General features: G+C 67.6%; 101 protein-coding genes, 1 tRNA gene, 1 other RNA gene and 1 pseudogene (2 of these 104 running past the window's edge). 43 read left to right on the forward strand and 61 right to left on the reverse strand.

The window, feature by feature from the left end; genetic code table 11:
* Both AC1DGW_RS04635 and AC1DGW_RS04640 read right to left on the reverse strand, forming a co-directional pair.
* On the reverse strand, positions 1 to 1900 hold the 5' portion of the coding sequence (locus tag AC1DGW_RS04635) for an alpha/beta hydrolase family protein (RefSeq protein WP_478019942.1). Its footprint begins 86 nt before the window's first position; the window shows 1900 of its 1986 coding nt (coding positions 1-1900); the start codon lies at positions 1898 to 1900; its stop codon lies beyond the left edge, outside the window.
* An 85-nt stretch (positions 1901 to 1985) separates the two neighbouring features.
* Positions 1986 to 4814 (reverse strand): TonB-dependent receptor plug domain-containing protein, encoded by a 2829-nt coding sequence (locus AC1DGW_RS04640; RefSeq protein ID WP_478019945.1) that lies wholly within the window; start codon positions 4812 to 4814, stop codon positions 1986 to 1988.
* Between the two features lie 152 nt (positions 4815 to 4966).
* On the opposite strand from AC1DGW_RS04640, the gene apbC reads away from it, so the two are divergent.
* Together apbC and dcd are read left to right on the forward strand one after the other, a co-directional pair.
* The gene (gene apbC / locus AC1DGW_RS04645) at positions 4967 to 5827 is read left to right on the forward strand and encodes an iron-sulfur cluster carrier protein ApbC (RefSeq protein ID WP_478019947.1); all 861 of its coding nucleotides are present in this window, start codon (positions 4967 to 4969) and stop codon (positions 5825 to 5827) included.
* 109 nt (positions 5828 to 5936) lie between these two features.
* Positions 5937 to 6509, forward strand: coding sequence for a dCTP deaminase (gene dcd, locus AC1DGW_RS04650; RefSeq protein WP_273082012.1), 573 nt, complete (start codon positions 5937 to 5939; stop codon positions 6507 to 6509).
* 74 nt (positions 6510 to 6583) lie between these two features.
* Here the strand turns inward: dcd and AC1DGW_RS04655 are convergent, their stop codons facing one another.
* Genes AC1DGW_RS04655 through AC1DGW_RS04665 form a run of 3 tightly spaced genes read right to left on the reverse strand, consistent with a single transcriptional unit; the run spans position 6584 to position 7860 of the window.
* Positions 6584 to 6751: a LiaI-LiaF-like domain-containing protein gene (locus AC1DGW_RS04655; RefSeq protein WP_089153126.1), complete on the reverse strand. Its 168-nt coding sequence runs from the start codon at positions 6749 to 6751 to the stop codon at positions 6584 to 6586.
* Positions 6752 to 6781: 30 nt separating this feature from the next.
* Entirely contained in the window at positions 6782 to 7204 is a 423-nt protein-coding gene (locus tag AC1DGW_RS04660; RefSeq protein WP_478019951.1) for an HIT domain-containing protein, read from the reverse strand.
* Positions 7201 to 7860 carry a dienelactone hydrolase family protein gene (locus tag AC1DGW_RS04665; protein WP_478019953.1) on the reverse strand — a complete coding sequence of 220 codons (660 nt, stop codon included), beginning with the start codon at positions 7858 to 7860 and terminating at the stop codon, positions 7201 to 7203. Before AC1DGW_RS04665 ends, AC1DGW_RS04660 begins: the two co-directional genes overlap by 4 nt.
* A 138-nt stretch (positions 7861 to 7998) precedes the next feature.
* On the opposite strand from AC1DGW_RS04665, the gene rimO reads away from it, so the two are divergent.
* Together rimO and AC1DGW_RS04675 are read left to right on the forward strand one after the other, a co-directional pair.
* Complete coding sequence (rimO, locus tag AC1DGW_RS04670) at positions 7999 to 9360, forward strand: 30S ribosomal protein S12 methylthiotransferase RimO (protein ID WP_478019957.1); 1362 nt, start codon at positions 7999 to 8001, stop codon at positions 9358 to 9360.
* Between the two features lie 29 nt (positions 9361 to 9389).
* A complete protein-coding gene (locus AC1DGW_RS04675; protein ID WP_478019960.1) occupies positions 9390 to 10256 on the forward strand; it encodes a DUF3025 domain-containing protein in 867 nt (288 codons plus the stop codon).
* An 88-nt stretch (positions 10257 to 10344) separates the two neighbouring features.
* Here AC1DGW_RS04675 and AC1DGW_RS04680 read toward each other — a convergent pair whose 3' ends face one another.
* From AC1DGW_RS04680 to AC1DGW_RS04690, 3 genes are all read right to left on the reverse strand, one after another.
* A complete protein-coding gene (locus AC1DGW_RS04680; RefSeq protein WP_478019962.1) occupies positions 10345 to 11352 on the reverse strand; it encodes a DegV family protein in 1008 nt (335 codons plus the stop codon).
* A gap of 195 nt (positions 11353 to 11547) precedes the next feature.
* Positions 11548 to 12066, reverse strand: a complete 519-nt coding sequence (gene greB, locus AC1DGW_RS04685) for a transcription elongation factor GreB (RefSeq protein ID WP_478019965.1) — start codon at positions 12064 to 12066, stop codon at positions 11548 to 11550.
* Positions 12067 to 12069: 3 nt separating this feature from the next.
* Positions 12070 to 13575, reverse strand: coding sequence for a helicase HerA-like domain-containing protein (locus AC1DGW_RS04690; RefSeq protein WP_478019969.1), 1506 nt, complete (start codon positions 13573 to 13575; stop codon positions 12070 to 12072).
* A gap of 265 nt (positions 13576 to 13840) precedes the next feature.
* Here AC1DGW_RS04690 and AC1DGW_RS04695 point away from each other — a divergent pair, with 265 nt between their 5' ends.
* The 11 genes from AC1DGW_RS04695 to AC1DGW_RS04745 all read left to right on the forward strand — a co-directional run bounded on the left by AC1DGW_RS04695 (position 13841) and on the right by AC1DGW_RS04745 (position 24838).
* Positions 13841 to 15421, forward strand: a complete 1581-nt coding sequence (locus tag AC1DGW_RS04695; RefSeq protein WP_478019972.1) for a transglycosylase SLT domain-containing protein — start codon at positions 13841 to 13843, stop codon at positions 15419 to 15421.
* Positions 15422 to 15506: 85 nt separating this feature from the next.
* Positions 15507 to 15998, forward strand: coding sequence for a CinA family protein (locus AC1DGW_RS04700; RefSeq protein WP_478020668.1), 492 nt, complete (start codon positions 15507 to 15509; stop codon positions 15996 to 15998).
* A gap of 37 nt (positions 15999 to 16035) precedes the next feature.
* On the forward strand, positions 16036 to 17715 hold the full coding sequence (gene ubiB / locus AC1DGW_RS04705; protein ID WP_478019974.1) for a 2-polyprenylphenol 6-hydroxylase: 1680 nt from the start codon (positions 16036 to 16038) through the stop codon (positions 17713 to 17715).
* A 177-nt stretch (positions 17716 to 17892) separates the two neighbouring features.
* Positions 17893 to 18540 carry a transcriptional repressor LexA gene (lexA, locus tag AC1DGW_RS04710; protein WP_478019976.1) on the forward strand — a complete coding sequence of 216 codons (648 nt, stop codon included), beginning with the start codon at positions 17893 to 17895 and terminating at the stop codon, positions 18538 to 18540.
* 183 nt (positions 18541 to 18723) lie between these two features.
* Positions 18724 to 19758: a recombinase RecA gene (recA, locus tag AC1DGW_RS04715; protein WP_478019978.1), complete on the forward strand. Its 1035-nt coding sequence runs from the start codon at positions 18724 to 18726 to the stop codon at positions 19756 to 19758.
* Positions 19759 to 19902: 144 nt separating this feature from the next.
* Positions 19903 to 20394 carry a recombination regulator RecX gene (gene recX / locus AC1DGW_RS04720; RefSeq protein WP_478019982.1) on the forward strand — a complete coding sequence of 164 codons (492 nt, stop codon included), beginning with the start codon at positions 19903 to 19905 and terminating at the stop codon, positions 20392 to 20394.
* A 99-nt stretch (positions 20395 to 20493) separates the two neighbouring features.
* Entirely contained in the window at positions 20494 to 23145 is a 2652-nt protein-coding gene (gene alaS / locus AC1DGW_RS04725; protein ID WP_478019984.1) for an alanine--tRNA ligase, read from the forward strand.
* 139 nt (positions 23146 to 23284) lie between these two features.
* Entirely contained in the window at positions 23285 to 23488 is a 204-nt protein-coding gene (gene csrA / locus AC1DGW_RS04730; protein WP_054656818.1) for a carbon storage regulator CsrA, read from the forward strand.
* 74 nt (positions 23489 to 23562) lie between these two features.
* Positions 23563 to 23655: transfer RNA gene (locus tag AC1DGW_RS04735), tRNA-Ser, on the forward strand.
* A gap of 224 nt (positions 23656 to 23879) precedes the next feature.
* Positions 23880 to 24233, forward strand: a transfer-messenger RNA (tmRNA) gene (gene ssrA, locus AC1DGW_RS04740).
* A 401-nt stretch (positions 24234 to 24634) separates the two neighbouring features.
* Positions 24635 to 24838, forward strand: a complete 204-nt coding sequence (locus AC1DGW_RS04745) for a hypothetical protein (protein WP_478019987.1) — start codon at positions 24635 to 24637, stop codon at positions 24836 to 24838.
* Between the two features lie 165 nt (positions 24839 to 25003).
* Here the strand turns inward: AC1DGW_RS04745 and smpB are convergent, their stop codons facing one another.
* On the reverse strand, positions 25004 to 25507 hold the full coding sequence (gene smpB, locus AC1DGW_RS04750; protein WP_478019989.1) for an SsrA-binding protein SmpB: 504 nt from the start codon (positions 25505 to 25507) through the stop codon (positions 25004 to 25006).
* Positions 25508 to 25559: 52 nt separating this feature from the next.
* On the opposite strand from smpB, the gene AC1DGW_RS04755 reads away from it, so the two are divergent.
* Both AC1DGW_RS04755 and AC1DGW_RS04760 read left to right on the forward strand, forming a co-directional pair.
* On the forward strand, positions 25560 to 25988 hold the full coding sequence (locus tag AC1DGW_RS04755; protein WP_478019991.1) for a type II toxin-antitoxin system RatA family toxin: 429 nt from the start codon (positions 25560 to 25562) through the stop codon (positions 25986 to 25988).
* 3 nt (positions 25989 to 25991) lie between these two features.
* Positions 25992 to 26249 (forward strand): RnfH family protein, encoded by a 258-nt coding sequence (locus AC1DGW_RS04760; RefSeq protein WP_478019994.1) that lies wholly within the window; start codon positions 25992 to 25994, stop codon positions 26247 to 26249.
* Between the two features lie 22 nt (positions 26250 to 26271).
* Here AC1DGW_RS04760 and AC1DGW_RS04765 read toward each other — a convergent pair whose 3' ends face one another.
* A complete protein-coding gene (locus AC1DGW_RS04765; RefSeq protein WP_433851874.1) occupies positions 26272 to 26667 on the reverse strand; it encodes an outer membrane protein assembly factor BamE in 396 nt (131 codons plus the stop codon).
* A gap of 104 nt (positions 26668 to 26771) precedes the next feature.
* On the opposite strand from AC1DGW_RS04765, the gene fur reads away from it, so the two are divergent.
* The gene (gene fur, locus AC1DGW_RS04770; protein WP_433854183.1) at positions 26772 to 27179 is read left to right on the forward strand and encodes a ferric iron uptake transcriptional regulator; all 408 of its coding nucleotides are present in this window, start codon (positions 26772 to 26774) and stop codon (positions 27177 to 27179) included.
* A gap of 257 nt (positions 27180 to 27436) precedes the next feature.
* On the opposite strand, the gene recN is transcribed toward fur, so the two are convergent.
* Positions 27437 to 29101 carry a DNA repair protein RecN gene (recN, locus tag AC1DGW_RS04775; RefSeq protein ID WP_478019998.1) on the reverse strand — a complete coding sequence of 555 codons (1665 nt, stop codon included), beginning with the start codon at positions 29099 to 29101 and terminating at the stop codon, positions 27437 to 27439.
* Between the two features lie 185 nt (positions 29102 to 29286).
* On the opposite strand from recN, the gene grpE reads away from it, so the two are divergent.
* The 5 genes from grpE (at position 29287) to AC1DGW_RS04800 (ending at position 35350) form a co-directional block, all read left to right on the forward strand.
* Positions 29287 to 29802 (forward strand): nucleotide exchange factor GrpE, encoded by a 516-nt coding sequence (grpE, locus tag AC1DGW_RS04780; protein WP_478020000.1) that lies wholly within the window; start codon positions 29287 to 29289, stop codon positions 29800 to 29802.
* Between the two features lie 143 nt (positions 29803 to 29945).
* A complete protein-coding gene (dnaK, locus tag AC1DGW_RS04785; protein WP_478020002.1) occupies positions 29946 to 31868 on the forward strand; it encodes a molecular chaperone DnaK in 1923 nt (640 codons plus the stop codon).
* A gap of 131 nt (positions 31869 to 31999) precedes the next feature.
* Positions 32000 to 33130 carry a molecular chaperone DnaJ gene (dnaJ, locus tag AC1DGW_RS04790; protein ID WP_478020004.1) on the forward strand — a complete coding sequence of 377 codons (1131 nt, stop codon included), beginning with the start codon at positions 32000 to 32002 and terminating at the stop codon, positions 33128 to 33130.
* Positions 33131 to 33314: 184 nt separating this feature from the next.
* The gene (gene pdxY, locus AC1DGW_RS04795) at positions 33315 to 34223 is read left to right on the forward strand and encodes a pyridoxal kinase (RefSeq protein WP_478020006.1); all 909 of its coding nucleotides are present in this window, start codon (positions 33315 to 33317) and stop codon (positions 34221 to 34223) included.
* Positions 34224 to 34228: 5 nt separating this feature from the next.
* On the forward strand, positions 34229 to 35350 hold the full coding sequence (locus tag AC1DGW_RS04800) for a prephenate dehydrogenase (protein ID WP_478020670.1): 1122 nt from the start codon (positions 34229 to 34231) through the stop codon (positions 35348 to 35350).
* 395 nt (positions 35351 to 35745) lie between these two features.
* On the opposite strand, the gene AC1DGW_RS04805 is transcribed toward AC1DGW_RS04800, so the two are convergent.
* The 5 genes from AC1DGW_RS04805 to AC1DGW_RS04825 all read right to left on the reverse strand — a co-directional run bounded on the left by AC1DGW_RS04805 (position 35746) and on the right by AC1DGW_RS04825 (position 40025).
* Positions 35746 to 35937, reverse strand: coding sequence for a hypothetical protein (locus tag AC1DGW_RS04805; protein WP_478020008.1), 192 nt, complete (start codon positions 35935 to 35937; stop codon positions 35746 to 35748).
* A gap of 133 nt (positions 35938 to 36070) precedes the next feature.
* The gene (locus AC1DGW_RS04810) at positions 36071 to 37840 is read right to left on the reverse strand and encodes an ABC transporter transmembrane domain-containing protein (RefSeq protein WP_478020010.1); all 1770 of its coding nucleotides are present in this window, start codon (positions 37838 to 37840) and stop codon (positions 36071 to 36073) included.
* A 39-nt stretch (positions 37841 to 37879) separates the two neighbouring features.
* Positions 37880 to 38470, reverse strand: a complete 591-nt coding sequence (locus AC1DGW_RS04815; protein WP_478020012.1) for an IMPACT family protein — start codon at positions 38468 to 38470, stop codon at positions 37880 to 37882.
* A gap of 80 nt (positions 38471 to 38550) precedes the next feature.
* The gene (locus AC1DGW_RS04820) at positions 38551 to 39471 is read right to left on the reverse strand and encodes a hypothetical protein (protein ID WP_478020014.1); all 921 of its coding nucleotides are present in this window, start codon (positions 39469 to 39471) and stop codon (positions 38551 to 38553) included.
* Complete coding sequence (locus AC1DGW_RS04825) at positions 39468 to 40025, reverse strand: RNA polymerase sigma factor (RefSeq protein WP_478020016.1); 558 nt, start codon at positions 40023 to 40025, stop codon at positions 39468 to 39470. The genes AC1DGW_RS04820 and AC1DGW_RS04825 overlap by 4 nt, the downstream gene beginning before the upstream one ends.
* Before the next feature lie 169 nt (positions 40026 to 40194).
* On the opposite strand from AC1DGW_RS04825, the gene AC1DGW_RS04830 reads away from it, so the two are divergent.
* Positions 40195 to 43098: a putative bifunctional diguanylate cyclase/phosphodiesterase gene (locus AC1DGW_RS04830; RefSeq protein ID WP_478020018.1), complete on the forward strand. Its 2904-nt coding sequence runs from the start codon at positions 40195 to 40197 to the stop codon at positions 43096 to 43098.
* 455 nt (positions 43099 to 43553) lie between these two features.
* Here the strand turns inward: AC1DGW_RS04830 and AC1DGW_RS04835 are convergent, their stop codons facing one another.
* The 10 genes from AC1DGW_RS04835 to purB all read right to left on the reverse strand — a co-directional run bounded on the left by AC1DGW_RS04835 (position 43554) and on the right by purB (position 59053).
* On the reverse strand, positions 43554 to 44147 hold the full coding sequence (locus AC1DGW_RS04835) for an LOG family protein (RefSeq protein WP_478020020.1): 594 nt from the start codon (positions 44145 to 44147) through the stop codon (positions 43554 to 43556).
* A 114-nt stretch (positions 44148 to 44261) separates the two neighbouring features.
* On the reverse strand, positions 44262 to 45698 hold the full coding sequence (lpdA, locus tag AC1DGW_RS04840; protein WP_478020023.1) for a dihydrolipoyl dehydrogenase: 1437 nt from the start codon (positions 45696 to 45698) through the stop codon (positions 44262 to 44264).
* 130 nt (positions 45699 to 45828) lie between these two features.
* Entirely contained in the window at positions 45829 to 47022 is a 1194-nt protein-coding gene (gene sucB / locus AC1DGW_RS04845; protein WP_478020025.1) for a dihydrolipoyllysine-residue succinyltransferase, read from the reverse strand.
* 42 nt (positions 47023 to 47064) lie between these two features.
* The gene (locus AC1DGW_RS04850; protein ID WP_478020027.1) at positions 47065 to 49896 is read right to left on the reverse strand and encodes a 2-oxoglutarate dehydrogenase E1 component; all 2832 of its coding nucleotides are present in this window, start codon (positions 49894 to 49896) and stop codon (positions 47065 to 47067) included.
* A gap of 177 nt (positions 49897 to 50073) precedes the next feature.
* A complete protein-coding gene (locus AC1DGW_RS04855; protein ID WP_478020029.1) occupies positions 50074 to 50979 on the reverse strand; it encodes a GNAT family N-acetyltransferase in 906 nt (301 codons plus the stop codon).
* Complete coding sequence (locus AC1DGW_RS04860; protein WP_478020031.1) at positions 50976 to 52418, reverse strand: ribosomal protein uL16 3-hydroxylase; 1443 nt, start codon at positions 52416 to 52418, stop codon at positions 50976 to 50978. Before AC1DGW_RS04860 ends, AC1DGW_RS04855 begins: the two co-directional genes overlap by 4 nt.
* Before the next feature lie 52 nt (positions 52419 to 52470).
* Positions 52471 to 54729: a putative bifunctional diguanylate cyclase/phosphodiesterase gene (locus AC1DGW_RS04865; protein ID WP_478020033.1), complete on the reverse strand. Its 2259-nt coding sequence runs from the start codon at positions 54727 to 54729 to the stop codon at positions 52471 to 52473.
* A gap of 145 nt (positions 54730 to 54874) precedes the next feature.
* On the reverse strand, positions 54875 to 55162 hold the full coding sequence (locus AC1DGW_RS04870; RefSeq protein ID WP_478020035.1) for a hypothetical protein: 288 nt from the start codon (positions 55160 to 55162) through the stop codon (positions 54875 to 54877).
* Between the two features lie 170 nt (positions 55163 to 55332).
* Complete coding sequence (locus AC1DGW_RS04875; protein WP_478020037.1) at positions 55333 to 57324, reverse strand: methyl-accepting chemotaxis protein; 1992 nt, start codon at positions 57322 to 57324, stop codon at positions 55333 to 55335.
* 346 nt (positions 57325 to 57670) lie between these two features.
* The gene (gene purB / locus AC1DGW_RS04880) at positions 57671 to 59053 is read right to left on the reverse strand and encodes an adenylosuccinate lyase (RefSeq protein WP_478020039.1); all 1383 of its coding nucleotides are present in this window, start codon (positions 59051 to 59053) and stop codon (positions 57671 to 57673) included.
* Between the two features lie 155 nt (positions 59054 to 59208).
* On the opposite strand from purB, the gene AC1DGW_RS04885 reads away from it, so the two are divergent.
* Together AC1DGW_RS04885 and AC1DGW_RS04890 are read left to right on the forward strand one after the other, a co-directional pair.
* The gene (locus AC1DGW_RS04885) at positions 59209 to 60606 is read left to right on the forward strand and encodes a class II fumarate hydratase (RefSeq protein WP_478020041.1); all 1398 of its coding nucleotides are present in this window, start codon (positions 59209 to 59211) and stop codon (positions 60604 to 60606) included.
* Between the two features lie 113 nt (positions 60607 to 60719).
* Entirely contained in the window at positions 60720 to 60929 is a 210-nt protein-coding gene (locus tag AC1DGW_RS04890; protein ID WP_478020043.1) for a hypothetical protein, read from the forward strand.
* 76 nt (positions 60930 to 61005) lie between these two features.
* On the opposite strand, the gene AC1DGW_RS04895 is transcribed toward AC1DGW_RS04890, so the two are convergent.
* From AC1DGW_RS04895 to AC1DGW_RS04925, 7 genes are all read right to left on the reverse strand, one after another.
* On the reverse strand, positions 61006 to 61440 hold the full coding sequence (locus AC1DGW_RS04895; RefSeq protein WP_478020045.1) for a hypothetical protein: 435 nt from the start codon (positions 61438 to 61440) through the stop codon (positions 61006 to 61008).
* A 61-nt stretch (positions 61441 to 61501) separates the two neighbouring features.
* Positions 61502 to 62089, reverse strand: coding sequence for a DUF2884 family protein (locus AC1DGW_RS04900; protein WP_478020047.1), 588 nt, complete (start codon positions 62087 to 62089; stop codon positions 61502 to 61504).
* Between the two features lie 34 nt (positions 62090 to 62123).
* Positions 62124 to 62963, reverse strand: a complete 840-nt coding sequence (locus AC1DGW_RS04905) for a DUF4097 family beta strand repeat-containing protein (protein WP_478020051.1) — start codon at positions 62961 to 62963, stop codon at positions 62124 to 62126.
* A 38-nt stretch (positions 62964 to 63001) separates the two neighbouring features.
* Complete coding sequence (locus tag AC1DGW_RS04910; RefSeq protein WP_478020053.1) at positions 63002 to 64015, reverse strand: hypothetical protein; 1014 nt, start codon at positions 64013 to 64015, stop codon at positions 63002 to 63004.
* Positions 64012 to 64884 carry an ABC transporter ATP-binding protein gene (locus tag AC1DGW_RS04915; RefSeq protein ID WP_478020055.1) on the reverse strand — a complete coding sequence of 291 codons (873 nt, stop codon included), beginning with the start codon at positions 64882 to 64884 and terminating at the stop codon, positions 64012 to 64014. Before AC1DGW_RS04915 ends, AC1DGW_RS04910 begins: the two co-directional genes overlap by 4 nt.
* On the reverse strand, positions 64881 to 65243 hold the full coding sequence (locus tag AC1DGW_RS04920; RefSeq protein WP_478020057.1) for a GntR family transcriptional regulator: 363 nt from the start codon (positions 65241 to 65243) through the stop codon (positions 64881 to 64883). The genes AC1DGW_RS04915 and AC1DGW_RS04920 overlap by 4 nt, the downstream gene beginning before the upstream one ends.
* A gap of 2 nt (positions 65244 to 65245) precedes the next feature.
* Positions 65246 to 65491 carry a hypothetical protein gene (locus tag AC1DGW_RS04925; protein ID WP_478020060.1) on the reverse strand — a complete coding sequence of 82 codons (246 nt, stop codon included), beginning with the start codon at positions 65489 to 65491 and terminating at the stop codon, positions 65246 to 65248.
* A 159-nt stretch (positions 65492 to 65650) separates the two neighbouring features.
* Between AC1DGW_RS04925 and AC1DGW_RS04930 the strand changes: the two genes are divergently transcribed.
* From AC1DGW_RS04930 to AC1DGW_RS04950, 5 genes are all read left to right on the forward strand, one after another.
* Positions 65651 to 66193, forward strand: coding sequence for a glutathione peroxidase (locus tag AC1DGW_RS04930; protein ID WP_478020672.1), 543 nt, complete (start codon positions 65651 to 65653; stop codon positions 66191 to 66193).
* A 100-nt stretch (positions 66194 to 66293) separates the two neighbouring features.
* Complete coding sequence (locus tag AC1DGW_RS04935) at positions 66294 to 67253, forward strand: FKBP-type peptidyl-prolyl cis-trans isomerase N-terminal domain-containing protein (protein WP_478020062.1); 960 nt, start codon at positions 66294 to 66296, stop codon at positions 67251 to 67253.
* A 22-nt stretch (positions 67254 to 67275) separates the two neighbouring features.
* Positions 67276 to 68625: a UDP-glucose dehydrogenase family protein gene (locus AC1DGW_RS04940; protein ID WP_478020064.1), complete on the forward strand. Its 1350-nt coding sequence runs from the start codon at positions 67276 to 67278 to the stop codon at positions 68623 to 68625.
* Positions 68618 to 68860: a SlyX family protein gene (locus tag AC1DGW_RS04945; protein ID WP_153190114.1), complete on the forward strand. Its 243-nt coding sequence runs from the start codon at positions 68618 to 68620 to the stop codon at positions 68858 to 68860. The genes AC1DGW_RS04940 and AC1DGW_RS04945 overlap by 8 nt, the downstream gene beginning before the upstream one ends.
* Positions 68861 to 68877: 17 nt before the next feature.
* Positions 68878 to 69534, forward strand: a complete 657-nt coding sequence (locus tag AC1DGW_RS04950; protein WP_478020067.1) for a DUF2058 domain-containing protein — start codon at positions 68878 to 68880, stop codon at positions 69532 to 69534.
* Between the two features lie 34 nt (positions 69535 to 69568).
* On the opposite strand, the gene AC1DGW_RS04955 is transcribed toward AC1DGW_RS04950, so the two are convergent.
* Complete coding sequence (locus AC1DGW_RS04955; protein ID WP_478020069.1) at positions 69569 to 70744, reverse strand: MFS transporter; 1176 nt, start codon at positions 70742 to 70744, stop codon at positions 69569 to 69571.
* Positions 70745 to 71003: 259 nt separating this feature from the next.
* On the opposite strand from AC1DGW_RS04955, the gene AC1DGW_RS04960 reads away from it, so the two are divergent.
* Together AC1DGW_RS04960 and AC1DGW_RS04965 are read left to right on the forward strand one after the other, a co-directional pair.
* On the forward strand, positions 71004 to 71195 hold the full coding sequence (locus tag AC1DGW_RS04960) for a hypothetical protein (RefSeq protein ID WP_478020071.1): 192 nt from the start codon (positions 71004 to 71006) through the stop codon (positions 71193 to 71195).
* Positions 71196 to 71213: 18 nt separating this feature from the next.
* Positions 71214 to 71411 carry a hypothetical protein gene (locus AC1DGW_RS04965; protein ID WP_478020073.1) on the forward strand — a complete coding sequence of 66 codons (198 nt, stop codon included), beginning with the start codon at positions 71214 to 71216 and terminating at the stop codon, positions 71409 to 71411.
* Between the two features lie 165 nt (positions 71412 to 71576).
* On the opposite strand, the gene AC1DGW_RS04970 is transcribed toward AC1DGW_RS04965, so the two are convergent.
* Entirely contained in the window at positions 71577 to 73028 is a 1452-nt protein-coding gene (locus AC1DGW_RS04970) for an amidohydrolase family protein (RefSeq protein ID WP_478020075.1), read from the reverse strand.
* 47 nt (positions 73029 to 73075) lie between these two features.
* A complete protein-coding gene (locus AC1DGW_RS04975; protein ID WP_478020077.1) occupies positions 73076 to 73747 on the reverse strand; it encodes an ankyrin repeat domain-containing protein in 672 nt (223 codons plus the stop codon).
* Positions 73748 to 73871: 124 nt separating this feature from the next.
* Between AC1DGW_RS04975 and AC1DGW_RS04980 the strand changes: the two genes are divergently transcribed.
* Positions 73872 to 74813 (forward strand): LysR substrate-binding domain-containing protein, encoded by a 942-nt coding sequence (locus tag AC1DGW_RS04980; RefSeq protein WP_478020079.1) that lies wholly within the window; start codon positions 73872 to 73874, stop codon positions 74811 to 74813.
* A 182-nt stretch (positions 74814 to 74995) separates the two neighbouring features.
* Here the strand turns inward: AC1DGW_RS04980 and AC1DGW_RS04985 are convergent, their stop codons facing one another.
* The 4 genes from AC1DGW_RS04985 to AC1DGW_RS05000 all read right to left on the reverse strand — a co-directional run bounded on the left by AC1DGW_RS04985 (position 74996) and on the right by AC1DGW_RS05000 (position 81278).
* Positions 74996 to 76168 carry an amidohydrolase family protein gene (locus AC1DGW_RS04985; protein WP_478020081.1) on the reverse strand — a complete coding sequence of 391 codons (1173 nt, stop codon included), beginning with the start codon at positions 76166 to 76168 and terminating at the stop codon, positions 74996 to 74998.
* Between the two features lie 353 nt (positions 76169 to 76521).
* Positions 76522 to 79206 carry a methionine synthase gene (gene metH / locus AC1DGW_RS04990; RefSeq protein ID WP_478020083.1) on the reverse strand — a complete coding sequence of 895 codons (2685 nt, stop codon included), beginning with the start codon at positions 79204 to 79206 and terminating at the stop codon, positions 76522 to 76524.
* Positions 79203 to 80297, reverse strand: coding sequence for a homocysteine S-methyltransferase family protein (locus AC1DGW_RS04995; RefSeq protein ID WP_478020085.1), 1095 nt, complete (start codon positions 80295 to 80297; stop codon positions 79203 to 79205). The genes metH and AC1DGW_RS04995 overlap by 4 nt, the downstream gene beginning before the upstream one ends.
* Positions 80298 to 80348: 51 nt before the next feature.
* Positions 80349 to 81278: an ArsR/SmtB family transcription factor gene (locus AC1DGW_RS05000; RefSeq protein WP_478020087.1), complete on the reverse strand. Its 930-nt coding sequence runs from the start codon at positions 81276 to 81278 to the stop codon at positions 80349 to 80351.
* A 126-nt stretch (positions 81279 to 81404) separates the two neighbouring features.
* Between AC1DGW_RS05000 and AC1DGW_RS05005 the strand changes: the two genes are divergently transcribed.
* Positions 81405 to 82553, forward strand: coding sequence for an acyl-CoA dehydrogenase family protein (locus AC1DGW_RS05005; protein WP_478020090.1), 1149 nt, complete (start codon positions 81405 to 81407; stop codon positions 82551 to 82553).
* A 96-nt stretch (positions 82554 to 82649) separates the two neighbouring features.
* Here the strand turns inward: AC1DGW_RS05005 and AC1DGW_RS05010 are convergent, their stop codons facing one another.
* The 3 genes and pseudogenes from AC1DGW_RS05010 to AC1DGW_RS05020 all read right to left on the reverse strand — a co-directional run bounded on the left by AC1DGW_RS05010 (position 82650) and on the right by AC1DGW_RS05020 (position 87673).
* Positions 82650 to 85817: a multidrug efflux RND transporter permease subunit gene (locus AC1DGW_RS05010; RefSeq protein WP_478020092.1), complete on the reverse strand. Its 3168-nt coding sequence runs from the start codon at positions 85815 to 85817 to the stop codon at positions 82650 to 82652.
* Between the two features lie 24 nt (positions 85818 to 85841).
* A pseudogene (locus AC1DGW_RS05015) lies at positions 85842 to 87011 on the reverse strand (efflux RND transporter periplasmic adaptor subunit); the annotation flags it as partial.
* A 23-nt stretch (positions 87012 to 87034) separates the two neighbouring features.
* Entirely contained in the window at positions 87035 to 87673 is a 639-nt protein-coding gene (locus tag AC1DGW_RS05020; protein WP_478020094.1) for a TetR/AcrR family transcriptional regulator, read from the reverse strand.
* A 236-nt stretch (positions 87674 to 87909) separates the two neighbouring features.
* Between AC1DGW_RS05020 and AC1DGW_RS05025 the strand changes: the two genes are divergently transcribed.
* From AC1DGW_RS05025 to AC1DGW_RS05040, 4 genes are all read left to right on the forward strand, one after another.
* Entirely contained in the window at positions 87910 to 92889 is a 4980-nt protein-coding gene (locus AC1DGW_RS05025) for an NAD-glutamate dehydrogenase (protein ID WP_478020096.1), read from the forward strand.
* A gap of 453 nt (positions 92890 to 93342) precedes the next feature.
* On the forward strand, positions 93343 to 94113 hold the full coding sequence (locus AC1DGW_RS05030) for an NAD kinase (protein ID WP_478020098.1): 771 nt from the start codon (positions 93343 to 93345) through the stop codon (positions 94111 to 94113).
* Positions 94114 to 94277: 164 nt separating this feature from the next.
* Complete coding sequence (locus AC1DGW_RS05035) at positions 94278 to 95240, forward strand: 5'-nucleotidase (protein WP_478020100.1); 963 nt, start codon at positions 94278 to 94280, stop codon at positions 95238 to 95240.
* Positions 95237 to 95959, forward strand: a complete 723-nt coding sequence (locus tag AC1DGW_RS05040) for a fused MFS/spermidine synthase (protein ID WP_478020104.1) — start codon at positions 95237 to 95239, stop codon at positions 95957 to 95959. Before AC1DGW_RS05035 ends, AC1DGW_RS05040 begins: the two co-directional genes overlap by 4 nt.
* 67 nt (positions 95960 to 96026) lie before the next feature.
* Here AC1DGW_RS05040 and AC1DGW_RS05045 read toward each other — a convergent pair whose 3' ends face one another.
* Complete coding sequence (locus AC1DGW_RS05045) at positions 96027 to 96431, reverse strand: hypothetical protein (protein WP_478020106.1); 405 nt, start codon at positions 96429 to 96431, stop codon at positions 96027 to 96029.
* Between AC1DGW_RS05045 and AC1DGW_RS05050 the strand changes: the two genes are divergently transcribed.
* Together AC1DGW_RS05050 and AC1DGW_RS05055 are read left to right on the forward strand one after the other, a co-directional pair.
* Complete coding sequence (locus AC1DGW_RS05050) at positions 96418 to 96681, forward strand: hypothetical protein (RefSeq protein WP_478020108.1); 264 nt, start codon at positions 96418 to 96420, stop codon at positions 96679 to 96681. The genes AC1DGW_RS05045 and AC1DGW_RS05050 overlap by 14 nt on opposite strands.
* 181 nt (positions 96682 to 96862) lie before the next feature.
* On the forward strand, positions 96863 to 97075 hold the full coding sequence (locus AC1DGW_RS05055) for a cold-shock protein (RefSeq protein ID WP_055764855.1): 213 nt from the start codon (positions 96863 to 96865) through the stop codon (positions 97073 to 97075).
* Between the two features lie 318 nt (positions 97076 to 97393).
* Here the strand turns inward: AC1DGW_RS05055 and AC1DGW_RS05060 are convergent, their stop codons facing one another.
* From AC1DGW_RS05060 to AC1DGW_RS05090, 7 genes are all read right to left on the reverse strand, one after another.
* Complete coding sequence (locus tag AC1DGW_RS05060; RefSeq protein ID WP_478020113.1) at positions 97394 to 97537, reverse strand: hypothetical protein; 144 nt, start codon at positions 97535 to 97537, stop codon at positions 97394 to 97396.
* Positions 97538 to 97821: 284 nt separating this feature from the next.
* A complete protein-coding gene (locus AC1DGW_RS05065; protein WP_478020115.1) occupies positions 97822 to 98154 on the reverse strand; it encodes a YkgJ family cysteine cluster protein in 333 nt (110 codons plus the stop codon).
* Between the two features lie 408 nt (positions 98155 to 98562).
* Positions 98563 to 99162 carry a dihydrofolate reductase family protein gene (locus tag AC1DGW_RS05070; RefSeq protein ID WP_478020117.1) on the reverse strand — a complete coding sequence of 200 codons (600 nt, stop codon included), beginning with the start codon at positions 99160 to 99162 and terminating at the stop codon, positions 98563 to 98565.
* A 158-nt stretch (positions 99163 to 99320) separates the two neighbouring features.
* A complete protein-coding gene (locus AC1DGW_RS05075; RefSeq protein ID WP_478020119.1) occupies positions 99321 to 99872 on the reverse strand; it encodes a DUF2939 domain-containing protein in 552 nt (183 codons plus the stop codon).
* Positions 99873 to 99888: 16 nt separating this feature from the next.
* Positions 99889 to 100359, reverse strand: coding sequence for an SRPBCC family protein (locus tag AC1DGW_RS05080; protein WP_478020121.1), 471 nt, complete (start codon positions 100357 to 100359; stop codon positions 99889 to 99891).
* 82 nt (positions 100360 to 100441) lie between these two features.
* On the reverse strand, positions 100442 to 101170 hold the full coding sequence (locus tag AC1DGW_RS05085) for an ABC transporter permease (RefSeq protein WP_478020123.1): 729 nt from the start codon (positions 101168 to 101170) through the stop codon (positions 100442 to 100444).
* The gene (locus AC1DGW_RS05090; protein WP_478020125.1) at positions 101167 to 102120 is read right to left on the reverse strand and encodes an ATP-binding cassette domain-containing protein; all 954 of its coding nucleotides are present in this window, start codon (positions 102118 to 102120) and stop codon (positions 101167 to 101169) included. Before AC1DGW_RS05090 ends, AC1DGW_RS05085 begins: the two co-directional genes overlap by 4 nt.
* 71 nt (positions 102121 to 102191) lie before the next feature.
* On the opposite strand from AC1DGW_RS05090, the gene AC1DGW_RS05095 reads away from it, so the two are divergent.
* Both AC1DGW_RS05095 and AC1DGW_RS05100 read left to right on the forward strand, forming a co-directional pair.
* Complete coding sequence (locus AC1DGW_RS05095; RefSeq protein WP_478020127.1) at positions 102192 to 102686, forward strand: DUF2975 domain-containing protein; 495 nt, start codon at positions 102192 to 102194, stop codon at positions 102684 to 102686.
* Position 102687: 1 nt separating this feature from the next.
* Complete coding sequence (locus tag AC1DGW_RS05100) at positions 102688 to 102939, forward strand: helix-turn-helix domain-containing protein (RefSeq protein WP_478020129.1); 252 nt, start codon at positions 102688 to 102690, stop codon at positions 102937 to 102939.
* Between the two features lie 12 nt (positions 102940 to 102951).
* Here the strand turns inward: AC1DGW_RS05100 and AC1DGW_RS05105 are convergent, their stop codons facing one another.
* The 10 genes from AC1DGW_RS05105 to asnS all read right to left on the reverse strand — a co-directional run.
* On the reverse strand, positions 102952 to 103638 hold the full coding sequence (locus AC1DGW_RS05105; RefSeq protein WP_478020131.1) for a DUF2461 domain-containing protein: 687 nt from the start codon (positions 103636 to 103638) through the stop codon (positions 102952 to 102954).
* On the reverse strand, positions 103635 to 105074 hold the full coding sequence (sbcB, locus tag AC1DGW_RS05110; protein WP_478020135.1) for an exodeoxyribonuclease I: 1440 nt from the start codon (positions 105072 to 105074) through the stop codon (positions 103635 to 103637). Before sbcB ends, AC1DGW_RS05105 begins: the two co-directional genes overlap by 4 nt.
* Before the next feature lie 71 nt (positions 105075 to 105145).
* Positions 105146 to 106519, reverse strand: coding sequence for an FAD-dependent oxidoreductase (locus tag AC1DGW_RS05115; RefSeq protein ID WP_478020139.1), 1374 nt, complete (start codon positions 106517 to 106519; stop codon positions 105146 to 105148).
* A gap of 18 nt (positions 106520 to 106537) precedes the next feature.
* Entirely contained in the window at positions 106538 to 107812 is a 1275-nt protein-coding gene (kynU, locus tag AC1DGW_RS05120; RefSeq protein WP_478020141.1) for a kynureninase, read from the reverse strand.
* A gap of 161 nt (positions 107813 to 107973) precedes the next feature.
* Positions 107974 to 108495: a 3-hydroxyanthranilate 3,4-dioxygenase gene (locus AC1DGW_RS05125; RefSeq protein ID WP_478020144.1), complete on the reverse strand. Its 522-nt coding sequence runs from the start codon at positions 108493 to 108495 to the stop codon at positions 107974 to 107976.
* A gap of 19 nt (positions 108496 to 108514) precedes the next feature.
* On the reverse strand, positions 108515 to 109177 hold the full coding sequence (can, locus tag AC1DGW_RS05130; protein WP_478020146.1) for a carbonate dehydratase: 663 nt from the start codon (positions 109175 to 109177) through the stop codon (positions 108515 to 108517).
* 74 nt (positions 109178 to 109251) lie between these two features.
* Positions 109252 to 109890 carry an FMN-binding negative transcriptional regulator gene (locus AC1DGW_RS05135; RefSeq protein WP_478020149.1) on the reverse strand — a complete coding sequence of 213 codons (639 nt, stop codon included), beginning with the start codon at positions 109888 to 109890 and terminating at the stop codon, positions 109252 to 109254.
* Between the two features lie 7 nt (positions 109891 to 109897).
* Entirely contained in the window at positions 109898 to 110212 is a 315-nt protein-coding gene (locus tag AC1DGW_RS05140) for a hypothetical protein (RefSeq protein WP_478020152.1), read from the reverse strand.
* A complete protein-coding gene (locus AC1DGW_RS05145) occupies positions 110209 to 110514 on the reverse strand; it encodes a hypothetical protein (RefSeq protein WP_478020154.1) in 306 nt (101 codons plus the stop codon). The genes AC1DGW_RS05140 and AC1DGW_RS05145 overlap by 4 nt, the downstream gene beginning before the upstream one ends.
* A 24-nt stretch (positions 110515 to 110538) precedes the next feature.
* Positions 110539 to 111724 carry the 3' portion of an asparagine--tRNA ligase gene (asnS, locus tag AC1DGW_RS05150; RefSeq protein WP_478020156.1) on the reverse strand. Its footprint extends 209 nt past the window's final position, so the window shows 1186 of its 1395 coding nt (coding positions 210-1395); its start codon lies off the right edge, out of view; its stop codon occupies positions 110539 to 110541.

Below are 111724 nucleotides of genomic sequence, written 5' to 3' on the forward strand. Positions count from 1 at the left end.
AGAAGCCATGGGCTTCGCCGGCCTGGATGATCATCCCCTCCGGCGCGTTGCCGGCTGCCGTCAGTGCCTTGGCCATCGCTTCGGTGTGCTCTGGTGGGCAACGCTCGTCGCGCGCACCGGCCGCCAGATAAACGGGAAGCTTGAGTGCGCTGACATGGGTGATCGGGGACATCGCGTCCTGCTCGGCGCGGGTACGACCGAACGATCTCGTCAGGTAGCGGCGTCCGCCTTCGTCGCGGCTGGTGTCGCTCTTGGTGAGCTGGATCTGCGCGTCGTAAAGGCCCACGTAGCCAAACGCGCACTTGAACATCTCCGGGGCCCGGGCAGGAGCCATCAGCGAGGCATAACCGCCAAAGCTACCGCCGTAGATGCAGACGCGGTCCTTGTCCACGACTCCCTGGTTGATGACGTGGTTCGTGCCATCGATGATGTCGTTCATGATGCCTTCCGACCACTGGCCGTAGGCCAGATCCTGGAATGCCTTGCCGAAACCGCCGGATCCGCGATAGTTGACCTGCAGGGTGGCGTACCCACGGCTGGCGAACATCTGCGCTTCCATGTTGAACCCCCAGTTGTCGCGGGGACCCATGGGGCCGCCATGTACATTGACGATCAGGGGCAGGTTCTTCCCGTCAGACCCCCTGGGAGTCGTCAGGTAGCCATGGATCGTGCGGCCGTCGCGGGCGGTGAAAGAAATGGCCCGCATGGAACTCATCTGCCTGGCGTCGATCCAAGGGCGGTTCTTCATCAGGAACCGGGCCTTGTTGGTGGTGCGGTCGAACAGGTAAAGCTCGCCGGGGTTGGTATCGCTGTAGACGCTGACCACCACCAGTTTCCCGTCACGGGTTGCGCTGCTGAAATTGACCATCTGGCCGGGGAACGAAGCCGCCAGTGATTCATACAGCTTGGTGTCGGGGTGCTCGGGTTCGATCAGGGAGATCTCCGGTTCCCCGGCTTCCGTGACTGCGGCCAATATCCGCTCCGAACCGTCGATCGACTGGATGTAATCGGAGGCATCGGATACCGGGTCCTTGAACAACTGCTTGAACTCGCCATTGGTGGCGTCGAGCAGGCCCAATGCCGCTGGTGCCTTGCCGTCATCCTGGGAAGCATAGATGTCGCCATTGGCTGCCGAGCCCAGGATGCGCAGGCGGTTTCCTCCGGCCTTGGATGAGTTGAGCAGGTTCCACGAGCCGTCCGCGGTACGCGCATAGACCTCGTTATGTATGTCGTAGCCGTTGCTGTCGTCCTTGTCGCTGTAGCAGACAGCAAAGGCAGGCAGCTTTTCATGGTCCAGCACCAGTGAGCAGTTGTCCTTCGGTGCACGTCCGAGCGACTTGCGCCTGCCGCTGACGGTGTCGACCATCACCACTTCCGAGCCTGAGCCGGTGTTCGAACGACGGTAGTTGGCAGTCATCAGCACGTTGACATCATCGTCCTTCAGCGTGTCCAGCAACGAGAAGGATTGGCCGTCGATCTGCTTGGAGCGCTGGGTGACATTCTGCGTGCCATATTCGATCAGGGTTCGCGGTTGCGAACCATCGGCATTGACGGCAAACCATTCACCAGTCCCGACGGGGCGCTCGAAGGAGCCGATCTTTCGCACGGCGTTGAACATCAACCGTTCGGGGCTCGTCCAGTGGAAGGCACCCACGCTCTTCTTCTCCGGGAGCTGGTTGATTTTCATGATGCTGAGATCGCGCGTGCGCAATATGGTCAGTACATCCTGGTCCCCCTGGTCGACGCGGATGGCCAGGTAGTTGCCATCGGGGGAAATTCTGGCACTGCTGTAGGTCGGGTGCTTGACGAAGTCGGAAATGGACTGGGCATACGCACTGGCAGCAGGCAGGGTGCATGCAGCAGCCAGCAACCAACCTGCCGTTTTGTATGTTGGTTTCATCTTGGTTTTACCTCGGTGATATCTGTACCTGGATCAAGAAAAAGCCCGACATGAGTCGGGCTTTTTCAGGTTTGCAATCAATCCGTCAGAACGTGTACTGAATGTTCGCGAACACCTGACGACCAACCGGGGAGAACGCACGCCAGAAGTAGGGATACGTCGTATAGGTCGAATCGTTCGGATGCAGCTTGTCGAACACGTTGGTGACGCTCAGACCCACGGCCAGCTTGTCGGTGATCTTCCTGTTCACGTCGAGATTCCACTGCAGGTAGGGGGCAATGCGCCCGGTTTCGCCCCAGTTCGGCAGGGAGCCCCAGCGGGTGCCATAGATGGTCGTGTTCCAGTTGTCGTTGTTCCAGGTGAAACGCGCCGTGCCCCTGCTGCGTTGGTTGAAGTACTGCAGGTGGTCGCGGATGTTAAGCGGTTCGTCGCCGCCGAAGCGGACCAGGTCCAGCGTCAGTACATGGGTGTAATCCAAGCCGAAGCCAAAGTCGCCACGGCGATCGGTCTGGATGGTGTACTTGAAGCTCGCGTCGATGCCGGAAGTTTCCAGGCTGGACTGATTGATCGGGTACGATCCGTATTCCAGAACCTTGCCGGATGCAATGGCGCTGCCTTCATCACGCTCGACAAGGCTGAGGAAGTGCTGGCAGGACGGAGAGGTCGAATCGATGGCATTGCCGTTGACGTCTACACCCAGGCGGCAATCGGCGTACTGCCGCATCAGGTAATCGCTGTCCAGCTCGCCGACCTGGTTCTCAAGCTTCATCTTGTAGTAGTCGACCGACAGCGACATGCGGTCCATGATGTCCCACACGAAGCCAACGGTGAAGGATTTGCTGGTTTCTTCCTGCAGGTCCTTCTTGCCCTCGTAAGTGCGGAAGACCTGATAGTAATAGTCTGGGTCGTTCGCGCAGTCGCTCGAAGTGGGAGAGATGCCGTTCTTGCGGCACAGATAGGCGTCGGTGATGTAGGTATAGGCGCCCGAATAACCCGCGAACACATAGTGCATGTCCGGTGCGCGGAAGCTGGTGGCATAAGTGCCGCGCAGCAGCAGCGAATCGAACGGACGGTATTCAAGACCGGTCGACCACGTGAATGCTCCGCCGACGTTGGTCGCGTCGTCGTATTTGTCATAACGACCGGCCAGACTACCCTTCAGCTTGTCGAAGATCGGGATGCTGAATTCCAGGCCTACCGCATAGCGGTCGCGTTCGCCGCCGCCGCCAGTGGCGGTGAGGTTGTAGATGCTGTCCGAGCCCTGATAGTCGGGGGTCGAGCGCACGTCCGGGGTCAACTTGTATTCCTGATGCGCTGCTTCCAGAACCATCGCAGCACCCAGCGGGCCGGCGGGCAGGTCGAACAGGTCGCCGCTCAGGCTGAATTGGCCTGCATAGCTCTCCGATTCGCCGCTATTGCGAACCTTGGTGATCAAGGAATTGAAGGTGTCCGGAGACATCGGGCTGAACAGTCGATTCAGGTGCACATCGGTGAAGTTGTGGGCCGGATAAGGACCCTGGTAGCCGAGGAAGTCACCCTTGAAGTAGTCATCGACCTTGTCAGTCAGGAAGCGCGGAGTAGTGGAGTCGAACTCGAACCGAGAATAGGACAGGCTGGCATCCCAGTCGAAACGATTGGAGAACATGCTGCCGCGCAGGCCGCCGCTGAAGTTATAGGATTTCTCGTCGTACGTGGTCTTCTGCGCGCTGCCGACTTCGGTCGGGGTGATGATGCGCTGTGCCTGCAGGTAGCCGTACTTCGGGGTATAGAACCAACCGCCGGACGACCAGAACTGGGTGGAGCCATTACCCTGGTTGTGGCTGGTAGTGCCAAGGAACTGAGCGTACGCCTGAATGCCGTTGTCGAAATCGTAGGTGCCCGACAAGTAAGCGGAAGTCTTGTCGTACTTGTTCTGGATCGACTGGGTGGCCGGATATCCGAAGTAGCCACAGCGGTTCGGCGTGCTGTTGGAAACGCTCGCGGAGGAGTTGTAGGGGGTGAACTCGGACGAGGTGCGCTCGCACGAATAACGCAGGGCATCGACCGAGGTGGACAGCGTTCCTTGCGGCGTCAGCCAGTTGTAGGCAGCGCCGGTGTTGCGGTACAGGTAGACGCCAGAGGCAGCGGTCGCGAAGTCCTCCTTGCCCTTGAACTGGGGGTTGTCGTAATAGGAATCCATGAAGTCGCGCTGCGACGCCTGGATGTCCTCGCGATTCACTTGTTCGAAGGCATAGGTCAGGCTCCACTTGTCGCCGCTCTTGCCACCGGTCCACTGGAACTGGCCAGTGTCACCGCCACCGCGGGTGGTGGTACCACCGCGTACGCGAACCGTGTTGCCCTCGTAGTTCTGCTTGGTGATGATGTTGATCACGCCGGCCACGGCGTCGGAGCCGTAGATGGCGGATGCGCCGCCGGTCAGCGTCTCGATGCGCTGGATGGCGGCAGCGGGAATGCTGCTCAGGCTGACGGCGTTGGACTGGCTGTTGTATGGCACAGGGTAGTCAGCCATGCGCTTGCCATTGATCAGGATCAGCGTGTAGCCCGGGCCCATGCTGCGCAGGTTGATGAACTGCGCGTTGGGCGTGAAGCCGTTCTGAGTGAGCTCGTTCTGCACGCTGCCGGTGAACTGGCTGAGCGTGTTCAAGGCTTCATACACCGTGGTGAAACCCTCTTTCTCGATGTCCTCGGCGGTCAACACGACGACGGGCGCAGGGCCTTCGACATCCGCACGCTTGATGCGCGAACCGGTGACTTCGATGCGATCAAGGTTTGTCGCCTTTTCCTTGGTCTTCGCGTCGCTGGCCGTGGCCTCGGAACTGTTCTGAGCGAGGGCGAAGCCCGGCGCGACCAGGGTGGCCAGGAGGGCCGTGGTCAGGGCGCTGCGCTTGATGTTGTTGCGATTACGGGTCTGCACTTGATGTATCCCCTAAGTGGCTAGAATGGGTTTGTCCATGCCCCTCAGGTTCCTGAATGAACGTGAAATTTCGCATGAACGTAACGTGACTTTAACCAAGTTTTGATCTGAAAGCACTCCATCCGGAAAAGTTGCATAGGAAATTTTGTGATATGACCAGCTCGCCCCCCGCTTCACCGGCGCCCGCCCACCGCGTCCAGAAGGGTCTCTCCCCGCATCCCCGCATCCGCAACGTCATCGCCGTGGGGTCCGGCAAGGGGGGCGTGGGCAAGTCCACGACGGCGGTGAACCTGGCCGTGGCGCTGCAGCGGCTGGGCGCGAGGGTGGGGGTGCTGGACGCCGACATCTACGGGCCGAGCGTGCCGGCGATGCTGGGGCTGAGCGGGCGACCGGAGAGTCCGGACAACAAGTCGATCGAGCCGATGCGCGCGTTCGGGGTGGAGACCATGTCGATCGGGTTCCTGGTCGAGCAGGATTCGCCCATGATCTGGCGCGGACCGATGGCAACGTCGGCGCTGACCCAGTTGTTCAACGACACCCGCTGGGGTGACCTGGACTATCTGCTGATCGACCTGCCGCCGGGCACCGGCGACATCCAGCTCACCCTTTCGCAGAAGATCCCGGTGGCCGGCGCGGTGATCGTGACCACGCCGCAGGACATCGCCACGCTGGACGCGCGCAAGGCGCTGAAGATGTTCGAGAAGGTCGAGGTGCCGGTGCTGGGCATCGTCGAGAACATGGCGGTACATACCTGTTCCAGCTGCGGCCATGTCGAGCACCTGTTCGGCGAGGGCGGCGGCCAGCGCATGGCCGCGCAGTACGGCGTGCCGCTGCTGGGCTCGCTGCCGCTGGAGATCGGCATCCGCGAACAGGGCGACGCCGGCACGCCGATCGTGGCGGCGGCGCTGCAATCGGCGGCGGCCCAAGCCTATGTGGCCGCGGCGCAGCGCATGATCGAGGAACTGGGCAAGCGCCCGCGCGCCGGGATTCCCATCGTTTCATCGCTGGTCTGAGCCTGCTGCCGGCCCGGGCCCGCGGTGGCGCTGCCCGGCGCCGGGCTTGGGCTAGAATCGCGTTCCCTCCGGCCCGCAGGCCGGGTTCCATCGCCACCAGGAACTTCGAATGAGCATCAAGAGCGACCGCTGGATCCGCCGCATGTCCGAGCAGCACGGCATGATCGAGCCGTACGAGGCCGGGCAAATCAAGCAGGTCGACGGCCAGCGCATCGTCAGCTACGGCACGTCCAGCTATGGCTACGACGTGCGCTGCTCGCGCGAGTTCAAGGTGTTCACCAACATCAACTCGACCATCGTCGACCCCAAGCACTTCGACCCGAAGAGCTTCGTCGACATCGAGGCCGACGAGTGCATCATTCCGCCGAATTCGTTCGCGCTGGCGCGCACGGTGGAGTATTTCCGCATCCCGCGCGACACGCTGGTGGTGTGCCTGGGCAAGAGCACCTATGCGCGCTGCGGCATCATCGTCAACGTGACGCCGCTGGAGCCGGAGTGGGAAGGCCACGTGACCCTGGAGTTCTCCAATACCACGCCGCTGCCGGCGCGCATCTACGCCAACGAGGGCGTGGCGCAGATGCTGTTCTTCCAGGCCGACAAGGACGATGTCTGCGAGACCTCGTACCGTGATCGCGGCGGCAAGTACCAGGGCCAGACCGGCGTGACCCTGCCGCGCACCTGAGCGGGGGCTGCGGCCGCATCAATGAAAAGGGCGCGGAATTCCGCGCCCTTTTCGTTTTCATCGGCTGCCGGCGCTTACTTGCCGCGCCCGAACAGCATGCCGATGCCCACGGCCACCAGGATGGCCGGCCACCAGGTGGCCAGCATCGAGCCGATGTTGCCGTTGATCCAGCCCAGGTTCTTGGCCAGGAAGAACAGGCCGACGATGATCAGGATCAGGGCGGCGATCAGATTGGAGCGCATCGACTTGCGGGTCCTTGGTTGAAGTGGCGGCTATCGTAGCCGCTGGCGCCAGATTTCGACACGCTCGGCCAGCACGCCCGGGTCGAAACGCTGCGCCGGGCCGCTGCCCCAGACCGGCCCGGGCCAGGCGGCGTCGCCTTCGTGGCGGCCGACCAGGTGGATGTGCAGCTGCGGCACGATGTTGCCCAGGGCGCCGATGTTGAGCTTGGTGACGTTGGGTTTCTGCTTCAGGTGGCGGGAGATCTGGTTGATCTCGGCCAGCAGCAGGCGCTGCTGGTTGCCATCCAGGTCGATCCACTCGCTGGCGCCCGGGACGCGCGGAACCAGCACGACCCAGGGGAAGCGGTCGTCGTTCATCAGGCGGATCTGGGACAGCGGGCCGTCGGCGATCAGCACGCTGTCGGCGGCAAGGCGGGTGTCAAGCTCGAAATCGGACGTCACAACTTCGGTCATCGCAGGGTCTCGCTGAAGAAGGCCAAGGTGCGTTCGCGCGCCAGTGCGGCGCTCGGAGCGTGGTAGTGCGCGCCGGCCTCGCGGTTGAAAGCGTGGCCGGCCGGGTACACGTATACCTGCATCGACGGTTGCTTTTCACGATGCGCTGCAACGGCGGCTGGTGGGATCGAGGGATCCTGTTCGCCGAAATGGAAGATGGCCGGGGCCTTGAACGGGGTGTCGAGGAATGGCACGTCGCGCGCGCCGTAGTAGCTGGCCGAGGGCAGGCCCAGCCGCTGCGCGGCGAGCAGGGCGATGGTGCCGCCCCAGCAATAGCCCACGGTGCCGACCTTTCCATGGCCGGCCAGTGCGCGGGAGGCGGCGTCCACGATGTCCACCGCGCGGTCCACGCCGAGTCCGTCCACCAGCGCCTTGCCGCGGGCGGTGCCGTCGGCGTCGTAGTCCAGCTCCAGCCCCGGTTCGAGCGGATCGAAGAACGAGGGCGCCAGCACGGCATAGCCGTCGGCGGCGTACCGGTCGGCGACACCGCGGATGTGGGCGTTGGCGCCATAGATTTCCTGTATCACCACCAGTCCGGCACGCGCCGGGCCGTCGGGCAGGGCCTGCCAGGCGCGTACCGGGCCGTGGGCGGTTTCGAGGGTGGTCCAGTGGCTCATGGCAGACTCCGTGGCGTGCGGGGAACGATCGTGCGTCCCCATGTTAAGGCCGGTGCCGGGTAGCGCCGGCACCCGGCCGGTATAATCGCCGGCCCCGCGGCCATTCCGGCCCCGGCCATCCAGAACCAGTCAGACCCCATGTCCCAGCTGAACCCCAAAGTCGGCTTCGTCAGCCTTGGCTGCCCGAAGGCCCTCGTCGATTCCGAGCGCATCCTCACCCAGCTGCGGGTGGAGGGCTACGACATCGTGCCGTCCTACGACTCGGCCGACGTGGTGGTGGTCAACACCTGCGGCTTCATCGACTCGGCCGTGGCCGAGTCGCTGGATGCCATTGGTGAGGCGATGAACGAGAACGGCAAGGTCATCGTCACCGGCTGCCTGGGCAAGAAGTCGGAGATGATCCGCGAGCACTACCCGGACGTGCTGTCGGTGTCCGGGCCGCAGGACTACGCCACGGTGATGGAGGCGGTGCACACGGCATTGCCGCCCAGGCACGACCCGTTCGTGGATCTGGTGCCGGACTACGGCATCAAGCTGACCCCGCGCCATTACGCCTATCTGAAGATTTCCGAAGGCTGCAACCACCGTTGCAGCTTCTGCATCATCCCGTCGATGCGCGGCGACCTCGTTTCGCGCCCGGTGGACGACGTGCTGCGCGAGGCCGAGCGGCTGGTGAAGGGCGGTGTGCGCGAACTGCTGGTGGTGTCGCAGGACACCTCGGCCTACGGTGTGGACCGCAAGTACGCGCCGGGCACCTGGCGCGGCAGGGAGTACGCCACGCGCATGAAGGCGCTGTGCGAGGGGTTGTCCGAGCTGGATGCGTGGACGCGCCTGCACTACGTCTATCCGTACCCGCATGTGGACGACGTCGTGCCGCTGATGGCTGAAGGGAAAATCCTGCCGTATCTGGATATTCCGTTCCAGCACGCCAGCCCGCGCATCCTCAAGCTGATGAAGCGTCCGGGCGCGGTCGACAAGACCCTGGAGCGCGTGCTGCGCTGGCGCGAAATCAGCCCCGACATCACCGTGCGTTCGACCTTCATCGTCGGCTTCCCGGGCGAGACCGAGGCCGAGTTCGAGCAGCTGCTCGACTTCCTCGATGCCGCCCAGCTCGACCGCGTTGGCGCGTTCGCCTATTCGCCGGTGGAAGGCGCCACCGCCAACGACCTGTCGGACCCGGTGCCGGAAGAAGTGAAGCAGGAGCGCCTGGCGCGCTTCATGGAGAAGCAGGCCGCCATTTCCGCGGCCAAGCTGGAAGCGAAGATCGGCAGTGTGCAGCAATGCCTGGTGGATGCCATCGAAGACGGCATCGCGGTGGCGCGCTCCAAGGCCGATGCACCCGAGATCGACGGCCTGGTGCATATCCAGAATGCCGACGAAGCCAGGCTGCGCGTGGGCGATTTCGTCGATGTGGAAATCACCGACAGCGACGAGCACGACCTGTTCGGTGACGCGCTCGTCAAGTCGGCCGCCCAGCCGTTCGACCTCAAGGTGCTGTGACCGGCCAGCCGGGCGGCACGCACGGTCGCGTGGCACCAGGCGATGCCAGTGCTGACGCCGGCGCTGAACGGCGCCGCTTCGTCGCGCCGCCGCGTGGGCAGGTCGATCCGGCGTGTTTCCGGCATCCGCTGTTCGGACGGTATGCCGATCACCGGGCGCTGCTGACGGCTGCGGCGTGGCCCGGCATCGACGCGCTCAACGCGGCGCTGCCGCTGCCTGGGCGGCGCTTCGTCGCCCAGGACCCGAGCCTGCTCGCCGATGGCCTGCACTACGAAACGCGCATTGCCACCCATGGCCATATCGCCACCCGCATGGAGAACTGGCACGACCTGTTCAACGCGCTGGTCTGGGCGCGTCATCCGGCGATCAAGTCGGCGCTCAACGCGCGCCAGTGCCTGCATATCGCCGCGATGGGGCCGCAGCGGCGCAACCGCGCGCAGCAGGCGCTGACCCAGTTCGACGAATGCGGGGTGATCGTGCGTGTCGCCGATCCGGCACTGTTGCCGCTGTGGGATGGACATCGCTGGACCGAACTGTTCGCCACGCAGTCGGCGCGCTGGCAGGACGGCGGTATCGCCGTTGCCGCGGTGATCGGGCATGCGCTGATGGAGCAGGCGCTGGTGCCCGGGCGTCTGCTGGTCGGGCGCTGCGTGGTGGTGCAGGGCAGGGACGACGCGGCCTGCGTGGCGCGTGTCGCCGAAGCGATAGCGGGCGGCGGACTCCTCGACGACCCGCTGGAGCTGCGGCCGCTGCCGCTGGCCGGCGTGCCGGGCTGGCATCCGCGGCAGGATGCCGCCTTCTACGCGCAGGCCGACTACTTCCGGCCGCTGCGTGCGGGCCGGCTGTATCCATCGCCGCTGCATGAAGCGCAGGAGCGCATGCACGGACACCCGTAGGAGCGCACTTCAGTGCGCGATGGGGTTTTACCGGGAAGGCCCCATCGCGCACTGAAGTGCGCTCCTACGGCGCTCCTGCGGGGCGGCTTCAGAAGCGGCCGTCCTGCGGCTCGCCGGCGAAGGCCAGGGTGAGCCCGCCCGGGCCGATGTTCATCATCCCGGTGATGCTCATCGGCAGCACGTGCAGGCGCACGCCTTCCTCCTCGCAGGTATCGCGCAACCGCGCAAGCGCCTCGAGCTGCAGCACGTCCTGCACCGGGCCTGCATAGGAAACGACCAGGTGCGGCGTATACAGCCCGCGCCGCACCTGCGTTCCGGCGTGGGCGAACAGGCGGCTCCAGGCTTCGTCGCGCCCGCGGAACCGGGCGATCGGATGGGTGTCGCCGTTGCGGCCGAGGATGATCGGCTTGATGTCCAGTGCGCTGCCCAGCAGCACGTTGAGCAGCTTGATGCTGCGGTCGCCGCGTACGCGCGAACGGGTGCGCGCATAGCCCAGATTGTCCGGCACGTAGTAGGTGTGGGTGGTGTCGATGATGCGCTGCAGGGGATCGCGGATGTCCTTGGGCGGCACCTGCGCGCGCAGCATGTCCATCAGCGCCATGGCCGGGACGCCGGAGCCGGCGAACATGTTGCGGGTATCGATGACCCGGAACTGGAACGGACGGGTGATGCCCGACGCCTGGCGCAGGGTGCGGGTGGCATTCATCGCCAACGTGCTGCCGTGGCGGGCGGCGTCGTGGATCGGGCTGCGGCTGGCGGTGATCGTCAGGCAGAACACCGAGTCGTATTCCAGCGCGAAGCGTTCGAGGAAGAACGCGCTCATCTGCGCCGCGTCCAGCGGGATCGACTGGCCGGTCACGCCCTCGCCGTTGGCGTTCTCGCGCATGTAGCGGCTGGTGGCGTCCGCGTCGTGCTGGTCGACATAGGTGACCGGGCCGATGCGGATCGGGATGGGGATCACCGCCACGTCGGGATGGGCGATGAAATCGGCCGATACGTCGCAGGACGCATCGATGACGATGCCGGTGCGTGCCGGCCGGCGTTGGCTGGTGACGTCCTGTTCGAGGGTGGGGGCCGTGGCTTCGGGCGCGTGCATGTTTCTTCCGTGGCGACATGGGCAACCGGAAAGCAATACACAGACCGATGAAGGCGCGTCAAATACGTCCGGGTATGTTCCGGACGGCGTTGGCTAGTGGCTTGATTCCACAATGCGGATGAGCCATCCGCATGCGCAGGCGTATGTGCCGCGTGCGCGGAATCCAGCCGCGGGCGGGCGCCCGGGAGCCGATCCCTAGGGATCCTGCGGACCCGCTGCGTAGTCGATGCCGACGACGGCGAAGCCCTGCCGCCCGCCCGGCAGTTCCACTTCGAACTCGTCGTCGATGCGCTTTTTCAGCAGGGCGCGGGCCAGCGGCGAATCGATGCTGATCCAGCCGGCCGTCGCGTCGGTCTCGTCCGGGCCGACGATGCGGTAGACGTGGGTCTGGCCGGACTGCACGTTCTCCAGCTCCACCGTCGCACCGAAGAACACCGCGTCCGGATCGCTGGGGCGGGTGTCCACCACGCGCAACGCTTCCAGGCGCTTGCTCAGGTAGCGTACGCGCCGGTCGATTTCGCCCAGCTGCTTCTTGCGGTACGTGTACTCGGCGTTCTCCGAGCGGTCGCCCTCGGCCGCGGCCGCGGCCAGCGCCTTGACCACTTCGGGCCGGCGCTGCCGCCACAGTTCGTCCAGTTCGGCCTTCAGGCGCGCGTGGCCCTGCGCGGTGATCAGGGCGGTGCTCTTTTCCGCAGGGGGACGCCAGCGCGACATGGCTCAGCGCTTGCCGCCGAAGATGCCGCCGAGGATGCCGCGCACGATCTGGTTGCCGAGCTTGGTGCCGACGGTACGGGTGGTCTGCTTGGCCATGGTCTCGATCATGCCCTGGCGGCGCTTGGTGCCGAAGATGGCGTCCTTGATGGCCTGGCCGAAGCCGCCTTCCTGGCTCTCGTCCTGCTCGCGGGTGCGTGCGGCGGGCGCCTTGGCCTGTTCGGCCGCCTGCTGCGTGCGCCGCGCCAGGATCTCCGCCGCCGATTCGCGGTTGACCGCGGTGTCGTAGCGGCCGCCGACCGGACTGTCGGCGCGCACCTGCGCGCGTTCGGCGTCGGTGATCGAACCCATGCGGCAGCGTGGCGGCGCCACCAGCGTCTTCTGCACGGGGGAGGGGATGCCCTTGTCCTGCAGGGTGGAGACCAGCGCCTCGCCGGTGCCCAGCTGCGACAGCGTGGCGACCACGTCCAGCTTCGGATTGGGAACGAAGGTCTCGGCTGCGGTCTTCACCGCCTTCTGGTCGCGCGGGGTGAAGGCGCGCAGCGCATGCTGCACGCGGTTGCCGAGCTGGCCGAGGATGTTGGCCGGTACGTCGTCGGGGAACTGCGAGCAGAAATACACGCCCACGCCCTTGGAGCGGATCAGCCGCACCACCTGTTCGATGCGCTGTACCAGCGCGGCCGGGGCATCGTCGAACAGCAGATGCGCCTCATCGAAGATGAAGACCAGCTTCGGCTTCTCCAGGTCGCCCACTTCCGGCAGCTTCTCGAACAGTTCGGACAACAGCCAAAGCAGGAAGGTCGAGTACAGGCGCGGCTTGAGGATCAGCTGCGCGGCGGCGAGGATGCCGATCACGCCGCGGCCGTCGTGGTTGACGCGCATGATGTCGGCCAGTTCCAGCGCCGGCTCGCCGAAGAAGTTCTCGCCGCCGTCCTGCGACAGGCGCAGCAGCGCGCGCTGGATCGCCGCCACCGACTGCGCGCTGACCAGCCCGTACTCGGTGGACACGTCCTTGCGCTCTTCGGCCACCAGGTTGAGCAGGGCGCGCAGGTCGTCCAGGTCGAGCAGCAGCAGACCGCGGTCGTCGGCCAGCTTGAACACGATGTCGAGCACGCCGGCCTGGGTGTCGTTGAGCTCGAGGATGCGCGCCAGCAGGGTCGGTCCCATCTCGCTGACCGTGGTGCGCACCGGATGGCCGAGCTGGCCGTACAGGTCCCAGAACACCACCGGGCTGGCGGCTGGCGCGTAGTCGGCCACGCCGATGTCGGCGGCGCGCTGGGCCAGCTTCTCGCCGCCGTCGCCGGCCACGGCCAGGCCGGCCACGTCGCCCTTTACGTCGGCCAGGAATACCGGCACGCCCAGCCGCGAGAAGCCTTCGGCCAGCGTCATCAGGGTCACTGTCTTGCCGGTGCCGGTGGCGCCGGCCACCAGGCCGTGACGGTTGCCGAAACGCGGGAGCAGGGTGACGGCGATGTCGTCGGTTACGCCTTTGCCGATCAGGATGGGATCCATGGGGAGCTCTTGGAGGGACGGGGAAGGATTCGTGGAATGTGTTCATGCTCTGTCGCGAGCGCTGGCCTGCGGTCCGCGGTGGAGCGGAGCAAGCGCAGCGTATAAGCGATACGTGAGCATTGCGAGCACCGCATGCGGGTCGCGGGGCGAGCGCAGCCGGAGCGTGAATACGTTCCAACGGTCGACTGTATCGCCGCCGCGTGCCGGTTGCCGCCGGGCGAGGCCGGCGGCTACCCTGCCAGCCTTTCCGCCTGTAATGCCGCTGATGCCCGCTTCCGTTCCGTCCGTCCGCCGTTGCTCGCTGCTGGTCGCCGTTTCGCTGCTGTTCGCCGTTCCCACCGCCCACGCGCAGCGCGTGTCCGCCCGCGACAAGGCCAAGGTCGATGCGATCGAGCAGCGCATGGCGGCGGCGGAGAAGCGCTATACCGACGCGCTGCTGCTGGTCGCCAACGCCGATCCCAAGGGCACCGCCGAGGGCAACGCGGCGCTGGAGGACATGGAAGACGTGATCGATGCCTGCATCGGCCAGAAGGGTTGCCAGGTCGGCACCCTGCTGTCCACCTACAAGCGGCTGTTGAAGAAGCAGGCCGACGACAGCGCCGGCGACGCCGCCGACGAGGCCGGCGATACGCTGGAGGCCGATCCCGACCATGTCGGCCCGCTGGTCGCCGACGTGCCGGAAGCCGCGCGCGCGGCGGCCCTGCTCAACGACCACCGCCATGCCTTCGACGAGATGGTCGAGTACAACCCGGCGATCCAGGCCGGCATCCGCCGCTGGCTGACCGACATGCGCCCGGCGCTGCTGACCAGCTACGAGAACTACATGAACCTGCGTGCGGTGATGTGGCCGGAGTGGGAGAAGCGCGGCCTGCCCGAAGCGCTGCTGTTCGGCATCATGGCCAAGGAGTCCAACGGCCGCGTGCATGCCTCCTCGCGCGCCGGTGCGGCCGGGCTGATGCAGTTCATGCCGGCCACCGGCCGCCGTTTCGGCCTTGGCCCGGACGGTACCGGCTTCGACACCCGCTTCGACGCGCGCAGCGCCGCCGAGGCCAGCGCCGCCTACATGAACGAGCGCATGGGCCAGCTCAACCGCAACATCGAACTGGCGCTGGCTGCCTACAACGGCGGCGAGGGCAGGGCGCAGCGGGTATTCAACCAGGGCGGCGGGCAGAGTTTCTGGACCGATTCGATCTACAACCAGTTCCCGGGCGAAACCAAGGACTACGTGCCGATGGTGATCGCCGCGGCATGGATCTTCCTGCACCCGCAGCAGTACGGCGTCGAATTCCCGAAGGTCAACGCGCAGCCGGCGACGGTCCGCCTGGCCAGGTCCACCACCATCTACGAACTGACCATCTGCCTGGGCAGCGCCGGCACCCGCGACGGTTACATGCGCGCGCTGCGCAACCTCAACCCGCGCTACGAGGCCGACGGCTGGATTCCGGCCGGTACCACCATCAACGCCACCACCCGCATCGCCGGGCTGTACAACCGAAACTGCGTGAGCGGACCGCGCGCGGACCTGGCGAGGGCGCTGATCACTGCCGACCTGAATGCCGCGGTCAAGCGGCCGCAGGCTGCGGCCTACACCGGCAACGTGGCGGTGGGCGATGTGCAGTCGATGCAATCGGCCCTGCCTGCCACCGCGGCACCTGCCGCGCCGGCGCGCCCGGCGTCCCGTCCTGCCGCACGCAGCTACAAGGTCGCCAAGGGCGACACGCTGGGCCGCATCGCCACGCGCTTCCAGTGCGAAGTGCCGGCCCTTGCGCGCGCCAACGGACTGCGCGCCCCGGCCTATGCGATCAAGCCGGGGCAGACGCTGAAGCTGGAAGGCTGCAGCCGCTGAACGAGGCGGGATGTGGCAGCGGTTTCGCCGCCGCGCGTTTTTTGCGCTACAACGGGCAACCGTTTCCACAGGCGCCGCCATGGCCATGACGCCCGACGATCTTGAACTGGAGCGACTCGCCACCCGCATCGGCGAGCGCCTGCGCATCGCGCGCGACCGCGTGGTCACCGCCGAAAGCTGCACCGGCGGCTGGATCGCCAAGGCGATGACCGGCGTGGCAGGTTCATCGGACTGGTTCGACTGCGGCATGGTGGCCTACAGCTACGAGGCCAAGCAGGCGCTGCTGGGCGTGCGCCCACAGACGCTGGAAAGCCAGGGCGCGGTGAGCCGCGAGACGGTGATCGAAATGGTATCCGGCGCGCTGGTGCATTCCGGCGCCAGCGTCGCCGTCGCCGTCACCGGTATCGCCGGGCCGGGCGGCGGCAGCGCCGACAAGCCGGTCGGTACCGTGTGGATCGGCTGGAAGCGGCGCGGTGGCTACACGCATGCCGAACTGTTCCATTTCGACGGCGACCGCGACGCGGTGCGGCGGCAGACCGTGGCGCGCGCGCTGGAGGGGCTGGAGGCCCTGCTGTGATGCCCCGCCGCCAGCGCGGACGCGGAGGGTGCGGCTGATGTGGGAAGCCCTGGGCACCGTGCGCGACCTGGGCCGGCTGCAGGAGATCGCCGCCGTCCTGATCCGCTATGGCTTCGGCGATGTCGTCCGCCGCGCCGGCATGGCCGACGTCCTGCAGCGCGCAGGGCGCCTGCTGCACTGGAACGATCCGGGGCAGATCCTGCAGATGTCCGCGCCGGTGCGGGTGCGGCGCGCGATGGAAGACCTCGGTCCGACCTTCGTCAAGCTGGGGCAGGTACTGGCCACGCGCGTGGACCTGTTTCCGCCGGAATGGATCGCCGAGTTCAGCGAACTGCAGAATGCGGTGCCGGCATTGCCATACGAACAGGTGCGCGGGCAGCTCGAGGCCGACCTGGGCGAGCCGCCGGAGCAGGCCTTCGCCCGGCTGGAGGAGCGCCCGATGGCCGCCGCCTCGCTGGCGCAGGCGCACCGGGCCTGGCTGCAGGACGGAACGCCGGTGGTGCTGAAGGTCCGCCGTCCCGGCATCCGCGATGTGGTCGAGGCCGACCTGCGCCTGCTGGCAAGGCTGGCCGAGATCATCGAGGCGCGCCTGCCCGACCTGCGTCGCTACCGGCCCTCGGAAGTGGTGCAGCAGTTCACCCAGTCGCTGCGCCGCGAGCTGGATTTCGCCGCCGAATGCCGCAACGCCGAGCGCATCGCCGGCAACTTCGCCGGCCATCCGGACGTGCTGATCCCGCGCGTGCACTGGCAATGGACCTGCGAGAGCCTCAACGTGCAGGACTTCGTCGACGGCATCCCCGGTCGCGACCTGGACGCCGTCGATGCCGCCGGCCTGGACCGCGTGGCGCTGGCGCATGCCGGCGCGGCGATCATCCTCAAGATGGTGCTCGACGACGGCTGTTTCCACGCCGATCCGCATCCGGGCAACATCTTCTACATGCGCGATGGCCGCATCGGCATCATCGATTTCGGCATGGTCGGAAGGCTGTCCGAACAGCGCCGGTTCCAGGTCGCGCGGCTGCTGCACGGGCTGGTGTCGCAGGACCCCGAGGCGGTGACCGACGTGCTGCTGGAATGGGCCGGCGGCGTGGAGGTGGACGAATCGCGCCTGCAGCATGACCTGGGCAGTTTCGTCGACCAGTACCGCGGCGTGCCGCTCAAGGACCTGCGCATCGGCCTGATGCTGGGCGACGTGACGACGCTGCTGCGCCAGTACGGCCTGACCCTGCCGGCCGACCTGGCGCTGATGATCAAGACCTTCCTGACCCTGGAGGGCATGGGGCGGCAACTGGACCCCGATTTCGACATGGCCGGCACCGCGCGCCCGTTCCTGGAGCGGATCATGCGCCGCCGCTATGCACCGCGCGCGGTGCTGCGCCGGGGCCGTCGCGGCCTGCTCGGCGCGCTTGATCTGGCCGGTGAGCTGCCGCGTGACATGCGCCGCCTGCTGCAGGCGGCCCGTCGTGGGCGCATGCGTCTGATGGTGGACACGCCGGGGCTGAAAGGCTTCGGCGACCAGGTCAACCGCGCCGCCAACCGGCTCACCGTCGGCATCGTCACCGCCGCCCTGATCATCGGCTCGTCCATCGTCATGAACAGCGTCGGCAGCAGCGCCAACCGCTGGCTGCTGGCGCTGGGCGTAGCCGGCTTCCTCGGCGCCGGACTGTGCGGCGTGTGGATCCTGTTCTCGATTCTGCGCAGTGGGAAGCGTCCCTGAGGCGCTCCACCGATCTGGGGGCGACCGCGTTGGCCGGCGATTCCGCGGCACATGATCGGGGACTGATGCGGCCCCTTGGCAGTCTTGAAGGCCGTGGCCAGGGTGCAATCGGGCAGGGCGACCTCTGGTCGGTTCCAGCACTTGCGCAGGCGGTTGTTAGTAGTAATACTACTAACCATGGACCTGACCCAGACCCAGCAGGCGATCCTGCAGTTGATCGCCGAGCGCATCGACAGCGAAGGCGTGCCGCCCTCGCAGACCGAGATCGCCCGCGCCTTCGGCTTCAAGGGGGTGCGTTCGGCGCAATACCACCTGGATGCGCTGGAAGCTGCCGGCGCCATCGAGCGCGTGCCGGGCCGGGCGCGGGGCATCCGCCTCGTACGTCCGGCCGACGAGGCGGACGCCGGCGCGCAACCGGCCGCCGCGATGGCCGAAGAGCAGGTGCTGCGCCTGCCGGTGCTGGGGCGTGTCGCCGCCGGCCTGCCGATCGGCGCGGACATCGGCTCGGACGACTTCGTGGTGCTGGACAAGGTGTTCTTCTCGCCCGCGCCGGACTATCTGTTGAAGGTGCAGGGCGACTCGATGATCGACGAGGGCATCTTCGACGGCGACCTGATCGGCGTGCACCGCACCCGCGACGCGCGTTCCGGGCAGATCGTGGTGGCTCGCATCGACGACGAGATCACCGTCAAGCTGCTCAAGGTCGGCAAGGACCGCATCCGCCTGCTGCCGCGCAACCCCGACTACGCCCCCATCGAGGTCCTGCCGGACCAGGATTTCGCCATCGAAGGGTTGTATTGCGGCCTGTTGAGGCCGAACCGGTGACAGTGTTTTTCCCATCGCAGCCGCGGTGGTTTTCCTACGGGCGATGGGCGCCGGCGCTGCTGCCGGTATCCTTCCCGCCCCGATAATCTGGCCGCACCGCCACCAGTCTCAACCTGTGCGATACGGCCCCGCTACAGTGGACCCATGACGAAATCCATGACATCAACGACGAGGAAGACCCCGATGGACGATAACAAGAAGCGTGCGCTCGCTGCCGCCCTGGGCCAGATCGAGAAGCAGTTCGGCAAGGGCTCGGTGATGCGCATGGGCGACCGCGTGGTCGAGCCTGTCGAGGCGATTCCCACCGGCTCGTTGATGCTGGATATTGCGCTCGGCATCGGCGGCCTGCCCAAGGGGCGCGTGGTCGAGATCTATGGTCCCGAATCCTCGGGCAAGACCACCCTGACCCTGCAGGCCATCGCGCAGTGCCAGAAGCTGGGCGGCACCGCCGCCTTCATCGACGCAGAGCACGCACTGGACCCGATCTACGCCGCGAAGCTGGGCGTGAACGTGGACGACCTGCTGCTGTCGCAGCCGGATACCGGCGAGCAGGCCCTGGAAATCGCCGACATGCTGGTGCGTTCGGGCTCGGTGGACATCCTGGTGATCGACTCGGTCGCCGCGTTGACCCCGAAGGCCGAAATCGAAGGCGAGATGGGGGATCAGCTGCCGGGCCTGCAGGCCCGTCTGATGAGCCAGGCGCTGCGCAAGCTGACCGGCAACATCAAGCGCTCCAACACGCTGGTGATCTTCATCAACCAGCTGCGCATGAAGATCGGTGTGATGATGCCGGGCCAGAGCCCGGAAACCACCACCGGCGGCAATGCGCTGAAGTTCTATGCCTCGGTGCGCCTGGATATCCGCCGCATCGGCGCGATCAAGAAGGGCGACGAGATCATCGGCAACCAGACCAAGATCAAGGTCGTCAAGAACAAGCTGGCCCCCCCGTTCAAGCAGGTGATCACCGAGATCCTGTATGGCGAAGGCATCAGCCGCGAGGGCGAACTGATCGACATGGGCGTGGACGCCAAGCTCGTGGAGAAGGCTGGCGCCTGGTACAGCTACGGCGACGAGCGCATCGGTCAGGGCAAGGACAACGCCCGCGGCTACCTGCGTGACAACCCGCAGGTGGCGGCCAGGCTCGAGGCCGAACTGCGTGAGAAGTTCCAGCCGGCCGACGCCGCCCGCGAAACGGGTGACGACGAAGACGAGGAATGATTTTCCCGCGGGGACGGGCGGCGCATCGTCAGTGACGTCGTCCCGTTCCCGCGGTTTTGTGGACACGAGGCACGCCCCGCAATAGGGCGCCACCACACGCAGGTGCGGGGCTTGCCCCGCACGCGCGGGATGGCAGGTAACGCAATGAACGACAGCGAAGACCGGCCTGGCCGCCGCAGCCGGCGGCCGCGTGAACAGACGCCGCTGCAGCGTGCCCTGGGGCTGCTGGTGCGGCGTGAGCATTCGCGCAAGGAACTGGGGCGCAAGCTCAAGGCCCGGGGCGTCGATGCCGACGAGGTCGACGCGGCCGTGGCGAAGCTGGCCGAAGAGGGCTGGCAGGACGACACCCGTTTCGCCGAGGCCCTGGTACGCAACCGGTCCGGGGGCGGCTATGGCCCCCTGCATATCCGGGCCGAACTGGGTACCCATGGCCTGGACAACGAACGGATCGAGGCCGCGATGGCCACCTTCGAGGGCGACTGGGCGGAGCTGGCGCGGGAACTGGTCTGCCGCCGTTTCGGCCCGGATGGGCCGCAGGAACTGGCACAGCGGCGCAAGGCGGCGGACATGTTGGCCCGGAGGGGCTTCGACGGAGGCTGCATCCGCAACGCCACCCGTTACGATCCTGAGGACTGAATGGACCGGGCCTGATACCCTTTCAGGGTTTCGGCCGTTCCGGTTCCACGCGCCGCGTGGAGGAGCCGACTGCCGCCAGCCCGCCTATCGCCAGTCCTCATGAATACACCCGTAAAGTTCACTACCTCCCAGATCCGTGCCGACTTCCTCGAATTCTTCAAGGGGAAGGGCCACACCATCGTGCCGTCGGCGCCGCTGGTGCCGGGCAACGACCCGACCCTGCTGTTCACCAACTCCGGCATGGTGCAGTTCAAGGATGTGTTCCTGGGCGCGGAGAAGCGCAGCTACGTGCGCGCGGCCGATGTCCAGCGCTGCCTGCGTGCCGGCGGCAAGCACAACGACCTCGATTCGGTCGGCTACACCGCCCGCCACCACACCTTCTTCGAGATGCTGGGCAACTGGTCCTTCGGCGATTACTTCAAGAAGGACGCCATCGCATGGGCCTGGGAACTGCTGACCCAGGTCTGGAAACTGCCGGCCGAACGCCTGCTGGTCACCGTCTACCACAACGACGACGAGGCCTATGCGCTGTGGCGCGACATGGTCGGCGTGCCGGAAGACCGCATCGTACGCATCGGCGACAACAAGGGCGCGCCGTATGCCTCGGACAATTTCTGGCAGATGGCCGATACCGGTCCGTGCGGCCCATGCACCGAGATTTTCTTCGACCACGGCGAGCACATCGCCGGCGGTCCTCCGGGCTCACCGGATGAGGATGGCGACCGCTTCATCGAAATCTGGAACCTGGTGTTCATGCAGTTCGATCGCCAGCCCGATGGCACCCTGGTGCCGTTGCCGGCGCCGTGCGTGGACACGGGCATGGGCCTGGAACGTCTGGCGGCGATCCTGCAGCACGTGCACACCAACTACGAGATAGACCTGTTCCAGGCGTTGATCCGCAAGGCTTCCGGGCTGACCGGCACCGCCGACCTTGAGAACAAGTCGCTGCGTGTGATCGCCGACCACATCCGCGCCTGCTCCTTCCTCATCGTCGATGGCGTGCTGCCGTCCAACGAAGGCCGCGGTTACGTGCTGCGCCGGATCATCCGCCGTGCTCTGCGCCATGGCTGGATGCTGGGCGTGCGCCAGCCGTTCTTCCACCAGCTGGTGCCGACCCTGGTCGAGCTGATGGGTGAGGCCTATCCGGAACTGCCGGCCGCTGCCGCGACGGTGCAGAAGGCGCTCCTGGCCGAGGAAGAGCGCTTTGCCGAAACGCTGGATGCCGGCATGAAGATCTTCGACGATGTCGCGGCCAAGGTCGCTGACGGTGTCATTCCCGGTGTCGACGCTTTCCGCCTGTACGACACCTACGGCTTCCCGGTCGACCTGACCGCCGACATCGCCCGCGAGCGCGGCATGACGGTGGACATGGCCGGCTTCGATATCGCCATGGAACACCAGCGCGAGATGGCGCGTGCCGCCGGCAAGTTCGGCGGCGGCGTGCAGTTGCCGGCGGATCTGGTCGCCACGCTGTCGCCGACTGCCTTCCTGGGCTATGACCAGCTGCAGGCCGACGGCCTGAAGGTGGTTGCGCTGCTCAAGGACGGCCGCCCGGTGGATGCCGTGCAGGCCGGCGATGAAGTGATCCTGTTCACCGACAGGACCCCGTTCTACGCCGAATCGGGTGGCCAGGTCGGCGACACCGGCAGGTTGTCCGGCAACGGCATGGAGCTCGCGGTTTCCGACACGCAGAAGTTCGCCGGCCAGTTCCATGGCCATGTGGGCACTGTGAAGCAGGGTGCGATCAAGCTTGGCGACGTGCTGTCCGGCACGATCGACAATGCCCGTCGCAGCGCCACCATCCTCAACCACTCCGCCACCCACCTGCTGCACGCCGCCCTGCGCGAGGTGCTCGGCACCCACGTGCAGCAGAAGGGTTCGCTGGTGGCGCCGGACCGCCTGCGCTTCGATTTCTCACATTTCCAGCCGATCAGCGCGGACGAACTGGCGGTCATCGAGCGCAAGGTCAACGAGCAGGTGCGTGCCAACAACGCCGCCGAAGTGCACCATATGGGCATGCAGGAGGCGCTGGACTTCGGCGCGATGGCGCTGTTCGGCGAGAAGTACGGCGAGAACGTACGCGTGCTGAAGATGGGCGACTACTCCACCGAGCTGTGCGGCGGCACCCATGTGTCACGCACCGGTGATATCGGCCTGTTCAAGATCACTTCCGAAGGCGGCGTCTCCTCCGGCGTGCGCCGCATCGAGGCGGTGACGGGGCAGGGCGCGCTCGACCATGTGGATGCCGAAGAGGCTCGCCTGGCCGAGGCCGCGAACCTGCTGGGCGGCGCGGCGACTGACGTGGTCGAGAAGATCCGTCAGCTCGGCGAGCGGCAGAAGCGGCTCGAACGTGAGCTGGAAGCCCTCAAGGCCAAGCTGGCTTCGGGTGCGACCGCCGATCTCGGTGCATCGGCAGTCGAGATCGGTGGCGTGAAGGTGCTGGCTGCGCGTCTGGAAGGCTTCGACGCCAAGGCGCTGCGCGATGCGATGGATCGGCTCAAGCAGCAACTGGGCGATGCGGTGATCCTGCTGGCCGGTACCCAGGACGGCAAGGCATCCCTGGTCGCCGGCGTGAATGGCTCGGCAACGGGCAGGGTCAAGGCCGGGGAACTGCTGTCCCATGTTGCCGGTCAGATCGGTGGCAAGGGCGGTGGTCGTCCCGATCTGGCGCAGGGTGGCGGTGAAGACGGCCCCAGGCTGGTTGCCGCGCTCGAAGGCGTGCTGGAATGGATCAAGCCACACTTGGCATGAACGTAGACAACCGCGCGCCTTGAAGGCGCCGGTGCCCTGCCATTAACATTGGGGGTCTTTTCCCTTTGTCGTGGGGCGCAGGTACCTGGCGCGCCAATGCCGGTGGGGAAACCCCACCGGTTCCATGGAGATTCGCACAATGTTGATCCTGACTCGCCGTGTAGGCGAAACCCTGATGATTGGTGACTCGGTCAGCGTGACCGTGCTCGGCGTCAAGGGCAACCAGGTACGTATCGGTATCACCGCGCCGAAGGACGTGGCGGTGCACCGTGAGGAGATTTTCCAGCGTATCCAGCGCGGCGACGAGCCGGCTGCATCGGGAAGTGAAGAAACTTCCGAATAAGGGTTTACCTTTCACCCCGTTAAACGGTATTCTTCGCGCCCTGCCACGGAACACGCGGCAGGGCGAAAGAAAACGGAGTGATGCCCGAGAGGCCGAAGGGGCTCCCCTGCTAAGGGAGTATAGGGTCAAAAGCTCTATCGAGGGTTCGAATCCCTCTCACTCCGCCAGTTGAAGAACGTCTGCAGGCCTCTGGTTTGCGGACGTTTTTCATTTCAGGGGTATGGATCCGCATCGTTGCGGAGAGGCGTGGGCGACGCATGACTGCGGGGTGTCCAGGGCGATGTGCGGAGATGACGCATCACGCCACATCGCGTACTATGGCCGCTGTCGAGCATTGCTCGGGCCGCATCGCAGCTCTGGACGATGAAGACTGAAGATTCTTGAAGAAATCGGGGGTGCACTGGTTTCGACGGGGGTTGTGAAGTCGCTTGGTGCATGCCGAGGGGGTAGCTTTCCTCGTAAATCCAGCTGCAAAACTCATAGTTGCCAACGACGACAACTACGCTCTGGCCGCTTAAGGCCTAAGCCCCGAAACAGCTTGTGTCCGTGCTCGCTGCGTAGGGTCATCATCACGGAATCGCATGGGGTGGCTGCCCGTCAGCTCCAAGCTAGATGAAGCGGGCTGGTTCCGGGATGCGCTTTGCGCGCCGTGCTGTTCCGGGGCGAGATACAACGGTGAGCTAAGCATGTAGTACCGGGGATGGAGTGCCTTCGGACGGCGGTTCAATTCCGCCCACCTCCACCATCTGCAAAAGCCCAGCCTTTACCGGCTGGGCTTTTTTTTGCCTGGAGGCAAGGCCGCAGTCAGTGTGTCGTTTACTGGAAGACGTGGCAGAACCGCTTAAAGGCGCTGTGACCATCCTGCGACACGTGGTTGCCGACCATGGCCGGCACGTTTCCGTGATGGCATGGTCCGACGCATCGCTCTTGCCCGTATCGCCTGGGCGAGACCGTTGGTGCGGATTTCCGCCGACGGGCGATGCCGTCATGGTGGGTTTGCCTGGGATGGACGTTGGCGGTGGGTGCTGCGCTCGTGGTCGCGCAGCCCGGCGTGCAGGCATTGGCCGTCCTGGTGCTTGCAGAGCTCTGTCGCAGGGCGTTCCGGCGACAGAGCTGGTGCCGCCCGGGTATTCCGGGTTTGTGGCGATGCTGTTGTTGGCGGCGGCATCGGCCATGGGCGTTGCGACGGGTGTGAGGGGTGCCAAGGGCCCGACAGGGCTGGCAGTCGTCATTGCCGTGATGCAGGTGGGTGGTTATGCGGCGCGTGTCGTCGGCCTTTCCCTGCGTCTCCAGGCGGCTGTCGATTCGCTGGCGGATGTCGAGCTGTTGGCCCACCGGATGCGGCAATAGGTGCCGCTGGATGGCAAGTGGCGGCCGTGATGCGGGGCGACTCGCGGTAGCGGTGCCGCTGGCGGCGCTGCATATCGCGCTGGGCAGGTGCGATGCCCGCGCGAACGGCAGGCGAGCATTGCCGCCGGGCTGACGGCAGGGCGGCGGGCGAACCCGCCGCTTCACTCAGGCATTGCGGTTATGGGCACGCAGGGCGCGCTGCTTTTCGCGGGCCCAGTCGCGATCCTTGGCTGCGTCGCGCTTGTCGTGGGCCTGCTTGCCCTTGGCCAGTGCGATTTCCAGCTTTATGCGGTTCTTGCTCCAGTACATCGCGGTCGGTACCAGCGTGTAACCGTCACGTTCCACCCGTCCGATGAGCTTGTCGATCTCGCGCCGGTGCAGCAGCAGCTTGCGCTGGCGCCGGTCCTCGGGAATGGTGTGGGTGGATGCCTGGATCAGCGGGGTGATCTGCGCGCCGATCAGGAAAATCTCGCCGTCCTTCACGTAGGCGTAGGCGTCGGTCATGTTGCCTCGCCCGGCGCGGATGGCCTTGATCTCCCAGCCCTGCAGCACCAGCCCGGCCTCGAAGCGTTCCTCCAGGTGGTATTCGTGGCGCGCGCGCTTGTTGAGCGCGATGGTTTTGTCGGCCTGCGCGCTCTTTGCTTTATCCTTGCCGGGTTTCTTGCTCATTTCCATATTGTCTCCGATTCGGAGGCGTTTCGAACATCCGTCCGTATTCCGCATGACTACCATCCGCCGCAGTGCCCTGGTCGAACAGCCGGCCGAGCGCATGTTCGACCTGGTCAACGACGTGGCCGCCTATCCGCGGCGTTTCCGCTGGTGCGAGGCAGCCCAGATCCTGGAGGAGGGGCCGGAACGTCTGGTGGCCCGCCTGGACCTGGGCCTGGGTTCGTTCCGCACCTGGTTCATGACCGAGAACGCGCTGCAGCGTCCGGGCTGCATCGACATGCAACTGAAGGATGGCCCGTTCAAGCGCCTGCACGGCCGCTGGCAGTTCCAGCCGCTGTCCGAAGCCGCCTGCAAGGTGAGCCTCGAGCTCGAGTTCGAGCCGACCTCTCGCCTGCTTGGGCCGGCGCTGGCGCTGGGTTTCCAGGGGCTGGCCGACCGCATGGTCAATGATTTCGTGCGCGTGGCCGAGCAGGGAGGCTGAGGCATGCGCGTGGAAGTGGTGCTGGCGTGGCCGGAGCGCTACCTGCGACGGGAATTGATCCTGCCGGAAGGCTGCACCGTCGCCGACGCGGTGGAGGCGGCAGCGCTGGATGCCGGTGGCGACTGCGTGGCCACGGCCGTGCATGGCGTGCTCGCGCTGCCACAGCAGGCGCTGCATGACGGGGACCGCGTCGAACTGCTCAGGCCGCTGCTGGCCGATCCCAAAGAAAATCGCCGCCGGCGGGCGCGCGGCGGCGATTGATCCGAGTGCGTGGCGCCGGGGCTCAGCGGCCGCCGCGCTTCTTCTTGTCCTTGGCCAGGTTGCGGCCGAACTGGCGCACGCTCTTCTGGGCCAGTTCCGCATCCTGGTTGGGGAAGTAGTCGCCTTCCCAGCGGGTGACGCGGTCGTTCTCGAAGAACACGGTGAAATTCTTCACTTCGGTCTTGCCCAGGCGGTTCACGCGCTGGCTGGAGGTGTAGTCCCAGCGCTGGGCATGGAACGGGTCGGGAATGGACGGCGTTCCCAGCAGCGCGTTGACCTGCTGCTTGCTCTGGCCGGCCTGCAGTTGTGCGACGGACTTTTCTTGCAGCAGGTTGCCCTGATAGATGGGCTGCTTGTAGATGATGCCGCAGCCGGTGGTGGACAGGGCGACAACGGCGATCAGCAGAAGGTTGCGCATTGGGACAGGCGATTGAGGAAATCCCGGCGATGATACACTCCCCGGCACCCAGCGCGATCTGACCGGAGGCAACTGGCGTTAAACCGCCAATGAACACGATGGCCATGGAATCCAACGACCTGCGCAAAGTCGGCCTGAAAGTGACGCATCCGCGGATGCGCATCCTGGCGCTGCTCGAGCAGAACACCCCCCACCACCATCTGACCGCCGAGGACATCTACCGGCAGCTGCTCGATTGCGGCGACGAGATCGGCCTGGCGACGGTCTATCGCGTACTGACCCAGTTCGAGGCGGCCGGCCTGGTGCTCAAGCACAATTTCGAAGGCGGGCAGGCGGTCTACGAGCTGGACCGCGGTGGCCACCACGACCACATGGTGGACGTGGATACCGGCAAGATCATCGAGTTCGAGAGCCGCGAGATCGAGGAACTGCAGAAGAAGATCGCGGCCGATCACGGCTACGAGCTGGAAGAGCATTCGCTGGTGCTGTACGTGCGCAAGAAGCGGCGCTGACGCCCCCGTACCGTGGAAGACGACACCGGCCTCGCGCCGGTGTTTTCGTCTGTGGAGCGGTGTGCCGGAGGCCGGCACTGCCTGGATGCGTGAAGGCGAGCGCCTTCACGCGGTATGGGGACGCAGTCCCGGGAACTCGACGATCAGCAACGGTGTGCGGTCATACGGCATCGTTGCTCTGCTTGCCGCAGGGCAGCACGAATGGATCGCTTCCGCGACCCGGTGCCTGCCCCGGCAGTGGGCGGGTAATGCGGGACTCAGACCTCGGCCAGCAGTTTGCGGGCGGCGGCGCGGGCTTCCCTGCTGACTTCGGCGCCGCCAAGCATGCGCGCTAGTTCTTCTTCGCGGCCCTTGGCGTCGAGCAGCTCCACCGCGCTCTGGGTCATGCCCTCCACCGGCGCCTTGCTGACCCGGTAGTGGGCATGGCCCTTGGAGGCGACCTGCGGCAGGTGGGTCACGCACAGCACCTGCCTGCGCTCGCCCAGGGCGCGCAGCTTCTTGCCGACGATGTCGGCCACGGCGCCGCCGATGCCCGAATCCACCTCGTCGAACACCATGGTCGGCACGGCATCCAGGCCGAGCGCGGCCACTTCGATGGCCAGCGAGATGCGCGAAAGCTCGCCGCCGGAGGCGACCTTGCGCAGTGCGCGCGGCGGTTGCCCTGCATTGGCGGCGACCAGGAATTCGACCCGTTCGGCGCCGTTGGGGTCCGGGCGCGGCTGCGGTTGGGGTTCCAGCTCGATCAGGAACTGGCCGCCGCCCATGCCCAGCTCGCCGATCAGCGCGGTGGTGGTGTCCGACAGCGCTTTGGCCGCGCTGGTGCGGCCGGCGGTGAGCAGGGCAGCCTGCGCCTGCCAGTGCGCTGCAGCCCTGTCGATCTCGCCGGCCAGTCGCGACAGGCGCTCGTCGGCGCCGCGCAGCTGTTCCAGTTCCGCCGCGATGCGTTCGCGGGCGGCGGCCAGCTCTTCCATCGGCACGCGGTGCTTGCGCGCCAGGTCGTGCAGGCGGCCGAGCCGGCGTTCGATCTCCTCGAAGGCCTCCGGGTCGCTGTCCAGGTCGTCCTGCACCCGGTCCAGCTGGGCCAGCGCTTCGTGCAGCTGGATGCCGGCGGCGTCGAGCATGCCGTCGATCTCGCCCAGCCGCGCGTCGTGCTGGCTGACCCGCGAGAGTTCGTGCCGCACCTGCTGCAGCAGGCCGAGCAGGGCAGGTCCCTCATCGCCGTTGAGCGCGTTGCCGGCGTACTGGCAGGCCTCGATCAGCGCGGTGGAATGCGCCTGGCGGCGGTGGCTGGCGGTCAGTGCCGCCAGCGTCGCCGGCTCCAGTTCCTCGCGCTGCAGCTCGCCGAGCTGGTGTTCGAGGAAGGCGATGCGGTCGGAGACATCACCCTGCTGCGACAGCGCGTCGCGCTCGTCGATCAGCGCCTGCCACTGGCCGCTGGCGGTGCGTACCGCGGCGCGCTCGGCCTCGTTGCGGGCATAGGCATCGAGCAGGGCCAGCTGGCTGGGGCGCGACAACAGTGCCTGCTGGTCGTGCTGGCCGTGGATCTCGACCAGGAAGGCGGCCAGTTCGGACAGCTGCGACACCGGTACCGGGCGGCCATTGATGAAGGCGCGCGAGCCGCCATCGGCGCGGATCACCCGGCGCAGCTGGCACTGGTCCTCGTCGTCGAGCTCGTTGTCCTGCAGCCAGCGGCGGGCGGGCGCATCGTCGGCGAGGTCGAATTCGGCCGAAAGCTCGGCCCGGCTGGCGCCATGGCGGACCACGCCGCTGTCGGCGCGCAACCCGGACAGGAAGCCCAGTGCGTCGACCATCAGCGACTTGCCGGCGCCGGTTTCGCCGGAAACCACGGTCATGCCCGGCCCGAACTCCAGTTCGGTGGCGCGGACGACGGCGAAATCCTTGATCGAAAGATGTCTGAGCATGGTCGGCAGAGGTTGGGGCCGCGCAAAGCTAGCATGCGCATGCGGCAGGTCAATCCGGAAATGGCGCCTGATGCGGCACATTAATGCGCGCCGGTCGCAAGCGGTGAGTCTGAACCTTGAAACCCCGGGGGCAGCCCACATACGGGGAGCAGGCAGGCGGCAGAACGACCGCCAGGGAACCGGAAATGAACCAAGACCACCCCGAATTCGAGACCGAGAACACCGCTGGCGACGCGGCCGAGGCGCAGGACGCGCAGGTCCAGGCGCTGCGCGCCGAGATCGAGCAGCTCAAGGGCGAGTCGCTGCGCGAGCGCGCCGACCTGGAGAACCAGCGCAAGCGCGTGGCACGCGACATCGAACAGGCGCGCAGGTTCGCCAACGAGAAGCTGCTGGGCGAACTGCTGCCGGTGTTCGACAGCCTGGATGCGGGCCTGACCGCCGCCGGCACCGAGCCCAGCCCGCTGCGCGAGGGGCTGGAGCTGACCTACAAGCAACTGCTCAAGGTCGCCGCCGACAATGGCCTGACCCTGCTCGACCCGGCCGGCCAGGCGTTCAATCCGGAACACCACCAGGCCATCAGCCAGGTCGACGCCCCGGCCGGCGTGGCGCCGGGTGCGGTGGTGACCGTGTTCCAGAAGGGCTACCTGCTCAACGATCGCCTGCTGCGGCCGGCGCTGGTGGTGGTGGCCCGGGTCGACTGACCCGTGGCCGGCTGGCCGCCGCCTTGACGCGCGCGGCCGCCGGCAAACAGCTTTCCGGGGGTGGCTTGAATGTCATCCGCCCATCCCCCACATCCCGTTCATACCCGGCGGCATGCCGGCACACGAATCCTCAGGAGTCCCCCATGGGCAAGATCATTGGTATCGACCTCGGCACCACCAACTCGTGCGTGGCGATCATGGACGGCGGCAAGGCCCGCGTCATCGAGAACTCGGAAGGCGACCGCACCACGCCCTCCATCGTCGCCTACACCAAGGACGGCGAAGTGCTGGTGGGCGCCTCGGCCAAGCGCCAGGCCGTCACCAATCCGAAGAACACCTTCTACGCGGTGAAGCGCCTGATCGGCCGCAAGTTCACCGACGCCGAAGTGCAGAAGGACATCGCCCACGTCCCGTACGGCATCCTCGCCCACGACAATGGCGATGCTTGGGTGGCCACCAGCGATGGCCGCAAGATGGCGCCGCAGGAAATTTCGGCCAAGGTGCTGGAGAAGATGAAGAAGACCGCCGAGGACTTCCTCGGCGAGAAGGTCACCGAGGCGGTCATCACCGTGCCGGCCTACTTCAACGACAGCCAGCGCCAGGCGACCAAGGATGCCGGCCGCATCGCCGGCCTGGACGTCAAGCGCATCATCAACGAGCCGACCGCGGCGGCGCTGGCCTATGGCCTGGACAAGGGCGACAACAAGGACCGCAAGATCGTCGTCTACGACCTGGGCGGCGGCACCTTCGACGTGTCGATCATCGAGATCGCCAACGTCGACGGCGAGAAGCAGTTCGAAGTGCTGGCCACCAACGGCGACACCTTCCTCGGCGGCGAAGACTTCGACAACCGCGTCATCGAGTACCTGGTGGACGAGTTCAACAAGGACCAGGGCATCGACCTGCGCAAGGACCCGCTGGCCCTGCAGCGCCTGAAGGACGCCGCCGAGCGCGCCAAGATCGAGCTGTCCAGCGCGCAGCAGACCGAAGTCAACCTGCCGTACGTCACCGCCGATGCGTCTGGTCCGAAGCACCTGAACATCAAGCTGACCCGCGCCAAGCTGGAAGCGCTGGTGGAAGACCTGATCAAGAAGTCGATCGAGCCGTGCCGCACCGCGCTGAACGATGCCGGCCTGCGCTCGAGCGACATCAACGAGGTGATCCTGGTCGGCGGCCAGACCCGCATGCCGAAGGTGCAGCAGGCGGTCAGCGAGTTCTTCGGCAAGGAGCCGCGCAAGGACGTCAACCCTGACGAGGCCGTGGCGCTGGGCGCTGCGATCCAGGGTGGCGTGCTGGGTGGCGACGTCAAGGACGTGCTGTTGCTGGACGTGACCCCGCTGTCGCTGGGCATCGAGACCCTGGGCGGCGTGTTCACCAAGATCATCGAGAAGAACACCACCATCCCGACCAAGGCCTCGCAGACGTTCTCCACCGCCGAGGACAACCAGTCGGCCGTGACCGTGCACGTGCTGCAGGGCGAACGCGAACAGGCCCGCTACAACAAGTCGCTGGCCAAGTTCGACCTGACCGGCATCGAGCCGGCGCCGCGCGGCCTGCCGCAGGTGGAGGTGTCCTTCGACATCGACGCCAACGGCATCCTGCACGTTTCGGCCAAGGACAAGAAGACCAACAAGGAACAGAAGGTCGAGATCAAGGCCGGTTCGGGCCTGTCCGAGGACGAGATCAACCGCATGGTGGCCGATGCCGAGGCGCACCGCGAGGAAGACAAGAAGTTCCAGGAACTGGTGCAGACCCGCAACCAGGCCGATGGCCTGATCCACGCCACCCGCAGCGCCATCACCGAGCATGGCAGCAAGGTCGGCGGCGATGTCATCGGCAAGGTGGAAGCGGCCCTGGCCGACCTGGAAACCGCGATGAAGGGCGACGACAAGGCGCAGATCGAAGCGAAGTCGAAGGCGCTGGAAGAAGCCGGCCAGTCGCTGTACGCCGCCGCTTCGGCCGGCGAGCAGGGCGGCCCGGCCCCGGGCGCCGGTGCGGCCGGTCCGTCGGGCGACGACGTGGTCGACGCCGAGTTCACCGAGGTCAAGGACGACAAGAAGTCCTGATGTCCATTGCCCCTCTCTCCCGGGAGAGGGGTCGGGGTGAGGGTTCGGGGGCGCCTAGCGGCCCCGGACCCTTGTCGCATCAACGAACCCGCACCCCAGCCCTCCCCCGGAGGGGGAGGGAGAGGTAAAGCATGAGCAAGCGCGATTACTACGAAGTACTGGGCGTCTCCCGTGACGCCGGCGACGAGGAACTGAAGAAGGCCTATCGCCGCTGCGCGATGAAGCATCACCCGGACCGCAATCCGGGCGACGCCGCAGCCGAGGCCGCCTTCAAGGAGTGCAAGGAGGCCTACGAGGTACTGTCCGACGGCAACAAGCGGCGCATGTATGACGCCCACGGCCACGCCGCGTTCGAACACGGCATGGGCGGGATGGGGGGCGGTCCGGGTGGCCCGGACATGGGCGACATCTTCGGCGACATCTTCGGCAACATCTTCGGCGGTGGTGGTGGCGCGCGTCAGGCGCGCCGCGGCGCCGACATCGGTTACGTGATGGAGCTGGACCTGGAGGAAGCCGTTGCCGGCGTGGAGCGCCGCATCGAGATTCCGACCCTGGTCGAATGCGGCGATTGCGATGGCAGCGGCTCGGAAGACGGCAAGGTCGAGACCTGCAACGTCTGCGGCGGCCGCGGCCAGGTGCGCATGCAGCGCGGCATCTTCGCCATGCAGCAGGCCTGCCACAACTGTGGTGGCCGCGGCCAGATCATCGCCAAGCCGTGCAAGACCTGCCATGGCAACGGCCGCGTCGAGGAAGACAAGGTGCTGTCGGTGAAGGTGCCGGCCGGCGTCGATACCGGCGACCGCATCCGCCTGCAGGGCGAGGGCGAGGCTGGTCCCGCCGGTACGCCGCCGGGCGACCTGTACGTGGAAGTACGCGTGCGCGAGCATGCCATCTTCACCCGCGACGGCGACGACCTGCACTGCGAAGTGCCGGTCCGCATCTCGCAGGCGGCGCTGGGCGATGCCGTGCGCGTGGCCACGCTGGGCGGCGAGGCGGAGATCCGCATTCCCGCAGAGACCCAGACCGGCAAGCTGTTCCGCCTGCGCGGCAAGGGCGTCAAGTCGGTCCGCAGCCGCACCGAGGGCGACCTGTACTGCCGCATCGTGGTGGAGACGCCGGTCAACCTCACCGCCGAACAGCGCAAGCTGCTGGAACAGTTCGAGGCGACCTTCGTCGGCGAGGAAGCGCGCAAGCACTCGCCCAAATCGGCCACCTTCCTGGATGGCGTCAAGGGCTTCTGGGACCGGATGACCTCGCCCTGAGCCACGCCTGTCCGCAGGAGCGACTTCAGTCGCGAGGGTTTCCCCGGTGAAACCCTTTCGCGACTGAAGTCGCTCCTGCGGGGATATCGAGGCCGCAGCCTGCTGCGGCCTCGTCGTTTCCGGCGTTTGGTTGCGTGCGCATCCATGCCATCGGCCGCCGTTGCGGCGGGCGTAGAATGCGGCGATGAACGACGTCGACCACAGCCATCTCGTGCACGGTCGCCGGCAACGCCCGGATGGGCCCTCGCCGGTGGACGTGATTTCCGTACAGTCGCAGCTGGTCTATGGCCATGCCGGCAACAGCGCGGCGGTGCCGCCGTTGCGCGCGCTGGGCCTGCGCGTGGCGGAGATTCCCACCACCCTGCTCAGCAATGCGCCGTTCTACGCGACGCTGCGCGGCCACGTGCTGCCGGCGGACTGGCTCGCCGGACTGCTGCAGGGCGCCAGCGAGCGCGGCCTGCCGCAGCGCGCCGGCGCGCTGGTCTCCGGTTATTTCGGCAGCGTCGCCAATGGCGCGGCGTTTGCCGACTGGCTGGACGAGGTACTGCCTTCCTGCCCGGACCTGCGCTATTGCCTGGACCCGGTGATCGGCGACACCCATACCGGCCCTTATGTCGAGCCCGGGCTGGAAAAAATATTCGCCGAGCGCCTGCTGCCGCACGCATGGCTGGTCACGCCCAATGCCTTCGAGCTGGGACGCCTGACCGGCATGCCGGCGCTGGAGCAGGACGATGCCATTGCCGCGTCGCGCAAGCTGCTTGAGCGCGGCCCGCAGTGGGTGATCGCGCATTCGGTGTCCGGCGTGCCGGGCGAACTGGTCACGCTGGCGATCGGCCGCGACGAGATCTGGCGCTGGACTTCGCCGCACCTGCCGGTGGACGTGGCCGGTACCGGAGACGTGCTGATGTCGCTGCTGGTGGCGTTCCTGCTCAAGGGCCACGCATTCGAGGACGCGGTGGGGCGCGCCATCGCCGGCGTGCATGCCGCGCTGGAAGCGACGTTGGCGCAGGGCGTGGAGGAGTTCGACGTGCTGGCGGCAGCGCCGGCCGCGCTGGGTACGCCGTACCGCTTCCGCGCCGAGCGGCTGGCGTGAGCGTGATGCAGGCGCCGATGGCGCCGGTCATCGGCATCGTCGGCAGCGGCGGCGCCTATGGCCGCTGGCTGCGCGGATTCTTCCAGTCGCGCATGGGTCTGGAAGTGATCGGCCACGATCCGGTCGATGCCGCCTCGCAGACGCCGGAACAACTGCTGGAACGTGCCGACGTGCTGCTGTTCTCCGCGCCGATCCGGCATACGCCGGCACTGATCGACGATTACGTGCAGCACTCGTCAGGACGCGAGCGCGACAGGCTGTGGCTGGACGTGACCTCGATCAAGAGCGCGCCGGTGGCGGCGATGCTGCGTTCGCAGGCCAGCGTGGCTGGGTTGCATCCGATGACCGCGCCGCCCAAGGCGCCGACCCTCAAGGGGCGGGTGATGGTGGTCTGCGAGGCGCGCGTCGAGGCGCGCTGGCAGCCCTGGCTGGAACGGTTGTATGCCGCGCTGGAGGCCGAGTGCGTGCCGGCCACGCCCGAGCACCACGACCGGGTGATGGCGCTGGTGCAGGCGATGGTGCATGCCACCCATCTGGCGCAGGCCGGGGTGATGCGCGGTTATGCGCCGTTGCTCGGCGAACTGCAGGCGCTGATGCCCTACCGCTCGACCGCGTTCGAGCTGGATGCGGCGGTGATCTCGCGCATCCTGTCGCTGAATCCGGCGATCTACGAAGACATCCAGTTCGGCAACCCGCATGCGGGCGAAGTGCTGGATCGCCTGCTGGAGCAGCTGCAGCAGCTGCGCGCGCAACTGGCCGATGGCAGCGATGCGGCGCGGGCGGCGTTCCGGCGGCAGTTCCTCGACGACAACCGCGACGCGGTGGGCGACCGGACGCTGCGCGACGGCAACTACAGCTTCGAGCGGCTGGGGTACCTACTGGCCGACCTGACCGACACGCGCGCGATGAGCGTGCACCTGCCGGAAGACCGCGCCGGTTCGCTGCGCGAGCTGCTGCATGTGTTCGAACGGCATGGCATCAGCCTGTCCTCGATCCACTCCTCGCGCACGCCCGGCGGCGAGGTGCATTTCCGCATGGGTTTCGTGCAGCGCTACGCGCCGGAAGTGCTGGAGGCGGCCGCACGCGAGATCGACCACAGCGGCATCGGCCGGGTGCTGGACCGCTGAGCGCGCTTCATCCACAGCGGGTGTGGATGACCTGCGCACAAGCCTGTGGATGAATGCCGGCAGCCCTTGCGGTGCAAGGCTGTCAAGATGGCTGGCGAATTCTTCGCCAGTCGTTGTTGTCGGTGAGATGTGTGCAGAGGATTGCCATTGCGCGCGCATCTGCCGCCATGTCGATGGTCGTTCTTCATTGACGCATGCGTTCATCCACAGCGGGTGTGGATGACCTGCGCACAAGCCTGTGGATGACTGCCGGCGGCCCTTGCGCTGCAAGGCTGTCAAGATGGCTGGTGAATTCTTCGCCAGCCATGTTTACGCGGGGTGAGTCGCGATAGGGATTCCTTGATGAGGTTCCTGTCGCGACTCGCGTTACTCCTGCTGTCGCTGCTGCGGCGCTTTCAGATACGCAGCCGCAACTGGCCGTCGAGCGTGGTGAATTCGCGCGCGTTGCGTTGCAGATGGCGGCCATCGTCCAGTTCGTAGCGCGGTGCCGCGTCGCCACCCCCTTTGTTTCCCTGTTCGGGAATGAACTCGATGATGATGTGGCTCTCGCCGTTGCTGTCGGTGGCGGGAAACTGGCGGAACGACATGGCAACCTCCTGAGTGGCATCCAACCCGGTTCGGCCGAGGCAGCCTGCATCGCCGCGTGTTAGCCCTGCGTCGAGAGGATGTTCGCCATCGCGCGCGCATGGTGCCGGGCCCCGCATGGGGCGCCGATCCGCCTCAGTCGATGAACTGCAGCCGTGCCAGTTCCGCGTATAGACCGCCTTCGCGCAGCAGCTGTTCGTGCGTGCCCTGGGCGACGATACGGCCGTGGTCCATCACCACGATGCGGTCGGCCTTGAGCACGGTGGCCAGCCGGTGCGCGATCACCAGCGTGGTGCGGCCGGCCATCAACCGCTCCAGCGCCTGCTGCACCGCGCGTTCGCTCTGCGCGTCCAGCGCACTGGTGGCCTCGTCCAGCAGCAGGATCGGCGCGTCCTTGAGCAGGGCGCGGGCGATGGCGATGCGCTGCTGCTGGCCGCCAGACAGACGCGCGCCGCGCTCGCCCAGTTCGCTGGCATAGCCTTCCGGCAGGGCGCGGATGAAGTCGTCGGCCTCGGCGGCGCGTGCGGCGGCATGCAGTTCCTCGTCGCTGGCCTGCAGGCGGCCGTAACGGATGTTTTCGGCGGCGCTGGACGCGAACAGGGCCGGCTGCTGCGGCACCAGCGCGATCTGTTCGCGCAGTGCGGTGGGTTCGGCCTGGCGCAGGTCGATGCCGTCGATGCTGATCGCGCCCGCGTCGGGATCGTGGAAGCGCAGCAGCAGCGACAGCACCGTGCTCTTGCCGGCGCCCGACGGACCGACCAGGGCCACGGTCTCGCCGGGCCGCACGTGCAGGGTGAAGCCTTCCAGCGCGGGCTGTCCCGGGCGCTGCGGATAGTGGAAGACCACGTCATCGAAACGGATGTCGCCGCACAGCGGCGTGGGCAGGGCGAGCGGCGCGGCCGGCGCGCGCACGCCGGGGCGTTCCTGCAGCAGTTCGGCGATACGACCCATGCCGCCGGCTGCGCGCTGCAGTTCGTTCCATACTTCGGCGAGTGCGCCGACCGAGCCGCCGCCGATCAGGGCGTAGAACACGAACTGGCCCAGCTCACCCTTGCTGATGCGCCCGGCGATCACGTCGTGCGCGCCGGACCACAGCACCAGCACCACCGCACCGAACACCAGGGTGATGACGATGGCGGTGACCAGCGACTGGGTGCGGATGCGGCCGCGCGCGGTCGCCACCGCCACGCGCACCGCATCGGCGAAGCGGCCGGTCTCGTAGCCTTCGCGTGCGTGCGCCTGCACGGTGCGGACCGCGCCGAGGGTTTCGCTGGCGAGGTTGTTGGCGTCGGCGACACGGTCCTGGCTGGCACGCGAGGCTTTTTCCAGCCGGCGTGCGCCGAGGATGATCGGCAGTACCGCCAGCGGGATGCCGACCAGGGTGAAGGCGGCCAGGCGCGGGCTGGTGACGAACAGCATCGCCAGGCTGCCGACCACGGTGACGGTGCTGCGCAGCGCCACCGACATGCTGCTGCCGACCACGCTGCGCAGCAGTTCGCTGTCGGCGGACAGGCGCGAGACCAGCTCGCCGCTGCGGTTGCGGTCGTGGAACTGTGCATCAAGCGCGATCAGGTGCGCGTACAGCTGCCTGCGCAGGTCGGCCACGACCTTCTCGCCGAGCAGTGACACGAAGAAGAAGCGCGCCGCGCTCGCCGCGGCCAGCACCACCACCACGGCGAACACCAGCAGGAATACCTGGTCGATGTTGCTGCCGTTGCTGAAGCCGTCGTCGATCATGCGCCGGAACGCGACCGGGAAACTCAGCGTGGCCGCCGAGGCCACCGCCAGTGCCACCAGCCAGGCGGTGAACAGACCCATGTGGCGGCGCACGAACGGCCACAGCGCACGCAGCGTGCCCAGCCGTGCCTTGGCGGAAGAGGGAGAAGCAGGAGCGGTGTCGGTCATGGGCGGGGCATCGGTAAAGAGGGAGGGCCGGCACCGGCCTCAGCCGCCGGCGTCGAGCCAGCGCACCCTGTCACGGGTGGCGTCGCGCAGTTGGGTTTTCAAGCCGTCCACGCGGTCGGCGGGCAGTTCGAGGGACAGCTGCGCGCCGTGCTCGTCGAACGCCTCGCCCAGTTTGTCCGCCGCGTGCGCGGCCAGCTGCGTGTAGACGGTGCCGAGTTCGTCGAACGGGCAGGCCAGCCGCAACCTGCACATCGCTACCAGCGGCAGGCGCGGCGCCAGCCGCAGGCATTCGGCCGCGGTGCCGCCGTAGGCGCGCACCAGCCCGCCGGCACCGAGCTTGATACCGCCATACCAGCGGGTCACGACCACGGCGATTCGGTCGTAGCCCTGGCCGTCGATCGCGGCCAGGATCGGACGACCGGCCGTGCCGGCGGGCTCGCCGTCGTCGCTGGAACGGTATTCGCCGCCGCAGCGGTAGGCCCAGCAGTTGTGGGTGGCGTCGGCCACCGAGACCCCGGCGATGAAGGACAGCGCATCGGCCGCGCTGCCGATCGGCATGGCCTGGGCGAGAAAGCGGCTGTGCTTGATCTCCAGCACGTGGCTGGCGGGCGCGGCGAGGGTATCGGGCATCGCGCACATTCTAGGCGGCTGGCCGATGGTTTGCCGGAACCGGACACAGGGGTGTCGGTGACTGGAAAGCCCGGCGCCGCTCAGTGGGCGAGCAGCGGCCGCAGATCGCGCGGAATGCGGGCTTCCGGATGGGCCTGCACGAAACGCTCCAGGCTGGCGCGCGCGGTATCGAGATCGCCTTCGTCGCGACGCGAACGGATGCGCTCCAGCCACTTGTGGCGCGGAAGCAGGGCGTCCTCGTCGATGCCGGTCGGTGCCGCGATCGTGATCCTGGCCTGTTCGCGCAGCCCGGATGCGGACGCGCGTATCGGTGCATCGGCAAGGGGCTGCGGCGCGCTGGAGTGCAGGCGCATCGCTGCCGGCTCCGCCTGCTGCACGGTTACGGGCGTTTCGTCGGCGATCATGGGCGCCGGTTCCAGTGCGTAGCTGGCAGGCGGCGGTGGTGCAGGGGGCGGTGCTGGAGCGACGACCGCCGCGCGCGCGGGAGACGGTGCGGACATCGCCACTGGCGCCGGTTCCTGCACACGGGGGACGGGCGCGGCCTCGGCCTTGGCGGCTCGTACCGGAGCGACGGGCGATGGGGGAGCCGGCCGCGCGGCGGCGACCGCCGTGGGTGCCGCAGGTACTGCCGCATCGGGTGCGACGACCGCCGCCGGCACTTCCGGCACGGCCGGGGTTCCGGCCGCAGCGGCGGGCATCGGAGCCGATGGCGGTGCGGGCCGCAGTTGCCAGGCCAGGCCGACGACGAGGACCAGCGATGCGGCGACAGCCAGCGACGACACCAGCCCACGGCGGCGGCCACGCCGGACCGGCACGGCGCCGACGGTGAACGGCGCCGGAGGCGCGGAAGGCCGGGGTGCCGGCGGCGATGCGACCGGTTCGCGCGCGAGCGCGGCGATGGCCGCGTCGATCCGCGCCGACGGCGCGAGGCCCGCGGCGGGTCGGCCCAGCAGCCGCGCCAGTTCGCGTTCTTCGGGGGTCAGCGGTTCGGACATGTTCATTCGCTCAACCTCGCGCGCAGCTTGTCCATCGCATAGCGCAGCCGCGACTTGACGGTTTCCCGGCCCACGCCGGTGATCTGCCCGATCTCCTCCAGGCTCAGTTCCTGTTCCAGGCGCAGGATGAGGACTTCCTGCTGTTCCTGCGGCAGTTCGGCCATCGCCTGGCGAAGCCGCAGCCGCTGTGCCTGTTCGTCGGCCAGCAGCTCCGGCGTGCAGGTATCGGCCAGGCGCGCGGTGCGCTCGTCGGCGTCGTCCGGCGCCGTGGGCCGGTGCCGTGCGGCGCGCCAATGGTCGTTCAGGCGGTTGTGGGCGATGCGGAACAGCCAGGTGGCGAAGGCCGCCTCCGGCTTCCAGCCCGAGCGGGCATGGACCAGCCGCTGCCACACGTCCTGGAACAGCTCCTCGGCCAGCGAGCGGTCGCGCAGCTGGCCCAGCAGGTAATGGAACAGCCGCGCGCGATGGCGCGCATACAACTCGGCGAACGCCTCGCCATCGCCTTCGGCGTAGGCCAGCATCAGCGCTTCGTCGGTCGGGGCTTGGACGGCGGTATCCACGTGCCGCAGCCTAAGCGTTGCCCGTGCCACTGCCTAGTCATGTCCGGGTGCGCACCGGGCAACATTCAGGAAATGTCGAGGCGTGCGCATCGGAGCCGGGGTTGCGGCGTTATGCTGCGCGACAGGGGGGAGTTCCGGATCACCGGAACCCGGAAGAAACATGGAGATCATGTCGCACAGCCAATCCGACGTGCATGCCGGCAACGGACGCGTGGACACCGATTCGCCCGCCAACCGGGTGGTGGCGACGCTGCATGGCCTGCTCCCGGGCGACAGCACCGTGGCGCTGGCCTGGGATGACGCCGTACTCGGCCAGGGCGATTGCGTCAGCCCCGGGGCCGAGGCGCTGCGCGAGGTGGTGCGCGGGCTGCTGGCCGGCGCGCCGCTGCCGGATGGCCTGCGGCAACCGTTGATGGAGAGCTGGACCGACGGCGATGATGGTGCGCGCATCGTGGTGCTGGCCGAGGCCGATACCGCATTCTCCGGGGCGCAGCGGCAGGCCTGGCTGGGCACGGCGCATGCGCTGGTCGCCGCGGTGCTGGTGTCGCTGCGGCAGGGCGTGCAGATCGAACAGCTCGAGCGCGCCAAGCGCCTGCAACGCGCCCTGTTCGAGATCGCCGACCTGGCCGGCAGCGATCTGGAAATGCCGCAGATGCTGGCCCAGTTCCACCGCATCCTGTGCACGCTGATGTATGCGGACAACTGCTACATCGTCGAATGCGATGAGCACCAGGGCAGCCTGCGTTTCCTGTATTTCGCCGACACCCTGGACAACTTCGCTCCGCCTCCGGAGCGGCGTTTCCACTTCGAGGAAATGCAGGACAGCCTGACCTTCGCGGTGCTGCGCAGGGGCAAGACGATGCACGGCCCGTCGCGTGAACTGCTGCAGGTGCTGGACCAGCAGCATTCGGTGCACAGCGGGCCGGACAGCGCCGACTGGCTGGGCGTGCCGATGTGGCGCGACAGCACCGTGTGCGGCGCGATCGTGGTGCAGAGCTACGAGGCCGGCGTGCAGTATGGGGACGAGGACCGCGCGGTCCTCAACTTCCTGGCCAAGCACATCCTGACCGCGATGGACCGGCGCCAGGCGCACGTGCAGCTGGAACAACACGTGCAGCGGCGCACGCTGGAGCTGGAGCGGGCCAATGCCAGCCTGCAGGACGAGATACAGGAGCGGCGCCGCGCCGAGGCCCTGCAGGCGGCACTGTTCAATGTCTCCGAACTGGCGATGAGCTGCGGCAGCCAGGCCGAGTTCCATGCCGAGGTGCACCGGGTGATCGGCGGGCTGCTGGACGCCAGCAACTTCTACATCGCGCTGGTCAACGAACAGGGCGACGGGCTGGATTTCGTCTATTCGGTGGACGAGTTCAACCGGGTGCGCGCCTCGCGTTCCTTCAGCGGCGGCCTGACCGAGTACACCATCCGCAGCGGCCAGCCGCTGCTGGCCACGCGCGCGGAGATCGACCTGCTGATCGCGCGTGGCGAGGTGCGCGAGTTCGGCGCCAAATCGCAGTGCTGGCTGGGTGTTCCCCTGTTCAGCGATGACGAGGTGGTGGGGGTGATCGCGGTGCAGAGCTACAACCCGCAGGTCACGTTCACCACGCACGACCAGCGGCTGCTCGCGTTCGTGGCGCGCAACATCGGCAACAGCCTGGCACGCCAGCGCGACCGCAACCGGCTGCTGCAGGCGCATGCCGAGCTGGAGCGGCGCGTGGCCGAACGCACCCGCGAACTGGGCGAGGTCAACCAGAAGCTGCTGGCGCAGATCGGCGAGCGCATGCGCGTGGAGCAGCGCCTGACCCACCTGGCGATGCACGACGTGCTGACCGGCCTGCCCAACCGCCTGCAGTTGCTGGAAAAGCTGGAAGAGGCCATCGAGCACGCGCAGCTGGGCGTGGGCCCGATGTTCGCGCTGCTGTTCCTCGACCTGGACCGCTTCAAATGGGTCAACGACAGCATCGGCCACGCCGCCGGCGACCGCATGCTGGTGGAAGTGGCGCAGCGCCTGGTCGGCATGCTGCGCGGCGATGACGTGGTGGCGCGCCTGGGCGGCGACGAATTCGCGCTGCTGGTGCGCTGCGATGGCGCCGAGGCGGCAATGGAGGTCGGCAGGCGCCTGCTGCGCTCGCTGGAACACTCGATGTGGGTGGACGGGCGCGAGCTGTTCCCGTCGGGCAGCATCGGCATCGCGCTGTGGAGCCCGCGCTACACCTCCGGCGCCGAGCTGCTGCGCGACGCCGATGCCGCCATGTACCGCGCCAAGGGCATGGGCCAGGACCGCTGCATGGTGTTCGACGAGGCGATGCGCGAGCAGTCGCTGCGGAGCCTGGAACTGGAGGCGGACCTGCGCCGGGCCATCATCAGCAACGACTTCCTGCCGTTCTACCAGCCGATCGTGTCGCTGGCTGACGGCGGCGTGGTCGGCCACGAGGCGTTGCTGCGCTGGCAGCACGAGGGCCGGGGGCTGCTGCTGCCGGGTGAGTTCATTTCGCTGGGCGAGGAGAGCGGCCTGATCGAGCAGGTGGATTGGCTGATCTACGAGCAGGTGGTCCGCGACCTGGCGGGTACGGCTTCGGGCTATATCTCGGTGAACGTGTCGCCGCGCCACTTCCGCTCATCGGAATTCGTCGCGCGCCTGCTCGGCCTGCTGGATGCGGCCGGCGCCGATCCGGGCCGGCTGCGGGTGGAAATCACCGAAATGGCGCTGCTGGAGGACGCCCCGCGCACGCTGCGCACCCTGCACCAGCTGCGCGAGCGCGGCATCGTGGTGCAGCTGGACGATTTCGGCACGGGTTATTCGGCGCTTTCCTATCTGCACCGTTTCCCGATCAGCGCCCTGAAGATCGACCGCAGCTTCGTGGCGGGCCTGCATGCCGACAACGGCAAGAGCACGGAAGCGCTGGTCGAGGGAGTGGTGTCGCTGGCGCGCACGCTGGGCATCGAGACCATCGGCGAGGGCGTGGAAGACGAACGCCAGCTGCGCGCCCTGTTCGAGATGGGCTGCAACTTCGGCCAGGGCTATCTGCTCGGCTATCCGCTGCCGCGCGAGGCGACACTGCAGAAAATGGGGTGAGCAGGCTTCCGCAGGCGCCGGGTCTGCCGGTGAGACCACATGCGGGGCAAGCCCCGCATCTACGGATGTGTGTCGCCCGGTTGTGCCGCACCTGCGGCAGATCGTCGTGAAATCTGTGGCCATCCGCCATCGCACGGGATGACGTTGCAGGTGCGGGGCTTGCCCCGCACACGCTTGCCGCAGTGCTGCGCGCAGCTTCTCGTCGAACCGCGCCGCGCCACGCTGGTAGCCGGGCGCCGTGGAGCCGGCCGCGTCGCCACGCGTCAGTGGCTTACCGCAACGCGGCGAACAGCTTCTAGTCGAACCGAGCCACGCTGGTAGCTGGGCGCCGTGGAGCTGGCCGCGTCGCCACGCGTCAGTGGCTTGCCGCAACGCGGCGAACAGCTTCTAGTCGAACCGCGCCACGCTGGCAGCAGGGCGCCGTGGAGCCCGCCGCGCCGCCATGCGCCAGCGACTTACCGCAACGCGGCGCGAAGCTTTTCGTCGAACCACTTGTCCGCCTGCGCCGGCGAATACGCGCGCATCCATGCCAGCATCTGCTCCGCATCATCGCCGTACCACAGGTCCTGACGCTGCTCCGGGTGCAGGAAGCGTTCTTCCACCATGTGGTCGATCATGCCGATCAGCTGCGAATAGAAGCCGTCGATGTCGAGGAAGGCGCAGGGCTTCTTGCCGATGCCGAGCTGGCGCCAGGTCAGCATCTCGAAGATCTCCTCGGCGGTGCCGAAGCCGCCGGGCAGGGCGACGAAGGCGTCGGACAGGTCGAACATGCGCGACTTGCGTTCGTGCATGGAGCCGACGACTTCCAGCGTGGTCACGCCCTGGTGCGCGACTTCCAGGTCCACCAGGTGCTGCGGAATCACGCCGGTGACCTCGCCGCCGGCGGCCAGCACGCCATCGGCCACTGCGCCCATCAATCCGGTGCGGCCACCGCCATAGACCAGGCGCAGGCCCTCGGCGGCGATGCGCCGGCCCAGTTCGGTGGCGCGCTCGACATAGACGGGTTTGGCGCCGGGATTGGAGCCGCAGTAGACGCAGATGGACTTCATGGATGTTCCTGGTGAGGGTATGCGGATCGCGCCGATGAACGGGGACGGGATCGGGGAGTGCAAAAGCAAGAAGGCTCCGCCGGGGCGGAGCCTTCTTGGTCAGGCCGGTGTCGCTCAGTTGGCCTTGTGGATGGCGCGCTTGCTGACCGCCATCGCCGCGTCGTGGATCGCTTCGGACAGGCTCGGGTGGGCATGGCAGATGCGGGCCAGGTCGTCGGCGCTGCCGCTGAATTCCATGGTCAGCACGCCTTCGTGCACCAGTTCGCTGACGTTCGGGCCGATCAGGTGCAGGCCGAGCACGCGGTCGGTTTCGGCATCGGCGATCACCTTGACGAAGCCGGTCGGCTCGGCCATCGCCACGGCACGGCCGACGGCGGCAAACGGGAAGTTGCCGGCCTTGTAAGCCACGCCTTCGGCCTTGAGCTGCTGCTCGGTCTTGCCGACCCAGGCGATTTCCGGGCTGGTATAGATGACATAGGGGATGGTGTCGAAATTGACGTGGCCGGGCAGGCCGGCGATCAGTTCGGCCACCGCGATGCCTTCCTCGAAGCCCTTGTGCGCCAGCATCGGGCCACGCACGCAGTCGCCCACCGCCCACACGCCATCGACGCCGGTGTGGCAGTGGTCGTCGACCACGATCTGGCCGCGCTCGTTGACCTGCACGCCGGTGCCGTCGGCCAGCAGGCCCTTGGTCGCGGCGCGGCGGCCCACGGCCACCAGCAGCTTGTCCACGGTCAGGGTCTTCTCGCCTTCACCGTCGGTGTAGGTGATGACCACTTCCTTCTTCTTGCCCTTGCCGGTCACCTCGGTCTTGCCGACCTTGGCGCCGAGCTTGATGTCCAGGCCCTGCTTCTTGAATTCGCGCGCGGCGAGCTTGGAGACTTCGGCATCGGCGGCGGCCAGGAATTCCGGCATCGCTTCGAGGATGGTGACCTCGGCGCCCAGGCGCTTCCACACGCTGCCCAGTTCCAGGCCGATCACGCCGGCGCCGATCACCGCCAGGCGCTGCGGCACATCGGTGAAGTCCAGCGCGCCGACGTTGTCGACGATGGCTTCGCCGTCGAACCTGGCGAACGGCAGTTCGATCGAGTCCGAACCGGCGGCGATGATGACGTTGGTCCCCTTCAGCTCGACCTCGGTGCCGTCATGCTGCTTGACCTTGACGATGTTGCCGGCCTGCAGCTGGCCGAAGCCGTAGTAGGCGGCGACCTTGTTGGCCTTGAACAGCTGGGCGATGCCGCCGGTGAACTGCTTCACGATGGCGTCCTTGCGGCCGACCATGGTGCCCACGTCGATGCCGGCGTCCTTGAAGCTGATGCCGTGCTGCGCGAACTGGTGCTGCATGTTGTGGTACTGGTGCGAGGAGTCCAGCAGCGCCTTGGACGGGATGCAGCCCACGCGCAGGCAGGTACCGCCCAGCGCCGGCTTGCCGTCCTTGCCCAGCGCCGCGTCGATGCAGGCGGTCTTCAGGCCCAGCTGGGCAGCGCGGATGGCGGCGTGGTAACCGGCCGGGCCGGCACCGATGACGACGACGTCGAATTGTTCAGCCATTTGAGGTTCCTTGATGCTTTCCGTCGGCTTCGGGGCGAAGCCGGTGGCGCGGGGCGCCGGGGAAGGGGCGGGCGCTGGACCGGCCCCGGAGCGACGAACCCCTCCGGTGAAGGAGGGGTCCGGCGGGGTCTTACAGGCCGAACAGCATGCGGCCCGGGTTTTCCAGCTGGTTCTTGATGTCCACCAGGAACTGCACCGCGTCCTTGCCGTCGATGATGCGGTGGTCGTAGGACAGGGCGATGTACATCATCGGCGCGATCACGACCTGGCCGTTCTCGGCGATCGGGCGCTCCTTGATCGTGTGCATGCCGAGGATGGCGCTCTGCGGCGGGTTGACGATCGGGGTCGACATCAGCGAGCCGAAGGTGCCGCCGTTGGTCACGGTGAAGGTGCCGCCCTGCAGGTCGTCCAGGGACAGCTTGCCGTCGCGCGCCTTCTTGGCGTAGTCGGCGATGCCCTGCTCGATGTCGGCGAAGGACATGCGCTCGACGTTGCGCAGCACCGGGGTCACCAGGCCCTTGTCGGTGGACACGGCGATGGAGATGTCCGAGTAGCCGTGATAGATGATGTCGTCGCCGTCGACCGAGGCGTTGACCAGCGGGAAGCGCTGCAGCGCGTTGGCCGCGGCCTTCACGAAGAAGCTCATGAAGCCCAGCTTGATGCCGTGCGCCTTCTGGAACTCGTCCTGCAGTTCCTTGCGCGCGGCCGAGACCTTGGCCAGGTTGACTTCGTTGAACGAAGTCAGCATGGCGATGGATTCCTTGGACTGCATCAGGCGCTCGGCGATGCGCTTGCGCATGCGGGTCATCGGCACGCGTTCTTCCGGACGCGCGCCGCCGGCCTTGCCGACGCCGCCGTTGCGGGCGAAGTTGACGATGTCTTCCTTGGTCACCGCGCCATGGCGGCCGGTGCCGGCGACATCGGCCGGATTCACGCCCTCGGTGATGGCCGAGAAGCGGGCGCCCGGCGGCAGGCTGTCGGCGGCCGACCTGGCGGCCGGGGCCGGAGCGGCGGCAGCGGCGGCCGGAGCCGGAGCGGCAGCCTTCGGTGCCTCGCCGGCAGCCGGGGCCGGCGCCGCGGCGACGGCGCCTTCCTCGATGATCGCCACGACTTGGCTGCTGGTCACGGTGGCGCCTTCGGGGAACTTGATTTCCTTGATCACGCCATCGACCGGCGACGGGACTTCAAGCACGACCTTGTCGGTTTCCAGGTCAAGCAGGTTTTCGTCGCGCTTGACCGCGTCGCCGACCTTCTTGTGCCAGGTGGCGATGGTGCCGTCAGCGACGGATTCGGGCAGTACCGGGGCTTTGACTTCGGTGGCCATGCAGGGGCTTCCTGGTTCGTATTCTTCGTGAAAGGGGGAGAGTTATTCAGCGAACTGGTCGTTGAAGGGATTGACCAGCGCATCGGCGAGCAGCTGCTGCAGTTCGCGCAGGTGGTCGGCCATGTGGCCGACGGCCGGCGACGGCGAACGCGGGCGGCCAGCGTAGTGCAGGTTCTGGCCATCGGCCAGGCAGGCCTGCAGGTGGTGGCGGATCTGGTACCACGCGCCCTGGTTCATCGGCTCTTCCTGGCACCACACCACATCGGCGGCCTTGCCGTACTTCTTCAGTTCGGCAGCCAGCTGCGCGCGCGGGAACGGATACAGCTGTTCCACGCGGATGATCGCCACGTCGTCCTGGCCACGCTTGGTCTGGTCTTCCAGCAGGTCGTAGTAGACCTTGCCCGAGCACAGCACCACGCGCTTGACCTTCTTGGCATCGGCATTGGCGTCGCCGATCAGGTGCTGGAACTCGCCGTTGGCCAGTTCGTCCAGGGTCGACACGGCCAGCTTGTGGCGCAGCAGCGACTTGGGCGACATGACGATCAGCGGCTTGCGGGTGTCCATGCGCATCTGGCGACGCAGCATGTGGAACGCCTGCGCCGGGGTGGACGGCACGCAGACCAGCATGTTCTCCAGCGCGCACAGCTGCAGGAAGCGCTCCAGGCGCGCCGAGCTGTGTTCCGGGCCCTGGCCTTCGTAGCCGTGCGGCAGCAGCAGGGTCAGGCCGGAGATGCGGCCCCACTTGGCTTCGCCGGAAGCGATGAACTGGTCGATCACGACCTGCGCACCATTGGCGAAGTCGCCGAACTGCCCTTCCCAGATGCACAGGGTGTTGGGATCGGTGGTGGAGAAGCCGTACTCGAACGCCATCACCGCTTCTTCGCTGAGCAGCGAGTCGATGATGGTGGCCTGCTCCGGCGACTCGACCAGCTGGCGCAACGGCAGGTAGTAGTTGTCGGTCTTCTGGTCGTGCAGGATCGCGTGGCGGTGGGTGAAGGTGCCACGGCCGACGTCCTGGCCGACCAGGCGCAGGCTGTTGCCTTCGTCCAGCAGGGTGGCGTAGGCCAGGTTCTCGGCAAAGCCCCAGTCGCCCGCGATCTCGCCGGCGGCCATCTTGCGACGGTCGTCGTACACCTTGGCCACGCGCGAGTGCAGCTCCACGCCGTCCGGGATGGTGTTGATCATCGTGGCCAGCCGGGTCAGCTTGCCCATCTCGACCTTGGTGCTGACCGGGTCGGACAGCTTGCCGGACAGGTAGCGCGGCCAATCCACGTACATCTTGCTGGTGGTCGGGGTCTTCTCGACCACGGCCAGCTCGGTGGTGACTTCGCCCGAATCCAGCTTGTCGCGGTAGGCGTCGACCATTTCCTTGCCGGCGCCGGCGGCGATCACGCCAGCGGCTTCCAGCTGCTCGGCGTAGAGTTCGCGGGTGGTCTTGTGCTTGCGGATCACCTGGTACATCAACGGCTGGGTGATCGCCGGTTCATCGGCCTCGTTGTGGCCCCAGCGGCGGTAGCAGACCAGGTCGATCACGACGTCCTTATGGAACTGCTGGCGGAAGTCATAGGCCAGCCTGGCGGCAAACACCACCGCTTCCGGGTCGTCGCCGTTCACGTGCAGGACCGGGGCAGCGACCATCTTGGCGATGTCGGTGCAGTACAGGGTCGAGCGCGAGTCGTCGCGGTTGGAGGTGGTGAAGCCCACCTGGTTGTTGATGACGATGTGCACGGTGCCGCCGACGGTGAAACCGCGGGCCTGCGACATCTGGAACAGCTCCATCACCACGCCCTGGCCGGCGAATGCGGCGTCGCCGTGGATCAGGATCGGCATCACCTGCTTGCGCGCGGTGTCGTTGCGGCGTTCCTGGCGCGAGCGCACCGAGCCGGCGACCACCGGGTCGGCGATTTCCAGGTGCGACGGGTTGAACGCCAGGGCCAGGTGGACCGGGCCGCCATCGCTGGCGACGTCGGCCGAGAAGCCCATGTGGTACTTCACGTCACCGGCCACGGCGCGGTCGTCGTGCTCGAACTTGCCTTCGAACTCGTCGAACAGCTTGCGCGGGTTCTTGCCCAGGGTGTTGACCAGCACGTTGAGGCGGCCGCGGTGGGCCATGCCGATCACCACGTCCTTGACGCCTTCCTTGCCGGCGTCGCGGATGATGGTGTCCATCATCGGGATCAGCGAATCGCCGCCTTCCAGCGAGAAACGCTTCTGGCCGACGTACTTGGTGTGCAGGTAGCGTTCCAGGCCCTCGGCGGCGGTCAGGCGCTCGAGCGTGCGGCGCTTGGTGCCGGCATCGAGGTCGTAGTTGCCGCCGGCCTGCTCCAGGCGCTTGTACAGCCACTGGCGCTGGTCGACTTCGGCGATGTACATGAACTCGGCGCCGATGGAGCCGGTGTAGGTCGCCTTCAGGCGCGCCAGCAGGTCGCGCAGCTTCATGCGCGGCTGGCCGCCCACGCCACCGGTGCTGAACTCGTCGTTGAGGTCGGCATCGCTGAGGTTGTGGAACGGCAGGCTGAGGTCCGGCGGGTTGACCGGCGGGGTCAGGCCCAGCGGATCGAGATTGGCGCCGAGGTGGCCGCGCGAGCGGTAGGCGGTGATCAGGCGCCCGACGTTGCGCTCGCGCTCGTCGCCGCCACCGGCATTGGCCACGGTGCTGGACGCGTTGCGGCCGGCTTCGGCGATGTGGGCGATGACGGCAGAATGCGGGACATCACCTGCTTCGCGGCCCTTGAAGCCATCGAAGTAGGACTTCCATTTGGGGTCCACACTGTCCGGGGAGACGAGGTACTGCTCGTACAGATCCTCGATATAGGAGGCGTTGCCGCCGGCGAGTTGCGATGACTGCGCAAACTGCTTCAGGAGATTGTCCACGATGGAGAGTCGGATTCGCTTGTGGGGTATGGCTTCTGGAACCGGCGGGACCTTGCAGCAGGACGCCGCGCGGGCGTGATGAAACCGTTGAATTATACCCTCGCGGGGACAGGAAGGGGCACACACTCTGTCCACCGGGTTAATGTCGGGCCATGCCTTGTCCCGGCCCGACAGCGCTCAGATGCCGAGTGTCCTGGGCCCGTCGCAGTCGCGTGCGCCGTCCCATGCGCGCTGGAACAGCGCGTCCTGCTGGCGGGCGCGCGCCGGCATGTCCAGGCAGAGTTCGCCCTCGAACCGGTCGCCCATTGGACGAAAGTAGCAGTCGCCGTTGTCGTTGACCGCGCAGGCTGGCACCAGCGCCTGCTCGGCCGGGTCCGCCGGCTGGCGCAACTGGAATGCGCTGGGCAGGCGCTGGACGAGCGCGAGCAGTGGCGCGGGCAGGCCCGCAAGGTCGCCGTCGTGCAGCAGCACCAATGCCTGTTTGTCGTGGCGCGCGGTGGCGAAGCGGCGCAGCGCCTGCAGTACGACCGGCTGGCCGAGCAGCGCGGTGTCGCCGCTGCGGCAGCCGAGCAGCAGCCGGCGCCGGGCGCGGTGGATCACCGCGGACAGCGCCGCCCCGGCCTGGCCCGCATCCTGCACGCGCATGGCGCCATCCATGCGGCGGCGCATGGTCTGGTGGGCGATTCCCGCCTCCTCGAACTCCGCGCCCTCGGGCAGGAAGCCGTTGCGCGCATAGAAATCGCGGGCATGGACCTGGGCATGCAGGGAAACCTCGTCCCAGCCACGGTGGGCGGCTTCGGCCACCAGCGCCTGCAGCAGGGCTTCACCGACGCCAAGACCGCGCCAGCCGGACAGGACCGCCATGCGGCCGATGCGCCGCTGTGGCGTCAGCCGGCCGGTGCCGATGGCATGGCCATCGGCATCCAGCGCCACGACATGGTGGCTGAGCGGGTCCAGGTCGTCGGTCTCCAGCTCGGCCGGCACCTGCTGCTCGCCGACGAACACGGCATGGCGCACGCCGTGCAGCAGCACATGCTGCGCGGCGTAGTCGGCCATCTCGACATGGAACGCCGCGGGCGTCATGCCGCCGGGCTGTCCTCGTCGCCGTCGTCGCAGATCACCACGACCTCGACGCCTTCCTCGTTCACCTGCACGGTGTCGATGGTGCCGCTGGCCGGCTCGCCTTCGCCGGCCTGGGCGTATTCGAACACTTCGATTTCGAGTTCCGGGGCATCGGCCTCGTCGTCGAAATCGTCGTCGCGCTCTTCTTCCATCACCTCGAGCGCGTCCTGCTCGGCCTGCATCGCCGCCAGGGTCTCGGCGTCAAGCAACTGGTAGTGGCCGCCGGCCAGCAGTTCGAGCACGGCGCTGCGGCCCTTGGCCGACAGCTTGCCGAACATGACCGCGTCGATCCGCTCGGCGGCGGCCAGGCCCTGCGCGTCCTTGACCGGCAACTGGAAGGCGTGGCCGCTGCTGTACAGCGCGGCGCCGCGGGTGGCACGGCGCCAGGCCAGTCGCGCCCACGGATGGCGCTCGAGCAGGCCGCCCTCGTCCAGCACGGTCTCGACATCGGCGGGGGCCGGCGGGGCCTGCGAGGGCAGGATGTCGCCGGCGGCGCGGTAGGTGGTGATGAAACGGCCGAACCAGTCGCCGAGGCGGTCCGGATCGTTCATGCGCAGCGCGTTGAGCGCGGCGATCACCCGTTTCATCGCCGCCGCATCGATCTCATTGGGGTCTTCCGGCAGCTTCAGGTCCGGGTCCTGGTAGCGGATGGCCTCGTCGGCGTCGGCCACCAGGTCGTCCAGCCAGTCGCTGATCAGCTCGGCCGAGGACGGCGCGCGCATGCCGAAGGAGAAGGTCAGGCACGGATCCTCGGCGACGCCGTGGTGCGGCACGTTGGGCGGCAGGTACAGCATGTCGCCCGGTTCCAGCACCCAGTCGTGGGTCGGCTTGAACTTGCGCAGCAGCTTCAGTTCGACGTCGGGGCGGAAATCCAGCGGCGGGCGCTTGCCCTTAGTCGACTCGCTGGCGTCGATCTGCCAGCGGCGGTGGCCGTGGGCCTGCAGCAGGAATACGTCGTACTGGTCGACATGGGCGCCGACCGAGCCGCCAGTGGCGGCGAAACTGATCATCACGTCGTCCATGCGCCAGCGCGGCAGGAAGCTGAAGTGCTGGAGCAGGGCACGCACGTCCGGGTCCCACTTGTCCACGTCCTGCACCAGCAGGGTCCAGTCGTGGTCGGGCATGCCCGGGAAATCTTCTTCCTGGAACGGGCCGGTGCGCAGACTCCAGCCATCGGTGGCGCGATCGTGGGTGACCAGGCGCGCCAGCGCGCCTTCCTCGCAGGCCAGGCCGGCCAGGTCTTCGGGCATCACCGGGGTCTGGAAATCAGGGAATGCGCCGCGGATCAGCAGCGGGCGCTTCTGCCAGTAGTCGCGCAGGAAGCGTTCGGCGGGCATCCCGAGCGGATGGCGGGCGCTGGCCCTGGTCTCGATGGGCAGGGGGGAGGAGGTCTTTTTCATCGCGCGCAATACCATTGGAAAACGGGGGCGGCGTGGGTCGCCGACGGAGGCGTCATTGTCGCCCAGGCGCCGGTGGAGCGCCTAGCGCCGCCGCAGGGCCGCCGGCGGGCAGCACCGGCGTGGGCGCGCCGTCGAGCAGGCGCTCCAGCACCGCGGCCGGGCAGGGCGGGCTGAAGCCGAAGCCCTGCGCCAGCAGGCAGCCTTCACTGCGCAGGAACTCCAGGTGCTGCGCGTGCTCGACGCCCTCGGCGACCACGGCCAGCCCCAGGCTGTGGCCCAGGCCGATGATGGCGCGGCTGATCACGGCCAGTTCGGTGTCCTGGGGCAGCCCGCCGATGAAGCTCTTGTCGATCTTCAGCATGTGCAGCGGGAACCGCTTCAGGTAGCCCAGCGAGGAATAGCCGGTACCGAAATCGTCCAGCGCCAGGCGCACCCCCAGCGCGGCCAACTGGCGCAGCGCACCCAGGGTCGCGTTGCTGTCCTGCATCAGGTGGGTCTCGGTGATCTCCAGTACCAGGCTGGCTGGCGGCAGACCGGTCGCGTCAAGGATGCAGACCAGCCTGGCGACGAAATCGTCCTGCTGCAGCTGGCGCCTGGACAGGTTGACCGAGCAGTAGAGGTGGCGGTGCCCGGCCTGCTGCCAGGCGCGGGTCTGACGGCAAGCCTCACGCAGCACCCAGTCGCCGACCTGGACGATCTCGCCGGATTCCTCCAGCGAAGGGATGAATTCCAGCGGTGGCACCAGCCGGCCGTCGTGGCGCCAGCGCAGCAGCGCCTCGACCCCGACCATGCGCGGGGCGGCCGGGTCGAGATCGTGGATGGGCTGGTAATGCAGCACGAATTCGTCGCGCGCCAGCGCCTGGCCCAGCGCGCTCTCCAGTTCCAGCTGGTGCTGCGCGCTGGCCTGCAGCCCGGCGCTGTAGTGGGCGAACTGCGCCTTGCCGGCCTGCTTGGCCAGGTGGAGGGCCAGGTCGGCGGCCTGCAGCGCGTCGTGCAGGTCCGCGCTGGCCTGCAGGCTGGCGATGCCGATGCTGGCATTGACCACCAGGGTGCGGTCGTCCAGGCACATCGGCTGGTGCAGCCGTTCGAGGATGCGCTGGGCGACCTGCTCGGCCTGCGTGCCGGGGCCAAGATCGGTGAGCAGCACCACGAACTCGTCGCCACCGAAACGGAACAGATGGTCGTCCGCACGCAGGCACTGCGCGAGCCTGCGGCCGACTTCGACCAGCACGCCGTCACCGAACAGGTGGCCGAAACTGTCGTTGATCAGCTTGAAGCGATCCAGGTCGATGAACAGCACGGCGGCCTGGCTGCTGCCGGTTTCGTGCAATCGGCGCTGGGTGTGCAGGAGCAGTTCGTCCAGGCGCAGGCGGTTGGCCAGCCCGGTCAGCGGGTCGTGGCGGGCGGCGTGGTGCAGCTGCTGCTCGATCGCCTTGCGCCGGCCGATGTCGCTCTGCGAGCCGGTGATGCGCAGCTGGCCGTCGCGGTCGGCCTCGGCAACGCCGCGGCTCAGTACCCAGCGCCATTCGCCGTTGCGGCAGCGGATGCGGTATTCGTGATGGATCGAGTCCGACTCGGCGTGCAGGTGCGCATTGATGGCGCGGTGCAGGCCGGGCAGGTCGTCGGGATGGACGCGGGAAAACCAGGCGTCGCTGGTCTGGCCCAGGCCTGCGCGGTCCAGCCCGATCATCTCGGCCCAGCGCTCGGACACGTACAGCGTGTCCGGGCCGGGATGCCAGTCCCAGATGCCGTCATGGGCGCCGCGCAGGGCGCGCGCGAAGCGCGCCTCGCTGTCTTCCAGCGCCTTGCGCTGGGCGGCGCTGTAGGTGTCGATGGCCAGGGTCATGTCGAAGAAGACCGCCTTGAGCAGGCTGGAGAACAGCCGCGCATCCTCGCCCTCGCCGCACAGCGGCACCAGCATCTGTTCCAGGTACAGCCGGTATGCGCCCAGGTACCACTTCAACTCGACACCGTTGATATGGTGGATCAGGCCGATGCGCAGGCGGTTGTCGACATAGTCGTGGTCGTACGGCCCCTGCCAGAGACGCTGGTAGTACTCCAGTTGCCGCTGTTTCAGCCGGTGCACGGTAGTCGGGTCGCCCAGCAGCGCGGCCGGTGCGGAGAAGTCATCGAGGTGGCGGTAGAGCTTTTCGATGAACCCGGCCTGTGCTGCGGCCATGCGGCCGGCGGCGTGATTGAGGCTGCGCGCGTCGTCCTCCCGCCATTCCAGCAGGCGCGAGCGTTCGCTGATTTCTGCCTGCTCCAGGCCGATGCGCCGCATCAGTTCCTGCAGTGTGTCGACGGCACCCATGGTTTCCTCTTGCGTTGAAGGCGGGCATGAAAAAAGCGCCACGACGGCCGCTCCGTCCGGAACGGCTGCCGTGGCGCTTTGTCTTGCAGGCCCCTGCGTCCTGCCCGGCAAAGCGGGTCCGCGCGTCGCGCGGCACCCAGACGGGCTATGCGGCGCCGGCCAGGTCTTCCAGCAGGCGGGTCAGGCGCTGCCGCAGCTGGCCCATTTCGCGCGATCGGAACGCATGCCGGCTGCGCTCCAGCGTCTCGATCGCTTCGTACAGCGCGGCCTGCACCTGGCCGGACGGGCCCAGCGGATCCGGATCGAGCCAGCGGCACAGCGGCGCCTGGCCGCAGTCGCAGCTCTGGCTGATGATTTCCGCGCCGTCGGCATCGGCAAGGAGCACGCGCAGCCGCGTGGCCATGCCGGGGTCAGTGCAGATGATCCGGGCCATGCCGCGTTCCTGTCGTGGGTACCGCCGGGAACGCCGCGCGCGAGGCGCCCGTTCCCGTCTTCGCGGGTCCGCCTGCGGCGCCCGCTGTCGTGTGGAGCATGCTCAACATCTCTTGCCGTTCCGTGTTTTCGTGAAAAGCTTCGCCATCGATCGTCGTTGCGCCATGCCGTTCAACCGGCCACGGCCCGCACCGGCGGTGCGGCGGCCAGCTGGAAGCGTGCCGCGGCGTGCGCCAGCATGCCGGCCTGGTGTTCCATGTCGTGGGTGGCCGCGCCGGTTTCCTGCACCAGCGTCGCGTTCTGCCGCGTCGTGCGGTCCATCTGCGCGATGGTCTGGTTGATCTGTCCGATACCGAGGCTCTGCTCGCGCGAGGCGGCCGAGATCTCGGCGGTGAGGGTGGTGACATGCTGCACCGAGGCCACGATCTCGACCATGGTGCGGCGCGCCCGGTCGACCAGGGCCGAGCCGTCGGCGACCTTGTCGACCGAGTCGCCGATCAGCGCCTTGATCTCCCTGGCGGCGGTGGCCGAGCGCTGTGCCAGGATCCGGACTTCCGCGGCGACAACCGCGAAACCGCGCCCGCTCTCGCCTGCGCGGGCCGCTTCCACCGCTGCGTTCAGGGCCAGGATGTTGGTCTGGAAGGCGATGCCGTCGATCACGCCGATGATCTCGCCGATCTTCCGTGACGCCCGCTCGATGGCCTGCATGGTGAGCACGACCTCGTCCACCGCCTGTCCGCCCTGGCGGGCGACTGCGGCGGCGCCTTCGGCGAGCTGGCTGGCACGGTGGGCCGATTCGGCGTTGTCGCCGATGGTGGCGGTGAGCTGCGCCATCGACGCGGCCGCTTCGCGCAGCGTCGCTGCCTGCCGCTCGGTGCGCGCGGACAGTTCGTCGTTGCCGCCGGTGATGCCCGCCGCCGCGGCCGAGATGCTGCCGGCCGACTGCTGGATGCTCGCGACGATGCCGGCCAGCTGCTCGGCGGTGGCGTTGGCATCGGTCTTCATCTGTCCGAACACACCGTCGAAATCGCGGGTGATGCGCCGGCTGAGGTCGCCGCGCGACAGTGCGGACAGGAGCCGGCGCATCTCCTCCGCACTCTCCGAGGTGGCGTCCAGCAGCCGGTTGATGCCCACGGCCAGGCGCCCCATCAGGCCGCTTCCGCCGGCGGCCTGCAGGCGCTGGTCCAGCCGCCCCTGCGCGGCGGCGTCGATGATGGTGGCGATGTCGTGTTCCATGCGGGTCTCGGCGGTGCGGTCGTGCCATTCGACGACGAAGCCGTGGCGCTGGCCGTCGGCCGCGATCATCGGCGTGACGTTCAGGCTGAAATGCGCCTCGCCGACCTGGATCCGGCCGGCGTGGGTGTCCTCCAGCACGTCGAGCAGGGCGCGGATGCGCGCGGGGTCGCGATGGAAGCAATGGATGCTGGCGCCGATCAGCTGGTCCGGGTCGAAGCCGGGAAAGGCCTTGAGCAGTTCCTGGCGCTGGTTGCGCAGGATCGCGATGACGGCCTGGTTGGCGTAGACGATGCAGTGGTCCTGGTCGGCGATCATCATGCCGGTACGCAGCGCGCACAGCGCCGTTTCCACGTGGAAAGCGGCGGCGGGGGCATCGTCGATCGCCGTGGCGGTGGGGACGGGCGCTTCGTTCGCGGCCGGATACTGGCATGCGTCGAGTGCGCGCAGACGCGCCGCGATCACGCAGGCGAAGGCCGCTGTCGCCCCGACCAGGAGCAGGTGTGGGAGCACGGCGATGACCGGGTTCTGCGCGCCCGGCGCCAGCAGGCAGGCATGCAGGACAAGGCTGGCGACCGCCGCCAGCGCCACCGGCAACCGGTCGCGGTAGTACGGCAGCAGGGCAATGACGGCAACCTCTCCGGCGAGTGCCAGCATCAGGCCGTCGGCCGCCGGCGCGGCGAGCGCCGCCACCAGCGCAAGCGCGACCGCGGCGCGGCTGCGCCGGCTGCCGGGCGCGTGCCATGCCTGCCAGACGGCAAATGCGGCTGCCGGCAGGGCGGTCGCCAGCAGCAGGATCCACCTGTCCGAATGCAGCGCATGGGCCAGCGCCGCCACACCCAGCAGCGACAGCATCAGCAGGAACAGCCGGTCCGCCGCGATGGCCGGCGCCTGCGCATGGAACATCCGCGATGTCTCGACAGCACCCATGAATCCCCCTGTTGAAAAACCTGGGCATGAAAAAAGCGCCACGACAGCCGCCCCGTCGGGAGCGGCTGTCGTGGCGCTTCGTCTTGCAGGCCCTTGCGTCCTGCCCGGCAAAGCCGGTCACCGCCAGTGGCGGTACCTTTCAACCGGGCTTTTCTACACGATTGGCGGCGATTGTTCCAGTTGTCTGTCCAGGGGCGGCGGCCTGGTGATCATCATGGGCACGGCGCAGGGAAGAGCGGCTTCGGCGGAAAACGATGCATGGAACAACGGCGAAGCTCGCGCTTCGCCGTTGAAGGGAGAAACCCTGGATTGCTGGAAAGCCGGCCGGAATCCCGCGCCAGCGCCGTCAGATCGCCTTGGCCAGGCGTGCGGCCAGACCGGCGTAGCCGCCCGGGGTGAGTTCGCGCAGGCGCTGCTTGGCCTCGGCCGGCAGGTCCAGCGATTCGATGAACCCGCGCATCGAATCGGCGGTGATGCCCTGGCCGCGGGTCAGCGCCTTGAGCTGCTCGTAGGGGTTGGGCAGGCCGTGGCGGCGCATCACCGTCTGCACGGCTTCGGCCAGCACTTCCCAGGCCGCGTCGAGGTCGGCGTCCAGGCGCTGCGGGTTCACTTCCAGCTTGCCCAGGCCCTTGGCCAGCGACTCCAGCGCCACCTGGGTGTGGCCGAAGGCGGTGCCCAGCGCGCGCAGCACGGTCGAGTCGGTCAGGTCGCGCTGCCAGCGGCTGATCGGCAGCTTGGCACTGAAGTGCTCGAACAGTGCGTTGGCGACGCCGAAATTGCCCTCGGCGTTCTCGAAGTCGATCGGGTTGACCTTGTGCGGCATGGTCGAGGAGCCGACTTCGCCTTCCTTGAGCTTCTGCTTGAAATAGCCCAGCGAGACATAGCCCCAGATGTCGCGGGCCAGGTCGATCAGGATGGTGTTGGCGCGGCGCGTGGCGTCGCCGATCTCGGCGACGTTGTCGTGCGGCTCGATCTGGGTGGTGTAGGGGTTGAACACCAGGCCCAGCGAGGCGACGAAACGCTCGGCGAAGGCCGGCCAGTCGATGTCCGGGTAGGACACCACGTGCGCGTTGTAGTTGCCCACCGCGCCGTTGATCTTGCCGGTCAGTTCGACCGCGCCGATCTGGCGGATCTGCCGTTCCAGGCGGGCGACGACGTTGGCAATTTCCTTGCCCAGCGTGGTCGGCGAGGCGGTCTGGCCGTGAGTGCGCGAGAGCATGGGCTGCCCGGCCTGGGCGTGGGCCAGCCGGCGCAGCGAGGCGGCGATGCCGTCCAGGGTGGGCAGCAGCACCTTGCCGCGCGCTTCGGCCAGCATCAGGCCGTAGGACAGGTTGTTGATGTCCTCGCTGGTGCAGGCGAAATGCACGAATTCCAGCGCCGGCGCCAGCTCGGTGTCGTCCTTGAGCCGTTCCTTGATGAAGTACTCCACCGCCTTGACGTCGTGGTTGGTGGTGCGCTCGATGTCCTTGACGCGGGCGGCGTCGGCCACCGAGAAACCGTCGGCCAGTGCGCGCAGGCGCGCCTTGCCGGCCGCGGAAAATTCGGCCAGTTCGCCGATGCCCGGTTCGGCGGCCAGCGCCAGCAGCCATTCGATCTCCACCTTCACCCGCGCCCGGATCAGGCCGTACTCGGAGAAGATCGGGCGCAGCGCGTCGACCTTGGACGCATAGCGGCCATCGAGCGGGGACAGGGCGAGCAGGGCGGCTTCTGGACGGGACGGATCGGTCATGTCGGCGGGCAGGGGCAAGGGCGGGGGCGCATATTCTACGGCCTGTCCGGATGGGCCGCCTGCGGCGCCCGCTCCAGCGGACGCCAGCCACGCCGGCCTGCGCGGGTGCGGCGTATCCTCGGTCCATCTTTGAGCGATGGCCTGGGAGAATGCCGATGAGCGGGAAATACCGGATCGAACACGACAGCATGGGCGAACTGCAGGTGCCGGCCGAGGCGCTGTGGGGCGCGCAGACCCAGCGTGCCGTACAGAATTTCCCGGTGTCGGGGCAGCGCATGCCGCGCGCCTTCATCCGCGCGCTGGGGCTGATCAAGGCCAGCGCCGCCGAGGTCAACGTCGGGCTCGGCCTGCTGCCCAAGGGCGTGGGCCGGGCGATCCGCGCGGCGGCGCTGGAAGTCGCGTCCGGAGAGCACGATGCGCATTTCCCGATCGACGTCTATCAGACCGGCTCGGGCACCTCGTCGAACATGAACGCCAACGAGGTCATCGCCACGCTCGCCAATCATGCTGGCAAGGCCGGCAAGACAAGTGTGCACCCCAACGACCACGTCAACCTCGGGCAGAGTTCCAACGACGTGATCCCCACCGCCATCCGCGTCTCGGCGCAGCTGGAAACGGTGGAAACGCTGCTGCCGGCGCTCCGGCACCTGCGCAAGACCATCGACAGGCGCGCCCGTCCGCTGGGCAAGGTGGTCAAGACCGGCCGCACCCACCTGATGGATGCGATGCCGCTGACCTTCGCACAGGAGTTCGGCGCCTGGTCGGCGCAGCTGGCATCGGCGCAGGGGCGTATCGAGGACGCGCTGAAACGGTTGCGCAGGCTGCCGCTGGGCGGCACCGCGATCGGCACCGGCATCAATGCCGATCCGCGTTTCGGCGGCAAGGTGGCGCGTGCGCTCTCGGCGGCGACGGGCACGAAGTTCGAGAGCGCGCAGAACAAGTTCGAGGGCCTGGCCGCGCAGGACGACGCGGTCGAGCTGTCCGGCCAGCTCAACGCGCTGGCGGTGGCGCTGATCAAGATCGCCAACGACCTGCGCTGGATGAATTCCGGGCCGCTGGCCGGGCTGGGCGAGGTCGAACTGCCGGCGCTGCAGCCGGGCAGTTCGATCATGCCGGGCAAGGTCAATCCGGTGATCCCGGAGGCGACGGTGATGGCGGCGGCGCAGGTGATCGGGCACCACGCCGCGATCACCGTGGCCGGGCAGACCGGCAACTTCCAGTTGAACGTGGCGCTGCCGCTGATCGCGGCCAACCTGCTCGATTCGATCCAACTGCTCTCCAGCGTGATGAACCTGCTGGCCGACAAGGTGTTCGCCGGCCTGGTGGTCAAGCAGGAGCGGGTACGCGAGGCGCTCGCGCGCAATCCGATCCTGGTGACCGCGCTCAATCCGATCATCGGTTACGAGAAAGCCGCGGCGATCGCCAAGCGCGCCTACAAGGAGCAGCGCCCGGTGCTGGACGTGGCGCGCGAGGACAGCGGCTTGCCGGAAGCGGAGCTCAAACGCCTGCTGGACCCGGCGGCATTGACGCGGGGCGGCATCCACGACCACTGATTTTCCATCCCGGATCCATCGCCCGGCAGCACAGGGAATCGTGCCGGGCGTCGTCGCGGAGAGGGTCGATGTGGTAAACGGGAACGCAACCGCCACGGACGACAGGGGGACTCATGGCGTTTCTGGTTTTCGGGCTCTATACGGCGTTCTGCTTCTGGGTGGTCTTCATGGACGGCGCCGACACCCTGGAAGGATGGCGGTCCTTCTTCCTGTTCGATTGGTTTGCCGCCTCCCTGAGTGCCCAGGAACTGCGGTTCTACGTGGGCATTTCCTGGTTGGCGTCGCTCGCGGCCCTGCTGTTCGCCACCTTGGGGGGCGCATAGCGGAACCGGCCGGATGCCGCGCGTACCGATGATGGTCCGCGGTGCGCCGGTTGCCGGATTCTTCCCTGGGCGCGGATCAGCGCAGAGCGCGCGGATTGGCCAGCGCTTCGGTGTAGTCCTTGAACTCGGGAATGCGCTGGGCCAGGTCCGGCGGGAACGGAGTTTCGCCCGCTGGCACTTCAAGCGGCACGGTGCGGCCGCTGGCGTCGGCCGGCGCGGTGGTGTCGGTCAGGGTGTTCTGGCGCAGGATCTGCAGCTTGACGAAGCTGGTCTTCAGCAGCCCACGCTGGCCTTCGTCGAGCGGGATCTCGATGTCGTCCACGCGCAACCTGCCGTCTGGCAGGATGTCCAGGTTCGGGTAGGGCGCGCGCCGCACCGACACCATGGTGGCGCCGACTTCCATTTTCGGCTTGCTGCGCTCGGCGCGGTGGGCGGCGTACTGCTCGCGGTCGCCACAACCGGCGATGGCGGCGACGCAGGCCAGCAGGAGGGGCAGCAGCAGTTTTTTCATGGCGTGGCGGAACGGTACGGCGGGGGAGCGGCGATTCTACCGCCCCCGCCGCCGGTGACGGTCAGCGCATCGTCACGTGGCCGTCGCGGCATTCATCGATGTCGCTCTGGTCCATCTTCGCGTAGGGCTTGAACTCGGGAATGGCGGCGGCCAGCTGCTGCTGGGTGGCAAGCATGGCCGGCAGCCGGTCGCAGATCTTCGCCGCGCTTTCCTCCAGCTTCTTCGCCTCGGCGTCGACCCGCTTCTCGATCTGGTCGGTGTCGCCGGAGAGGATGCCCTTGAGTGCCTCGCCAGCGGCGCGGACGCCCAGGTTGGCGCCCTGCACGCCGATCTCGATGCCGGCCTCTGCCACCTGGATCACCTGCCCGCGGTATTCCAGCAGGAGCTTGCGCTGGGCATCGTCCACCGCGATCGTCCGGCCGTTGATCAGCAGGTCGCCGGCGGGCGAGATCTCGACCTTGGCGCCATTGTCGCTGGACACGCTGATGTTGTTTTCGGCCATTTCCTTGCGCGCCTTGTTGGTCGCTTCGCGGACTTTCTGGCCGATGCTGGCTTCGCCGAGCGGGTCGTCGGCCTGGGGGCGTTTGCCGCAGGCGACCACCGGCAGGCACAGCATCAGTGCGAACAGAGGGGCTTTGAGCTTGTTCATGTCAGTGCTTCCGTTGCTGGCAAGGAGGGATGGATCAATGCTTCTTCGGCAGCTCGACGGCGCCGCGGATGCCCGAATGGTCGACCGATCCGCTGCCGGTGCGTTGCACCTGCAGGCTGCCGGCATCGCGCACGCGCAGGTCGCCCGAACCCAGTGTGCCCAGGGTCACCGCGCCGCGGACGGTGCCGACGTCGACATCGCCCGAGCCGATGCTGGCGATGTCCACGCTGCCCTGCACGTCATGCAGTTCCAGGTCGCCCGAGCCGATGCTGCCGACCTTGGCATCGCCGCGCACGCGGTCGACGCGGACATCGCCTGAGCCGATCGAGACCACATGCAGCGCGCCGACGTTGTCCAGCTCGATGTCGCCCGAGCCGACCGCGGCGGTGGCCAGTCCCTTGATGTCGCGCGCCTTCACGTCGCCGGAACCGACATCGGCGCTCATCGCCTGCGCGCCGCCAAGCGAGGCGTCGCCCGAGCCGACCTTGAGCTGGACCATCACCTCGTCCGGCAGCGTGCCGCCGATGTCCAGCCAGGCGTAGCTGGAGCCGAAGTTGATGTTCATGCCGCGGCTCTCGCGCTGCAGGCGGACGACGAGCTTGTCGCCGAGCTTCTCCTGGGTGAGCGACAGCTGGCCGAGCAGTTCCTGGCTGGAGGCGCAGGCGCGGCCGGACAGCGCGGCGCGTGCGCCGGGCGAGGCCTGCAGCTTCAGGTCGTGGCTGTTGACCTCGAAGACCACGGCCTTGACGCCGGCCAGTTCCAGCTCCAGCGCCTTGGGTTGGCTGAACTTGCAGTGCTCGTCGGCCAAGGCCAGGCCCGGCAGCAGGGCCAGGACGAACAGCAGGGGCTTGATCGTTGCGTGCTTGATGTCCATCGGGTTCCTCGAAATCGCGGCGGGGACGGTGAGAGTGGTCAGATGTCGTCGCGGCGCTGGCGCAGCCAGATCGCGGCGGCGATGAACAGGGCGCCGACCACCACGCCGATCCAGAGCTCGGGATTGGCCAGCCCGGCCAGCTGCACGCCGGGCGAGAAGCCCTGCAGCATGGATTTCACCGACTCGCCGGTGGGCGCCGGGTTGCGATAGGCCAATTCGATGCCCGGGGTGGCGCTGAGCAGCAGGCGGCTCACCACATGTCCCCAGAACCAACCGCTGTTCATGCCGAACAGTTTCATCAGGTCGAACCAGCTGACGATGACGCCGGCGAACACCGGCAGCATCACCGCCCACAGGAACGGCTTGCTCCTGGCCCAGGCCGAGCACAGCAGCAGCCAGCCCGCGGTGGGCAGCGCCCACAGTGCATAGACCGGGATCCAGGCCAGGTGGCTGGCGGCGATCGAGAACGGGTTGGACGAGGCCCAGATCAGGGTGATCGGGTTGCCGCCGTGGAACAGCACCACCAGGCTGATGATGACCATGAAGCCGAACATGGTCACGATGGCGGCGGCCACCGCCAGCAGCGGGGCGATGACCAGCGCGCCGACCAGCTTGGACAGCACCGTCTGCGTGTCGGAGACCGGCATCGACTTCCAGAACAGCACGCTGCGGTCGCGGCGGTCGTCGTACAGCGCGCCCAGGCAGTAGAAGAACACCACGAAGGCCAGGGTGATGAACGGCCAGGCCGAACTGAGCAGCAGGGTGACGTTCATGCCCTCGCCGAACTTGACCATGTCCGCCGGCGTCATGTGCTGGGTCAGCATGCCCAGGTCCAGGCCATTTACGTTGACGCCGTTGATGTGCAGGTCGCCGTTGTCGGCGGCGCGATGGGCCGCGAACAGGCCGGCGACGATCGCCATCAGCGACAGCAGCAGCGAGATGCCGCCGGCCACCAGCGGCGCGCGTAGGAAGCCGCCGCGGTTTTCCCAGTATTCGCGCTTGAGCAGCCACTTGAACTTGCCCAGCGGGGTGATGTGGTGGACGGCGTTCATGCGTAGGTTCCCTTCATGATGGCCACGAACAGGTCGGCGAGGCCGGGGTTGCGGGTTTCGCCCAGGGCGTCGAGCTGGTTGCGGTCGGCGCCGTCGTAGAGCAGCACGGTCTTGCCGAACGGCAGCGAACGCTCGTCGATGGGGGCCAGCTCGCGCGCGGCCTGCAGGGCGTCGGCCGAAGCCAGCAGCTCGGTGTAGCGCTCGGACACGCTTTCCATGTCGGCCGAAAGCACGATCCTGCCGTCGCGGATGAACAGCACGTCGGTGAGGATGTGCTCGATCTCCTCGACCTGGTGGGTGGTGATGATGATCGTCTTCTGCTCGTCGAAGTAATCCTCCAGCAGGCGCTGGTAGAACTCCTTGCGGTAGAGGATGTCCAGGCCCAGGGTCGGCTCGTCCAGTACCAGCACGCGGGCGTCGATGGCCATCACCAGCGCCAGGTGCAGCTGCACCACCATGCCCTTGGACAGCTCGGATACGCGCTGCTTCGGCTGCAGCTTGGTGTTGGCGAGGAAGCGCTCACAGCGGGCGCGGTCGAAGCGCGGGTGCACGCCGGCGACGAAATCGATGGCTTCCTTGACCCGGATCCAGCGCGGCAGCACCGCCACGTCGGCGATGAAGCAGACATCGTTCATCAGCGCGTTGCGCTGGGTGCGCGGGTCCATGCCGAGCACGTGCAGGTCGCCCTCGAACGAGGTCAGGCCGAGCAGGGCCTTGAGCGCGGTGGTCTTGCCGGCGCCGTTGGGGCCGATCAGGCCGACGATGCGGCCCGGCGCGATGGTGAAGCTGGTGTTGTCCAGTGCCGGCTTCTGCTTGTAGGCCTTGCGCAGGCCCTGGGCGGAAACGACGGCTTCGACGGCGGCATTCATGGTGTGGTCCCCGATGGCAGCAGATCTTCCAAGGTCAGGCCCAGACGCTGGATGCGCTCCAGCACGCCGGGCCACTCTTCATTGAGAAAGCGGTCACGCTCGCTGCCGCGCAGTTTGCGCGCGGCCTCCTCGGTCATGAACATGCCCAGGCCGCGGCGCTTCTCGACCAGGTTCTCGTCGGCCAGTTCCTGGTAGGCGCGCGAGACCGTGATCGGGTTCAACTGGTATTCGGCGGCCACCTGGCGCACCGAGGGCAGGGCGTCGCCCGGCTTGAGGATGCCGTCCAGCATCATCGCGATGACGCGATCCTTCAGCTGGCGGTAGATGGGAGCGCCATCGCTCCACTGGATATCGCTCATGGTCAGCTCCGTGGATTCAGCGACTGTGCGAATGAGAAGTAGGGCAGGGAAAGGCTGGTCCGCATCCGCCGGATGGGGCGCCTGCTCTTCTCCTGCGCGTTGGCCTCCTGCTCTTCGCCGGTGGTCCCGGCGGCATAATCCTGGGCCGAGCCACGGCCGGCAGGCAGGGACAGCGTGCAACCGATCAGCAACAGCGTGCCGGCAGCGGTGAGTGCCGGGAAAAGATGTCGGTGGTGGCTTCGGTTCATGGCGGTCCCCCTGTGTAGGGTGGCTGGTGTTGTATGCAACTATAACACCGACACGCCGACATGCAACTCCCCCGTAACCCAACTGATGGCCTAGTCTGCAGACGACACAGGCCCATGCTCAGGAGAACTCCGATGTCCATTCGCAAATATCTGATTGGAATGGCATTTGCCATGTCCATGGTGGGGGCGGCCGGTGCCGCCGAGGGTGCGCTGCTGGACCGCGACTACCGCCCGCTGGCCGGAAAAGACCCCGTGAACCTGAACCGCGAATATGGCGGCAAGGTGCTGCTGGTGGTGAACACCGCCTCCAAGTGCGGTTACACGCCGCAGTACGAGGGGCTGGAAGCCCTGCACCAGGAGCTCGGCGGGCGCGGTTTCGCCGTGCTGGGCTTCCCGTCCAACGACTTCAAGGGACAGGAGCCGGGCAGCGAGGCGGAGATCCAGGAGTTCTGCACGCTGACCTACGGGGTGAAGTTCCCCATGTTCCAGAAGGTGCATGTGACCGGTCCGGAGACCACCCCGCTGTACCAGGACCTCACCCGCCTGACCGGCGTGGCGCCGGGCTGGAACTTCCATAAATACCTGATATCGCGCGATGGCCGGGTGGTGGCGCAGTTCGCCAGCAAGGTGCGGCCGGACGACCCGGAACTGCGCGCGGCGATCGAGCGCGAGCTTGCCAGGCCGGCGCCGCATCACCATTGAGGAACGTAGCGGCGCACCGCCTCGACATCGCCGGTGCGCATGCGACAATGACGCCCCTCGCGCCGATGGCGGCGTCTGTTCACTTCCAGGAAAGCAGCGAATGAAGATGGGAAAGCGCGGCGCCATGGCGTCGCTTCTGATTCTGGCGATGGCGGTCCCCGCGGCCGTGATCGCGCAACAACCCGCCGCCCCCGCGGCCACCAAGGAGAAGTCCGTTTTGACCTCGGAACGTGAAAAAGTCGGCTATGCCATCGGCGTGGACGTCGCCAGTTCGTTCGAACCCATCGCCTCGGAAGTCGACGTCGCCGCGCTGCGCCGCGCCGTGGAGAACGCCTTCGCCGGCGGCCAGCCGCTGCTGTCGCAGGAAGAAGCACAGAAGACCGACCAGGCCCTGCGCATGGCGATGATGGCCCGTTCCGGCCAGCAGGTGCCGGGCATGGCGCCGGGCAGCCAGCCGCCGGCGGTGGACCGCCAGAAGGTCGGCCTGATGCTGGGCAGCTATGCCGTCGGCCCGTCGCTGGCGCCGATCAAGAGCGAGATCGACCTGGACGCGACCTTCCAGGCCATCGCCACCATTTTCGCCAAGGGCACGCCGCTGATGGACCGCCAGCAGGCGCAGTCCACCCTGCAGGCCTTCAGCACCGCCAAGCAGGCCGCCGCCGCCGGCAAGAACCGCGAGGAGGGCAACGCCTTCCTGGCAAAGAACAAGACCCAGCCGGGCGTGGTCACCACCGCCTCGGGCCTGCAGTACCAGGTGCTGCGCGCCGGCAGCGGCGAGCGCCCGGTGGCGAGCAGCCGCGTGCGCGTGAACTACGAAGGCAAGCTGCTGGACGGCACCCCGTTCGACAGCAGCTATGAGCGCGGTCAGCCGGCCGATTTCGGCCTGGACCAGGTGATCAAGGGCTGGACCGAGGGCGTGTCGCTGATGCCGGTCGGCTCCAAGTACCGCTTCTGGGTTCCGTCCGAACTGGCCTACGGCAGCAATGGCACCCCGGGCGGCCCGATCGGTCCGGACGCGACGCTGACCTTCGACGTCGAGCTGCTGGGCATCCTGCAGTAAACCCAACGGAGCCACTGCACCTATGCGCGTTGCGATTTTCGGTACCGGCTATGTGGGACTCGTCACCGGGACCTGCCTGGCCGAGGTGGGGCACGACGTGGTCTGCGTCGACATCGACCAATCCAAGGTCGATGGCCTGAACCGGGGCATCATCCCGATCTATGAGCCGGGGCTGGAGCCGATGGTCAAGGCCAACCATGCCGCGTCGCGGCTGGCCTTCACCACCGACGCCGCCACCGCGATCGCGCATGGGCAGGTGGTCTTCATCGCGGTCGGTACGCCGCCGGACGAGGACGGCAGTGCCGACCTGCAATACGTGCTGGCCGTGGCCCGCACCATCGGCCGGTACCTGCAGGTGCCGACCGTGGTGGTCAACAAGTCGACGGTGCCGGTGGGCACCGCCGACCGTGTGCGCGCGGCGATCGCCGAAGAGCTGGCCGCGCGCGGCGTGGAGATCGCCTTCGACGTGGTTTCCAACCCCGAATTCCTCAAGGAAGGCGATGCGGTGGCCGACTGCATGCGCCCGGACCGCATCATCATCGGTGCGACCAGCGAGGAACCGGTGGCGGTGATGCGCCGCCTGTACGCACCGTTCAACCGCAACCACGACCGCGTGGTGGAAATGGACGTGCGTTCGGCCGAGCTGACCAAGTACGCCGCCAACGCGATGCTGGCGACCAAGATTTCGTTCATGAACGAGATCGCCAACATCGCCGAGCGCGTCGGCGCCGATATCGAGCAGGTCCGCCAGGGCATCGGCTCGGACCCGCGCATCGGCTGGCATTTCATCTATCCCGGCGCCGGCTACGGCGGCTCGTGCTTCCCCAAGGACGTGCAGGCGCTGGCCCGCACCGCCCTGCAGCATGGCCACACGCCGCGCCTGCTCGACGCCGTGGAAGCGGTGAACGAGGCGCAGAAGGGACACCTGTTCGAACTGGTCCAGCGCCACTACGACCGTGGCGAGGACGAGGGCGTCCGCGGCAAGACCTTCGCGGTGTGGGGGCTGGCGTTCAAGCCCAACACCGACGACATGCGCGAAGCCTCCAGCCGCCGCCTGCTGGTGCAGCTGTGGGAAGCCGGCGCGCGCGTGCGCGTCTATGACCCGGAAGCGATGCACGAGGCGCGCCGCATCTTCGGCGAGCGCGAGGATCTGGTGTTCTGCGAATCGGCGTTCGATGCGCTGGAAGGTGCCGATGCGCTGGTCGTGGTCACCGAGTGGAAGCAGTTCCGCAGCCCCGATTTCGTGCGCATCCATCAGGCCCTGGGCGATGCCGTGGTGTTCGACGGCCGCAACCTGTACGACCCGCGCGAGATCGAGGCGGCCGGACTGGCCTATTACGGCATCGGCCGGGGGCGTTCACTGCATGTCTGACCTGTTGCCGAGCGCCCGTGAGCAGGCGCTGGAAGACCGCCTGGTGGAACTGGAGATGCGCGTGTCCTTCCAGGAGCAGGCGCTGGCCGAACTGAGCGAGGCCCTGGCCGACGCGCGCATGCAGGGCAGCCGCAACGCCGACGTGCTGCGCGTGCTGCTCGAGGACCTGGGCAAGGTCCGCAATGCGCTGAACGCCTCCGATCCGGCGAGCGAGCCGCCGCCCCCGCACTACTGATACGACGTACCGCAAGCATGAGTGACACTCTCCGCGATCAGCTCCTGGGGCTGGGTTTCAAGCCCGCGCCCAAGCCGGAGCGCAAGCCCGACACCCGCCGCGACGGCCGCCCGCAGGGCAAGCCGGGGCAGGCCCGTCCGCAGGCCGGCAACAAGCCCGGCAACAAAACCGGCCATGCCGGCAGGCCCGCGCACGGCAACAAACCCGCGCATGGCGGCCCGCAAGGCCCGCGCAAGCCGCGCTCGCAGGAAGATATCGACCTGGCCAAGGCCTATGCGATCCGCGCGCAGAGGGAGAAGGACGAGCGCATCGAGGCCGAGCGCCAGAAGCAGGAAGAAGCGCGCCTGCGCCGCGAGGCGAAGGCGAAGCTGGACGAGCTGCTCAAGGACAAGGCGCTGAACATCGCCGACGCCGACATCGCCCGCCACTTCCCCTATGGCGGCAAGATCAAGCGCATCTACGTCACCGCCGACCAGCTCAAGGCGCTCAATGCCGGACAGCTGGGCGTGCTGCAGCAGAACGGGCGCTACCTGCTGGTGACGGCCGAGCTGCTGGCCGAGGCGGAGGCGATCTTCGCCCCGGCCGTGGCGCTGAAGATCGACCCCGACGCGCCGATCGAAGACGACCCCTACGCCGACCCGATGTACCAGGTGCCGGACGATCTGGTCTGGTAAGCCGGCCCCCGCGGGAGCGCGCCAAGGTGCGCTCCTATGCGGATGCCTTCCTTTCCGGCACGAAGCAGAACGCGATCGCCGCACCGGCCAGGGCAAAGCAGCCGCCGGCGATGAAGGCGACCTTGCCGTCGCCGAAGTGCCACAGCTGGCCGGCGATCAGCGCGCCTAGCACGCCGCCCAGTCCCGACGAGAATCCGTAGAACAGCCCCTGGCCGTGGCCGTTGAGGTTGCCGGGGAAGTAGCGCGCCAGCAGTTGCATCGCCGAGGCGAAGAACGCGGCGAAGCCCAGGCAGTGGGTGGCCTGTGCCACCAGCATCACCGGAATGTTCTCCGGCCACAGCGCGGTGGCCCACCAGCGCAGCGCCGCGCTGGCCATGGAAATGATCAGCAGCCAGCTGGCGTCCCAACGCCGGAAGAAACCGGCGATCAGGAAAAACACCGCCACCTCGAACACCACGCCCACCGTCCACATCAGGCCCAGCAGCGAAGTGCTGTAACCGTGCTGGTCCATGTACAGCGAGAAGAACGTGTAGTACGGCCCGAACGAGAGCTGCTCGAGGAAGGCAGCGGCAAAGAACGCCAGTACCGGCGGCCGCCGCACGATCGCCCAGAAGCCCTGCACATGCGCGGCATGGGTGCCAACATGGCGGGCGTAGCGGTTGAGGAAGGACGCGCCGGTCATCAGTACGAACAGCGGCAGCATCAGCCACGGCAGCACGCCGGCGCCGTGCCGCTCGATCACCCAGCCGAACAGCGTCACCACCGCGATGAAGCCCAGCGAGCCCCATACCCGGATCATGCCGTAGCGGTGGCTGTCGCTGCCCAGGTGGGTGAGGGTGATGGACTCGAACTGCGGCATCACCGCGTTGTAGAAGAAGCAGAACCCGATCATTACCGCGTACAGCGTCCACAACGGTTGCGGCAGCAGGAAGCCGGCGAAGCTGATCACCGTCAGCACGCAGCCGATGCGCAGCCAGCGGATCGGTTTGGGCGACACTGCCGCCAAGGAAGTCCAGGTGCTGGGCGCGACCACGCGGGTGGCGTACCACAGGCTCATCATCACGCTGATCGCGGTCACGCCCATGCCGCGCGACTGCAGGTACAGGCTCCAATACGGAGTGAACGCGCCCAGCGCGGCGTAGTAGAAGAAATAGAAACTGGACAGCCGGGCGACGGGGACCGGCGATCGGGATGCGGCAACGGAAGTCATGGGCGTGCGCGTGGGGGCGCGGGAGGACAGGGCGCGGTGATTGCCGCGGTGCCTATTGTGCCCTGTAGCCATGGGGATGGCGGCGGGAGGGGCATTCGGCAAACGCTTCCAACGCCTGCAAGGACTCGGTGCGGAGGTCGCCTGTGACCCTCTGTAGGGAAAGTCTGATTCGACTGGAACTGTGCGCTACTGCCCAATGTGTGCATCCCCGCGCTCATAGCCTCGCTTTTGCCTGATGACAGGCCTTGAGGGGAGTGACATGAAACAGTGGATCAAGAAGATGACCGCGTTTGGCGTGCTTGCCTCTGCCACGGCGGGAGGCGTCGCGAGCGCGGCGCCGACCTGCGAGAACCTCTGCTATCGAATCTACAAAAACTGCATCGCCAATGGTGGTGATCAGGGCATGTGCAGGGCCGAGTACGAGAGCTGCGTCGAGTTCTGCAGCAAATAACCTCTTGAGGAGCACGGCATGAAACAGTGGATCAAGCGTATCGGCGCATTGGGATTTCTGTCGATGTCCGTCTTCGGCGGCGTCGCGGCCGGGGCGGATTGCGAACGGCCCTGCTGGTATGCCTACCAGAAGTGCATCGGCCAGGGGAACGACCAGAATCAATGCTTCGAGGTCTATCTCGACTGCGTCGATACCCGCTGCAACGGCACCCCGTAAAAACAAGCCCCGCCATGTGCGGGGCTTGTTCTTCGAGCGCCTGGGTTCGCGCTGCGGTATCGAGGCGGGCTGGTGGATCGGCCCTTGTGGGCGTCCATCGGTCCGAGATTCCGGTGCCGGCGTTCGCGCCGGGAGCGTGGAACGAATCTCGCCGATGGCGCCGGGTCAGTGCTTCGCTTCGGCGTTCCAGGCGGCGACCTTGGCCTTGGTCCCGGCGAGCATGGCGTCCAGTGCGGCACGGTCGTAGACCTTGCCGCGCATCACCACGGTGTCGATGGCGCGGGTCGCGCTGATGTCCTGCAGCGGGTTGCGCTCCAGCAGCACCAGGTCGGCAGCCTTGCCGGCCTCGATGGCGCCGTAGCGGTCCAGCTTGCCGAACCAGGCAGGGCCGTTGCGGGTGGCCGCGACCAGCACCTGTGCCGGGGTCAGGCCTTCGCGCACGTACAGGGCCATTTCATTGTGCAGGCCGATGCCGGGGTAGTTGTAGGAGTTGAGGAAACCAGCATCGGTGCCGGCCATGATGCGCACGCCGGCTTCCTGCAACAGGGGCAGCACGGTGGCGACCTGCGCATAGCGTTCGTGACGGGCCTGGATCTGCTCCGGCGTGGCCTTGGCCGCGCGTTCCACGCGCCAGGTGTAGGTGTCGCGCAGGCCCGGGCCGATGTAGGCCAGGTACGGGTCGTTGGCGTGCGGTTCGGCATCGAGGAAGCTGAGGATGCGGCCGCCATCGAGCGTGGGGGTGACCGCCACGCCGAGTTCGGCGAAGTGGCGATAGGCTGCCATCGCGGTATCGCGGTCGAAACCGATGTGCAGGCGACGGCTGGCTTCGGCACGGTCGATGCGGCCGGCGGCCAGGTCGGCGGTGATCCTGGCTTCATCCGGGATGCCGGCCTGGAACGCATAGTCCAGGTGCTCGATGGAACTGAGTCCGGCGTCGACGGCCTGTTCGACGGTCAGCGCCATCGGGATGTGGCCGGAGGTGCGCAGGCCGCGTTTCTTGGCCTCGGATACTGCGTACAGGAACAGTTCCGGCTTCAGCGTGCTATCGGTGATCTTGACGAAATCGACCTTGTCACGCTGTTCGCGGTCCAGCGCGGCGTCGACGCCGGCCTCGTCGCCGGCCTCGATGGTGCCCTTCCACACCGGGTTGATGCCTTCGATCTTGGCGCCGGAGGTGAACAGCTGCGGGCCGAACAACTGGCCGCTGGCGATCTGCCCGCGCCAGGACAGCACCTGCTCGGGCAGGTCGCCGGAGGCGTCGCGCACGGTGGTGATGCCATGCGCCACGTACAGCGGCAGCAGCGCCTTGTTTTCCTCGACCAGGGCCGGGCCGCCGCCGAAGTGCACGTGCATGTCCCACAGGCCGGGAATCAGGTAGTGGTCTCTGGCGTCGATGGTCGTGCCGGCGCGCCACTGCCTGGCCAGTGCCTTGTCGTCGCCCACGGCCACGATCTCGTCGCCGCGGATCGCCACCGCCTGGCCGGGCAGGGTACGGCCATGCTCGACATCGACGACGGTGGCGTGGCGGACCAGCACGTCGGCGCTGGAGCGCGCGGCCAGCGCCGGCGGTGCCAGCACGAGCAGGGAGGACAGGGCGAGGGAAAGCGTGGTTTTCATCGGTGGGTTCCAGTGGCGTGCGGCGGGCCGCACAACGGAGAGAGGGATCAGCGGGCGCCGGCGTCGGCCAGCATGTGTTCGATGGCGGCCTGTCGGCGCTGGCGGGCGTGCTGCAGCGGGGTGATGCCTTCGCGGTCGGCCAGATTCGTATCGGCCCCGGCATCGATCAGCAGGCGCACGATGTCCTGGTGGCGGGCGCCGCCATCGCCGAGGATGATGGCCTCCAGCAGGGCGGTCCAGCCCAGGCGGTTGACGTGGTCCACATCGACACCGGCGTCGATCAGCGTGCGCACTGTGTCCACGTGGCCGCGTTCGGCGGCCGGGATCAGCGCGGTGCCGCCGTAGCGGTTGGTGCTGCGCAAGTCGGCGCCGTGGGCCAGCGTCATCCGCAGGATTTCGAGCTGGCCGCTGGCGCCGGCGTACAGATAGGCGCTGTCGCTGATCGCGTCCTTGGCGTTGACATCGGCACCGGCGTCGATCAATGCCCGCGCCGCTTCGGTCTGCCGCCCATGGACGGCGGCCAGCAGCGGTGTGCGGCCCCTGGCGTCGCGGGTGCGGGTATCGGCGCCCTGGGCGAGCAGGGCGCGTACCGCCTTCGCATCGCCGGATTCGGCGGCCTGGAACAACGGCTGCGCCAAGGAAGGGGCGCTGGCGGCGGAGCACGACGCCAGCATGGCCGTGGCCAGTACCTGCGCGGTGATCCAATGTCGAGCGGACATCGCCTGCCTCCTGTTTCTGCAGCGTGCGGACGCGCCCGCGGGGCGCATCGTGATCGCGGGCGTTTGCGCCCGGCCGGCGTCGATGCTACAAGCCGTCTCTTCCATCCAGAAATGAAATGTAACGATGGAGATCAGTCCGAAATCGAATAGAGCGCTGTTCGACCTCGATCTGCTGCGCGCGCTGGTGACGGTGGCCGATTGCGGCAGCTTCACCGCGGCGGCGGCGCGCCTGCATTCCACCCAGTCCACCATCAGCCAGAAGGTGCGGCGCCTGGAGGAACTGGCCGGGCACCGCCTGCTCGACCGCGGCGTGCGCGACGTGCGTCCCACCGACACCGGCGAGACCGTGCTGGGCTATGCGCGGCGCCTGCTGGCGCTGAACGAGGAACTGGGCGAGGCGCTGTCCGGCGCAGGCGTGGCCACCACTCTCCGCCTTGGCGTGCCGGAGGATTTCGCCGGCGGACGCACCACGCACCTGCTGGCCGACTTCAACCGGCTGCACCCGCGGGTGAAGCTGGAGGTGAGCAGCGGCTTGAGCCGCGCGCTGGGCGAGGGCTACGATCGCGGCGAGCTGGACCTGGTGCTGGTCAAGCAGCGCCGCGGCAGCCGCGAGGCGCTGGCCTGCTGGCCCGAGCCGATGCGCTGGATCGACAGTGCAGCCAGTCCGGCGTTCGCGCTCGATCCGGTGCCGCTGGTGGCCTTTCCGCCGCGGGGGTTGTACCGCGAGGACATGATCGACGCGATCGAGGCGCTGGGCCGGCGCTGGCGCATCAGCTTCACCAGCTCCAGCCTGGGCGGCATCCAGGCGGCTGTGGCCGATGGCCTGGGCATCAGCCTGCTGCCGGCGCGCACGGTGACGCCGGCGCACGTGGTGCTGGGTGTGGAAAGCGGGCTGCCGGAGATCGACAGCATCGAACTGGCGATCCTGATGCGGCCTTCCGCCGATCCCGAGGTGCGGGTGCTGGCCGACATGCTGGTGGAGATGCTGGGCCAGTCGCAGGGCGAGGAACGGGTGGGGAGGAACGAGGAACGAGGGAAGGCAAAGGTTGTCGGCGGGGGCGTTTGATCCACGTATCAGCCATAGGGCGATTGACCCGCCTTCCGGGCTGTTGAAAAACACCTCCGCCCGCGCAGGAATGACGAGCTGGAGGGCAGGGGCTGCCGCAGGTGCGGGACTTCACCGGGAAAGTCCGATGAGGAGCAAGGCCCGCAGCTACGGGAGCAATCGCATCGCTCGCGCAGAATCGATCAGGTGGCGTCCTGCACGAACTGGCCGCGGCGGATGATGCGGCGGCGGCACGGCACGCCGGCCACGGCGGCCGCGGCATTGGGCGCGTCGAGCACCAGGAAAGTGGCCTCGTTGCCGGCGGCCAGGCCATAGCCCTGCAGGCCGATCACCCGCGCGCCGGCGCCGGTGGCCATCTTCAGCGCCATGCACAGCTCCTCGTCGGTATAGAACCCGGAGCGGTAGCCGAGCAGCATCGCCCGCTGCAGCATGTCGCCGTTGCCGTAGGGCCACCATGCGTCGCGGATGTTGTCGTTGCCCATGAACACTTCCACGCCGGCCGCGCGCAGGCGGCGCACCGGCGGGAACGGGCGGTCGCCCGGGGCATTGGTCATGATCGCCACGCCGGCATCGGCCAGCACGGCGGCGATGCGGTCCACCTGCGCCTGGTCCACCTCGCCCAGCGAATAGGCATGGCTGACCGCCACGCGCCCCTTCATGCCGAGCGCGCGGGTGCGTTCGGCGATGCGCCGCAGTTGCTCGATGCCGCCCAGGCCGGGTTCGTGCAGGTGGATGTCGACCTTGACGCCGTGGCGCTCGGCGATGCCGAACACGACGTCGAGCTGGCCCCTGCTGTCGCCGTCCAGCGTGTCCGGGTCGATGCCGCCGATCACCTGCGCGCCTTCGCGCATCGCCGCGTCCAGTACCTCGGCCGTGCCGGGACAGGACATCACGCCGGCCTGCGGGAACGCGACCAGTTCGATATCGACGATGCCGCGCCAGCGTTCGCGCACCGCGCTCACCGCCTGCAGATTGTCCAGGCCGGTGGTGGCGTCGACATCGACATGGCTGCGCATCGCCACGGTGCCGAATGCGGCCGCCTGCGCGACCAGTGCGTCGGCACGCTCGACGATGGATGGCGCGGCGGCCAGTTCCTGCTTCTCGATGGCCAGGCGCTCGCGCAGGGTCTGTGCCGAACGGTGCGGATGCCAGCGGTCGCCGACGAAGCTCTTGTCCAGGTGGATGTGGCCATCGACGAAGCCTGGCAGCACCAGCTGGCCGCCCAGGTCGACCAGCGCCGCGCCTTCGGTGCGCGGCAGGTTCGGGCCGATGGCGGCGAAACGGCCGCCGGCGACGGCCAGTTCCAGGGGCTGGCCGTCGGGGCCGACGGCGTTGATGAAGAGTTGGTCGACCATGGCGGCTTCGTGGGGGCGGATCGGGCTGCCACGATAGGCCCGGCACCTGTCCACCGGAAATGAAGTATCGCGATGGGGCCCATTCGTCCCGGCACTGGCCGTTGGTTGGCGCGGACCCGTGCGGCGGAGTCGGGCGGAAGCCGGCTCGAGATTGCTGTCAGCCCGGAGGCGTCCGCACGCCGCGCCGGACGCCGGTCACCTGCAGCGCACGCGACCGTGACTTCACTTCCCCGCAGCGGTTTTCATGCGGGATGGTGGCCCAGGTTGGAAGCTGCGCCGCGAGGAAACGAGGCACCGGTTCGTGCAGCGCGTCGCCACGCATCCGGGTTTCCCCGCATCTGCGAGGCGCCTTTTCATTCAGGGTCGTAGTCCAGATTCGAAGCCAGCCACCTCTCCGCCTGCGCCCGGTCCACGCCCTTGCGCCGCGCGTAGTCGGCCACCTGTTCCTTGGACACGCGGCCGACCACGAAGTATTGGCTCTGCGGATGGCTGAAGTAGTAGCCGGACACCGCTGCCGCCGGCAGCATCGCGAAGCCTTCGGTCAGGAGCATGCCGGCATTGCGTTCGGCATCGAGCAGGTCGAACAGCATGCGCTTCTCGCTGTGTTCCGGGCAGGCCGGGTAGCCGGGTGCGGGGCGGATGCCGGCGTACTGCTCGGCGATCAATGCCTCGTTGTCCAGCGCCTCGTCCGTGGCATAGCCCCAGTACTCGGTGCGCACGCGGTGGTGCAGGCGCTCGGCCAATGCCTCGGCCAGGCGGTCGGCCAGCGCCTTGAGCAGGATCGCGTTGTAGTCGTCGAACTCGGTGCGGAAGCGTTCCAGGTGGGGCTCGATGCCGAGCCCGGCGGTGACCGCGAAACCGCCGATCCAGTCCTGCTTGCCGCTGTCTTCCGGGGCGATGAAGTCGGCCAGGCAGAAGTCGGGGCGTTCGGCGGGCTTGTCGACCTGCTGGCGCAGGAAGTGCAGGGTGGTGGATTCGCCACCACGCTCGATGACCACGTCGTCGCCGCGGCTGTTGGCCGGCCACAACGCGAACACCGCCTTGGCCGTCAGCCACTTTTCCCTGATGATCCGGTCCAGCAGCGCCCGCGCATCCGCGTACAACTCGGTGGCCTGCGGGCCGACGATCTCGTCGGTCAGGATCGCCGGGAATTTGCCGGCCAGCTCCCAGGCACTGAAGAACGGCGACCAGTCGATGAATGGCAGCAGGTCGTCCAGCGGCCAGTCCTCGAACACGTGCAGGCCGGGCTGCTTCGGCGCAGGTGGCGTGTATCGCGTCCAGTCGCAGGTGAAGCGCTGGCCGCGCGCGTGGTCCAGCGACACCAGCCGCTTGGCGTCGCCGCGGTTGCGGTGGCGCTGGCGGATATCGGCGTAGTCGGCCTCGTTGGCGGCGACGAACGGGCCGCGCAGCTCATCGGAGATCAGCGACTGCGCCACGCCGACCGCGCGCGATGCGTCCTTCACCCAGATCGTCGGCGATTTGTAGTGCGGGTCGATCTTCAGGGCGGTATGCGCGCGCGAGGTGGTGGCGCCGCCGATCATCAGCGGGATGCTCAGGTTCTGCCGCTGCATCTCGCGGGCGACGTGGCTCATCTCTTCCAGCGACGGGGTGATCAGGCCGGATACGCCGATCAGGTCGGCGTTCTCGGCCAGCGCGGTGTCGATGATCTTCTGCGCCGGCACCATCACGCCGAGGTCGATCACCTCGAAGTTGTTGCAGGCCAGGACCACGCCGACGATGTTCTTGCCGATGTCGTGTACGTCGCCCTTGACCGTGGCCATGACGATCTTGCCGTTGCTCTTGCCGACGTCGCCGGTGCGCAGTTTCTCGGCCTCGATGAAGGGCAGCAGGTAGGCCACCGCCTTCTTCATCACCCGCGCCGACTTGACCACCTGCGGCAGGAACATCTTGCCGGCGCCGAACAGGTCGCCGACCACGTTCATGCCGTCCATCAACGGGCCTTCGATCACGTCCAGCGGACGCGCGGCCTGCTGCCGCGCTTCCTCGGTGTCTTCCTCCACCCATGCGTCCAGCCCCTGCACCAGCGCATGCGCCAGGCGCTCGCGCACCGGCTTCTGGCGCCAGCCCAGGTCCTCGGTCTTCTTCTCGCCCTTCTTGCCCTTGTAGCGTTCGGCGATTTCCAGCAGGCGCTCGGTGCCGTCCTTGCGGCGGTTGAGGATCACGTCCTCCACGCGCTCGCGCAGTTCCGGGTCGAGCTGGTCGTAGATCGGCAACGCGCCGGCGTTGACGATGCCCATGTCCATGCCCGCCCTGATCGCGTGGTACAGGAACACCGAATGGATCGCCTGGCGCACGGTCTCGTTGCCGCGGAAGGAAAACGACACGTTCGACACGCCGCCGGACACGTGGCAGCGGGGCAGCGTGCGCTTGATGATGCGGGTGGCTTCGATGAAGTCCACCGCGTAGTTGTCATGCTCCTCGATGCCGGTGGCGACGGCGAAGATGTTCGGGTCGAAGATGATGTCCTGCGGCGGGAAGCCGACCTGCTCGACGAGGATGCGGTAGGCGCGGGTGCAGATTTCCACCTTGCGCGCGCAGGTGTCGGCCTGGCCGTCCTCGTCGAAGGCCATCACCACCGCGGCGGCGCCGTAGCGGCGCACCAGCTTCGCGTGTTCGATGAAGGCCGCTTCGCCTTCCTTGAGCGAGATCGAATTGACCACGCTCTTGCCCTGCAGGCACTTCAGGCCGGCTTCGATCACGCTCCATTTCGACGAATCCACCATCACCGGGATGCGGGCGATGTCCGGCTCGGACATGATCAGGTTGAGGAAGCGGGTCATCGCCTTCTCGGAATCGATCAGGCCCTCGTCCATGTTGACGTCGAGGATCTGCGCGCCGCTGGCGACCTGCTGGCGCGCCACGTCCACCGCTTCCTCGTAGCAGTCTTCCTTGATCAGTTTCTTGAACTGCGCGCTGCCGGTGACGTTGGTGCGCTCGCCGACGTTGATGAACAGCAGGTCGGGGGTGATGACCAGCGGTTCCAGCCCGGACAGGCGGGTGTAGGGCGTGGTGTTCATGCGGCCTGCTCCTGCGTTTGCGGCAATGCGCGCGGCGGCACGCCCGCCACCGCCCCGGCGATCGCCTTGATGTGCGCCGGGGTGGTGCCGCAGCAGCCGCCGACCAGGTTCAGCAGGCCGGAGGTTGCGAACTCCTTCAGCGTGGCGGCCATTTCCTCCGGCGTCTCGTCGTACTCGCCGAACGCATTGGGCAGGCCGGCGTTGGGATGGGCGCTGACGTAGCCGCTGGACACCTGCGCCAGCGTTTCCACGTGCGGGCGCATGTCAGTCGCGCCGAGCGCGCAGTTGAAGCCGATCGACAGCGGCTGGCCGTGCGCGACCGATGCGTAAAAGGCTTCGGCGGTCTGCCCGGACAGGGTGCGGCCGGAGGCGTCGGTGATGGTGCCGGAGATCATCACCGGCAGGCGCGCGCCGCGCGCGTCGAAGGCTTCCTCGATGGCGAACAGCGCGGCCTTGGCGTTGAGCGTGTCGAAGATGGTTTCCACCATCAGCGTATCGGCGCCGCCGTCGATCAACCCGTCGATGGCCTCGCGGTAGGTCGTGCGCAGTTCGTCGAAGCTGGTGTTGCGGAAGCCCGGATCGTTGACGTTCGGGCTGATCGAAGCGGTGCGGCTGGTCGGGCCGAGCACGCCGATCACGAAGCGCGGTTTTTCCGGCCGGTCGTTGGCTAGATCGTCGGCTTCGACGGCGTCGCAGCACCGCCGCGCCACCTGCGCGCCGGCCTTGTTCAACTCATAGACCAGGTGCTGGAGGTGGTAGTCGGCCTGGCTGACCGAGGTGGCGTTGAAGGTGTTGGTTTCCACCAGGTCGGCGCCGGCTTCCAGATAGGCCGTGTGGATGCCGGCGATGATCTCCGGCCGGGTCAGCAGCAGCAGGTCGTTGTTGCCCTTCAGGTCATGGCCGCAGCCGGGACCATGGACGTGGCTGCTGTCGAAGCCCTCGGCGAAACGCTGCCCGCGATAGTCGGCTTCCTCCAGCCCATGGCGCTGGATCATCGTGCCCATGGCACCGTCGATGACCAGGATGCGCTGTTCGAGGGCGCGCAGCAGCTTGGCGACGCGTTCGGGGTGGAGCCAGGGGAGGGCGTGCATGGGCGGACCGTGACGTGGAATCGGGGAGGGGAGGGAGGCGCGCGCCGGGCTTCAGGACCGATGGGCGATCAGCGAGATCACCTCGAAATGCGGCGGGCGCTTCTCGCGGGTGACGGTTTCCAGGCTGGACACTTCCAGCCCGGCCTTCTCGACGAACCTGCGCAGATCCTTGCCGGTGAAGCCGAGGTTGACGTGGCCGTAAGCCTCCACTGCCGCCTTGTGCTCGTGGCGGGCCAGGCTGCACAGCATCAGCCGTCCACCGGGGCGCAGCACGCGCGCGCCTTCGGCCACGGCCTTGGCCGGGTGGCTGGCGTAGGTGAGGGCATGCATCAGCACCACCAGGTCGAAGCTGCCGTCGTCGAACGGCAGCTTGTGCATGTCGCCCTCGCGTACTTCCACGTTGGGCAGTTTGCGCAGGCGCTCGCTGGCCGCGGCGACCACGCGCGCGCTGGTGTCGACGCAGACATAGCGTTGCGCGTGCGGGGCCAGCAGTTCGGCCAGTACGCCGTCGCCAGAGGCGATGTCGAGTACGTCGCCGGTTTCCAGCAGCGGCAGCGCGCTGCGCGCCAGCGCCTCCCAGGTGCGGCCCGGGGAGTAGTGGCGCTCCATGTCGCCGGCCACGCTGTCGGCCCAGTTCTGGTCGGCGGCGCGCATCGCCAGCACCGCGGGCACGCGCTCGGCATCCTGGCGCAGCAGCGGGTCGTCGCTGCCGTTGCTCAGGGCATGCCACAATGCGCGCTGCGCCGGATCCAGCGCGGCCTCGTCGAAGCGATAGTAGGCCGACACGCCGGCGCGGCGGTCGCGCACCAGCCCGGCTTCCTTCAGCCGGGCCAGATGGGTGGATACGCGCGGCTGTGCCAGCGTGGTGATGGCCGACAGTTCGGCCACGGTCAGCTCTTCCTGTTCCAGCAGCGTCAACAGGCGCACGCGGGTGGCGTCGGCGAACACCTTCAGGCGGGTCGACCAGTCTTCCAGATCCATAAATATCTACCTATCGCGATATAGAGATATTCTCGGTCGGACGGGGCGATGCGGTCAAGGCGCGCATGGGCGGAGGCGGTCGCGATGGTTACAATCGCAACTTCGTAACGCCCTGGGAGGGGTGCAGTGGATTTCAGCTTTTCCGACGAACAACTGATGCTGCAGGATGTCGCCCGCCGCATCGCCCAAGAGAAGATCGCGCCCAGCGCCGAACACCACGATGCGACCGGCGAATACCCGCTGGAGAACATCCGCCTGCTCGGCGAGAACGGCCTGATGGGCATCGAGGTGCCGGTCGAATACGGCGGTGCCGGCATGGACCCGGTATCCAGCGTGCTGGCGATCGTCGAGGTCTCCGCCGCCGACGCCGCGCATGCCACCATCATGTCGGTCAACAACTCGCTGTTCTGCAACGCCGTGCTCAGCCATGGCAGCGAGGAACAGAAGCAGCTGTACGTGCGCGCGATTGCCGAAGGCCGCGAGATCGGCGCCTTCGCCCTGACCGAATCGCAGTCCGGTTCCGACGCCACCGCCATGCGCTGCCGCGCGCTGAAGCAGGCCGACGGTTCCTACGTGATCAACGGCCAGAAGAGCTGGATCACCTCCGGCCCGGTGGCGCGCTACATCGTGCTGTTCGCGATGACCGACCCGTCGCAGGGCGCACGCGGCATCACCGCCTTCATGATCGACACCACCCGCCCGGGCTTTGGCCGCGGCAAGACCGAGCCCAAGCTCGGCGTGCGCGCCTCGGCTACCTGCGAGATCGAGTTCCAGGATTACGTGGCGCGCGCCGAGGATGTGATCGGCGCTGAGGGGCAGGGTTTCAAGATCGCGATGAGCCTGCTCGACTCCGGCCGCATCGGCATCGCCTCGCAGGCGGTGGGCATCGCCCGCGCGGCCTACGAGGCGTCGCTGGCCTATGTGCGCGAGCGCAAGTCCTTCGGCGCGCCGATCGGCAGCTTCCAGATGATCCAGGCCAAGATCGCCGACATGAAGTGCAAACTGGACGCGGCGCTGCTGCTGACCCTGCGCGCGGCATGGACCAAGGCCCAGGGGAAGAAGTTCTCAACCGAAGCCGCGGTGGCCAAGCTGACCGCCTCGGAAGCGGCGATGTGGATCGCCCACCAGGCCGTGCAGATCCACGGCGGCATGGGCTATTCCAAGGAAATGCCGCTGGAGCGCTACTTCCGCGACGCCAAGATCACCGAGATCTACGAAGGCACCAGCGAGATCCAGCGCCTGGTCATCGCCCGCAACGAGACCGGCGTGCGCTGACTCTGGCGGCGGGAGCGCCCCATGGTGCGCTCTGCAGAGTGAAAAACGAAGCCCCGGCATTGCCGGGGCTTCGTCGTTCCAGGGCTTGCAGCCGGATCAGCGATCCTGCTGCACCGTACGCACCTTGTGCTGCTCGATGAACTGCCTGGACTGTTCGTCCAGCCTGTCGCCGAGCACGCGGCGCACGGTGACGAAGAACAGCGGGATCAGCAGCACGCCGATGACGGTGGCGAACAGCATGCCGCCGATGACGCCGGTGCCCAGCGAGTGGCGGGCGTTGGCGCCGGCGCCGGTGGAGATGGCCATCGGCAGCACGCCCAGGATGAACGCGAACGAGGTCATCAGGATCGGGCGGAAGCGCAGGTGCGCCGCTTCGATGGCGGCCTCGCGCAGGGTCTTACCGGCGGCGCGCTGCTCCACCGCGAACTCCACGATCAGGATCGCGTTCTTCGCGGCCAGGCCAATGACCGTCACCATGCCGATCTTGAAGTACAGGTCGTTGGGCAGGCCGCGCAGCATCGAGAACACCACCGCGCCGAGGATGCCGACCGGCACCACCAGCAGCACCGAGACCGGGATCGACCAGCTCTCGTACAGCGCGGCAAGGCACAGGAACACCACCACCACCGACAGCACCATCAGCAGGGCGGCGGCGTTGCCGGCCAGGATTTCCTGGTAGGACATGCCGCTCCAGTCGTAGCCGAAACCGTTGGGCAGGTCGTTGTGGACCAGGTTCTCCATGGTCGCCATCGCCTGGCCGGAACTGCCGCCCGGCGCCGGCGAGCCGACGATGTTCACCGCCGAGTAGCCGTTGTAGCGGCTCAGCGCCGGCGGCGCGTAGATCCACTCGGACTTGACCACCGTGCTGAGCGGGATCATCGAGCGCTGGCCGTCGGCGTCCTTGCTCAGCGAACTGGGCACGTAGTAGCTGCGCAGCGATTCCGGGCCGGTGCGGTAGGCGGCGTCGGCCTGCATGTTCACGCGCTTGATGCGCCCGCCGTAGAAGAAGTCGTTGACGTAGACCGGCGCCAGCATCATCTGGATCGCGGTGTAGACGTCATTGACCGACACGCCCATGGCCTGGGCCTGCACACGGTCGACCTTCAGCTGCAGCTGCGGCGAGTTCTCCAGCGTATTGGGGCGCACCGCGACCAGCGACTTGTCGTTCGACGCCGCGCCGAGCAGGGTATTGCGCGCTTCCATCAGCGCATCCTGGCCGGCGCCGGCACGGTCCTGCAGCCACATGTCGAAGCCGCCGAACTGGCCCAGGCCCTGCACCGTCGGCAGGTTGACGAAGAACACCTGCGCGTCCTTGATGCCGACGAAGGCCATGCCGTTCATCTTCTGGATGAACTGCGGCGCGGTTTCCTTGCGGGCGTCCCAGTCCTTGAGGCGGATGAACGCCATGCCGACGTTCTCGCCCGAGCCGACGAAGCTGAAACCGGTGACCTGCATCATGCCTTCGAAGGACGGGTCGTCCTTCATCATTCCGTACAGCTGGTCGAACACCACGGTGGTGCGGCCCTTGGTCGCGCCCGGCGGCAGCTGCACGATGGCCAGCGCATAGCCCTGGTCCTCTTCCGGCAGGAAGCTGCCGGGCAGGCGGGTGAACAGGAAGCCGCACAGCACCACCAGCAGCGCGAACACCATCAGCCAGCGCGGGCTGTGCCTGATGACGCTGCCGACCGTGCCGACATAGCTCTTTTCGAGCTTGCCGTAGTACTTGTTGAAGGTGCGGTAGACCCAGTTCGGGTTGTCGTTGTGGGTTGGCTTGAGGAAGGCCGCGCACAACGCCGGGGTGAAGCTCAGCGCCAGCAGCGCCGAGAAGCCCATCGACATGGCGATGGTCAGTGCGAACTGCTTGTAGATCTCGCCCGAGGCGCCGGGCTGCATGGCGCTGGGGATGAACACCGCCGCCAGCACCACGGTGATCGCCACCACCGCGCCGGTGATCTGGCCCATCGCCTTCTGCGTGGCCGGCTTCGGGTCGAGCTTCTCCTCGCTCATGATGCGTTCGACGTTCTCGATCACCACGATCGCATCGTCGACCACGATGCCGATCGCCAGCACCATCGCGAACAGGGTCAGCTGGTTGATGGTGAAGCCGATCGCCAGCATGCCCATGAAGGTGCCGAGCAGGGCCACCGGGATGACCAGGGTGGGGATGATCGTGGCGCGGAAGTTCTGCAGGAAGACCAGCATCACCAGGAACACCAGCACGATGGCTTCCACCAGCGTATGGATCACTTCCTTGATCGAGATGGTGACGAAGGTGGTGCTGTCGAACGGGGTGAACCAGCTCACGCCCGGCGGGAAGCTGGGGGCGAGGTCGTCCATCTTGGCGCGCACCGCCTTGGACACGTCCAGGGCGTTGGCGCCGGGCAGCAGCTGGATGGCGAAGGCGGCCACCGGCTTGCCGTTGTAGCGCGTGTCGAAGCCGTAGTTGGACGCGCCGAAGGCGACGCTGGCCACGTCCTTCAGCCGCACCACGCTGCCGTCGGCATTGGCCCGCAGGATGGTGTTCTCGAACTCCTCGGGCGTGCTGTAGCGGCCTTCGGCGGCGACGGTGGCGGTGAACGCCTGGCCGTTCGGGGCCGGGTCGCCGCCCACCGAACCGGCGGCGAACTGCAGGTTCTGCGTGCCGATGGCGTTGTACACGTCGGTGGCCGACAGGTGGTAGCCCTGCAGCTTCTCCGGGTTGAGCCAGATGCGCATGGCGTACTCGGAGCCGAACTGCTGGGTGCTGCCGACGCCGGGCACGCGCGAGATCTGGTCGAGCACGCGCGAACCGACGATGTCGTTGAGCGCGTCGCGGTCCACCGAGCCGTCGTCCGAGCGCACGCCGATGGCCATCAGGAAGCCGGCGTTGGCCTTGGCCACTACCACGCCCTGCTTGGTCACCTCGGCGGGCAGGCGCGGGGTGGCCAGCGCCACCTTGTTCTGCACCTGCACCTGGGCGATGTCGGCATTGGTGCCGCTGTCGAAGGTCAGGGTGATGCTGACACGGCCGGTCGAGGACGAAGACGAGCTGAAATAGACCAGGTTGTCGATGCCGGTCAGCTGCTGCTCGATCACCTGGGTGACCGATTTCTCGGCGGTGGCGGCGCTGGCGCCGGGGTAGGTGGCGCTCACCGTGACCTGCGGCGGGGCGACGCTGGGGTAGGACTCCACGCCCAGGTTGAGGATCGAGATCACGCCGCCCAGCGAGATCAGGATGGCCACCACCCAGGCGAATACCGGGTGTTCGATGAAGAATTTAGGCATGACGGATTCCCGGTTCCCTTACTTGGCCGGCGCCGGCGCGGCGGGCCTGGTGGCGGGCTGGGCGGCGGCCGGCTGCCACGGCGAGGGCTTGGCCGGAGCGCCTTCCTTGACCTTCTGCACGCCCGAGACGATGACCTTGTCGCCAGCGGCCAGGCCGGAGGAGACCAGCCAGTTGCCGTTCTGCTGGCTTTCCAGCGCCACGTCCTTGCGCGCCACGTTGCCGTCGCTGCCCACGACCAGCACATAGCCGCCGCGGGTATCGCGCAGCACGGCCTGCTGCGGGATCAGGAAGGCGTTGTTGCGCTCGCCCAGGTTGGCCTTGAAGCTGACGAACGAGCCCGGCAGCAGGGTGCGCTCGGGGTTGGGCAGCTGCGCGCGCAGCGAGACCGCGCCGGTGGCCGGGTCGACCGTGGTGGCCGAGAAGTCCAGCGTGCCCTCGTGGGTGTATGGCGTGCCGTCGGGCAGGTTGACCTGCACCGTGGTCTTGCCGTCGCCGGCCAGCGCCACCGCGCCCTTGGCCTGGGCGGCGCGCAGTGCGCTCAGTTCGTCGGCGGTCATCGAGAAATTGACGTACAGCGGGTCGATCTGGTCGACGGTGGTCAGCAGGGTCGCCTCGCCCTGGCCGACCAGCGCGCCCTCGGTCACCTGCTGCTTGCCGGCCACACCGGCGATGGGCGCGGTGACATTGGCGTAGCCCAGGCTGATGCGGGCGGTGGCCACCGCGGCCTGCGCCTGTTGCACGGCCGCCGCGGCGGTACGCTCGGTGGCCTCGGCGTTGTCCAGGTCCGACTTGGAGACATAGCTCTGCGGCGCCAGCGAGCGTGCGCGCTCGGCGGCGGTCCTGGCGTTGGCGTAGCTGGCGCGGGCCGAGGCCAGCGAGGCTTCGGCCGAGGCCAGCGAGGCGCGCAGTGGTGCCGGGTCGATCTGGAACAGCAGCTGGCCTTCCTTCACCGCGCTGCCTTCTTCATAGACGCGCTTGAGCAGCACGCCGGAGACCCGTGCGCGTACGTCGGCCGAACGGAATGGCGACAACCGGCCGACCAGCTCGCGCTGCAGCGGCAGGGTCTGCGGCTTGGCCTCGACGACACCGACGTCCGGCGGCGGCGGGGCGGCCTGTTCCTGTGGCTTCTTGCAGGCGGTCAGGCCCAGGGCCAGGGCGCCGGAGAGGGCGAGGATGCGGAGCGGGGAGGTCATCGGGGAAACTCCGAGGGTTGTTTTCAGCGAGTACCGGGGATGCCGGCCGGCGGCGCCGGGAAGGCGCGCAGGAAGGCATCGACGGCGAATTCGGCCCACCGGCGGCGCACCTTCGGGTCGTCGCGGTGGGGGGCATGGAAGCGTTGTCGTTCGAAATCCTGACCGGCGATCATGCTTATTAGCATCTCGGCCATGAAATGCGGATCGTCATGGATGATGCGCCCGCGGGCCATCTCGGTTCGCATCCATTCAGCCAGCTGGTCGCGCAGGGCATCGGCGCCGCTGTGGTACAGCGCGCGGACCTCTTCGCGGAACTCCTGGGCGCCGCTGGCGATCAGCTGCGCGGCCTGGCGGCTGCGCGGCTGGTTGCGGTTCTCCAGATAGCGCAGGGCGAAATCCAGCAATACCTCGCGCAGCGGACGCTCATCGCCACCAGCCAGCGGCGCGGCGGCGATGCTGACGTGCTGGCGCATCGCCAGGCCGAGCAGTTCGCGCTTGCTGCCGTAGCGGCTGTAGAGGGTCTGCTTGGAGCAGCCCACGTGCGCGGCCACCGCATCCATGCTCAGGTGCATGCCCTGGGTCGCCAGCAGTTCGCGCACGGCGTCGAACACGCGCTGGTCGCGTGTGTCGGCGGGCGCGGGTCGGGAGGGCTCGGGATGCACGGATTGGACTATACCGTCCAGTTCACAATTGGTAAAGCGGCGCGAAAAGGCGCTTCCCGCTGCTTTTATTTGTCATCACCAAGAGATGGGTTTTCCAGGAAAAATCTTTTCTGAAACAGTTGGTTGAGAGTGGTTTTGATGGATTCTGCAAAGCCCGATTGCGGCCCTGCAACAAGGCTCTTCGGATGGCGGGGGCTACAATCGCGCCTCCCCAGGAGCCCACTGAAAGCTCAACCATGAAATCGCAAAACAACGCTGCCAAGTCCGCAAAAACGAAATCCCAACCGGCTGCCAAGCAGAGTGTTGCCGAGGCCGGCCTGTCCCTGGAGCCGGTTTTTGCGGCTTTGCGCAAGCGTTACCCCGCCGCGGCCCAGGCCCAGGCGGTGGCATTCGCCTCGGCGTTCTACAAGCGCATGGAAGCCGACGAATTCAGCGCGCATCGCGCCGAGGACTGGGCGGCACTGGCCGCCGGCATCCTGGAGTTCGCCCGCGTGCGCAAGCCGGGCAAGGCCAATGTCCGCGTGTTCAACCCGGGCCTGAAGACGGACGGCTGGGAGTCGGCCCACACCGTGCTGCAGATCGTCAACGACGACATGCCGTTCCTGGTGGACACCGTTTCGCTGGCGCTGGCCGACATGGGCGTGGGCGTGCATGTGCTGGGCCACCCGGTGATCGCGCTCGGCCGCGACAAGGCCGGCAAGCTGGCCGGTGTCGGCGAGGGTTCGCCGGAGTCGGTGATGCTGCTGGAGATCGACCGCCAGCCGGCCGAGGCGATGGACGCGGTGGCAAAGCGCGTGAACGAAGCGCTGGAAGAAGTGCGTTCCATCGTCAAGGACTGGGAGCCGATGCGCGACAAGGCGCTGGCCCTGGCCGACGACCTGGGCCAGCGTACGCTGCCGGTGAGCGAGGAATCGCGCCATGAGGCGCAGGAATTCCTGCGCTGGGCCGCGGACAACCATTTCACCTTCTTCGGCTACCGTGAATACAAGGTCGGCAAGCAGGGCAAGGAAGACGTGCTGGCCGCCCAGAACGGCACCGGTCTGGGCCTGATGCGCGGCAAGGACACCTCGGTGGCGCGCCCGGTCAAGGGGCTGGCGGCGCAGGGCCTGAACACCACCAGCGGCCTGACCGACGCGCTGATCCTGACCAAGACCAATGCCCGTTCGCGCATCCACCGCGGCGGCTACATGGATTACATCGGCGTGCTGGAATTCGACGCCAAGGGCAGGATCGTCGGCGAGCAGCGCTTCCTCGGCCTGTTCACCTCCAGCGCCTACAATCGCCGTCCGTGGGAAATCCCGCTGGTGCGCCAGCGCTACGAGAACGTGATGAAGCGTTCGGGCCTGAGCCCGTCCAGCCACAGCGGCAAGGCGCTGCGCCACATCCTCGAATCGCTGCCGCGCGAGGAACTGTTCCAGTCCAGCGAGGACGAGCTGTTCCGCACCGCGATGGGCGTGCTGGGCCTGCAGGAGCGCGTGCGCAGCCGCCTGTTCCTGCGCCGCGACAAGTTCAGCCGTTTCATCTCCGCGCTGGTGTTCCTGCCGCGCGAACGCTTCAACACCGATGTGCGCCTGCGCATCGAGGCCCTGCTGCGCGACGCGCTGCAGGGCGAATACGTCGACTCCAGCGTGGTGCTCGGCGACTCGCCGCTGGCGCAGGTGCACCTGATCGTGCGCCCGAAGGCCGGGCAGAGCCTGGACCTGGACACCGAGGGCCTGGAAAAGCGCCTGGCCCATGCGCTGCGCAACTGGCAGGACGACCTGCGCGAAGCGCTGGTCGCCAGCCACGGCGAAAGCGAAGGCCTGCGCATCGCCTCGCGCATCGGCAAGGCGCTGCCGGCCGGCTACATCGAGGACTCCAGCGCCGAGATCGCCGCCGCCGACGTGGCCCAGCTCGACGCGCTGACCGGTCCTGACGACCTGCGCCTGAGCCTGCAGCCGATCCTCCGCGACGGCGCCGACGGTCTGCGCATGAAGCTGTACCGCCAGCTCAAGGACATCCCGTTGTCCGACGTGCTGCCGATGATGGAGAACATGGGCCTGCGCGTGATCGCCGAGCGTCCGTACCGCCTGATGGTGGACGATGCGCCGGTCTACGTGCAGGACTTCGAGGTCGAATCGACCGTCGGCGCCATCGACGCGACTGCCGCCAGCGCCGCCTTCGCCGATGCCTTCGCCCGTGTGTGGCATGGCGAGGCCGAGAACGACGGTTTCAACCGCCTGGTGCTGGCCACCGGCCTGGACTGGCGCCAGGTCTCGATGCTGCGCGGCTACTGCAAGTACCTGCTGCAGATCGGTGTGCCGTTCTCGCAGGCCTACGTCGAAGGCACCTTCAACCGCTACCCGCTGCTGGCGCGCCTGATCGTGGAACTGTTCGAAGCCCGCTTCGAGCCGGCGCCGGCCACCGACAAGGCCACGGCCGACGCGCAGCTGGCGCAGTTCAAGGCGCTGGCCGGCGGCGACGCCGCCACCGTCAAGCTGCTCGAGGGCGTGGTCAAGGCGCGCGGCGGCAAGCGCGACGCGCGCATGGCGCTGGTGCACGACACCCTGGTCAAGCTGCTGGACGGCGTATCGAGCCTGGATGAAGACCGCATCCTGCGCAGCTTCATCGGCGTGATCGAAGCCACCCTGCGCACCAGCTACTACATGCCGCGCAAGGACGGCCTGCGTGCCGATGGTGGCCCGGCCGACTACATCAGCTTCAAGTTCGATGCCGCCAAGGTGCCGGACCTGCCCAAGCCGCGTCCGTACCGCGAAATCTTCGTGTGCGGCCCGCGCGTGGAAGGCACCCACCTGCGCTTCGGCCCGGTGGCCCGTGGCGGCCTGCGCTGGTCCGACCGTCGCGAGGACTTCCGCACCGAGGTGCTGGGCCTGGTCAAGGCGCAGATGGTGAAGAACACCGTGATCGTGCCGGTCGGCTCGAAGGGCGGCTTCTTCGCCAAGCAGCTGCCGGACCCGGCGGTGGACCGCGATGCATGGTTCGCCGAGGGCGTGGCCTGCTACAAGCGCTTCATCAACGGCCTGCTCGACATCACCGACAACATCGTCGGCAACAAGATCGTGCCGCCGGTGGGCGTGGTGCGTCATGACATGGACGACCCGTACCTGGTGGTGGCCGCCGACAAGGGCACCGCGACGTTCTCCGATACCGCCAACGGCATCGCCCGCGCGCACGGCTTCTGGCTGGACGACGCCTTCGCCTCGGGCGGCTCGGTCGGCTACGACCACAAGGGCATGGGCATCACCGCGCGCGGCGCGTGGGAGTCGGTCAAGCGCCACTTCCGGGCGCTGGGCCGCGACTGCCAGAAGCAGGACTTCACCGTGGTCGGCATCGGCGACATGTCCGGCGACGTGTTCGGCAACGGCATGCTGCTGTCTGAACACATCCGCCTGGTGTGCGCGTTCGACCACCGCCACATCTTCCTCGATCCGAACCCGGTGGCGGCGAGCTCGTTCAAGGAACGCGCGCGCATGTTCAAGGTGCCGCGTTCGAGCTGGGCCGACTACGACGCCAAGCTGATCAGCAAGGGCGGCGGCGTGTACGCGCGTTCGCTCAAGTCGATCGAGATCACCCCGCAGGTGCGCGAGGCACTGGGCATCGACGCCGGCATCAAGTCGATGACCCCGACCGACCTGATCAACGCCGCGCTGAAGGCGCCGGTGGACCTGGTGTGGAACGGCGGCATCGGCACCTACGTGAAATCGGCCGGCGAGACCAACGCCGACGTCGGCGACCGCGCCAACAATGGCCTGCGCGTCAATGGCGGCGAGCTGCGCTGCAGGATCGTGGGCGAGGGCGGCAACCTGGGCATGACCCAGCTCGGCCGCATCGAGGCCGCGCACAACGGCGTGCTGCTCAACACCGACTTCATCGACAACTCCGCCGGCGTTGATACCTCCGACCACGAGGTCAACATCAAGATCCTGCTCAACGACGTGGTGCGCGCGAAGAAGCTCACTGTCGAGCAGCGCAACAAGCTGCTGGCGTCGATGACCGACGAGGTCGCCGGGCTGGTGCTGATGGACAACTACCGCCAGAACCAGGCCATCAGCCTGATGGAGCGGATGAGCGTCAAGCGCCTGGGCTCCAAGCAGCACTTCATCCGCACGCTGGAACAGCAGGGCCTGCTCGACCGCCAGATCGAGTTCCTGCCGTCCGACGCCGAGCTGTCCGCGCGCAAGCTGCGCGGACAGGGCCTGACCCGTCCGGAACTGGCGGTGCTGCTGTCCTATTCCAAGATCGTCGCCTTCCAGCAGCTGCTGGAGTCGGACATCCCGGAAGACCCGTACCTGTCCAAGGAACTGCTGCGTTACTTCCCGCAGCCGCTGCAGAAGAAGTATGCCGACGCGATGGGCGGCCACCGCCTGAAGCGCGAGATCATCGCCACCGCGGTGACCAACCAGACCATCAACCGCATGGGCGCCACCTTCCTGATGCGCATGCAGGAAGATACCGGCCGCAGCGTGGCCGAGGTCGCCAAGGCCTACACCATCAGCCGCGAGACGCTGGACGCGCGTGCGCTGTGGACGCAGATCGACGCGCTCGACGGCACTCTGCCCGAAGCCGTGCAGGTCGACGCGCTGGAGGTGATCTGGAAGCTGCAGCGTGCATTCGTGCGCTGGCTGCTGAACCGCCCGGGCGCGATGCCCGGCATCACCGCCGCGGTCGAACGCTACCAGGGGCCGTTCAACGACATCCGCATCGCCTCGGGCGTGCTGTCGGATTCGCAGCGCCCGGCCTACGAGGCCAGCGTCAAGCAGTGGAAGGAGAAGGGCCTGCCGGCGGCACTGGCGCAGCAGCTGTCCGAGCTGCAGTTCCTGGAGCCGGCGTTCGACATCATCGAACTGGCCCGCACCCGCAAGCTCAAGCCGGTGGACGTGTCCAAGGTCCACTTCCGCCTGGGCGAAGCCCTGCAGATGCCGTGGCTGTTCGAGCAGATCGACGCGCTGGAGGTCAACGGCCGCTGGCACGCTGTTGCCCGTGGCGTGCTGCGCGACGAACTGGCCGCGCATCAGCGCAATCTGGCCGGCCAGGTGTTGTCGATGAAGGGCAGCAGCGCCGAGGCCAAGGTTGCCGCGTGGCTGGGCCGCGATGACAGCGGTCTGCGCTTCACCCTGGCGATGCTGGCCGAACTGGCCGAGCAGAAGACGCTGGACTACCCGACCGTCTCGGTTGCGGTGCAGCGCCTGGGCCAGCTGGCGGCGCACGGGGTTTGAACCCCGTGGTCGGGCCGGTGAAGCCGGCCCGACCCGAAAGCCTGCGATGCAGGCTTTCGGCACCGCCCTCGGGCTTGCCTATCCCCGCGGCTGTCGCCGCGCCCCCTTAACAAAGGGGGCTTTGCTCCAGAAAGTTGGCAGAGGGTGCCGACCGTGGGTCGGCGCCTGCCAGACAAAGCATCGCGGCCAGGGCCGCTCCTGCGGAAGCAACGAATGTTGCGGCAGGAGCGGCCCTGGCCGCGATGCTTTCTACCCGTAGGAGCGGCTTCAGCCGCGAATGCTTTCCGGACGCGTTGCACAGGCAGTCGCGGCTGAAGCCGCTCCTTCGGACGGGAGCGGGGACGCTCCTGGCCGCGCTGCCTTCCCATCGCAAGGATCAATGCCAAGCGCCCGACTGCTGCCGCGCCATTCGCCGTGGCGGGTTATCCTCGGCAATCCCTACGGCAACCAATGATGGCCATGTCCCCCCGCATCGCCTTTCTCGCCAGCAGCACCGATGCCGCGCAGCAGGCCCGCGAGCGCCTGGCCGTGCGCTATGGCGACCACGCGCCGGATGATGCCGATGTGCTGTGCCCGCTGGGCGGCGACGGCTTCATGCTGCAGACGCTGCATCGCTACGGCAGCACGGGCAAGCCGGTATTCGGCATGAAGCTGGGTACGGTCGGCTTTTTGATGAACCACCATCGCGACGACGACCTGCTGCAGCGGCTGGCGCAGGCCGAGCCGGCGCACCTGCGCCCGCTGGAAATGATCGCCCGCACCGAATCGGGCACCACGGTCGGCTCGCTGGCCTACAACGACGTGTCGATGCTGCGGCAGACGCGGCAGGCGGCGCATATCGGCATCGATCTCAACGGCCAGCAGCGCGTGGAGGAGCTGATCTGCGACGGCGTGCTGGTCTCCACTCCGGCCGGCAGCACCGCCTACAACTATTCGGCGCACGGGCCGATCCTGCCGCTGGGTTCGAACACCATCGCGCTGACGCCACTGGCGCCCTACCGGCCGCGACGCTGGCGCGGCGCCATCCTCAAGGCCGAGACCGAGGTGCGTTTCCGCGTGCTCGATCCGTACAAACGGCCGGTCAGCGTCACCGCCGACTCGCACGAGACCCGCGACGTGGTGGAAGTGACCATCCGCGAATCGCGCGAGCGCCAGGTGACCCTGCTGTTCGATCCTGAACACAATCTGGAAGAACGCATCCTCAGCGAGCAGTTCGAGTTCTGAGCGCAAAGGGCACAATCCTGCAGGAGCGCACTTCAGTGCGCGACGGGCTTCCCCGGTAAAGCTCCATCGCGCACTGAAGTGCGCTCCTGCGGACGCTGCCGTCGGCAGCAGGGCTTCCGGTTAGACTGGCTCCCATCCATCAGGCTTTCCCATCAGGTCCACCCATGGGCGACAACACTCCCAGGCTGCTCACCGTTGCGGTGACATCGCGTGCCTTGTTCGACCTTGAAGAAGGCCATGCGCTGTTCGAGCACGACGGCGTGGAGGCCTACGCCGCCTACCAGCGCGAGCACGAGGACGACATCCTCAAGCCCGGCGTAGCCTTCCCGGTGGTGCGCAAGCTGCTGGCCCTGAACGGCGGCGCGCCGGCGGAAACGCCGCGGGTGGAGGTGATCCTGCTCTCGCGCAATTCGGCCGATACCGGGCTGCGCATCTTCAATTCCATCCAGCACTACGGCCTGGGCATCGTGCGCGCCACCTTCACCGCCGGCGAGCCGACCTGGCCCTACGTCAAGCCGTTCGGCACCGACCTGTTCCTGTCCGCCAATCCCGAATCGGTGCGGCGTGCGCTGGTGCATGGCATCGCCGCAGCCACCATCCTGCCGCGCGGTCCCGGCGAGGTGTCCGCCGCCGCGGCGGCCACCGACACCGGGCGCCCGTCCACGCAGCTGCGCATCGCCTTCGATGGAGACGCGGTGATCTTCGGCGACGAAGGCGAGCGCATCTCGCGCGAGCAGGGCGTGGAGGCTTTCGGTCGCCATGAGCGCGAGAACGCGCACGAGCCGCTCAGCGGCGGGCCGTTCCGCAGTTTCCTGTCGGCCCTGCATGCGCTGCAGGCCGCGTTCCCGGCGGGCGAGGAAGCGCCGATCCGCACCGCGCTGGTCACCGCACGCTCGGCGCCGGCGCATGAGCGGGTGATCCGTACCCTGCGCGAATGGGGCGTGCGCCTGGATGAGGCGCTGTTTCTCGGTGGCCGCCACAAGGGCCCGTTCCTGGAAGCATTCGGCGCCGACATCTTCTTCGACGACTCCCAGCACAACATCGACAGCGCCCGCCAGCACCACAGCGTCGCCGCCGGCCACGTGCCGCACGGCATCGCCAACGCCAGCGCCGACAGCGCCGGATGAGCGGCGACGGAGGCGCCCATGTCCGCCGTACCTGGCGGCACGTGGAACTGCAGTTCCATGGCGACGTCACCCAGACGCGCATGTCGCGCTGGTTCCCGCAGCGGCTGCACGTGGGCTACACCCGCACCATGCTCGCTGCGTTGTGGTTGCACCCGGCGCCGCGCCGCATCGGCATCATCGGGCTCGGCGGTGGCGCGCAGACCAAGTTCTGTCACCGCCACCTGCCGCAGGCACGCATCGACGTGGCGGAAAACGATGCGGACGTGATCGCGCTGCGCGGTGAATTCCAGATCCCGGCGGACGACGCGCGGCTGCACGTCGAATGCGCCGACGGCGCACGCTGGCTGCGCGATCACCGTGGCTGCTTCGACCTGCTGCTGCTCGACGCCTACGACGCGCAGGGCATTCCCGCGGCGCTGTCCACCCAGGCGTTCTACGACGACTGCCGCGCGGCGCTGGGCGCCGACGGCGTCATGGCCAGCAACCTCTACGACACCGACACGCGGGCCCACCTGACGCGGCTGCGCCGTAGTTTCGACGGCCGCGTACTGAAGCTGGACGAGCCGGATATGAGCAACAAGGTGGCGATCGCCTGGAACGGCGCGCCGCGACCTGGGCCGGCCGCGGCGGCGTTGGCGGCGTTGCCGTGGCGCGCGCGCGGGCAGCTGCGCGCCGGGTTCAGGCGGTTGGCGGCTGCCTGGGAGCGGGCTGGGTACTGACCGGGACGGATCACGCCGCGTCTTGCCACGTCCATCGTCCCGCAATGCGCTGTCGTCCGGAGGGCCGTCAATCGCCCGGTGGACGGCCATGGGTCCACAGCGGCCGGAACGCGGACCGGTAGCACCACGCCAGCACCAGCAGATAGCCCAGATGGAATGCGCCCCATGCCAGGTCCTGGTTGAGGAAGGCATGGAATATGAAGATGCCGGTCACCAATGGCGCCAATATCGCGATGCCGAGCGGGGCGGTCCTGCGGAAGAACAGGCAGGCGCCGCCCACGAGGCAGGCCGAGGCGATGAGCGGATCGACGATGCCGCTGTCGGTCAGCGCCGTGGTCAATGCCTTGGCCGCCGGCGTTTCCTTGTGCTCGGGCCATGAAGTTCCAAAAAATCGGTAGGAGAACCATGACGCGCCCACGTAGGTATAGAAGAGCGCGTAGAGCCAGCGGGCGAGACGAATGATCCAGTTCATTGGCTTCCCCTTTGTTGGCCGCCTGCAGGGCGGTAGTGGCCTTGGAACGATGTGCCGGGCGATGCGTGGTTCCCCGGTTGCCGCGACGGACACGGCCGGCACGCCGCTGTCGCTGGTTTTCGTACAGAACCCCGAACCCCTGTCGCGTTGCCTGCGCTCCCCGGGCGGCCAACAGCTTATCGATGGGTTGCCGGGGGCGCCATCGGTGCAGGGGCGTATCCAGACCGCCCAGACTGAACCGGAACTCTAGCCGCATTTGCTTTGTGTGCAGGAAGTCTCTACGGTGGCCGGGCTGAATGACAAGGGTCACCTTGAATCGTGGCCCGATGCTGTAGATGCCTTGTCTGCACTGTTGCACCCGCTTCTCAATTCTCCTTGGAATCAGCGTTCTCGCCGCGAATGCGGCTTCTTCCGCAACAAGGAGCATTGAAATGTCCCAGTCCCAGTCCGGTACCGTGAAGTGGTTCAACGACGCCAAGGGTTTTGGCTTCATCACCCAGGATGGTGGTGGTGAAGACCTGTTCGTCCACTTCCGCTCGATCGAATCGTCCGGCTTCAAGTCGCTGCAGGAAGGCCAGAAGGTCACCTACGTGGCGGTGAAGGGCCAGAAGGGCATGCAGGCCGACCAGGTCCGCGTGGTCTGATCCGATCTGCGATCGCCTGATGAAAAGCCCGGCTTCGTGCCGGGCTTTTTCATTGCGCCGGTTCGCCACGTGCAACCCTGAAGATGGCGGGAGTTCCGTGCTGCCCAGCGAGCTCGCGACGCCAGCGGTTCATATGCATCGCTTCTTTTTTTCGTCCGGCAGGTGTGGCGGACTCTGTGGCATATCCCCGGCGCCAGGCCCCTTGCTGTCCGGGGGCGAAGGGGAAATCCGCGCGACGTGACTGCACATCGCTCGGCAACCCAGTGTTGAAGCTGATGGTGGTGCCCCCGCATGCGATGCGTGGGCGTCCTGGCGGCATCACGAGGTGGATGTTTCCCGGGCGGCGGCATCGACTGGCGATGTGCCAGGGTCGGCACGCTTCCTGGCGAGCTTCTCCTCTTTCTGCTTCTTCTTGGCCAGCTCGCGCTGGCGCTTCTCGAATGAATAGTTGATCTTGGCCAAAGTTGTGGTCCGTTCGGGGGAGGGGAGGTTTCAAGCTTTTTTGGAGGGGTTGTCAGTGGCGGCAGGTTCCACCCTGCCACCCTGACCGGTCGGCGTGGGTTTCACGGCTTGGGTCTTGCCCCGCAACGGGGTGTTGCCGAGTACTTCTATCTTTCCCCCTGCCTTGCCGAATGCGGCCAGGTCCGCGGCGATGCGTTCACCGGTCAGAGGGCCATGCTGGGGTGGGCCCGCGAAAGCCGGGCCGGTTCTTTTCGATAGGGGGCTGCTGGATCTGCGGATGGTGCTCATCTCTTTTCCTCATGCCGTTGTCGATTGGATGGCGTGGTTCCCGGGTGCACATATTCGTCGCGGACGGCTCTGCAATAGGGCCCCCCCATGACAAAGGACCTGCAGACAGCCGGCCGGCTTGCGTAGATCCGGCAGTTCATCCTTTCCCCATCCAGGGCCACGCACCAGCCCTCCGTATCGCGGGCCATGACCCGCAGGCCGTGAAGCCGCGTGGTCAGGTGCGAAGGCACATCGTCCTCGCTGCCCAGCACCACCGTCAGGCGGCAACACACCGCATCGCAAGACGTGCAGTGGACAGCGGCGGGTGTCTGGCACGTTGATGAGTTCAACGCATCCCTCCATGCAGGTTGCGCAGCGTGGCCAATGCCTTCGGCGCCTGTCTGCGGGCAAGGTGCGCCCCGGCCGGTGGATGCTGCGAAGTGGATGCCGGGCCGGTACCTTGGGCGTGGCGCCTGCCTGTCAAGCGGAATATCCGGGCACAGGAAACTCCCGTTGAGCGACCGTCCGGAGCTGCCGGAACGGATGACGCAGGAAAGGGAGCGAAGCGGGCAACTGCCTTGGCGGCTGCGCGGAGCGCGCGTGGCAGGCGTCGCCTGCACGGGCATGCTAGCACCATGCGTGAGAGGGCGGTTTCACGCTTCCAGCAGACCTGGGGCCTTGTATCGCATCGATCACGCCCGCAGCCGACGCGGACTGATGTCCATCATTCGCCCCCGAGCGCTGCGTCCGCAACGGGCCTATCCAATGGCACCGTCTTTCCTGACGTCCAACGGGCCGACCATCCGGTAGCTGTTGAGGACGACGCCGGACACCAGCGCCTGCACGCCAGCCAGTTCGAATGAACGTGCCTGTGTCCCCTCCGCGAAGAAGCGCTTGCCGGTACCGAGCAGGACCGGATAGACGACCAGCAGGACCTCGTCCACGAGTCCGTGTTCGAGCAGGGGCGAGGTCAAGGTGGAGCTGCCGGAGAGGATGAGCTCGCGCCCGCCCTGCGATTTGAGGCGGCGCACATCGCTGATGAGATCCGGGCCGATGCCTTCGGCCGGGCCCCAGGCAAGGCTTTCCGGGCGATGGGTGGCGACGTGCTTGGTGGCGGCATTGAGGCTGTCGGCCAACGGTCCATGCGGTGCCTGCGGCCAGTAGTCCGACCAGAGGTCATAGGTGCGGCGTCCGAGCAGCAGGTCGAAATCGCTGCCATGCGCGGCGGTGATCGCTTCACGGCCGGCCGGCGTGCGATAGGGCACGGTCCAGTCGCTGAAGGGGAAATCGCCGCCATCGGCGGAGTGCTGGATCACGCCGTCCAGCGAGATGTGTTCGATGATCCTGAGTGTTCTCATGGTCCTGCTCCCGTCGGGGTCTGCGGTCTGCCGGCCGGAACCGGCGATGGTGGAGAGGCGCGCGGACCGCGCCGTTGCGTTCTCTCCATCAGCCACGACGCACGACAGGGGTGGAAATCGACAGGCACATGGGACCCACGCCTGGCCGGATGCTGCCGTCAGCCGGGCGCATCCAGCGGCAGCACGATATCGGTCAGGCGCCAGCGCAGCCCCTGCCGGCTCAGCACGAAGACCACTTCGCTGCCGTCGTCCAGTTGCCGGGTAGCGGTGAAGCGCGACAGCGATTCGTAGCGGCCGCGCGCGCCCTGCAGCGGCCGCGCCGGTGCCGGCGGGCCCCAGGTGTCGCCATCGGCGGTATCGCCGGTGGCGCGCTTCCACACGCCATGGCCCTGCAGCAGGGCGGAGATGCCGGCGGGTGTGACCATCACGTCCACAGCCGCGCCGGTCAGGCGGCCGGCCACGCCCAGCGCCATGACGCCGAACAGGCTGGATTGCAGGTCGCTGCCGGCGCGCCGCACCAACTGGTCGTCGAGCTGCGCCTTGAGGTTGACCCGCAGCGCGGGGAAATCGACGTAGCGCGAAAGACGCGCCGCGTCGCGCTGTTCGATCGCCTTGCCGATACCGTGGATCGCCAGCCAGGGGCCGGCAGCCACATAGCCGGCGAGCAGCACCAGCAGGGTGGCGGCGACCGCCAGCAGCCATTTCTTCATCGGCGCGCTCCGTGTTTCAGGCCGGCAGGTCGGGGTGGGATTCGGCCCAGCGCCGCAGCATCACCAGAGTCTCGGCCCAGGCCTGGCTGCAGAAACCGAGGAATTCGCTATCCGGATTCCAGCCCAGGTGCTGCAACTCCACCACCGTCATCGGCTCGCCCTCGTGCGGCAGGCCGCGCCAGGCGCCGGGGCTGGCGCGGCGCGAAAGATCGAAGCGGATTTCGGTGCCGGTCCAGGCCGAGGCCGGGCTCTGCGCCGGGTGCCGGCTGATCACCTCCCAGCGCACACGCTGCGCGGACACTTCCAGTACCGTCATCGCCACCACGCCGTGCGCCGGCCCGGGGTTGTGGCTGAGTACGGTGGCGCCATCGATCACGCTGGCGGTGTGGGCGATCCACCAGCGGCCCAGCCCCTCGGCCGTGGCCAGGCCGGCGTGGACGGTAGCCAGCGGTGCGTCGATCCAGATCTGGTGGTGGATGGCGGCCATGGTGGCGACTCCGTTGGGCGATTGCCGGCTAGGGTGCCGCAAATCCGGCCATGTGGCGTGAATCCGGACAACGGTATCCGGGTCAGCGCCGCTCGAGACGGCTGAGATCCATCAGCATGATCAGCATGGCTACGCCGCCGCCGACCGCACCGACCAGCAATGCGGCATGGGCGCGCCACGGCTCCGCGGCCAGCTGATTGATCGGCATCTGCCAGGGCATGAACACGCCGGCCCGCGCGCCATTGGCGACCACGGCGAAGAACGTGCCGCCGATGCCCAGGGCCAGCGATGGCACGAAGCTGGAAAAGCGCAGCGCGGTCCACAGCTGTATCGCCATCAGCAGCAAGGCGGACAGGAACATGCGGCCCATCAGCAGGGCGATGGAGGCCGGTTCGGCTGTCGTGGCGATGGCGGCGGCCGGACGCAGCAAGGCTGCAAGCCCGGCCGCCAGCCACGCCAGAAGCGGCACCGCCGCGCTCATCCCCGCCACCAACACCAGGATCGCCGCCAGTTTGGCCAGAAGCGGTTGCCAGCGCGGCAGCGGCAGTGCATTGAGGTGGTCCCAGGTGCGTGGTGCATGCTCCATCTGTGCAAGCAGCGCCGACAGCGCGGTGATGGTCATGGGCAGCATGAAGAAAGCCCACACCGCCGCCGCACTGCGCAGCGTCTGTTCGAGAGGAGGTGGCTGCGCCGTGCGCAGGAGGTTGAAGAACACGAACACCGCCACCAGCGCCGGTGCGGCCACCGCCAGCAGGGAGGCCAGTGAGCGGCGCAATTTGAGCCATTCGACCATCAGGCAGGCGTACATCATGCGGCTTGCTCCAGGCGTTCGACCGGTCCAATGGCGGCCGCGCTGCGGTAGAGCTGCTCCAGTCCGCCGCGATGTGGCAACAGGCGATGCAGCGCCACGCCTTCGCGGACCAGCGCGGCGGCGAGCAGGGCCGCGGTCTGGCGCGGTTCGATGGCATCGTCCAGCGGCACCCGCAGCATGGCGGCGCCATCGCCGCCGGTGAAGGTTTCGGCGGCGTTGCCCCACTGCCGCAGCAGGGCGGCGGCACGCGCGTTGTCGCTTGTTTCCAGCAGCAGCTCGCCCGGCAGCGTGCGCAGCAGTTGCGGCAGTTCTCCCTGCAGAACCAGCCTGCCGTCGGCCAGGATGCCGACATGGCTGACGCTCTGTTCGATCTCGGTCAATTGATGGCTGGAAACCAGCACCGTGGCGCCGGTGCGCTCGGGCAGGCTGCGCAGGAAGGTACGCAGGGCAATGATGCCTTCCGGATCCAGGCCGTTGCCCGGTTCGTCCAGCAGCAGCACCGTTGGCGAGCCGAGCAGGGCGCGGGCGATACCCAGCCGCTGGCGCATGCCCAGCGAATATTCCGACACCGGGCGTCCCGCCTGGTGCTGCAGTTCGACCAGTTCCAGTACCCGGGCGATCTCACCGACGGGCAGGCCAAGCAGGCGTCGGGTCAGATCGAGATTTGCAGCGCCGCTGAGCCGGGGGTGGAAACCATGGGCTTCCAGCAGGGCGCCGATCCTGCGTGCGACGGCGATGCGGTTGGAATCCATCGCAAGACCATCTATCCAGATCCGGCCTGCACTGGGCCGAAGCAGGCCGAGCAACAGTTTCAGGGTCGTGGTCTTGCCGGCGCCATTGCGGCCCAGAAAGCCATAGACGCTGCCGGTAGGCACCTCAAGGCACAGTTGCCGGACTGCGACATGACGGTCGAAGCGGCGGGTGAGCTGCTGGGTAAGAATCGCGGCCATGGGAATTTATTTAAGTTTTAGATAAAATCCTCCGCAATTTTCTTTAAGTCAAGATTAAAGTCGGGGCTGCAGTGAAATCACCGTCTTCCCATGAACTGCGCCAGGCCGGTCGACGCCTGCACCGGGCGATCGGACTGATCTGTGCCGGCGTCTGTGTACTGTTGGTGGCGGGCTGGGGCCTGCCGTTGATACGGATGCTGCTGGCGGACGAGGCCGGGAACTGGCGGCAGGCCGCCAGCGGGCTGCTGACGCTGGTGCCCGGGCTGTGCTACCTGGGGGCGCTGTGGCAGGCACGCCCGGCATTTGCCGCTCTGGCGAAGGGAGAGCTGTTCGGGGCCGGGCTGGTCGCGGCGCTGCGCACCATGGGCTGGGCGTTGTTCGCCGGTGCGGCCTTCAGCCTGTTCCTGATGGCAGGCCTGCAGAATCTGCTGCTGGGGTTCGGCAGCTATCTGCACTTCAGCCTGGCGGATATCGCGCTTGGACTCCTGGGGGGCGTGCTGGCGCTGCTGGCGCGCCTGCTGCAACGCGCGGCGGCCCTGCAGGCCACGCTCGACGGGATCGTCTGACGTGCCGGTGAAAGTGACGCTGGATGCGCTGATCGTGGCCCGCGGGCTCAAGGCGCGCGATCTGGCCGCGCAGGTCGGCATCAGCGAAACGCAGCTGTCGCTGTTCCGTTCCGGCAAGGTCCGCGGCATCCGTTTCCGTACCCTGGCGCGGCTGTGTGCGGCATTGGATTGCCGGCCAGGCGATCTGCTTGATTACAGCTTCGACCCGGTGGAGCTGGAGCCGGCATCGGGAGGCGAGCCGGAGCTGGATTGAGCGGAAGGGCGCTCAGAACTCCAGGTCCAGCGCCGCGCACAGGTAATCGACGAACGGGCCCAGGGCGGCGAGGTCGGCGGCGACGGCCTGGCGCAGGCGCGGGCCGGTCATGACTGCGTCCTCCAGCGGGCGCCACAGCACCCAGTTGCGGTGCTTGAGGTCGTCGATGAACTCGAAATCGGCGGGGAAGCCGCGCGGCGCGCGCACCAGTTTCTCGCTGGTCTCGAATTCGTAGCGGCGGCGCGTGGCCGGTGCGTGCGCGGCGGCCTTCCAGCTGCCGGGGTTGTCGAAGATGAACTGGCGGATGCGGCGCTGCGTGTCCGGTTCCGGGTGCCAGATGCCGGCACCGACGAAACTCTCGCCCGGCGCCAGGTGGATGTAGTACGACGGCGCCGGCACCTGCTTGCGGCGCTCATGGAACAGGCGCGCGCCCTGCCAGGTCTTGTACGGGGTCTTGTCGTTGGAGAAGCGCGAGTCGCGGTAGATGCGGAACAGCGAGCCGCCGACGGTGCGCGGGTCGGCGCGGAAGTGCGCACTGACCTGCGCCAGGTCCGGCTGCAGATCGGTGATCAGCCGCAGGAACGGCTGCCGCACGTGTTCCTCATATCGATGCTTGTGCTCGGCGAACCACGGTTTCTCGTTGTGGCGGGCGAGTCCACGCAGGAACTTGAAGCTGGCGTCGCTGAAATAGGCGGTCATGGCGTTTCCTGCAGGGTATGGCGCCACTGCTCCAGCGCGTCGAGCAGGGCCAGCGAGGCGGGATTGTCGTGGTGTTCGCCGCGCAGCGCGCTGATCTGCGTCAGGTACTCGTCCATCGTCTGTTCGGCCATGCCCGGCGTGGTGAAGCGACGCTGGCGATAGTCGTCCCAGCGCGCCCGCTCGCCGGCGTCCAGCGTGCGCGGATGGTTGCGCGCGCGATAGCGGAACAGCAGTTCCGGCAGGCGCGGGTCGCGGAAGTTCGCCTCCATCCCCGCCAGCGCATCGGGTGGGCAGGTGCGCACGCGCGCCAGCTGCGCGCGGTCGCCTTCGGCGAGGAAGCCGTCGTACAGCGCGCCATCGGGATCGGGCGGACCCTCGGCCGGCCGCTCGCGGGCGAACACCCGGCGCACCTTCTCGGCCAGTTCGGGGCCATGCGCGCGCAGCTGCGCGGCGCGCGCGTCCATGGCCGCCGGATCGATGCCCAGCCGCTCGAAATCGGGCGCGCGCAGATGATTCCAGGCGACCAGCGCCGGCACCTTGTTCAGGTGTACTTCCTTGAGCGGGATGCGCTGCTGGCCTTCGGGCAGATCGGCGGCGCGGGTGTACAGGCGCTGGGCGATCTCTTCCACGGACAGGTCCAGCAGCGCCTGCGGATCGCCGTCCAGGTCGAACACGATGACCCGGTTGCCGATGTGCGGATGCGTGGCCAGCGGCAGCACCGGCGCCGCGCACAGGCGACTGGCGGGGTAGCGCATCGAGATGTGCAGCGCGGGCTGCATCGCCACCACGTCCAGCAGGCTGGCGACGAAGCGCTTGTCGCGCAGTTTCAGCGCGTAGTCCCACATGCGTGGCTGCGCCAGCTGGAACTTCCGCGCCATGCCGAGCGTGGCATGCACGTCGGACAGCGCCTCATGCGCATCACCTTCGCGCACGTCGTTGGCCGTGGCCAGGTGTTCGAGCTTGAACGAGGTGGCGCCATCCTCGCGCTGCGGCCAGGTGATGCCGTCCGGTCGCAGCGCGTGCACCAGCCGCAGCATGTCCAGCAGGTCCCAGCGCGAGTTGCCGCCGCGCCACTCGCGTTCGTAGGGATCGAAGAAATTGCGGAACAGGCCGTGACGGACGAATTCGTCGTCGAAGCGCAGCGTGTTGTAGCCCAGCGTGCAGGTCTGCGGGCGCGCCATCAGTTCATTGATGCGGGCGAAGGCCTCGGCCTCGCTGACGCCTTCGGCCAGCGCGCGCTGCGGCGTGATGCCGGTGATCAGCGTGGCGATGGGCGAGGGCAGCAGGTCGTCGGCCGGCTTGACGAAGAAGCTGACCGGCTCGTCGACTACCTGCAGCTGCGCATCGGTGCGCACCGCGGCGAACTGCGCGATGCGGGTGCGGCGCGGGTCCTGGCCGAAGGTCTCGAGGTCGTAGAACAGGAAGGTATCGGGCATGGGGTCCTACCGCCGGCCAGTCGTTTCCGCCGGCCATGGCGAGGGCGGCGCTGCTTGTCGAACGCGCATCATCAATGTGCTCCCTCCAGCACCGGCAGCTGCGCGTGGATGGTTTCCTCCAGCGCGGTCCAGTCGATGCGCTCCAGCGTGGCGTGGCCGGCGGTGGCCTCGGCGAGGATGCGCTGCTGCAGCCGCGTGCGTTCCAGCGCCACCGCGTACGGCGTGTGCAGGAAGGTGACCATGGTGTAGTGCGGTACGAAACGCGTGGGCCAGCGCCGCTGCAGTTCCTGTTCCAGCTCGCGCTGCAGCAGGAAGGCCGGATCGGCGACGCGGTCGCGCATCTCCAGGTAGTTGTCCAGCGCCATCTGCTGGATCGCCGCGGCGTTGGGTTTGCGCTCCGCTTCGAAGGCGGCGAAGGCCCGCGCGGTGTCTCCATGCGCCTCCAGCAGTTCCGCCAGCGCGATGCAGTCCTCGAACGCGCAGTTCATGCCCTGGCCGTGGAACGGCACCATCGCGTGCGCGGCGTCGCCCAGCAGCACCGCCTTGCCGCCCAGATGCCAGCGGTCCAGGTACAGGGTGCCGAGCAGGCCGGGCGGGTGTTGTTCCCAGTCGCGGCGCAGGTGCGGGATCAGCGGCTGCGCATCGGCGAACTCGCGTGCGAACAGCGCCTCGGCCTCGGCGCCGCTGCGCACCGTGGCGAAACTCGGATCGCCCTCGTTGGGCAGGAACAGGGTGACGGTGAAGGTGCCTTCGTCGTTGGGCAGGGCGATGCACATGTAGCGGCCGCGCGGCCAGATGTGCAGCGCATTGGCCTCGATCTGGAAGCCGTTGTCGGCGCCGGGCGGGATCTCCAGCTCCTTGTAGGAGTGGTCGAGGAACTCGGTGCGTTCGCCCAGCGGCGACTTGCGGTTCATCGCCGCGCGCAGCGCCGAGCCGGCACCGTCGGCGCCGACCAGCGGCGTTTCGAAATGGATGTCGTGCGGCTGGTCGTCGCGATCGTCGATGAAGCGCGCATAGCCGGCGTCGAAATCCACCGTGTGCAGGCGCCGGTGGAAATGGAAGCGGGCGCCGGCGTCCTCGGCCAGCTGCAGCAGGGTGGTGTTGAGGTCCTTGCGGTGCACCGACCAGATCACTTCGCTGTCGTCGCGGCCGTAGCGCTGCAGCTGCGGCGCGCCGCCGTCGCGCGGGTGCACCATGCGCCCGCGCATCATCACCGTGCGCTCCATCACCGCTTCTTCCACGCCGGCCTGGCGCAGTGCGTTGCGGCCGCGTTCGGCCAGCGCCAGGTTGATCGAGCGGCCGCTTTCATAATCGGCCACGCGCGGGTCGCCGCGGCGTTCGTAGACGGTGACGCTCCAGCCGCGGCGCGAGAGCAGGATGGCGAGCAGGGAGCCGGCCAGGCCGGCGCCGATCAGGGTCAGGTGACGCGGGGAAGAAACGGTCAAGTCGTTGGTTCCGTTGGATCAGGGGCCGGCCCAGGCTTCCACTTCCTCGACGAAGCGCAGCACGTCGCGGTAGCGGTTGTACATGGGGGTCGGGGAAATGCGGATCACGTCGGGCTCGCGCCAGTCGCCGAGCACGCCGACCGACTGCAGATGCTCGAACAGGGAACGGCCCTGTTCGCGGCCGCCGGTCACGCGCAGCGACAGCTGGCAGCCGCGCCGCCCGGTTTCGGCGGGGGTGACGATCTGCAGCACATTGGACAGACGCGCGCGCACCAGCGTTTCCAGATAGCCGGTCAGCTGCAGCGACTTGGCGCGCAGCGCCTCCATGCCGGCCTGGTCGAAAAGCTCCAGCGAGGCGCGCAGCGGTGCCAGCCCCAGTACCGGCGGATTGCTCAGCTGCCAGCCTTCGGCGCCCAGTTCGGGCACGAACTCCGGCGCCATGCGGAAGCGCGTGGCCTGCTCATGGCCCCACCAGCCGGCGAAGCGCGGCAACGTGGTGTCGCGGGCATGGCGTTCGTGCACGAAGCAGCCGGCGACCGCGCCCGGGCCGCCATTGAGGTATTTGTAGTGGCACCACACCGCGAAATCGGGAGCGACGTCGTGCAGCGCCAGCGGCACGTTGCCGACCGAATGGGCGAGGTCGAAGCCGATGTTGGCGCCCTGCGTGCGTGCCAGCCGGGTGATCGCGTCCAGGTCGAACGCCTGTCCGGTGCGGTACTGCACGCCGGGCCACAGCACCAGCGCCACGCGCTTGCCGTGCCCGACGATGGCGCGTTCGATCGCCGCCATCGACAGCGTGCCGTTGGTTTCGTCCGGCTGCACTTCGATCAGGTCGGTGGCCGGGTCGAAGCCATGGAAGCGGATCTGCGCTTCGACCGCGTGGCGGTCGGTGGGGAAGGCACCGGCTTCCATCAGGATCGCCGGGCGCTCGCGCGTGGGCCGGTAGAAGCTGACCATCATCAGGTGCAGGTTCACGCTCAGCGTGTTCATCGCCACCACTTCCACCGGCCGCGCACCGACCACGCGCGCCAGTTGATCGCGCACCAGGCGGTGGTAGTTCATCCAGTGGGTCGGGCCGGTGAAATGGCCTTCGACCGCGATGCGCGCCCACAGGTCCATCACCTCCTGCACCATCGCCTGTGCGCCGCGCGGCTGCAGGCCGAGCGAGTTGCCGACGAAGTAGGCCTGGTCGGCGCCCTGGTGCTGCGGGAACAGGAACTGGCCGCGCAGCTGGCGCAGCGGATCGGCCGCGTCGAGCGCGGTGGCGTGGGCCGGGGACAGGATTTCGTTCATCGGTTGGGATGCGTCGCGAATGAAGCCGCAGTGTACCGCCATGCCATTCAGGCTACGGCATGTGTCGACCCTGCGGCCTGACCGGCGTCAAGCCCCGGGGCTTCGCTTCGATCTCATGCTTCCGGCGTGTTTCGTCTCGTCGCGAGTGGGCGCCGGAACGGTTACGGAGCCGGTACCGGCGGCAGCGGGTGCACCGCGCCGCACTGTCCGCAGGTACGGTGCCGCAGCGAGGAATGGAAACGGTCGAACACCTTGGGCAGGTCGGTCTCGATGTTGCCCAGGTGGAAGAACTCCTCGTACAGCTTGTGGTTGCACTGCTCGCAGTGCCAGGCCACGCCGTCGAGCTCGTGCGGCAGGCGCTTGCGTTCGACCACCAGGCCGATGCCGCCGGGCGGCCGCCGTGGCGAATGCGGCACCCGGGCCGGCAGCAGGAAGATCTCGCCGGCGCGGATCGGGATGTCGCGTACCGCGCCGTCCTCCTGCACCTTGAGCACCATCTCGCCCTCGAGCTGGTAGAACCATTCCGGGCCTTCGTCGTAGTGGAAGTCGGTGCGCGCGTTGGGGCCACCGACCACCATGACGATGAAATCGCCGTTGTCGATCATCCTGTTGCCCACCGGCGGTTTGAGCAGGTGGCGGTTGGCTTCGATCCAGGCGTGCAGGTTGATCGGCGAGGCGGGCATGGTGGGTTCCGGTCGGGAGTCAGTCGCGCCTGCCATGGCGCGGAACGAAAGCCAGCGCGCTCTCGTAGGCCGGCTTCAGGTCTTCGGACGCGCCCACGTCGATGCCCATCTCGCTGACGCGGCCGTCCTTCAGGCTGTAGACCCAGCCATGCACCATCAGCTTCTGGCCGCGCGCCCAGGCGTCCTCCACGATGGTCGAGCGGCACAGGTTGGCGACCTGCTCGATGACGTTCAGTTCGCACAGGCGGGCGTGCCTGAGCTCGTCGTCCTCGATCGCGTCAAGGATCGCCGAGTGCTTCTGCACCACGTCGCCGACATGGCGAAGCCAGTTGTCGGCCAGGCCGACGCGGGTGTTGTGCAGGCAGGCATGCACGCCGCCGCAGCCGTAGTGGCCGACGATCAGGATGTGTTTCACCTTGAGCTGGTCCACCGCGTACTGCACCACGCTCAGGCAGTTCAGGTCGCTGTGCGCCACCACGTTGGCGACGTTGCGGTGCACGAATACCTCGCCCGGGGCCATGCCAATGATCTGGTTGGCCGGCACGCGCGAATCGGAGCAGCCGATCCACAGGTATTCCGGGTGTTGCTGCTTGGCCAGCTGGTGGAAGAACCCGGGATCTTCCTTGGCGATCCGGTCCGCCCATTCGCGGTTGTTCTGCAGCAGCCTGCGGATGTCTTTCATTGGGGGTGTCCCTGGCGTCGGTGGGGAGGAAGGCGCGGCCGGCGTGGCTGCGTCGTCGCGGGAAACGGGTGCGCTCAGTCGCCGGTGGCGGCCTGCCCGCGATGCCGGCGCATCCACTGCGCCAATTCATGGGAAGCAGGGCCGGGCAAGCGTTCCAGTGCGGCGATCACCGCCTGCTGGTTGGCGTCCGGGTGGTTCTGGCTCAACTTCAGTTTGATCTGTACCTGTTCGACCCGGAAGCGGAAGCCGACGATGCCGCGCAGCTGGCGGCGCTGATCATCGCGCTCCGGTTCGAAGCGCCAGTCCTGGCCGACGCCGGCCTCGAAGCGGTCGCTGAGCGCGCCGACCAGCGCGGCCAGTGCATCTTCCCCGTCGAAGGGTTCCAGGCGGCCGCCCAGTTCGGCGCTGGCGTAGTTCCAGGTCGGCACGCGCGCGGCGCTGTCCTTGTCCGGATACCAGCTGGCCGATACATAGCCGTGCGGGCCATCGACCAGCACTTTGGCGGCACCGGCATGACGCGCCTGCGGGTTCGCCCGGGCCCAATGGCCGAGCAGTTCGACGCGGTCGCCGTCGCGCTGGTACAGCACCGGCAACCGGGTCAGTTCGGGCAGGCCGTCGCTACCGGTGGTCAGCACCGTGACGAACGGATCGCGCTCCAGCAGGCGATCCAGCCAGACCAGATCATGCTCGGCGAAGGCGCGCGGGGTGAACATCGGCCGCTCAGGCGCGCCCGCCCAGCGATTGCACCATGCGTCCGCGCAGCTCGCCGTCGTTGCCGGCCTGCGGTGGCTGCACTTCATGCAGCGAGAAGCCGCGCGCCAGCGCGTCCTCTTCGTCCAGCCCGTCCCAGGCGACGAACTCGGCGTCGAACAGCTGCGCGCGCGCGGTGTCCTCGCTGTCGTAGCTCAGGGTGTTGCCGTCGCTGTCCAGCACCTCGGCGGTACCGGCCGGGCGCACGCGCAGGCGAGCCCATACCAGGGTGGTGCCGAGGCTGGCCAGCCACCACTGGTCGGCGGAAGTATCGATGTCGTTCATTTCAGTACCAGGGAATAGAGCCAGAGCAGGCCGGCCATGCCCAGCCCGAACCAGATCACGCACAGCGCGATCCGGGCCGGGGTAGCCAGACCGCTGAGCGCGCGGTCGTCGAGCGTGCGGTAGCGGCCGCCGACCAGCCAGCGCAGGGCCTTGCCGTCGAGGAAGGCGAAGTCGCCGAAGCCACCGGCGATCGCCGGATGGCGGTCGCGCACATGCACCAGGGTCAGCGGCCAGAAGATCAGGAACGCGCTGAACCCGGCAATGGCCACGCCGACGAAGCACAGGGCGAGGAACAGGGTCACCGGCGAGGCCTCCGTGTCAATGGATCAGAATTCCGCCGAGCCCGGCGCGCGCGGGTAGGGGATGGCGTCGCGGATGTTGGACAGGCCGCAGACATACACCACCAGCCGCTCGAAGCCCAGGCCGAAGCCGGCATGCGGCACCGAGCCGTAGCGGCGGAAATCGCGGTACCACTGGTAGTGCTCCGGATCCAGGCCGAACTGCGCCATGCGCGCGTCGAGGATGTCCAGGCGCTCCTCGCGCTGGCTGCCGCCGATGATCTCGCCGATGCCCGGGGCCAGCACGTCCATCGCGGCGACGGTTTTGCCGTCGTCGTTCAGGCGCATGTAGAAGGCCTTGATGTGCTCGGGATAGTTGGTGACCACCACCGGGCGGCCGACGTGTTCCTCGGTCAGCCAGCGCTCGTGCTCGGTCTGCAGGTCCAGGCCCCATTCGACCGGATAGTCGAACTTCCGGCCGGACTTCTGCAGCAGGCTGACCGCATCGGTGTACTCGATGCGCTCGAACGGTGCGTTGACGAAGGTCTCCAGGCGGGTGATGGCGTCCTTCTGCACGCGTTCGGCGATGAAGGCCATGTCATCGGCGCGCTCGTCGAGCACGGCGCGGAACAGGTACTTGAGGAACTCTTCGGCCACGCGCGCATCTTCGGCCAGGTCGGCGAAGGCGATTTCCGGCTCCACCATCCAGAATTCGGCCAGGTGGCGGGTGGTGTGGCTGTTCTCGGCGCGGAAGGTCGGGCCGAAGGTGTAGACCTTGCTCAGTGCCAGGCAGTAGGCCTCGACGTTGAGCTGGCCGGACACGGTCAGGAAGGTTTCCTTGCCGAAGAAATCGCGGCTGAAGTCGATGCCGCCATTCTCGCCGCGCGGCAGGTTGGCCATGTCCAGCGTGGAGACGCGGAACATCTGGCCGGCGCCTTCGGCGTCGGAGGTGGTGATGATCGGCGTGCTGATCCAGTAGTAGCCGTTCTCGTGGAAATAGCGGTGCACCGCCTTGGCCAGGCAGTCGCGGATGCGGGTGACCGCGCCGAACAGGTTGGTGCGCGGGCGCAGGTGCGCCACTTCGCGCAGGAATTCCGGCGACATCGGCTTGGGCTGGATCGGGTAGGTCAGCGGGTCCTCGACCCAGCCGACGATTTCCAGGCTCTGGCCCTGGATCTCGAAGCTCTGGCCCTTGCCCTGCGACTTCACCAGCTTGCCGCTGGCGACGACCGAG

This window comes from Stenotrophomonas sp. 05N423 (assembly GCF_056397145.1).

Excerpts from the sequence above, each read along its gene's own strand:
- apbC (WP_478019947.1), top strand. The coding sequence starts at position 4,967 with ATGACCAGCTCGCCCCCCGCTTCACCGGCGCCCGCCCACCGCGTCCAG.
- dcd (WP_273082012.1), top strand. The coding sequence starts at position 5,937 with ATGAGCATCAAGAGCGACCGCTGGATCCGCCGCATGTCCGAGCAGCAC.
- AC1DGW_RS04655 (WP_089153126.1), bottom strand. The coding sequence starts at position 6,751 with ATGCGCTCCAATCTGATCGCCGCCCTGATCCTGATCATCGTCGGCCTG.
- AC1DGW_RS04660 (WP_478019951.1), bottom strand. The coding sequence starts at position 7,204 with ATGACCGAAGTTGTGACGTCCGATTTCGAGCTTGACACCCGCCTTGCC.
- AC1DGW_RS04665 (WP_478019953.1), bottom strand. The coding sequence starts at position 7,860 with ATGAGCCACTGGACCACCCTCGAAACCGCCCACGGCCCGGTACGCGCC.
- rimO (WP_478019957.1), top strand. The coding sequence starts at position 7,999 with ATGTCCCAGCTGAACCCCAAAGTCGGCTTCGTCAGCCTTGGCTGCCCG.
- AC1DGW_RS04680 (WP_478019962.1), bottom strand. The coding sequence starts at position 11,352 with ATGCACGCGCCCGAAGCCACGGCCCCCACCCTCGAACAGGACGTCACC.
- greB (WP_478019965.1), bottom strand. The coding sequence starts at position 12,066 with ATGTCGCGCTGGCGTCCCCCTGCGGAAAAGAGCACCGCCCTGATCACC.
- AC1DGW_RS04690 (WP_478019969.1), bottom strand. The coding sequence starts at position 13,575 with ATGGATCCCATCCTGATCGGCAAAGGCGTAACCGACGACATCGCCGTC.
- AC1DGW_RS04695 (WP_478019972.1), top strand. The coding sequence starts at position 13,841 with ATGCCCGCTTCCGTTCCGTCCGTCCGCCGTTGCTCGCTGCTGGTCGCC.
- AC1DGW_RS04700 (WP_478020668.1), top strand. The coding sequence starts at position 15,507 with ATGACGCCCGACGATCTTGAACTGGAGCGACTCGCCACCCGCATCGGC.
- ubiB (WP_478019974.1), top strand. The coding sequence starts at position 16,036 with ATGTGGGAAGCCCTGGGCACCGTGCGCGACCTGGGCCGGCTGCAGGAG.
- lexA (WP_478019976.1), top strand. The coding sequence starts at position 17,893 with ATGGACCTGACCCAGACCCAGCAGGCGATCCTGCAGTTGATCGCCGAG.
- recA (WP_478019978.1), top strand. The coding sequence starts at position 18,724 with ATGGACGATAACAAGAAGCGTGCGCTCGCTGCCGCCCTGGGCCAGATC.
- recX (WP_478019982.1), top strand. The coding sequence starts at position 19,903 with ATGAACGACAGCGAAGACCGGCCTGGCCGCCGCAGCCGGCGGCCGCGT.
- alaS (WP_478019984.1), top strand. The coding sequence starts at position 20,494 with ATGAATACACCCGTAAAGTTCACTACCTCCCAGATCCGTGCCGACTTC.
- csrA (WP_054656818.1), top strand. The coding sequence starts at position 23,285 with ATGTTGATCCTGACTCGCCGTGTAGGCGAAACCCTGATGATTGGTGAC.
- AC1DGW_RS04745 (WP_478019987.1), top strand. The coding sequence starts at position 24,635 with ATGCTGTTGTTGGCGGCGGCATCGGCCATGGGCGTTGCGACGGGTGTG.
- smpB (WP_478019989.1), bottom strand. The coding sequence starts at position 25,507 with ATGAGCAAGAAACCCGGCAAGGATAAAGCAAAGAGCGCGCAGGCCGAC.
- AC1DGW_RS04755 (WP_478019991.1), top strand. The coding sequence starts at position 25,560 with ATGACTACCATCCGCCGCAGTGCCCTGGTCGAACAGCCGGCCGAGCGC.
- AC1DGW_RS04760 (WP_478019994.1), top strand. The coding sequence starts at position 25,992 with ATGCGCGTGGAAGTGGTGCTGGCGTGGCCGGAGCGCTACCTGCGACGG.
- AC1DGW_RS04765 (WP_433851874.1), bottom strand. The coding sequence starts at position 26,667 with ATGCGCAACCTTCTGCTGATCGCCGTTGTCGCCCTGTCCACCACCGGC.
- fur (WP_433854183.1), top strand. The coding sequence starts at position 26,772 with ATGGAATCCAACGACCTGCGCAAAGTCGGCCTGAAAGTGACGCATCCG.
- recN (WP_478019998.1), bottom strand. The coding sequence starts at position 29,101 with ATGCTCAGACATCTTTCGATCAAGGATTTCGCCGTCGTCCGCGCCACC.
- grpE (WP_478020000.1), top strand. The coding sequence starts at position 29,287 with ATGAACCAAGACCACCCCGAATTCGAGACCGAGAACACCGCTGGCGAC.
- dnaK (WP_478020002.1), top strand. The coding sequence starts at position 29,946 with ATGGGCAAGATCATTGGTATCGACCTCGGCACCACCAACTCGTGCGTG.
- dnaJ (WP_478020004.1), top strand. The coding sequence starts at position 32,000 with ATGAGCAAGCGCGATTACTACGAAGTACTGGGCGTCTCCCGTGACGCC.
- pdxY (WP_478020006.1), top strand. The coding sequence starts at position 33,315 with ATGAACGACGTCGACCACAGCCATCTCGTGCACGGTCGCCGGCAACGC.
- AC1DGW_RS04800 (WP_478020670.1), top strand. The coding sequence starts at position 34,229 with ATGCAGGCGCCGATGGCGCCGGTCATCGGCATCGTCGGCAGCGGCGGC.
- AC1DGW_RS04805 (WP_478020008.1), bottom strand. The coding sequence starts at position 35,937 with ATGTCGTTCCGCCAGTTTCCCGCCACCGACAGCAACGGCGAGAGCCAC.
- AC1DGW_RS04810 (WP_478020010.1), bottom strand. The coding sequence starts at position 37,840 with ATGACCGACACCGCTCCTGCTTCTCCCTCTTCCGCCAAGGCACGGCTG.
- AC1DGW_RS04815 (WP_478020012.1), bottom strand. The coding sequence starts at position 38,470 with ATGCCCGATACCCTCGCCGCGCCCGCCAGCCACGTGCTGGAGATCAAG.
- AC1DGW_RS04820 (WP_478020014.1), bottom strand. The coding sequence starts at position 39,471 with ATGAACATGTCCGAACCGCTGACCCCCGAAGAACGCGAACTGGCGCGG.
- AC1DGW_RS04830 (WP_478020018.1), top strand. The coding sequence starts at position 40,195 with ATGTCGCACAGCCAATCCGACGTGCATGCCGGCAACGGACGCGTGGAC.
- AC1DGW_RS04835 (WP_478020020.1), bottom strand. The coding sequence starts at position 44,147 with ATGAAGTCCATCTGCGTCTACTGCGGCTCCAATCCCGGCGCCAAACCC.
- lpdA (WP_478020023.1), bottom strand. The coding sequence starts at position 45,698 with ATGGCTGAACAATTCGACGTCGTCGTCATCGGTGCCGGCCCGGCCGGT.
- sucB (WP_478020025.1), bottom strand. The coding sequence starts at position 47,022 with ATGGCCACCGAAGTCAAAGCCCCGGTACTGCCCGAATCCGTCGCTGAC.
- AC1DGW_RS04855 (WP_478020029.1), bottom strand. The coding sequence starts at position 50,979 with ATGACGCCCGCGGCGTTCCATGTCGAGATGGCCGACTACGCCGCGCAG.
- AC1DGW_RS04860 (WP_478020031.1), bottom strand. The coding sequence starts at position 52,418 with ATGAAAAAGACCTCCTCCCCCCTGCCCATCGAGACCAGGGCCAGCGCC.
- AC1DGW_RS04865 (WP_478020033.1), bottom strand. The coding sequence starts at position 54,729 with ATGGGTGCCGTCGACACACTGCAGGAACTGATGCGGCGCATCGGCCTG.
- AC1DGW_RS04870 (WP_478020035.1), bottom strand. The coding sequence starts at position 55,162 with ATGGCCCGGATCATCTGCACTGACCCCGGCATGGCCACGCGGCTGCGC.
- AC1DGW_RS04875 (WP_478020037.1), bottom strand. The coding sequence starts at position 57,324 with ATGGGTGCTGTCGAGACATCGCGGATGTTCCATGCGCAGGCGCCGGCC.
- purB (WP_478020039.1), bottom strand. The coding sequence starts at position 59,053 with ATGACCGATCCGTCCCGTCCAGAAGCCGCCCTGCTCGCCCTGTCCCCG.
- AC1DGW_RS04885 (WP_478020041.1), top strand. The coding sequence starts at position 59,209 with ATGAGCGGGAAATACCGGATCGAACACGACAGCATGGGCGAACTGCAG.
- AC1DGW_RS04890 (WP_478020043.1), top strand. The coding sequence starts at position 60,720 with ATGGCGTTTCTGGTTTTCGGGCTCTATACGGCGTTCTGCTTCTGGGTG.
- AC1DGW_RS04895 (WP_478020045.1), bottom strand. The coding sequence starts at position 61,440 with ATGAAAAAACTGCTGCTGCCCCTCCTGCTGGCCTGCGTCGCCGCCATC.
- AC1DGW_RS04900 (WP_478020047.1), bottom strand. The coding sequence starts at position 62,089 with ATGAACAAGCTCAAAGCCCCTCTGTTCGCACTGATGCTGTGCCTGCCG.
- AC1DGW_RS04905 (WP_478020051.1), bottom strand. The coding sequence starts at position 62,963 with ATGGACATCAAGCACGCAACGATCAAGCCCCTGCTGTTCGTCCTGGCC.
- AC1DGW_RS04910 (WP_478020053.1), bottom strand. The coding sequence starts at position 64,015 with ATGAACGCCGTCCACCACATCACCCCGCTGGGCAAGTTCAAGTGGCTG.
- AC1DGW_RS04915 (WP_478020055.1), bottom strand. The coding sequence starts at position 64,884 with ATGAATGCCGCCGTCGAAGCCGTCGTTTCCGCCCAGGGCCTGCGCAAG.
- AC1DGW_RS04920 (WP_478020057.1), bottom strand. The coding sequence starts at position 65,243 with ATGAGCGATATCCAGTGGAGCGATGGCGCTCCCATCTACCGCCAGCTG.
- AC1DGW_RS04925 (WP_478020060.1), bottom strand. The coding sequence starts at position 65,491 with ATGAACCGAAGCCACCACCGACATCTTTTCCCGGCACTCACCGCTGCC.
- AC1DGW_RS04930 (WP_478020672.1), top strand. The coding sequence starts at position 65,651 with ATGGCATTTGCCATGTCCATGGTGGGGGCGGCCGGTGCCGCCGAGGGT.
- AC1DGW_RS04935 (WP_478020062.1), top strand. The coding sequence starts at position 66,294 with ATGAAGATGGGAAAGCGCGGCGCCATGGCGTCGCTTCTGATTCTGGCG.
- AC1DGW_RS04940 (WP_478020064.1), top strand. The coding sequence starts at position 67,276 with ATGCGCGTTGCGATTTTCGGTACCGGCTATGTGGGACTCGTCACCGGG.
- AC1DGW_RS04945 (WP_153190114.1), top strand. The coding sequence starts at position 68,618 with ATGTCTGACCTGTTGCCGAGCGCCCGTGAGCAGGCGCTGGAAGACCGC.
- AC1DGW_RS04950 (WP_478020067.1), top strand. The coding sequence starts at position 68,878 with ATGAGTGACACTCTCCGCGATCAGCTCCTGGGGCTGGGTTTCAAGCCC.
- AC1DGW_RS04955 (WP_478020069.1), bottom strand. The coding sequence starts at position 70,744 with ATGACTTCCGTTGCCGCATCCCGATCGCCGGTCCCCGTCGCCCGGCTG.
- AC1DGW_RS04960 (WP_478020071.1), top strand. The coding sequence starts at position 71,004 with ATGAAACAGTGGATCAAGAAGATGACCGCGTTTGGCGTGCTTGCCTCT.
- AC1DGW_RS04965 (WP_478020073.1), top strand. The coding sequence starts at position 71,214 with ATGAAACAGTGGATCAAGCGTATCGGCGCATTGGGATTTCTGTCGATG.
- AC1DGW_RS04970 (WP_478020075.1), bottom strand. The coding sequence starts at position 73,028 with ATGAAAACCACGCTTTCCCTCGCCCTGTCCTCCCTGCTCGTGCTGGCA.
- AC1DGW_RS04975 (WP_478020077.1), bottom strand. The coding sequence starts at position 73,747 with ATGTCCGCTCGACATTGGATCACCGCGCAGGTACTGGCCACGGCCATG.
- AC1DGW_RS04980 (WP_478020079.1), top strand. The coding sequence starts at position 73,872 with ATGGAGATCAGTCCGAAATCGAATAGAGCGCTGTTCGACCTCGATCTG.
- AC1DGW_RS04985 (WP_478020081.1), bottom strand. The coding sequence starts at position 76,168 with ATGGTCGACCAACTCTTCATCAACGCCGTCGGCCCCGACGGCCAGCCC.
- metH (WP_478020083.1), bottom strand. The coding sequence starts at position 79,206 with ATGAACACCACGCCCTACACCCGCCTGTCCGGGCTGGAACCGCTGGTC.
- AC1DGW_RS04995 (WP_478020085.1), bottom strand. The coding sequence starts at position 80,297 with ATGCACGCCCTCCCCTGGCTCCACCCCGAACGCGTCGCCAAGCTGCTG.
- AC1DGW_RS05000 (WP_478020087.1), bottom strand. The coding sequence starts at position 81,278 with ATGGATCTGGAAGACTGGTCGACCCGCCTGAAGGTGTTCGCCGACGCC.
- AC1DGW_RS05010 (WP_478020092.1), bottom strand. The coding sequence starts at position 85,817 with ATGCCTAAATTCTTCATCGAACACCCGGTATTCGCCTGGGTGGTGGCC.
- AC1DGW_RS05025 (WP_478020096.1), top strand. The coding sequence starts at position 87,910 with ATGAAATCGCAAAACAACGCTGCCAAGTCCGCAAAAACGAAATCCCAA.
- AC1DGW_RS05030 (WP_478020098.1), top strand. The coding sequence starts at position 93,343 with ATGGCCATGTCCCCCCGCATCGCCTTTCTCGCCAGCAGCACCGATGCC.
- AC1DGW_RS05035 (WP_478020100.1), top strand. The coding sequence starts at position 94,278 with ATGGGCGACAACACTCCCAGGCTGCTCACCGTTGCGGTGACATCGCGT.
- AC1DGW_RS05040 (WP_478020104.1), top strand. The coding sequence starts at position 95,237 with ATGAGCGGCGACGGAGGCGCCCATGTCCGCCGTACCTGGCGGCACGTG.
- AC1DGW_RS05050 (WP_478020108.1), top strand. The coding sequence starts at position 96,418 with ATGATCCAGTTCATTGGCTTCCCCTTTGTTGGCCGCCTGCAGGGCGGT.
- AC1DGW_RS05045 (WP_478020106.1), bottom strand. The coding sequence starts at position 96,431 with ATGAACTGGATCATTCGTCTCGCCCGCTGGCTCTACGCGCTCTTCTAT.
- AC1DGW_RS05055 (WP_055764855.1), top strand. The coding sequence starts at position 96,863 with ATGTCCCAGTCCCAGTCCGGTACCGTGAAGTGGTTCAACGACGCCAAG.
- AC1DGW_RS05070 (WP_478020117.1), bottom strand. The coding sequence starts at position 99,162 with ATGAGAACACTCAGGATCATCGAACACATCTCGCTGGACGGCGTGATC.
- AC1DGW_RS05075 (WP_478020119.1), bottom strand. The coding sequence starts at position 99,872 with ATGAAGAAATGGCTGCTGGCGGTCGCCGCCACCCTGCTGGTGCTGCTC.
- AC1DGW_RS05080 (WP_478020121.1), bottom strand. The coding sequence starts at position 100,359 with ATGGCCGCCATCCACCACCAGATCTGGATCGACGCACCGCTGGCTACC.
- AC1DGW_RS05085 (WP_478020123.1), bottom strand. The coding sequence starts at position 101,170 with ATGATGTACGCCTGCCTGATGGTCGAATGGCTCAAATTGCGCCGCTCA.
- AC1DGW_RS05090 (WP_478020125.1), bottom strand. The coding sequence starts at position 102,120 with ATGGCCGCGATTCTTACCCAGCAGCTCACCCGCCGCTTCGACCGTCAT.
- AC1DGW_RS05105 (WP_478020131.1), bottom strand. The coding sequence starts at position 103,638 with ATGACCGCCTATTTCAGCGACGCCAGCTTCAAGTTCCTGCGTGGACTC.
- sbcB (WP_478020135.1), bottom strand. The coding sequence starts at position 105,074 with ATGCCCGATACCTTCCTGTTCTACGACCTCGAGACCTTCGGCCAGGAC.
- kynU (WP_478020141.1), bottom strand. The coding sequence starts at position 107,812 with ATGAACGAAATCCTGTCCCCGGCCCACGCCACCGCGCTCGACGCGGCC.
- AC1DGW_RS05125 (WP_478020144.1), bottom strand. The coding sequence starts at position 108,495 with ATGCCCGCCTCGCCGATCAACCTGCACGCCTGGATCGAAGCCAACCGC.
- can (WP_478020146.1), bottom strand. The coding sequence starts at position 109,177 with ATGAAAGACATCCGCAGGCTGCTGCAGAACAACCGCGAATGGGCGGAC.
- AC1DGW_RS05135 (WP_478020149.1), bottom strand. The coding sequence starts at position 109,890 with ATGTTCACCCCGCGCGCCTTCGCCGAGCATGATCTGGTCTGGCTGGAT.
- AC1DGW_RS05140 (WP_478020152.1), bottom strand. The coding sequence starts at position 110,212 with ATGAACGACATCGATACTTCCGCCGACCAGTGGTGGCTGGCCAGCCTC.